Genomic DNA, 115,343 nt, shown 5'->3' with positions numbered 1-115,343 from the left:
GGAGTCGGCCAGTTCGGTTCTGCGCGCTGCTCGTGCCGCCTCCCCGTCGTGGTGCTGTGCGAGTTGCTCCTCGGCGAGAGCACGCCTGTGCTGCAGATCCAGAACGATCGTGGCCTGAGCCAGCGCCTCGGACGCACGCCGAGCTGCCGCGTCGACCAACACCGCGCGCCCCTGAGCAAGGGTCCGATTCTGGCGAGCGTCGGCCAGGACGTCGGCCGCCCAGTCGAGCGGGTCCTGTTGTTCGCGGTCGTCGGTGACGGGCTCGGGCACTCCCGATGCCTGCGACACCCGCCCGAGCATGATGTCGATGTTGTGGTGGGCATCGGCGAGATCGGCGGCCAACTCTCGGCGGCGCTGCGCGAACCACTCTTCGACGTCACCGAATCGGCCTGTGTCGAAGAGCCTTTCGAGCAGGCTCCCTCGCTCGTCACTGTCGGCTCGGAGGAAACGCGCGAACTCGCCCTGCGGCAACAGCACCACCTGGAAGAACTGGTCGGCGCTCATTCCCAGCAACGCGTTGACGGCATCGCCGATCTCGCTCAGCCGGGTGAGGTTCTGCCCGCGACCGTCGAGCCAGGTGAGACTGGCCTTGGCGTGTTGCTTGGTGGTTCCGGTGCTTCTGAGCTTGGGGCGCAGGAACTCCGGACTGCGCACGATTCGGATGCGCCGTCCGCCGAGGGTCGCCTCGAGGGTCACCTTCGGTACCGCTCCGACGGCCGCATGGTCGGACAGCAGTCGCTTACCCTCGCGGCGCGCCCCGGGCACGGTTCCGTACAGGGCAAACGCCACGGCGTCGAGAACCGTCGTCTTGCCGGCCCCCGTGTGCCCGTGCAACAAGAAGAGCCCATCGGCTCCGAGCGCATCGAAATCGACCGTCTCGGTACCCGCGAAGGGTCCGAACGCGGTGATCTCGAGCGAATGCAGCCTCACGCAGCACCGCGGTCTGCAGCAGCGTCGGTGACCTCGTCCTCGCGCTGTACCGACGCCAACGCGCGGGCCAGCAACGCCGACTCCGCTGCGGTGGGCTCGCTACGCATATCCGTCAGGAACGAGGTGGCGATGGCGAGATCACTGCGACCGCGCACCCGGTCGCGGTAGCGAAGCTCGCCCGACCCCTCGGGGCGACGCCACTCCAGGTGTATCGCGTGCCGAAACCGTTGCTGCAGCAATCGCATTGCGTCGACCGGACGGACGTTGTCGGTGAGCACGGCAGAGACGTAGTGATCCTCGACATCGAAATAGGTTGCGTCCGAGAGCAACTCCTCGACCGTTCCTTCGATACGGGCGAGCCCGCGCACCACCGGCAGGTCCACTCGCTCGACGCTGCCGAGTCCGTTCGCGTCGAGTTCGAGAATCCACACGGCCTTGCGGTGCGATCGCTCGCCGAACGAATACGGCAGAGGAGACCCGGAGTACCGCACTCGGTCGGTGAGAATCTGCGGAGAATGCAGGTGACCGAGCGCCACGTAGTCGACTCCGTCGAACGCCGACGCAGGTGCGGTCTCGATGCCGCCGGAAGAAATGGACCGCTCGGAACCGGTCGCCTCACCGCCGACGATGAACGCATGCGCGAGCACGACCGACCGAACATGTTGTCCTGCAGCGGCTCTCGTTTCGAGGTCGCCGCGAACGCGATCCATCGCGGCTCCGAGCACCTCGGCGTGGGTACGCGCTGCGGGAACGTCGAGTTCCGCGCGGGTGGTCTCCGGCTCGAGATACGGAATGCCGTAGAACGCGACGTCGCCGTGTTCGTCGTCGATGACGACCGGTGTGGCGACATCGCCCACCCGAGTCATCAGGTGCAGGCCTCCCGCCGAAGCGAACGCAGCACCGGCTCCCAGGCGAGCCGGGGAGTCGTGGTTGCCCGACGTCGCGACGATCACGGCACCCGCTGCTCGAATTGCCTCCAGCCCGCGATTGCAGACCAGCACGGCGTCGGCGCTGGGCACCGCGCGATCGTAAATGTCGCCCGGTACCACCACCACATCGATCGATTGTGCCGCAACCAGTTCCGCGATGGACTCGAGCACAGCGCCTTGATCGGCCAACAGGTCGACACCGTGAAAGGTGCGACCTATGTGCCAGTCCGAGGTGTGCAGGATTCTCATGAGTTCGACGCTATCGCCAAGCACCGACAAACTATTCGAGGCGCGTCGGCCTGTCGGGATCCGAGGTCGATCCACGAACTCCGCGCAGCGAAGTCTGTCGGTACCTTCCTGCATCATCTGTCTCCATGAACATTCTCACGGCGTTCGGCCTGCTCGTGGCCCTCGGCATCGGAGCGGTAGTGGGCTGGTTGCTGCACGCCTCGCGGATGGGAGACAGAGCTGTGCGGGCCGAGGCGCAACTTGCTGCGCTGCGCGAGCACGAAGGCATGCTTCGGCAGTCGTTGAGCGCGGTCAACGAGGATTCTGCTCGGCGACACTCCACCGTGATCGGGCAACAGGTCTCGCACCTGGTCGAGCCGTTGCATGACGCCGTCGATGCGCTGTCCGAGCACGTCCGGCAAGTCGAGCACAATCGAATCAGGGCCTACGCAGGGCTGTCCGAGCAGGTCACCGGCATGCACCGAGCGTCGATGCATCTGTCCACCCAAACCGGCCAGTTGGTGACGGCGCTGCGTGCCCCGCAGATCAGAGGACGGTGGGGAGAGATTCAGCTCGAGCGGGTCGTCGAGCTGGCGGGGATGCTCAAGCACTGCGATTTCGATACTCAGGTCAGCAAGGACGGCATCAGACCGGACATGATCGTCCGCCTCGCCGGCGGTCGTCAGATCGTCGTCGACGCGAAGGTGCCGTTCGCGGCCTACCTCGATGCCGCTCAGGACGAGGCCCCGGGCGCTCGCGAGAAGAACCTGCGACGCCACGCCAAGCAGCTGCGGACCCACATCGATCAGTTGGCCGACAAGGCGTACTGGGAGGCGTTCGAGCCGACGCCGGAATTCGTCGTGCTGTTCGTTCCCGGCGACCCGTTTCTGGATGCAGCACTGACGTCCGATACGGGCCTGCTCGAGTACGCCTTCGGACGGAACGTGATCCTGGCCACCCCCACCACCCTGGTCGCGCTGTTGCGCACGGTGGCCTACACCTGGAAGCAGGAATCATTGGCCGAGGATGCGGCGCGCATCCAGCAGTTGGGGCGCGAGTTGTACACCCGCATCGGCGTCGTGTCGACGCACTTGGACAAGCTCGGGGCCAATCTCGGCAAGGCCGTGGACTCCTTCAACTCCACCGTCGGGTCGGTGGATTCCCGGGTGAGCGTGACGGCGAGAAAACTGCACGAACTCGAGCTGTTCGACGCCGAGCCGGTGACGATCGGCCGGGTGGACGGGCGTCCGACACTGTCCGATTCGTCCCGCTACCGGCACGACTTCGGTCATGTCGACGATGCAGTCGGCTGAACAACGGCTAACCTCGAGGGGTGTCTACCTCCCAACGTGCCCGATCCGGGGTACCGCTGGATCACCGATCCATCCTCGCGACTCTGCCCGGTGTGCCCGCGTGGGGTGCCGTCGCGATCGCCGCAGGGCTGACTTTCCTCGGGTTCCTCATCGATGCCGCCCGCGGCACGGAGCTGACCGGCGCGTTCGCGTTCTTCTACATCCTCGGCTGCATCGCAGCCGTTGTGCTCGTTCGTTACCGCGGACTGTTCACCGCGATGGTGCAAGCCCCGCTGATCTTGTTCGTCGCCGTACCGCTGTCGTACCAGTACTTCACCGACAACGCGGGTACCAGCCTCAAGGACATCATTCTCAACGTCGCGATTCCGCTGGTCAATCGCTTCCCGTTGATGCTGCTCGGTACCCTCGTGGCCGTCGGACTCGGAGCACTGCGCATCGTGCTCAAGCGGCAGAACACCCATGCCCCTGCGGTTCGGCGAAGCTCGAAGTCCGAGAGTGCAGCACGCCGCACTCCGAAGCCCGGTGACGACAAGCCCACCCGTGCGCAGCGACGTGCACAGGAAGCGCGTCCCGAACGCAACCGCAGGCGGGCTACCCCATCGGCCGATCGCAGCGCCGTTTCCGCTACCGAGGCCACCGACATCGTGCCCGGGCCGTACGTCGGACGAAGAGGCACCGACTCTCGTTCCGATCCGGCCTCGCGCACGTCACGGGTCGCGGATCCGAGCGCGAGCGCACGCCGCTCGTCCGGGGCAGTACCACCGCCCCAGAACCGACACTCCGACACCGATTCACCTCGGCAGGATCACGCCAGGTCGGAGTACCAAAAACCCGACTACCAGCGCCCGCAATACCCGCAGTCTCAGCAGCCTCAGGCTCGGCAATCACCGCGGCCGCAATCGGGCGAGCCTCGTTACTCGACAGAGCATCGCCGCCAACGGTCGACTCCGGTGCAGCCTCCTCGTGAGGTCCCCGGTCCGTACGCCACCGGGTCCCGGCCCGTCGTAGCTCCCCAGAACACCTCATCGAGCCAGACCCCGTCGTCCACCGACACCGATCGGGCTCCCGGGAACCACTCGCTGCCTGGTGCCCATCGGGACGACATTCCGCCGCATCCGGTGCCGCAGGTTCGCTACCGCGACCGCCACACCGACTGAACGGGCCCCACGGGCGTCAGCGATCGGGTCGGAGCCCTTACAGAAGTGGGCGCCCGGGGGTCTTACCGAGCCGGACGAAGTTCGCGGGGAAGTGAGAACACCAGCGTCTCGTTGGCCGTGGTGACCGGCTGCACGTCTGCGTATCCGTACTCGGCGAACAGGTCGATGACGCCCTGCACCAGGATCTCCGGAACCGACGCGCCCGAGGTGATGCCGATGGTCTCGACCCCGTCGAGCCAGGCCAGGTCGATCTCCTTGGCGTAGTCGACGAGGTAGCTCGCCCGCGCACCGGCGTTCAGGGCAACCTCCACCAGACGCACCGAATTCGACGAGTTCTTCGAGCCGACGACGATCACCAGATCGCATTCCGGAGCCATCGCCTTCACCGCGACCTGACGGTTCTGGGTGGCGTAGCAGATGTCGTCGCTGGGTGGGTCCTGCAACGTCGGGAAACGCTCGCGCAGCTTGGCGACAGTCATCATCGTCTCGTCGACGCTCAGCGTGGTCTGCGACAACCAGATCACCTTGTTCTCGTCGCGGACGGTGACGTTGGCGACCGACTCGGGGCCGTCCACCAGCTGAATGTGCTCGGGAGCCTCGCCTGCCGTGCCCTCGACCTCCTCGTGACCCTCGTGACCGATCAGGAGAATGTCGTAGTCGTCGCGAGCGAACCGCTTCGCTTCCTGGTGCACCTTGGTCACCAGCGGGCAGGTGGCGTCGATGGTGCGCAGGTTCCGCTCCGCCGCGGAGGTGTGCACGGCAGGGGAAACGCCGTGTGCCGAAAACACGAGCAGCGAACCCTCCGGCACCTCGTCGGTTTCCTCGACGAACACCGCGCCGCGATCGGACAGCGTCTCGACCACGTGCTTGTTGTGGACGATCTCCTTGCGGACGTAGACCGGCGCACCGTGTTGTTCCAATGCTTTCTCGACGGTCTCGACCGCACGATCGACGCCTGCGCAGTAGCCACGCGGCTCCGCGAGCAGCACTCGCTTACCCCCGGCGTACGCGGACTTACCCGCGCCGGCTGACTGTGTGATACCAAGATTCAGAGGAACGGCCGAAGACATACCTCCAGGATACGTGTAGGTCGTAACCTCGCTGCGTCTCCAGCCTGTCGGCTACCCAAAGTTCACGACTTCGGGCAGTCTGGTGGGCATGACTCGAGTCCCCTTTGCAGCTCGCGTGGCCGCTGGCGTCGCAGTGACCGTGGTAGAAGAGGCTCGCAAGCTTCCCGGTTCCGCCCTTATGCTGCCGATGACGGTTGTCAGTGAAGCGCTGGCGCGCGGTATGCGTTTCCAGCAGCAGGTGACGGCGTTGGCCATCAAGGGCGATCTGATCATCGCGACCCTGCCGGTTGTCGGCACTCCGCGCGAGGAGCAGCCCGCGTGGGCCTCGTTCGACGAGGACGACGACGATGCTGTCGACACCCCTGTCATCACCGACGACGTCGATGTACCCGATGCGCCGGTGGCCGAGCCGGTCGCCGCCAACGGCCGCTTTGCGCTGTACTCGACGCCTCCGCTGGACGAGCCGGTCCAGGACACCTCGGCCAAGCGAGCTCCGTCCGTCGACAAGCCCGAGATCGTCGAGATGATCGACTTCGACACCCTCGCGCTGGCGCAGCTGCGCGCACGGTTGCGCACGCTCTCGGTCGAGGACCTCGAGGCTCTGCTCGACTACGAGAACGACACGCTCGCCCGCGCACCGTTCCAGACGATGCTGGCGAACCGAATCACCACCGCCAAGGCCAAGTGAGCACTCCCCCAACCCAGTCCGGTCCCACCCAGCCGGGTTCCACGCAGGCTGCCGCGAGTTCTGCCGAACAGCCATGGCCGGTGCGCACCGTCGCGATGAAGGTCGCCGGCTGGATCGACAAGCTCGGCAGCATCTGGGTCGAGGGGCAACTCACGCAGATCAACGCCAGACCCGGTACCCGCACTGCCTTTCTGACGCTGCGTGATCCGTCGGCCGACATGTCGCTGTCGGTGACGTGTTCGCCTCAACTGCTCGATCGTTCGCCTGTTCCGCTGACCGAGGGCGCACGCGTCATTCTGTACGGCAAGCTGTCGTTCTTCACCGGCCGCGGAACCATTTCGCTGCGCGCCACCGACATTCGCGCTGTGGGTGTGGGCGAGCTTCTCGCTCGCATCGAACGTCTCCGAGCACTGCTCGCCGCAGAGGGGTTGTTCGACCCACGGCTCAAGCGTCCGTTGCCGTTTCTGCCCGGCACCATCGGACTCATCACCGCCCGGGCCAGCGCAGCCGAGAAGGACGTCCTCACTGTCGCCCAGAGGCGTTGGCCCGCAGTTCGATTCGAGGTCCGCAACACCCCGGTTCAAGGGCCTCAGGCGGTGCCGGCGATTCTGGACGCGCTGAAGGACCTGAACGACGACCCCGGCGTCGACGTCATCATCCTGGCCCGCGGCGGCGGTAGCGTCGAGGATCTGCTGCCGTTCTCGGACGAGGCTCTGTGCCGCGCCATCTCTCGGGCCACCACACCGATCGTCAGCGCGATCGGTCACGAGCCCGACAGTCCGCTCAGCGACCACGTCGCAGACCTGCGCGCCGCAACCCCCACCGACGCCGCCAAACTCGTGGTTCCCGACGCCGTCGCCGAGCAAGCGCTGGTATCGGAGCTGAAGTCCAGAAGCGCTGCCGCTCTGCGCAACTGGGTCGAGCGCGAGGCACGTGGCCTCGATATGCTCCGGCACCGACCGGTACTGGCAGATCCGCTCGCCTCACTCGAGCAGCGACGCGAGGAAATTCGACGCTTGACCGATGCGGCACGACGCGACGTACAGCGCGAACTCACCACCCAGGACACGCTCGTCGAACATCTGCGGGCGCGGCTGGCGACGCTGGGACCGGCTGCCACACTTGCTCGGGGCTATGCCGTCGTGCAGAGGGTGGTGGCAGGCTCCGATCCCGAAGTGCTGCGTTCGGTAGAGGACGCGCCGCCGGGTACACAGATCAGAGTGCGGGTGGCCGACGGTGCCGTCACCGCCGCAGTGATGGGCCGAGTGAAATGACGCCGAGTGAAACGACAGAGGGAGATTCGATGAGCGAGAACGAAGACAAGCCGGTATCGGAACTGGGCTACGAGGAAGCCCGTGACGAACTGGTGGGCGTGGTGCGGATTCTCGAGCAGGGCGGGCTCGATCTCGATGCATCTCTGGCCCTGTGGGAACGCGGCGAGCAACTGGCCGCGCGCTGCGAGGAACAACTTGCAGGCGCCCGCAAGCGGATCGAGACCGCACTTGCGAGCACCGAGAAGGACGGCTAGGGAACGAGCGGTTCGGTGGCCTCGAGGGTCGCCGCGAGAGTGGTGAAATCCTCGGTGGTTGCGGTGCCGCCCAGCAGTATTCGGACGTCACCGAAATCGGAGACCCAGTAGTTTCGCGACCCTTCCTCGCCGTAGACCACCCAATCTCGACCGGATACGTTCTGCGCACCCGAGGCGTACGCCGTTTCACTGCCGGCCACGAACGGAACCAACTGTTCCTCGGTTGCGGAGGACTGAGTCAGTTGCAGGTAAGCGCCGGTACCGGTGATGTATCCGACAGTCGACACCGCTCCGCCGTTGTCGCCGGAGATGGTCGCGCGACTGCCCGAGTTGGGCGTCCAACCCTCGGGAACACTCGGATTACGCACCGGGAAGCCGATTTCCGATGCGTCGTATTGCAACGCGGTGTTCACGTCGAAGTTGGGGATTGGCCCCTGCTTGGGGCCACCGGGGCTGAGCGAGCATTGACTGGCCACGCCCGCGATCAGCAAACAGGCAATGACCAGCGGAATGAGCGACCACACCATGTCGCGGTTGTTGTTGAGAATCCGGGGTTTGCTGTTCGCCACTTCACCAGTATCCCCTCTGCGCGGCAGTGCTCGGTCGGCGCGTACCTCACAGTCGACCCGACCCCACCGCAGGCATCACAGAAGTGAGATAATCGCGCCTGGGTAACACCCCACCAACCAGGAGGCTACAAACCGATGACGGCCAGCACCGAGTCCACTCGCGCCATGGCGCCAGATCGCAACCTCGCACTCGAACTCGTACGCGTCACCGAGGCCGGTGCACTCGCATCGGGCCGCTGGGTAGGTCGCGGCGACAAGGAAGGTGGCGACGGAGCGGCAGTCGACGCCATGCGTCAGTTGGTCGCCTCGGTCTCGATGCGCGGCGTCGTCGTCATCGGTGAAGGCGAGAAGGACGAAGCGCCGATGCTCTACAACGGCGAAGAGGTCGGTAACGGCAACGGACCGGACGTCGACTTCGCCGTCGACCCCGTCGACGGAACGACGCTGATGGCCAAGGGCATGCCCAACGCCATCTCGGTCCTCGCCGTCGCCGAGCGTGGCGCGATGTTCGACCCGTCCGCCGTCTTCTACATGGAGAAGATCGCCGTCGGCCCCGACTACGCCGACGTCATCGACATCACCGTCCCCGTCGCCGAGAACATCGCTCGGATCGCCAAGATCAAGAAGGGATCTGCGTCGGACGTCACGGTGTGCATCCTCGATCGCCCGCGGCACGCCGAACTGATCCAGCAGGTGCGCGACGCCGGATCCCGCATCCGGTTGATCTCCGACGGTGACGTGGCCGGTGCGATCGCCGCCGCTCGTCCCGACTCGGGCACCGACATGCTCATCGGAATCGGCGGCACGCCCGAGGGCATCATCGCCGCCGCCGCGATGCGGTGCATGGACGGTGCCATCCTCGGGCGTCTGGCACCCACGGACGACGACGAGAAGCAGAAGGCCATCGATGCGGGCCACGACCTCGATCGCGTCCTCGACACCAAGGACCTCGTCTCGGGCGAGAACGTCTTCTTCACCGCCACCGGCGTCACCGACGGTGACCTGCTGCGCGGCGTTCGCTACGCAGGCGGCGGCGCGCACACCCAGTCCATCGTCATGCGCTCGAAGTCCGGCACCGTGCGCATGATCGACGCCTACCACCGCCTCGAGAAGCTGCGCGAATACTCCTCGGTCGACTTCGACGCCGACGAATCCGGCCAAGCACCGTCCTTCTGATCACCGAAACCACGACTGGCAAAGTAAGGCTCATGACGCAGACAGACGAACAGCAGTTCCGGATCGAACACGACACCATGGGAGAGGTTCGCGTTCCCATCGACGCGCTCTGGCGTGCCCAGACTCAGCGTGCGGTGGAGAACTTCCCCATCTCGGGACGTCCGCTCGAGCGCACCCAGATCCGCGCGATGGGCCTGCTCAAGGCAGCCTGCGCGCAGGTCAACAAGGACCTCGGTCTGCTCGACGGCGCATTGGCCGACGCGATCATCGCAGCGGCCACCGAGATCGCCGACGGCAAGCACGACGACCAGTTCCCGATCGACGTCTTCCAGACCGGCTCGGGCACCAGCTCCAACATGAACGCCAACGAGGTCATCGCGTCGATCGCCAAGGCGAACGGCGTCGAGGTGCACCCCAACGATCACGTGAACATGTCGCAGTCCTCCAACGACACGTTCCCGACGGCCACCCACGTCGCAGCGACCGAGGCAGCGGTCACCTCACTGGTGCCTGCGCTGAAGCACCTGCACGAGGCACTGGCCGCCAAGGCAGTCGAGTGGAAGACCGTCGTGAAGTCCGGCCGCACCCACCTCATGGATGCCGTTCCGGTTACCCTCGGCCAGGAATTCGGCGGCTACGCCCGTCAGATCGAGGCCGGCATCGAGCGCGTCGAGGCCACCCTGCCCCGACTGGGTGAGCTGCCCATCGGCGGTACCGCCGTCGGCACCGGCCTCAACGCACCCGACGGCTTCGGCCCGAAAGTTGTTGCGGAACTGGTCAAGTCGACCGGCATCGATGCGCTCACCGCGGCCAAGGATTCGTTCGAGGCACAGGCCGCGCGCGACGGACTCGTCGAAGCATCGGGCGCACTGCGCACCATCGCGGTGTCACTGACCAAGATCGCCAACGACATTCGCTGGATGGGATCGGGACCGCTCACCGGACTCGGCGAGCTGGCCCTCCCCGACCTGCAGCCCGGTAGCTCCATCATGCCCGGCAAGGTCAATCCCGTTCTGCCCGAGGCAGTTACGCAGGTCGCCGCACAGGTCATCGGTAACGATGCCGCAGTCGCTTTCGGTGGCGCATCGGGTGCATTCGAGCTCAACGTGTACATCCCGATGATGGCGCGCAACGTCCTCGAATCGTTCAAGCTGCTCGCCAACGTCTCGGTGCTCTTCGCCGACAAGTGCGTCGTCGGCTTGGTTGCGAACGTCGATCACCTCAAGACCCTCGCCGAGTCCTCGCCGTCCATCGTGACGCCACTGAACTCGGCAATCGGCTACGAGGAAGCGGCAGCGGTCGCCAAGCAGGCTCTGAAGGAGAAGAAGACGATCCGTCAGACGGTCATCGACCGCGGACTGATCGGCGACAAGCTCAGCGAGGCAGAACTCGACAAGCGCCTCGACGTCCTCGCCATGGCGAAGGTCAAGGACTAGCTTCCCCGCTCCCCCGCCGTACCCCTGAACGCGCCCGCCCCCGGTGGGATCAATGTGGGTTTCAGTCACTCAGACTGCAACAAAGTCGCATTGATCCCCACCGGGGGCGGGTTCGTTCGAAGCGGAGAACCTCAAGCCAGGTGTGTGAGTTCCTCGCGTGCCTTCAGCCCGTCCTCACCCAGATCGGTGCGATCGAAGATCTTCCAGCCGGCGAGCAGGGGCTTGAACACCTTCTCGCGTTCCTGATCGGCGTCGTAGATGCCGGCTTCGGCGAGTGCGACGGTGCTGTTACCGCGCTCGGGCAGGTCGACGACGGGGATCGAGAACCCGTTCACGCGGTCTGCGATTGCGCGTGCGGCCTGGTCCGGCACCACAGCGAATGCCTCGTCGAGGATGCTGGCGAAGAATGCCGACTGCAGTGCGTCGTCGTCGGCGATCTTGCCGAGAATGGTGGCAAGTACCGGATCCTTGCTGAGGGCAACCGTGTTGCGGTGACGCAGCGCGGCGGCAGCTTCCTCGATGGCGAAGTGAGCCAAGATATCGAGCAGATGATGGCTCGGCGCGTCGTAGCCGAGTGTCATGTGCTCCATCCGGACGCGCTCGAGTGCGACCGGATCGACGGCGCGGGTGAGTACCAGGAAGTTGCGGAGCACGATCGACTGCCGGTTCTCCTCCGACGTCCACCGGCCGGTCCACTTCCACCAGGCACCGAGGCCGGTGAGTGCATGGGCCAGTTCGCGGTGGTAGGCGGGCAGGTTGTCGGCCACCAGGACTGCGACCGTCGCGGCCAGGATTTCGACGTCGCTGAGGTGCGACTGGTCGGGTGTCCAGTCCTCGCCGCCGAGGAAGGCGAAATTCTTGCCCTCGTCGAACGGTGCCAGGTCATGGGGGTGCCACTCGCTCGCCACCTCGATGTGGCGTCGTAGATTCTCTTCGACCGCGGGCTCCAAACGGACCAGCAGATCACCGTCGGACAGGTTCGTAGACATGTGGTAACCGTAGCGCCTGCACTCCAGCGCCCGACGTCATGCCCCTGACCTCTGTGATTTCTCCTAACGCCAGGTCGTCGCAGGTCCAGTCTCGGAGCATCCAGCCATCGACGTGAGGGAACGGTGATACCTTCTCGTTCGAGCAGAGCGGGAGAACGCACCGGACGGAACCGTTCTTCAGGCGGCATACGAGGGGAACACGGTCACACTGGAGTTCTCCGACGGCGACGGATTGGGGCGATTCACCACGTGACCGACACACAGCAGGCAACCAAGATCGTGGAAGATCTGTTCGACGCATTGAGGCTTCGCGACACCGATCGCGCACTGTCCCTTCTCGACGACCGCGTCGTGTGGCACAACGTCGGGCTCCCCAAGGTGCGCGGCACCTCGAACGTCGGCAGGTTCATGGCGTTGCTGGCCAAGCCGACGTTCGGCTTCGACGTCACCATCCACAACATCGCGGCGCACGGAGATGTCGTGCTCACCGAGCGCACCGACGTCCTGATCTGGCGGCGGCTCCGAATCGAGTTCTGGGTGTGCGGAACCTTCGAGCTGCGCGACGACAAAGTGGCCGTGTGGCGAGACTACTTCGACACTGTCGATTTCCTGAAAGGTGTTGCACGAGGAACACTACGGGCTGCGTTGGGCCGGTGACCCAGGTGAGCGGAACTTCGTAGTGGGCTACGAGGCAAGAGTGGAGCCTGCGGAATGACCCGCAGGCTCCACGCTCACGTAGGGTCAGGCTCCTGAAGGCCCGAACTCTTCCAACATTTCCGTCACCAGTGCGGCGATCGGTGAACGCTCACTGCGGGTGAGCGTGATGTGCGCGAAAAGCGGGTGTCCCTTGAGCTTCTCGATCACGGCGGCGACGCCGTCGTGTCGCCCGACGCGCAGGTTGTCTCGCTGCGCGACGTCGTGGGTCAGTACGACGCGTGAGCCCGAACCGAGCCGGGACAGTACCGTCAGCAGAACGTTGCGTTCGAGGGACTGCGCCTCGTCGACGATCACGAAGGAATCGTGCAGCGATCGGCCGCGAATGTGCGTCAGTGGCAACACTTCCAGCATTCCGCGGGCGATGACCTCCTCCATGACCTCCGGGCTCGCCAGGCCTTCGAGCGTGTCGAAGACCGCCTGGCCCCACGGCCCCATCTTCTCGCTCTCGCTGCCGGGGAGATAGCCGAGCTCCTGGCCACCGACGGCGTAAAGAGGCCGGAACACAACGACTTTCCGATGCGAGCGACGTTCGAGGACGGCCTCCAGTCCGGCGGTCAGCGCCAGAGCGGACTTACCGGTGCCTGCCTTTCCACCGAGCGAGACGATGCCGATGCTCTCGTCGAGCAGAAGATCGAGTGCGACTCGCTGTTCTGCCGAACGGCCGTGCAGGCCGAATGCCTCACGCTCACCGCGCACGAGCTGAATCTGCTTGTCGGGAGTGACGCGGCCCAGCGCACTCTGCCGTCCGGCAAGCAGTCGAACTCCCGTGTGACACGGCAGGTCTCGCGCCTCCGCCAGGTCGATGACGCCGTCGTTGAACAGTGTGTCGACCGCGTCGGACGGCACGTCGAGCTCGGTCATGCCGGTCCAGCCGGACGGCACGACGTCGTGGGCGTGGTACTCGTCGGCGGGGAGTCCGACGGCTCCGGCCTTGACGCGCAGCGGGATGTCTTTGCTGACCAACACCACGTCCTTGCCCTCGGCTGCCAGATTCAGGGCGCACGCAAGGATTCTGGAGTCGTTGGAGTCGGTACGAAACCCGACGGGAAGTACCGAAGGATCGGTGTGATTGAGCTCGACTTGTAGTGTGCCACCGGATGTTCCGATGGGAACCGGCTGGTCGAGTCGGCCGAATTCGACTCGAAGGTCGTCGAGCATGCGCAAGGATTCCCGCGCGAACCATCCCAGTTCGTGATGGTGGCGTTTGCCCTCCAACTCGCTGATCACGATCAACGGAAGTACCACATTGTGCTCGGCGAACCGGATGACTGCCCAGGGATCCGACAGCAGGACCGAGGTATCGAGCACGAATGTCCGAAGAGGGGCGGAAACGGAGCGTGAAGTGGTCACGTGGGGCTCCTACGTCTGCGCGGTACCGCGCAAACTCTGTCGCTCGGCCGGTCGGGTCCGATGTGTCAGGTGACACGAGGACCGGGTACCGGCCCTCTCGCGCTCACTAGCTCAGTCACGTATCAGAACCTCCCGCACAGGTAGCTTCCCCGCTGCCTGTTAATGCCGACGGTACCGCCGAAACCCAGGTTCGGCTCGCTAAGTGTCTGGCGTGTCGGTGAACAACGCGTTACGTCGACGTCGCCCCAGGTCGGCCGCCGATCCGTACCGAAGCCGCCCTCCCAGGATGAATCAATGTGGCTTTGTTGCACTCAGATTGACTGAAAGCCACATTGATCCGACCGGGGTGGGTGTGAAAGGAGCGGTGCACACACGTCTGAGCGTTGCAATGGTCCATTAACGCGGACCGGAGTGGGCGGGCGGGGTGGGGTGGGCGGGCGAGAGCCAGGGTCAGCCCAGCAATCCCCAGTCTTCGAGGCCCTCGTACAGAGGCTTGCTCTTCGCGAGTTTCACGACGCGATCTTTCAGAGCGTCGGTGGCCTGACCGGTGGCGAGGGCGGTACCGATAATGTCGGCGACCTCGGTGAACTCGGCCTCGCCGAAGCCACGGGTGGCCAGAGCGCCGGTGCCGATGCGCAGGCCGGAGGTGACCATCGGCGGGCGCGGGTCGAAGGGCACGGCGTTGCGGTTGACGGTGATGCCGACCTCGTGCAGGAGGTCTTCGGCCTGCTGGCCGTCGAGCTCGGAATTGCGCAGGTCGACGAGTACCAGGTGGACGTCGGTGCCGCCGGTGAGGACCGAGACACCCTTGTCGGCGACGTCGGCTCCGCTGAGGCGCTCGGCGAGCAGCGAGGCACCGAGCAGAGTGCGCTCCTGACGCTCCTTGAACTCCGGCGTGGCCGCGATTTTGAAGGCGACGGCCTTGGCGGCGATCGCGTGCATCAGCGGGCCGCCCTGCTGTCCGGGGAACACTGCGGAGTTGAGCTTCTTGGCCCATTCCTTCTTGGCCAGGATAATGCCGGAGCGCGGTCCGCCGAGGGTCTTGTGCACCGTCGAGGAGACGACGTCGGCGTACGGCACGGGCGAGGGGTGTACCCCTGCTGCGACGAGTCCGGCGAAGTGCGCCATGTCGACCCAGAGCAGTGCGCCGACCTCGTCGGCGATGGACCGGAAGGCCGCAAAATCCTGATGGCGCGGGTAGGCGGACCAGCCTGCGATCAGCACCTGAGGCTTCGCGGCGATGGCCTGCTTGCGCACCTCGTCCATGTCGATGCGGTGATCTTCTTTGCTGACGCCGTAGGACTCGACCTCGTAGAGCTTGCCCGAGAAGTTGAGCTTCATGCCGTGCGTGAGGTGCCCGCCGTGAGCCAGGTCCAGGCCCATGATCTTGTCGCCCGGGTTGATCAGCGCCATCAGCACCGCGGCGTTGGCCTGCGCGCCGGCGTGCGGCTGCACGTTGGCGAACTCGGCACCGAAGAGTTCCTTGGCGCGATTGCGGGCGAGATCCTCGACGATGTCGACGTGCTCGCAACCGCCGTAGTAGCGGCGGCCCGGGTAGCCCTCGGCGTACTTGTTGGTCAGGACGCTGCCCTGGGCCTGAAGCACCGCACGAGGGACGAAGTTCTCCGACGCGATCATTTCCAGGGTGTCGCGCTGACGTCCCAGCTCACCGGCCATCGCTTCGGCGACCTCGGGATCGAGTTCGGCCAGTGACAGGTTGTTGACGTCAGTCATAACAGGAGTCTCCAAAGGACAGCAGAAAGGGGGCAGCACAGTACGGGACTGGGCCAGTTTACGAGACGCGTAGTGCGCCCGGTGTCAGTGGCTCGTCGAGGAGCCTGCCGAACAGTTGTGCACGCTCGCTGACGGTCGTGCCCTGGTCCAGCCAACCGGCCAACAGCTTGTAGCCCTCGACGTAGGTACTGATGTACGCCCGCCACAGCGGGGAGGAGAGAAAGCGCAGGCTGTGCCGGGCGCGCTGAGGCGATGCCAACGACCACCGCTCCAGGTAGGCGGCCACATCGTCCTCGCTCCTGTGCTGATCGTGCAGCAATAGCGCGGCGTCCTGGCGAACTCCCAACAGCTGACTCGACGCGGATGACAGGCGCTCGGCCTTCTCGCCGTCGAAGCGGAGTCCGAGGTCGGCGTAGATCTCCTGCGCCCACATGCCCCATCCTTCACCGACGATCGCGCCGAGAGCATGGTCGGCCAGCCCCTCGGCCATCAGACACTGCGGAGTGTTGACCACGAACAGCGTCTGCTCGAGCTGCCCTGCGCCGACGAGCCCGGTCTCCTTGCGGCAGTGCTCGGTGTGGTGGCCGGGGTACGACTCGTGCGCGATCAGGTGCGGCAGATTGGCCATCTGCTGCTCGATGTCTGAGTTGATCGCGACGGTGGACTGGAAGTTGCCGAGGTAGTAGTTGAAGCCGGACCAGGGCTTGTCTCCGACGACCTCGTAGGTGACTTTCTCGGTGTCGGGCAGCGTGTATTCGGCGCGCACACGGTCTCGCAGAGCGGACGAGAACGCCTCGACGCAGTCCTGCAGTCGGTCGGCCGGAATGATGTCGGCACGGCGATGCGCGATCAACCGTTCGCTCAGCGAGCCGGGACCGGCGAGAACCTCGTCCATCTTGCGGTGAGCCTGTAGGTACTGGTCCTGATCGCCGGGGGCGATGCGGACGTCGAAGTAGGCGTCCACCTCGTCGACGAACCCGATGTCCTCGCCGGCGAACTTTCGCGCCGAACACTCGAGGGCACGCAGGTGGACGTCGAGGAACGTCGTGCGCTCGGGTGTCAGATCGACGTTGCCGAGCTCTGCGCGCAGCGTCTGCGCTCGACGGACGAGCTCGCGAGGCTCCGGCGCGGGGGCGTTCTCGGTGATTCTGCGCAACTCCGGATCGCCCGTGTATGCGTCGACGAAGCCGTCTTCGAGGCGGTCGAAACTGAGGCCGAGCAGCAGGTATTCGCGTACCAGGGAAGCAGCATCCATACCCGAACCCTAGTACGGCGAACGACCCCGCCCGTGCGCGATCCACCGGCACCGAGCACAATCGGAAACCATGCGACTCGCGCTCCACGGGAGCTCAGCCGGACCCTCAGCATCTCCGATGTGGCAAGAGTGGAGCCTGCGGAACGACTGTGGTTGGAGCCGTGCGTGAGCGAGTCCAGCCCGTACGTCGAGTTCGACCGTGTGCAGTGGCGCACGCTGCGCCAATCCACGCCCTTGGTGCTCACCGAGGAAGAACTGATCGGGCTGCGCGGTCTCGGTGAACAGATCGACCTCGACGAGGTGGCCGAGGTCTACTTGCCCCTGGCGCGTTTGATCCACCTCCAGGTCGCAGCCCGGCAGCGGCTTTTCGCCGCGACTGCAACGTTCCTCGGCGAGAAGCATCCCGATCGTCAGGTCCCCTTCGTCATCGGTGTCGCGGGCAGCGTCGCCGTCGGCAAGTCGACGACAGCCCGTGTGCTGCAGGCACTCCTGGCCCGATGGGACCATCATCCGCGGGTCGACCTGGTCACCACCGACGGATTTCTGTATCCGACGGCCGAGCTCATGCGTCGAGGAATCCTGCACCGCAAGGGTTTTCCCGAGAGCTACGACCGGCGCAAGCTGCTCAGGTTCGTCACCGAAGTCAAGTCCGGGACCGAAGAGGTGGGCGCGCCGGTCTATTCACACGTCTCGTACGACATCGTCAAGGGCCAGTACCACATGGTCCGGCAGCCCGACATTCTGATCGTGGAGGGACTCAACGTATTACAGACCGGGCCGCGGTTGATGGTCTCGGATCTGTTCGACTTCTCCATCTACGTCGACGCTCGAATCGAGGACATCGAGAGCTGGTACGTCAAGCGTTTTCTCGCGTTGCGCAAGACGTCGTTCACCGATCCGTCCTCGCATTTCCACCATTACGCCGGTCTGTCCGACGACCACGCTCAGATCGCCGCCGAGGATCTGTGGCATTCGATCAACCTGCCGAATCTGGTGGAGAACATCCTGCCGACGCGACCGCGCGCGACCATGGTGTTGCGCAAAGACAACGACCACGCGATCAACCGGCTGCGCCTGCGGAAGTTGTAGACCATAATCCAGCAATGACGCTGGAAAAGCGCACGATCGGCGAGGTTCCGCTGATCGGTCGAGACGACGAGTCGGCGCGAATTCTGCATGCCGCCCGCACGTACGGCGGAATGGCGGTCAAAGCCGCGCCCGGAGTCGGCCGCACCCGACTACTGACCGAGGCGGTGCGGTCGCTGGTGCGTCTCGGCTGGCATCCGCACCGAGTGGTGACGGTGATGCCGACCGGCACCGGATTCGTCCCCGTCGAATCCGACCGGGCGCTGGCGGCCGCTCTTGCCGAGTCGCACAGCGGCCGACGCACGGTGGTGGTCATCGACGACGCCCAGTGGTTGGCCGATTCGACCATCGAACTCCTGGCCCGCCGCATCGGCTCGAAGGATCTGTTCATTCTGCTCAGTGTCAGTGCCGGCCGACGTCGCACCCCGGTGCTCGACGGCCTGTGGAAGGACGGCCTGGTCGACCGCATCGATCTGGAGCCGCTCACCCCCGAGCAGAGCCGATCCCTGATGGAGTCCATGCTTCGTCGGGATGACGAGATAGTGGACAGTGCGGCACTTTTCGCCGTCACCGCATTGTCCGCGGGAAATCTGGTCGTGCTGCGCGATCTGGTGACGACCGCGGTCGAGCGGCAGGCGCTGACCGTCTCGTCGCGTGTATGGCGACTCACCTCTCCCCTGCCCGTCTCCGCCGGTCTGGCCGATGTGGTGCGCGATCATCTGGCCGAGGTGGTCGCACTCGCCGACTATGCACCCGCAACAGAGATCGCCGATGCGCTCGACATCGTCGCCCTGGCCGGTTCCCTGGCGTTCGGAGCCGCTGCCGCGGTGATCGATCCGCGTCTGATCGAGGAACTCGAATCGGCCGGCGTGCTCACCGTCCGCACCGAGCAGAACGTCGACCGGGTGACGTTCGCGACGCCGATCACCGCGCAGGTACGTACCGAGGACATGGCCACGCTGCGCAGACGACGTCTGAGCCTGACGGTAGCCGACGCTCTCGACGCCTCCACCGACGGCCTCGGCCCCCGCGAGCGCGTCATCGCCGCACTACTGCGCATCCGTGCCGGCGTCGCGCTCGATGCGCAGACGGCCGTGGAGGCGGCCCGGTTGTCGTGGCGTTTCGTTCCTCCCGAGACGACGCTCGAGCTGGCCTCGGCTGCTGCCGCGGCCGGCGGCGGGTTCGATGCTCAGCTGATTCTTGCGACGGCGGAGAGCCAGCTCGGTCTGACCGCATCCGCTCAGCATCGACTCGACGAGCTACTACGCGGGTCCGACAACGACATCCGCCGCGCGACGGCGGTGCGCGCGTGTACCGACAACATGGTGCTGAGGCTGGCGGATCCGACGCGGGCGCTGGCCCTGAACTCGAGTACCGAGCTCGCCATCGTCGACCCCGGTATTCGAACGCAACTACGCGCGCAGCGTGGCCTGATGATGCATGCGATCGGCGACACTGCCGGCGCACTGGCGCTGCTCGAGCCGCTGATGGACGATCTGGAGGGTGCGACGCTGATCTCGGCCAGTTTCGCCGTTGCCGCCGGTGCCACCGTCGTCGGCCGGTTGTCGGCCGCGTTCTCCGCGCTCGCCCGCGTGCAGCCCGGGCCCGACAACCCAGCGGCAACGGTCCTGGATCTGACGCGATGCTTCACGATCGCCTGTGCCGGCAACTTCGAAGAGGCATCAGCACTCGCTCGGTACCGGTACGACGAAGCGGTCGAACAGTTCTCGCCGTTGCAGCAGGCGTGGTTCGGGTGGGCCCGCGGAGGTGTGTTGCTCTCGCAGGGCCACGCGACCGACGCGATCCGCTGGTGCTCGGAGGCCTTCACACTCGCGGGCACGCTCGGACAGCGGTCGATGGAGCCGATGGTGGCGTGCGATCTGGTCCGCGCGCTCGCACTCGCCGGACGCGCGGCGGAGGCATCTGCTGTCATCGAGGCCGCTGACCTCGACAACCCGGCCTCGCCTGCATTGTTCGGAGCTCGCGGGACACGGCTCGCGGCACTGGGCTGGGCTGCGGCGGCCCGCGGAGACGTCGACCGGGCGCGTGAGCTGCTCATCGCCTCGGCCGAGGCGCACGCCATCATTGACCATCATCTGCCCGCTCTGTTCTCCTACGTCGACGCCGCCCGCTGTGGTGCGGCGGCCGCGGTGCTGGCCCCCGTCCACTCCCTGGCGAATTTGATCGAGGGCGACCTGGTCCGCACCGAGGTACGCATGGTCGAGGTTCTCGCCACAGCGCTCGAGTCTGACAGTTCGGACGGTTCGGTATCGGAGCAGGTGGTGGCCGAACAGGCGGTGTCCGTGGCTGCGAGCGCCGAGAAACACGGCCTGGACCTGCACGCCGCAGAGATGTACTTCCACGCACGAAACCTTCTGTTGCGCAGCAACCCTCGCGCAGCCGCAACCGCAGGAAGGCAGGGCCACGTGCTCACCGAGCGGTGTGGACATCCCAGCACCCCGCTCCTGCGCGGAACACGAGACGCAGCTCTGACCACCCGCGAACGTCAGATCGCGACCCTTGCCGCATCCGGCCTGTCGAACCGCGATATCGCCGACGCCGTCGTGCTGTCGATCCGCACCGTCGAGACCCACCTCAATCGCATCTTCGGCAAGCTGGGCATCAGCACCCGCGCCGAGCTCACATCGCTACGAGGCTCACTGCTCGATTGACCGAACCGCCGGTGTAGAGAGAGGCCTCGATGTCGAGCAGGTAGCGCGACGGTGCCACCCCGAGTTCGGCCCGCAGAATCGCCTCGGCTCGCCGAAAGGCAACGACCGCCTCGGCCGTCCGGTGCGACCGATCGAGGGCGATCATCAGCTGGCCCCACAGGTGTTCGCGCAACGGCGAGACCCGTAGTGCGCGCTCGATATCGGCGATCACCGTCTCGTGTCGACCGAGGTGTAGGCGGGCCTCGAATGCCGATTCCAGCACCACGGCGCGCACCTCGTCCAGATGCACCCGCTCATCGACAGCGAAGCCCAGATCACCGAACTCGACGAAAGCGGGACCTCTCCACAACGCCAGCGCACGACCGAACTGCCCGTCTGCCTCGGCGAACCTGCCGCGGCCGAAAGCGTCACGACCGCGGGCGGCGAGCATCTCGAACTCGCGCAGATCGAGTCGGTCTACACCCAGGTCCAACCGGTAACCCCAGGACGTCGTGACGAGCCGGGCACCGTCGTCCGCACCGAGGACTCGCCGCAGATTCGCCACGTAGGCACGCAGCGACGTCAGCGCCTTGGCCGGCGGACGACGCTCCCAGACGAGATCGATCAACCGGTCGAATTCGACGACGGTCCCCGCTTCCACGAGCAGCACCGCCAGCACGGCCCGCTGCTTGAGTCCACCGAGCGCTTTCACGCCGATCCCGTCGCGCACCACCATGGGTCCGAGCACGTTGTAGTCCACGATCGGAAATTTTCCGAGCCTCGCGCCGATCGCGCCACAGATTACGTAGCAATACAGCGATAAGTACGTAGTGCGTCGACCCAGGTCGTGAGTGGAAGTTCGTAGCAGGCTACGAGGTCCTGTGCACGTCAGATACCGAAGCGTCGGTGTCTGGCGGCGAAGTCTCGCAGGGCGCGCAGGAAGTCGACGCGACGGAATTCGGGCCAGTAGGCCTCGGTGAACCAGATTTCCGAATACGCGCTCTGCCACAGCAGAAATCCGGAGAGACGCTGTTCGCCCGAGGTACGGATGACGAGATCGGGATCGGGCTGGCCGGAGGTGTAGAGGTGGCTGTCGATGCCGTCGACATTGATGGAGGAGATCAGCTCGTCTCCGGTGACACCCTCGGCGATTTTCTCGCTGACCAGGGATTGCACTGCATCGGCAATTTCCTGCCGACCGCCGTATCCGACCGCGACGTTGACGTGCGTTCCGGTCCGCCCCTCGGTGAGAGCGGCCGCCTCCTTGAGCCGACGGGAGGTCGATGCAGGCAGCAGATCGAGGGTGCCGACGAGTTTGACGCCCCAGTTCATCTCGGGTCCGCAGATCTCCTCGACGACGTCGGTGATGATATCGAGCAACGAATCGAGTTCGTCGGCTTCCCGTCGCAGGTTCTCGGTCGAGAGCAGATAGATGGTGGCCATCTCGATACCGGCGGCATCGCACCAGCCGAGCATCTCGGCGATCTTCAGTGCCCCCATGCGATGGCCGTGTGCGACATCGGTGAACCCGTTCTCGCGCGCCCAACGCCGATTGCCGTCGCACATCACCGCCACGTGTCGCGGATGCTGCACGCCCTCGAGCTGGCTCAGCAGCCGCCGCTCGTAGACGTTGTAGAGAACGCCGCGCACCTTCTGCGGAATGATCACCACTGCTTCGTCACCACTGCTCCCATCACCACGAAGGATCACCTTACGCCGACACCCGTGAACCGGCCGCCGGTACAGTAGCGTCTGAACCTACGGTGGCGTAGCTTTCGACAGCGGTACGGAAAGGTCATCGAGATGACGATGTTCGGGCTGGACGAGATACCCGTCAAACCTCGCATGCGCGGTTGGATTCACCTGTACGCGTTCTGCGTGGCGGTGGTCTGTGCGATCACACTCGTCACGCTGGCCTTCAGCATGGTCTCGGTCAGCGCGGGGCTGGCGACGGGCGTGTATGCCATCACCGTCTGTGGAGTTTTCGGGGTCAGTGCCACGTACCACCGCGTCCCGTGGAAAACCACGGCGTCGCAGATCTGGATGAAGCGCGCCGATCATTCGATGATCTTCCTGTTCATCGCCGGCAGCTACACCCCGTTCGCCGTGCTGGGCCTGCCCGCCTCGACCGGACGCACACTGCTGATCATCGTGTGGCTCGGGGCCTTCGCCGGAGTGGCTCTGAAGATGTTGTGGCCCACCGCTCCCCGCTGGGTCGGCGTACCGCTGTATCTGGTCCTCGGCTGGGCGATCGTACCGGTCGCCCCCACACTGATCGACCATGTCGGCTACGCGCCGTTCTTGTTGCTGCTGGTGGGCGGGGTGTTCTACAGCGTGGGAGCCGTGCTGTACGCCACCAAGTGGCCGAACCCATGGCCTACGACCTTCGGCCATCACGAATTCTTCCATGCCGCAACGGTATTGGCGGCAACCTGCCACCTGGTTGCCGTATGGCTCGTCTTGTTCTGAGCACCCGTCAGGCGGGTCCGGATGCCTTGTCTCGGTACATCAGTTCGTCGGCCCGCTGGATGAGCCGCTCGCTCGATTCGTCGGGTTCTCGCACCGCGACACCGACGCTCACCGACACCCCGAGCAATCGAGATCCGAACGGCACCGGCTCGCCGCAGATCGCCTCCCTGACCGACTCCGCGAGCCGCGCGCTGTCGAACGAACTTCCGCCGACCCCGTCCGTCACCGCGAACACGAACTCGTCTCCCGCGTATCGACCGACGACGCTGCCTTGCGGCGACCACTGCTGCAGTCGACGACCTGCGGCCTCGAGCACAGCGTCCCCGGCAGCATGACCGTGAGCGTCGTTGATCGACTTCAACCGATCGACATCGACGAACACCAAGGCAACCGGACTGTCGGCCACCGCCCATTCGTCGACGTGGGCCAACAGCGGCCCTCGCCGCAGCAGGCCGGTCAGATCGTCGCGTTCGGCGCGATCGCGCCAGTGCACGGTGTCGTCGACGACGGGATTGACCAGGTCGAGCAATGCGACGATGAACCGCCGACCGGCGATGGTCGAGATCCCCACATGCATCCAGCACGAGACGACCTCACCATCGCTGCGCCGTACTCGACGCAGGGCACCGATCGGCCCCTCGGCATCGGATGAGCCGGCCGCGGGGAAACGGTGCTCGAGCTGCACCGCCATCTGCTTGGCCGACGCGCGATCCCCGAGAGGTACGAAATCGGCCACGGGTCGACCGAGCATGCCCTCCACCGGGCAGTCGAGTACCTCTTCGCACAGCGTGTTGGCACCGACCACCTCGTACTGCATGGAGTGGACCATGGCCGCCATCGGGACAGACGCGACAAAATCTGCCACGGCCGCCCGCTGCTCGTCGGTGATCGCCTCGTCGAGGGTGCCGTCGCTCACGACACTGCTTCTGGTGACGCCTTCGCTCATGACACGCACCATCGATCCACTGATAGAAGTTTCCGCCCCAGGCCGAACAAGATCCCGCAACAATACTGTTCTCGGGCAAAAGCATCGACGAGCGTCGTCAGCTCTGCAATGCGAACGACAGATCTTCGGCGGAAGTCACAGGACGGTCGCAGACGAAGCCGCGACACACGTACGCCGTTTCGAGGCCGTCGACGGGCGGACGGTCCATCAGCAATACGGACGAATCCGTTTCGCCCGCAACGACAACCGAGCCTCCCGGTGCCAATCGTCGGGCGGCGGACGTCAGGTCGCCGCCCGGCGCGGTCGACACCGCAATCTGGATCGGGCCGGATGCGGACGCTTCTGCGACCGCCAGCCAGTGCCCACCGGACCTGGGCGCGCGCTCGAGGATCAACGCCGCTCGCGCCAACGACGCTGCCGCCAGTTCGCCGTACCGCGCCGAGGATGTGTGATCGACCAGAGCCGCAGCTGTGAGCAACGCCTCTGCCATCGTGGATGCTCCCGATGGGGTTGCCCCGTCGATGGGATCTCGGGGCCGGGTCACGAGCGTCTCCGCGTCGTCGGCGGTGTCGAACCAACTGCCGGCGTCGTCCGGGTCGGCGAAGTGCTCGATCGCCGCATCGAGGAGCGAGACCATGCGCTCGATCCATATCAAGTCTCCGGTGGCTTGGAACAGCCCTGCCGCGGCAACCGCGAGGCACGCGTAGTCCTCGAGCACTCCGGTGGCGTCCCCCACCGCGCTACCCAGAGATGCGCGACGCACCCGCCCCGATTCGACGTGCGCGGCGAAGAGTTGCTCGCCGCATTCGACCGCCGCGTCCACCCACTTCGGCGTGTTCGACCCGATTCCGGCCTCGACCAGCGCGGTGATCGCCAACCCGTTCCACGCGGTGACCACCTTGTCGTCGCGGCCGGGCTGCGGCCGGATGGCGCGAGCGTCGGACAGCGCCCGACGTACCCGGGCGAACCGGTCGTAGTCCTCGGGTTCGGCGGGCAGTTGCAATACCGACATGCCTGCTTCGAACGTGCCTGCCGAATTCACTGCGAACAGCCCCGCAGCCCACACCCCATCCTCGAAGCCGAGAGTCTCGATCAATTGCTCCGGCGTCCAGGCGTAGGTCAGGCCCTCGACGCCCTCGGTATCGGCATCGAGCGCCGACGCGAAACAGCCGTTGGCCGTGCGCAATTCACGGAGCATGAACTCCGCAGTGTCCGACGCCACCCGCCGAATCAGAGGATCGTCGTCGACCCGGGACGCGTGCGCGTAGAACCTGAGCAGCAATGCGTTGTCGTAGAGCATCTTCTCGAAATGCGGGACGATCCACTCGGCATCGACGGAGTAGCGCGCGAACCCGCCGCCGAGTTGGTCGTAGATGCCCCCGCGCGCCATCGCCGACGCGGTGCGTCGAACCACGTCGAGAACCTCACCGTTGCCGGTGCGCTCGTAGTGCCGGAGCAGACCCTCGAGCAGTGCGCCCGGCGGAAACTTCGGCGCCTGGCCGAAGCCCCCGAAGGTCGTGTCTTCGTCGGCGCAGATCGCTGCGACGGACGCGGCCAGAAAATCGGCGTCGATCGGCCGTCCGCCGGCCGGAATTCCGGCGCTCTGCTTACGCAGTTCGGTGACGATCGCCGCGGACGCGTCGAACACGTCTTGTCGGCGGGTCGACCAGGTGTCCGCAATTGCGGTGAGCAGCTGCTCGAACGACGGCATTCCCTGCCGCGGGGTCGGTGGGTAGTAGGTGCCGCAGTAGAACGGTTCGGTCTCGGGGGTGAGGAAGCAGGTCATCGGCCACCCGCCCTGACCGGTCATCGCGACGGTGGCGTTCATGTACACCGAATCGAGGTCCGGTCTTTCCTCGCGGTCGACCTTGATGCACACGAAATTCTCGTTCATCAGCGCCGCGGTGGTCTCGTCCTCGAACGACTCGTGGGCCATGACGTGGCACCAATGGCACGCGGAATAGCCGATCGACAGCAAGATCGGAACGTCGCGATCGCGTGCGGACTGCAGAGCCTGCGGTCCCCACTGCTGCCAGTGCACCGGGTTGTCCGCATGTTGCCGCAGATACGGACTGGTGGACTCGTCCAGCGCATTGGTGTTCAGGACCGTGGCGTCGAGCATCAGGTCTCGTCGGTTGCGGCAGGTTTTGCCGGACTCTGTTCCGGCGGGGTGGTGGTGGCGATTCCGCCGCGGTCGGTGCCCTCGTCGAGCGCCTGATCCAACGTCGGATCCTCTTTCTCGAACGTGGCGGGCAGACGCTTGATCTTCTTGTTCATGGACCAGATCAGCAGGGCTGTTCCGACCAGCAACGCCACCAGGATCACCAACCCGATCGGCGACGACTTACCGAACTCGGGGCCGGTGGGCTGCTGGGCGAGAATCGAGACGATCACCGGTCGGTCTCTTCGATTCCGGCGAACAGGTCCGTCTCGGGCAGCGAGGTCGCCACCCGGGTGCGAGCCAGCTCGAATTCCTCGGTGGGCCACAATTTGCGCTGGACGTCCAGCGGCACCGCGAAGAACGATCCATTGGGATCGATCTGTGTCGCGTGCGCGCGGAGGGCGTCGTCGCGTTGCTCGAAGTAATCACCGACGGTCACCTGGGTGGTGATGCGGCCGATGATCTCGTCGCGCTGGCCGTCCCATCGCTTCAGCCAGTCGACGAACGGGCTCTCTTCACCGCGGTCGATGAACCAATCGTGGAACAGCTGCATGCGCTTACGGATGAACCCGTGGGAGTAGTACAGCTTGAGCGGAGTCCAGGGCTCACCCGCGTCGGGGAAGCGTTCGGGATCGCCCGCGGCCTCCCACGCGGCCATCGAGACCTCGTGGCAGCGGATGTGATCGGGATGCGGGTAACCGCCACGCTCGTCGTAGGTGGTGATGACGTGCGGCTTGAACTCGCGAACCACCTTGACCAGCGCTTCGGTGGAGACCTCCAACGGCACCAGCGCGAAGCAGCCCTCCGGAAGAGGTGGTAGCGGGTCGCCCTCGGGCAGTCCTGAGTCCTCGAAGCCGAGCCAGGTCTGCTGGACACCGAGGATGCGAGCGGCCTCGGCCATCTCTTCGCGCCGAACCTCGTGGATACGCTCGTGCACTCCCGGAATGTCCATCGCTGGATTGAGAATGTCGCCCCGCTCGCCACCGGTGAGGGTGACGACCAGTACGTCGTGTCCTTCGGCCGCGTAGCGAGCCGTCGTCGCAGCACCTTTGCTGGACTCGTCGTCGGGATGGGCATGTACTGCCATGAGCCGCAGTCCGGACACGTTCTTCCTCACCTCGGATTCGCCTGGTTCTTGCCTGCCCTATAGTTCCACCTGACGCCGACAGGCCCCCAGCGGCACCCCCGAATCGACCCCGAGAGCGGCCATGACCAACGCACTTCCCGCAGGTAGGTACCCGTCGGGTTCCGGTCCCAGCGGAATTCGGCAGGCCCCGAAACGTGCGACGAAGATCGCACTGGTGGCCCTGGTTCTGCTGGTCGGACTGGGCGTGGCCTACTACGCGTACTCCAAGTTCTCGGTCAAACCCATCGAAGGCAGCCAGCTGTCGTTCGACATCGTCGACGACTCCACGATGTCCATCCGTTTCAGCGTCACCCGACAGGATCCCGAGCAACCGGCCGTGTGCATCGTCCGTGTCCGCTCCCGCGACGGTTCCGAGACCGGCAGGCGTGAGGTGTACATCCCACCGGAGTCTTCGTCCGGCACCGTCGAGCTGACCACCGAGGTGACGACGTCGTCCGACCCCGCGGTCGGTGACGTGTACGGCTGCAGCCTCGATGTTCCCGAATATTTACGAGCCCGATAGGCGAACTACCTGTTCGTGGTAAGCTCGGCACATACACGGCCGCCGTAACAGGTGCCGTGTATTGCTGCATTGCGGGCAGGGTTCACCTGCGAACGATGACGACGGCTCCAGGATGCGGGCCGACCAAGGGGATCCAACCATTGGAGTCCCCTGTTCGTTGCGTGCCCTACCTGCTCAGAAAACGGAATCGATATCGAGATTCCGACTACGAGGGAGTGATCGAGATGACCGAGACCCAGGTGACCTGGCTGACCCAGGAATCACACGACAGGCTCAAGAGCGAACTCGACCAGCTCATTTCCAATCGCCCCGTCATCGCCGCCGAGATCAACGAGCGTCGCGAAGAGGGCGATCTGAAGGAGAACGGCGGCTACCACGCTGCGCGCGAGGAGCAGGGCCAGCAGGAAGCACGCATTCGCCAGCTGCAGGAACTGCTCAACAACGCGAAGGTCGGCGAAGCGCCCACCCAGTCCGGCGTGGCACTGCCCGGATCCGTCGTCAAGGTCTACTACGACGGCGACGAGTCCGACACCGAGACGTTCCTCATCGCCACCCGCGAGGAAGGTGCCCGCGACAGCAAGCTCGAGGTGTACTCCCCCGCGTCGCCGCTGGGCGGATCGCTCATCGACGCCAAGGTCGGCGACACCCGTGAGTACACACTGCCCAACGGCAAGACCATGAAGGTCACGCTCGTGAGCGCGGAGCCGTACCACACCTGAGCCTGCTCACCGAAGATGTGCTGCACCCCCGGTCGCTCGGCGACCGGGGGTGCACTCGTCTGGGCGGTTCAACACTGTTCGTACACGTACGCCGCATTTGACGGGGACACCAGGCCTCGATCTCGCAGAATCGTGACGGACGGCCGATCCTGTCGGGCACACAGCCGATCGAACGGCTCCGGGAGGTTGTCGGTGTACTCGATGTCGTACACCCGTGCTCCGTATGCCGAAGTGTAGGAGCCACATTCGTCGTAGGCGAGACACTCCTCGGCGACGGCGAAATCGAATCCGACGTCGTCCCTCATCCGACCGGCTCCGTCCGGGGTGTTCTTCTGCGCGATCTCGATGCCCGACGCATGGGCACGGTCTGCGTACAGGCGCGCCAGTGCGAGTACCGAATCCTCGTCGATCGAATCCGGGAACCGAGTCCAGCTGTCGAGGTTGTCGATTTCGACGGCGTCGAATCCCCGTGCGGCGCAGCCTTCGATGATCGGCCCGATCACCGCGTCGATCGCCGCACGCTTCTCGGGTGTACCCGGGTCGAGGATGTGCTCGTCGGGCCAGTCCGGATCGACCACGAGCTCGCCGCCCGCATCGCGCAGCAGTAGGTCCGGATTCCACTCGGCTCCGGGCTGAGTCTGAAGACCGTTGACGTAGCAGATCGACAGTGCGCCGGGCAGCGGCTCGGCGGTCGAATCGCGCACGACGGTGTCGAGACCGCCGGGCACGTCGTACGCCGCGCCGAGTTGGTAATCGAATCGCTCGTTCTGTACCGGGTCGGTCTGTGTCGGGTCGGTCTGTGTCGGGTCGGAACTGCATCCCCCGAGCGCTACCGCGGCGGCCAGCAGGCATGCTCCCGCCGCCGCAGTACGCATCAGGCGGTCATCGTTTTCTGGTACTTGCGTACCGACAGCGGCACGAACACCACGAGCATCACCACAACCCAGATCAGGGTGTAGAGCACTGGATTCTGCAGTGGCCACACCTCTGGCGGCGGTGCCATCGGATTGGTGTTGCCGAATTGCTCACGTACCGCCAACGTCACCGAGGAAATCGGATTCCATTCCGCGATCGTCTTGAGCACGCTCGGGAAATTGTCGATCGGGACGAAGGTGTTGGCGATGAACGTCAACGGGAAGATCACGATGAACGACGCGTTGTTGAAGATCTCCGGGGAGCGCACGATCAACCCCACCAGAGCCATCACCCACGAGATCGAGTACGCGAACAACAGCAGCAGCACGTAACCCAGCAGGGCGTCGAAGAACGACGACGTGATGCGCCAGCCCACGATGAGTCCGGTGATCGACATGATCGTGATGGTGACGATGTTGTTGCCGACGTCGGCGGCCGTGCGTCCGATGACCACGGCCGACCGCGCCATGGGCAACGACCGGAAGCGGTCCATCACACCCTTCTGCAGATCCTCGGCCAGGGAGGATCCGGTGATCGACGCACCGAAGATCATGGTCTGGACGAAGATGCCGCCCATCAGGAAGCTCTTGTAGTCGATGCCGGGCACGTCGATCGCACTGCCGAAGACGTACGCGAACAACAGCACGAACATGATCGGTGACAGCGTCGCGAAGAACAGCAGATCGGGAACTCGCTTGAGCTTGATCAGGTTTCGTTTGGTGATGATTGCCGAATCCAGGAGAACGTTGCTCATTTCTCTTCCTCCGCAGCCTCGGGCTCGCCGGTCGTCTGACCGGTCAGAGACAGGAACACATCGTCGAGGTTCGGCCGTCGCAGACCGACGTCGACGACCCCGATCCCCGCTGCTTCGAGATGGCTCAACGCCGAGGAAAGATCCTTGGATCCGCCGTTGACCGGCATGACGATGCGACCCACCTGCTCGTCCAGGGTGGGCGGCTCCACGCCGAGCGGTGTCAGGATCTCCTTGGCACGATCGGCCTGAGATCGGTCGGTGAGCACGAATTCGACTCGCTCGCCGCCTGTTTGGGCTTTGAGCTCGTCAGCTGTGCCGCGGGCGATGATCTTGCCCTTGTTCAGCACGATGATCGAATCGGCCAGCCGATCGGCCTCTTCGAGGTACTGCGTGGTCAACAAGATGGTCGTTCCGTCGCGCACGAGGTCTGCGATGAACTCCCACATGGTGATTCGGCTGCGCGGATCGAGGCCGGTGGTGGGTTCGTCGAGGAACACCACCCGTGGTCGTCCGATCAAACTGGCCGCGATGTCGAGTCGACGACGCATACCGCCGGAGTACTGCTTGGCAGTGCGATCGCGCGCGTACTCCAGGTCGAACCGCTCGAGTAGTTCACCTGCCCGCTTTTTCGCCTCCGCCTTGCGTAGGCCGAACAGCCGGCCGACCATCTCGAGATTCTCGTAGCCGGTCAGATACTCGTCCACGGCCGCGAACTGGCCGGTCAATCCGATCGTGCCCCGAACCTCGTTTGCCTGCTTCAGCACGTCGAGACCGAAGATCTTCGCCGAACCGGACGTCGCCTTCAGCAGCGTGGCGAGAATGCGGACAGCCGTCGTCTTGCCGGCACCGTTGGGGCCGAGTACACCCAGCACCGTGCCCTCGGGAACGGTGAAGTCGATCCCACCCAGCGCGACGTTCTTCCCGTACCGAAGTACCAGGTTCTCTACTTCTATAGCGTTCGCCATGGCCCTGTCCCCGTTTCTTCCGCTGTCGGTATAAGGACTTCCGAACGCGTAGAGATTAACCGGTTTCTATCGGACCGGGCGTCCACAGGCCCGAACGCTGGACCTCGGTGGCGGTGATCTGCGCCGGCTCCGCCGTCTCGTCGTAGGGCGTGTACTGCTCGATCGACCCCCAGTCTCGATCCCAGTCGCCGGACAGATAGGACGGAATCGTGCGGGCCGAGGCCAGGATGTCGATCCACCCGAGCGGCCCGCCACCGTAATGGTCCTGCCACGCATTGGTGATGACGGCACCGCTGCGGTCGGGGAGCACCCGGTAGCCCGGCACCTCGGCGACGCCGACGCGGTGGTCGAACGGATGCTGGCACGGGAAGTTGAAGCCGACCTCCCAGTCCAGCAGCACGGGAGTCTCCCGGCCGACGACCTCGTTCAGCGTCTGGGTGCGCGGTACTCGCGGCGGGGTGATCGCGAGCCACTGGTCGGGATCGCGATCGGTGTCGGAGAGCACCAGGCGAATCGTATTGGCACCGGCTGGAATCTGGTCCATGGGAACTCGCAGGTTGCGCCACGACGGCGTCGGGCCGATATCGATCGGCGTCACCCGACCCTGTGCGCGACCGTCGACTCCGTACTCCAGCTCGAGGCTCTGGCCGTACGTGACGATGCCGTCGGAGTTCACCGAGCGGATGCGTCCGGCCGCGGCGATGGAGATCAGGTCACCCGGATCTGTGGGCAGCGCGTACCAGCCGGTGGTCAACGTGGCAGGGGTATCGGATCCGAACGATCCGAGCACCGGAACGGTTGCCGGGTCCAAGCCGAACGGAAGTGCGCTGCCGCCGGTTCCGGCTCCGGTGGTCGACGTCGACTGCTGTTGGTCCTCGGTATCGACGGTGTTCGAGGTCCCCGACGCCGAGGCCTCCTTGTCCGCGGTGAGGTCGCGCGCCACGCCGTCGGGGGTGAACCCGTCGTTCTCGGCACCCAGCGCGACGAATGCATCGCCGCTGACCGGTTGCAGCACATCAGCGTTGGGGTCGGTTTCGAGCAGTACGTCGTTGGCCAAACCGCACGTGTTTCCGGCCAGCGCCGAGACGTTCGATTTCGCAATCGAGTACGACGGCCACTGCGCCACAGCGCCCTTGGCCATCGATGCCACGGCCAGTAGCACCATCAATGCGGCCGCAACGGCGATCGGCGGGACCGACCACCACCGCGCCAAGGGCTTGTCGGTGCGTACGTACGGCGCGCGGAGGTGGAACCACACGGCCGCGAGCAACAACACCAGCGTCAGTCCGAGGAACATCGTCGAGATGCCCAGGCCCGCGACCAGAATCGGCTTGTCCCAGAACGGAACTCCCCAGGCCGAGACGTACCAGTAGCCATTGGTTCCGGTGAACGCGACGGCCAGCAGGAAGGACACCGCTGCGGCGAACAACAGTCGATTGCGCCGCGAGCGCAGCACTGCCGCGCCGGTCGCCACGGCCGCCAGGACCGCAACCGAGGCGGCGAGACCGGCGAACACTCCGAAATGGTGAGTCCACTTGGTCGGGGTGATCATCATCAGCGCCATGGACCCGACGGTGATACCGACGATCCGACGCGCGGGACCGGTTGCGGTGCCGGGGATCTTGCCGCCCTTGCGCAGCATCGCGACAACTACCGTGATCAGCGAGACGATCATGACGAACACCCCGAACCGGCGCGCGAGCGAGCCGTCGATGTCCATGTTCATCAACCACTGGTAGCGCAGATATTCGTCGAACCAGGCCTGACTCGGCCCGGCCACAGTGTGCACGCGTTGCATCTCGAGCATGCCCGCCACGGTCTGGTTGCCGAAGGCGAACACCAGTACCACCGTGCCCGACGCCACCAACGGGGCCAGCAGTGTCAGGGCGACGCCCAGTGCAGCACTGCCGAACTCGCGAGCGCGGGCCACGACGATCTGCAGAACCGGTCGGGCTCCGGCGATCAGCGGCGCGAAGCAGATGAATCCGGACGGGGCGCACGTGACTGTCAGTGCCGCGATCAGAATTGCCGCCGCTGCGGGCAGCAACCTGCGGGTCGCTATGGATCGCTCCACCGAGCACCACGTCAGCAGCACGCCGATGGCCACGAACGGTTCCGGTCGCAGGCCGTTGTTGTACGGCAACCAGAACGCGAGCAGTACCAGACCACCGGTCCACAGGGCAGTCTTCGACGCACGAGCGGCGGCACCGAACCGTGGGATCACCTCACGACTGATGACGAGCCACGCCACGACGGCACAGATCAGCGTGGGCAACCGCATCCAGACACTGGCGGTCGAGACGTGTGAGAGGAGGGTGAACATGTCGTACAACGGCGTGCCGAACGGTGTCTCGGGCACACCGAAGTACCGGAAGTAGTTGGCCATGTATCCGGCATGATCGGCCGTGCGGGCCATGCCGAGTTGATAACCGTCGTCGGAAGTGTTCGCGCCGATGACGTGCCACACCAACAGCGTTCCGATCACCACCGCGTCGACCAGCCCGAAAGTCCACCAGCGACGCGGTAGGAACCGTCGGGCACGCCGGCCGTCGGACAGGTCCAGGCGGTGCAGCGCCACCAACGAGACGAGGGTGGCGAGCACTCCGACGATCATCGCGAACCACTTCAGGATGCTCGGCGTCGAGGAGAAGCGGCTGTCCAGCTCGGCCTGCAGCTGCAGACCGGGAATGCTCCCCTGAAGATCGCTGAACACGCCGACCATCTGTGGCCGGACGTCGCCGTCGCGCGTCACGGTGTCTTCGCCGGTCAGGCCGACCGTTGTCGCAGTGCCGTTCGAGGTGATCGTCAGCGAGCAGTCGCCCGCAGTCGATGGGCTCAGTTCCGAGACCGGCTTCTCGAGGAGAACCGAATCTCGCAGCGTCACTTTCAGTTGCGACGCCTCACCGCCGGTCACTTCCGCGACGAGACCGTATCGATAGGCGTCGGGCGATCCCTTGGGCGAAGTGGACAGCAGCATCCCGCCGCTGGGAAGCCTGGCCGCGGCGTCACACGGGACGGTCGCATCGACGCTGATCGGCGTGTAGCCGACGAGCGGAGCTTCGACATTGCCGACAGTGTCGCTCTGCGGCCAGGTCAACGACGACTGCTGCTGCTCGATCGGCAACAGCGGTATCGAGATCGTCAGCAGAATTCCCAGGACAGCGGAAACGATCGCGACGAGCCGAGCCATGCAAATATCTCCCACTGATGTCCTGGTCCAGGTCGCTGATCAAGGTACCAGTGCCACCTGTGTGGACCGGTCCGTCAGTGCCACAAGGTCACACCGTCGGGGCCGGAGATCGACAGCACCCCGGCGGTCTCGGCCACCGACACCACACGTGGATCGGTTCCGTCCGGCCATGGCACCGACCACAGCACCACACCGTCCGACGCACGGATTCCGTGCATACCGGTGTAGTCGCCGAACACGTAGTGCTCTCCGTCCGTCGCACCTGCCTTCGCCCAATATGCGTCCTGCCATGGGGTCACCCATCGCGTCACGCCGGTCTCCAGATCTATTCCGGACAACGTCCGATCAGTCGACGAGCCGACGATGACGGTGTTTCCGACCACCGCAAGAACAGCCGTGATGGCGCCACTCACCTCGTATTCGAGCATGTGCGGGTTTCGCCACAGCTCGCGGGCAGTCTCGGAATCGTACGCACCGTCTCCGAGGAACAGCGGAATCTCGTTGTCGCGCTTACTGACCGGGTAATCAAAGCTGTGGCCGTACGTGGGGACTTCGATGGTGGTGCGAACGGAACCTACGCCGTCCAGCAGTCTCTCGGTGCGTGATCCGTCGGCATTGCGGATCGACTGTAGGAACAGGTCGTGTCGCAAAGCCATGAGACTCTCTCCGCTGAACGTGAATCGATCTGCGCCCGAATCGATGTCGAGTATCGAATACGTCCCTTGCGCGTACAGCGTCGCAACGCCGATGTCGGGTAACACCGCAGGTGACACGGGCACACCCAACACGGGGGTAGCCGCGTCGCGCCTCCAGTAGCGGCCCGGATCGGTGAACGTACCGCTCCACAATCTCGCCGAGAACATGTCCGCACTGCGGGTGGACACATACGCGACTCCTGCAGCAACGCGCACGTGATACACCGGAAAATCCGGGTCCGGATCGAGGTCGCCCAGAATGGAACCGTTCGTCACGTCGAGGTATACGACCCGGTCGTCTCCATAACAAGCAAGAACGACGTCGTCGATCGTCTCTGCGCACTGCCGGACGACGCCGAGGTCTGCTCTCCACAGCTGGGTTGCCGAGCTGGGGTCGAGCGCAGCGACAACGACACCGACGTCGCCCACCCCGTAACCGCCAGTGGCAGCGCCGACCAGAATCGGGGCATCGTCACCTGGCACCGACGGCAGATAGAACGCCGATCGATGCTCTGAGTCGCCGACGTTCGCGGTGTCGACTGTCCACACCGAACTCGGCCGACTCGCCAATCCGCCTGATGCGATGCGCAAGTCACGAGCAGGTGGCTCTTCTACGTCGGCCGAGCATGCAGACACGACGAGAACCAGCGATGCCGTGAAGAGAGCGCAGATGAACGAGCCTGATCTGCCCTCAGTTCTCGACACTGACCGCATATCCCGCTGCGCCCAGGGCGTCGAGCACCGAGCCTCGGTGATCCGGTCCGCGTGTCTCGACGGTCAACATCACGTCGACTTCCTCGAGGCCGAGCCGGCCACCCGTGCGGGAGTGGACGACGTCGACCACACTTGCGCCGGCGTCGCGCACCACCCCGAGCACTCCGGTGAGCCCGCCCGGTCGGTCCGAAATGGTCACGCGCACAGCGAGATAACGTCCACCCGCCCGGAGACCGTGGGTGATGACGTGGGTGAGCAGCAGCGGATCGATGTTTCCGCCGGAGAGGATGGCACACACCGAGCCGGTCAAACCGAGCTCGTCGGCCGAGTGCGTCATCAGCGCCGCCACTGCGGCTGCGCCCGCTGGTTCGACGATGAGTTTGGCGCGCTCGATGCACAGCACCAGCGCCCGCGACAGAGCGTCCTCGCTGACGGTGACGACGTCGTCGACCAAGCCCTGCACATGATCGAACGGCACCGATCCGGGCAGGCCGATCGCGATGCCGTCGGCCATCGTCGACATCGATTTCAGCGCGATCGGGTGTCCCGCCTTCAGCGACGCGGGCCAGGCAGCAGCGCCTTCTGCCTGCACCCCGACGATCCTGATGTCGGGCTTGGTCAGCTTGACCGCCGCGGCGACACCGGCCAGCAGTCCCCCGCCGCCGGTGGGGATCACGATGGTGCCGACGTCCGGCATCTGCTGCAGCAGTTCGGTACCGAGCGTTGCCTGCCCGGCGACGATGTCGAGATGATCGAACGGATGAATGAGGGTCGCGCCGGTACGTTCGGCGAATTCCCGCGCCGACTTCAGCGCCTCGTCCACGGTGTTGCCCACCAGATGCACCGTCGCCCCGTATGCCTTGGTGGCCACCAGCTTCGGCAGCGACACGCCTACCGGCATGAACACCGTGGACTCGATTCCCACCTGCGACGCGGCCCACGCGACACCCTGAGCGTGGTTGCCGGCGCTGGCCGCGACCACCCCGTGGGCGCGCTGTTCAGCGTCGAGCTTGGCTATGCGGTTGTACGCCCCGCGTGGCTTGAACGATCCGGTTCGCTGCAAGTTCTCGCACTTGAGGCGCACCTCGTGGCCGGTCAGATCCGACAGAATCCGCGAGGCCACCACCGGAGTCCGGCGCATGACCGGTTCCAGCAGCTCCTCGGCCGAGGCAATATCCGACGCGGTCACCCGCACAATTTCCGACACAGTCGCAGTATGCCAGGAACAATTACTCCCATGACGGCATCCGACGTCGGTCGTCACTACAGTTGTGGAGCGCGAGCCGCACCAGAGCGAGCCGCGACCGGCGCAAAGGATTTTCGGTGACGACGCAGGCTGCATCCGACGAGGTCAGCGACCCCGGTTCGCGCGGCAGTGTGGAAATAAAGGACCGGGCCATCTCCCGCACCGCCATCGCGGCGGCATTGAAAGACCCTCGGGTCACCCGCACCACCGGTGGCCTCTCGCGACTGACCGGGCGAGAGCTCCCCCGCGCCGACGTCACCCTCGGGGCGGACACGATTGCCGTCAACCTCTACATCGGTGTCCGGTGGCCGTCGCAGATCACCGAGGTCACCCAGGCAGTGCACACAGCCGTCGAAGAAGCACTGGCGACGATGACGGGTCTGCACGTGCATCGGGTGAACGTGCTGGTATCCGACACCACCCTCGACAGCCGTCCCGCACCTGTGGCGAATCCCGATCCTTCGCAGACTGTTTCGCCCCGTCCACCCACCGCTGGTCCGGCTGCGATGCCGGTGGCTCTGCTGTTCGGATTCATCCTCCTGGGCGTGGCCTTCGTTGCCGGCCGCGAGTTCTTCATCGCGCACGGAAGCATCGGCGGCAGTCCGTGGGTCGCCGACGCGATCGGCCGGGCCGCCCGATTGCACTGGCAGAGTTGGATGATCGCCGGCGCGATCGGTACAGCCGTCGTCGGACTGTTGCTCGTGTTCGTCGGACTCAAACCACGCACGAGAACTCATTCCGGCCTGGGCGGCGGGGCTCCGACCGTATGGGCAAAACCCACCGATATCGCTCGATTGTGCAGTGCTGCAGCGCAGTCCACTCGCGGAGTCACGGACGCCCATACCGTCGTCACGCGGAAGAGGATCGAAGTGCGGGTGAGGCGCGATCCTGGTTTCGACGTCGACAGTGTCGACGCTGCCGTGCGAGAAGCGCTGGCTCCGGTGCTGTCCGTTGCCGCGGATGGGCGCCGATCGACGGTGAAGCACTCGGTGTCGCAGCCGTCGAGGGTCTCGTGATGAAGACGTTCGTCGCCGGGGTGGATCGGCTTCTCGCCGTCGTCGCCGGGCTCGTGCTCGTGGCCGGTGGCGGCTTCGCCCTCGCCTGGCACTACGACGTTCCGTGGGCGCGAGAGACGTTGTCTCGCTTCGACCGTGCGCGTATTGCGGAGTTGCCGCAGCAGGGCTGGTGGGTGCCGACGCTGGCAATCGTCGTCGCAGTGGCCGTCGTGGTGGCGCTGGTGTTGCTGATCGGCAACTTCTCTCCGCGTCGGACCGGAACGGCGAGTGTCATCGAGGAGCCACACTTCTCGGCGCACGTGGACCTGAGTGCCATCGCATCGGGAGCGGCCGCGGAGTTGGCAGAATTTCACGGTGTTCGACGAGCCAGAGGAACAGCCATCGATGATCGCGGTGTACCCACCATCGCTGTATCGGTCTACGCTGCAGCAGACTTCGATGTAGTTGCCTTCACCTCGCTGGCCGAATCACGAGCCGCATTCGTCGCCGAATCTCTCGCTGGTGCGTACGTCGCCACCCGCATTCAGTTGCACGTCGACAAGCGGGGATAGTGCCTTCGGCACTACGGTGGCCTCATGACGGCATCGACGCGCAGTAGGTTCGAGCGATGGTCCGGTGGAATGCCTCTCGCCGTTCCTGTCGCATTCGGTGCGGTGCTGGTGGTTGCCGCCTTCGCCTCGAAACTCGGTGACAGTTCTGTCTACTTCTACGTCCCGATGGTATTCGCGGCGACCGGAACGATGATCTGGCTCGAGGGGCGTCACGCCCCTGACCGACGCGGCCTGTTGCACTCCGCTGTCGGGTCTGCACTGTTGATCGGATGCGGCGTCGTGGTTGCGGTCTGCGGTCTCGCAGGCGGTCTGATGCTGGACTCACAGACCTTCTGGGCGTCGATCGGGGTAGCTGCTGCAATCGCGGCACCGATCAGTGCCGGAATCAGTCCATTCTCGTCGCCGAAAGAGTAACTCTCGCTACGCTCCCCCGGTCCGGATCAATGCGCCTTTGTTGCACTCTGACCGACTGAAATCCACATTGATCCCAGCTGGGGGCGCAACACTCGAGGTCTAACGGACTGCCGCGCCCTCGATGATCAGAACTCGAGCCGGTCCCGTTCGAAACTGTGTGTTCGCGGCACCCGCGTCGAGCATGTGCGGCGCATCGTCGTGGGCCGCCAAGGCCTCCGCCGACTCCCAGTGTTCGAGTATCACGAACTTTTCCTCGGAGCCGACGACTCGATGAAGGTCGTACTGGAGGCAACCCCGCTCCGCTCGAACCTGAGGTGCCAGCTCGGCGAACGCCTGAACCTGGCGTTCGCCGAGACCGGGCTTCGTTTCCACGGATACAACGAGTCTGATGGTCATTGCCGAACAGTAATGCCTGCGCTCACAACCGCGGGTCCACCGGCTCCGATTCCAGTGCCAGTACCGCGAACACCGCCTGGTGGATGGAAAAGAGCGGTTCGTTGCGCACCGATCGGTCCAACGCCTCCATGCCGAGTGCGTATTCGCGCAGAGCCATCGACTGCTTGTGTCCCACGTTCCGGTTTCGCAGTGCAGTCAGGCGATCCGGGTCGGTGTAGTCGGCACCGTAGATCAGCCGCAGATACTCTCGGCCGCGAACCTTCATGCCGGGCTGCATCTTTCCGCGCGGACTGTTCTCGGCCGGCTTGACGACCATGCCCTCTCCGCCCTGCGCCGTCAACTCCTCCCACCACTTCTCTGCTGCCGCAACGGAATCGACCGATGCCAGATCCACCTCGATTCGACGGGTCGCGGCGAACACCTCGGGAGCAGCCGTCACCACTCGGTCGGCGAGATCGAGGTGCCACCGGTGCGGACGATCGACATAGGTTCCGACATTGGACGCCAACATCTGGAACGGCGCAATCCGAACGCCGGTCAACCCGTCGGTCGGCCAGATGTAGCGCCGATATGCAGCGGTGAACTCGACCAGATTGTCCCGACGAACTATGTTGCGGTCCCGCAGTTCCTGTATGTCCAGGCCACGCGACGCCGCCTGGGCAAGCACACCCGCTTCGGCCTCGAGAGTAGCCCGAGACTCCGCAGCAACTGCGGCGTACTCGGTCTTGATCAGCCCCTCCGCCTTGGCAGACCAGGGCATCAGTTCACAGTCGAGAATCAGCCAGCGCGAATCCAATTCGTCCCACACACTCGCTCTTTCGAGTGCGTCGACCACCCCCGAAATCAGGTTCCCAGTGAGGGTCTCGTCGAACACCGGTCGACCGGTGCGGGTGTACGCGGTACCGAGCACTCCCGCCGGTGCGTCGAACTTCTCCCGCGCGGTGTCGGCATCACGGCACACCACCACAACGACCCGCGAGCCCATGTGCTTCTCCTCGCAGATCACCGCCGACGCACCGAGCGCCCGATACGCGTCGAACGCCTCCGTCGGATACTCGAGATACCCGTCGCGCTCCGAGGTTCGACTCGGTGCCATCGTCGGGGGCAGATAGTGCAGCCACTGCGGAGCGAGCGCAAACCGACTCATCACCTCCAATGCCCCGGCCGCATTCTCGGGCCGAATCGACACGCGACCACGCAGCGACGTCTCGACACCCGTCGGGCCGATCACGTCCGACAGATCGAGCGACGCCGCATCTCGCACGAAGGCACCGACCGGACGGGACGGCTCGTACCAGACCTGCTCGGCCGGCACCGAGACGACCTCGCGCTCCGGGTAGCGCAGCGCCGTCAACTTGCCACCGAATACGCAACCGGTATCGAGACACGCAGTGTTGTTCTCCCACTCCACTTCCGGCACCGGAGTGTGCCCGTAGAGCACCGTCGCCGAACCGCGATAGTCCTTGGCCCACGGATACCGAACCGGCAGACCGAACTCATCTGTTTCCCCGGTGGTGTCGCCGTACAGAGCGAAGCTTCGGACTCTGCCCGACGCCCGGTTCTGGTACTTCTCGATCAGACCCGCGTGGGCGACGACGAGCCTTCCGCCGTCGAGCACGAGGTGCGCGACGAGGCCGTCGCAGAACTCGAGCACCTCCCGGCGAAACTCTGCCGGCTCGGCGTCGAGCTGCTCCAGTGTCTCGGCGAGACCGTGCGACGCAGTCACCTTGCGACCTCGCAGCGCCTTGACGAGCTTGTTCTCGTGGTTGCCCGGGACTGCCAGCGCCGCACCGGCACCGACCATCCCCATCACCAGCCGCAGGACTCCGACCGAGTCGGGCCCACGATCGATGTAGTCACCGAGGAACACCGCCGTTCGTCCGGCCGGCGGCGTTGCGCCGACCGCTCGACCGAGCTCGTCACGCTCCACCGTGTAACCCACTGCTGCGAGCAGGCTTTCGAGCTCGGCGCGACACCCGTGAATATCGCCGATCACGTCGAACGGCCCGGTCAACTCACGTCGATCACTACGCAGAGGCGTACGAACGAACGTCGCCGACGCCACCGCATCGACGCCGTCGAGCACATGAACCGAACGAAACCCTTCCTTGGCCAGACCTCGCATGGACCGTTGCAACTGTGACTGCTGGCGGCGCAACACATCTCGGCCGAACATCCGGTCGGTCCGTTCGGCGTTGCGCTGTGCGCACACTGTCTCCGGCACATCGAGCACGACGGCAACCGGCAGCACGTCGTGTTCCCGGGCCAGCGCGATCAACGCCTTGCGGGCGGCCGGTTGCACGTTGGTGGCATCGACGACAGTGAGCAGTCCGGCCCGTAATCTGGTCGCGACCAGAAATTCCAGGAGGGCGAACGCGTCCTTGGTCGCACTCTGCAGATTGGGGTCGTTGCTGACCATGCCCCGGCAGGCATCGCTGGACACCGTCTCGTACGGACCGAAGTGTTGCGCGGCGAAGGACGATTTGCCGGAGCCGCTGATGCCGACGAGTACGACGAGGGACAGATCTGGAATGTCGAAGGTAGTCATCGGGACTGCTCCTCTCTGGTGAACACTGCGATCTGGGTCGGGCTACCGAGTCGGTCGTCGACAGGTCCGATGCGGTCGAAACGCACCGAGTAGGCGTGGCCGTCGGCCACCGATGATGCCCACTGCTCGAATTCGTTGCGGGTGAACTCGAATCGGTGGTCGACATGACGGAAAGCACCCGGTCCGAGCCCTGGATACAGTGCGTTGTATTCGGAGTTGGGTGTGGTCACGAGCACGGTCCTTGGACGCGCCTCGCGCAAGACCGAGCGCACCAGCGCCGGGAGCCGATCGAGGTCGACGTGCTCGATCACCTCCATGAGCACCATCGCATCGAATCCTTGCAATCGAACGTCACGGTAGGTGGCCGACGACTGGACCAGTTCGATACGCGTTCGCTGCCGATCCGCCATGTCGTCCAGACGCAACCGGCGGTGCGCCCTGGCGAGTGCGCGATCACTCACGTCGGCACCGACAATGCGCTCGAAAGCACTGTCTACGAGCAGTTCTCGCAGCAGACGACCCTCACCGCAACCCAAGTCGACCACCGACTTCGCACCGACGTCGGTCAGCGCCGCCAGTACGGCGCGTACCCGCTGCTCGGCCAACGTCGGATCACGCGGAGTCATGTCGTCCTCCCGCGTGTCGGGCACCAGGCGGTCCAGCGCAGAGGCCACGAGTTCGCGGCGGTGCGCCAGGTAGCGGGATGCGATCAACGACGACTCGGGGTGATCTCCGAGCCAATCCCCCGCCGCTCGAACGAGTTTGTCTGCCTCGTCCTCCCCTACCCAATAGTGCTTGGCGTCGTCGAGCACAGGAAGGAGTACGTACAGGTGCCGCAGCGCTGCCGACAGAGTGAACGTGCCGCTGAGAACGAGACCGATGTACTCGGAGTTGCCCCACTGCGGCTGCGTCGGATCGAACGGAATGGGCGTCGCCTCGACGGTCCATCCCAGGGGACCGAACAACCGTGATGCGAGGTCGGTCGCACCACGAGACGGCGCAGCAGGCATCGACACAGTCAGATCGATTGCGGCAGAGACCAGTTCAGGTCTGGTGGCGCATACGCCGGTGAGAGTCTGTTTGAAAAGTCGAGACAGTGCCACCGCGAGCCCGGACGCGGCCGGCTTCTTCTCGCCGGCCCCGTCGAGCAGTACTGCGAGGGTTGTCCGCTCTGCCGAGACCTCGGGATACAACACCGTCGCGGCACCCATGGGCAGGTTTCGGCTAAATACGCGATCGGGGTGCTTGTGCAACAGATACCCGATGTCGGAGGTGTCCGGGAAATCGGTTGTGGCATTTGCAGTCACGGTCATTAGCACCGAAGCGACGTTACGGTACAGCCGCGTCCGATGCGTCCCATTTTCCGGTCGTGCACTCCCCTCTACCCGCCGGATCAATGCGACTTTGTTGCAGTCTGAGCGACTGAAACCCACATTGATCCCAACGGGAGGGCCGTCCGACGGGGAGGGCCGCACAAGGGAGGCCGCACATTGAGGAGGTCGCGTGCACACGCAAAAGCGGCACCCACCAGAAGGTGGGTGCCGCTTCGGTAGAGCAGGGTGAAACTAGATCACTTGACGATCTTCGTGACGCGACCGGCTCCGACGGTACGACCGCCCTCACGGATGGCGAAACGGAGGCCGACATCCATGGCGACCGGCTGGATCAGCGTGACGGACATCTCGGTGTTGTCACCGGGCATGACCATCTCGGTGCCCTCGGGGAGGGTCACAACGCCCGTAACGTCCGTGGTACGGAAGTAGAACTGCGGGCGGTAGTTGTTGAAGAACGGCGTGTGGCGGCCACCCTCATCCTTGGACAGGATGTAGGCGTTGCCCTCGAACTCCGTGTGGGGAGTCGTGGTGCCGGGCTTGATGATGACCTGTCCACGCTCGACGTCTTCGCGCTTGATGCCACGAACGAGGAGGCCGACGTTGTCGCCTGCCTGACCCGAGTCGAGCAGCTTGCGGAACATTTCGATTCCGGTGACGGTGGTCTTGGTCGAGCCGGGGCGGATGCCGACGATCTCGACCTCTTCGTTGACGTTGACCGAGCCGCGCTCGATACGTCCGGTGACCACGGTGCCACGACCGGTGATGGTGAAGACGTCCTCGACGGGCATGAGGAACGGCTTGTCGGTCTCACGGACGGGGTCCGGGACGGAATCGTCGACGGCCTGCATGAGCTCCAGAACCGACTCGCCCCACTTCTCGTCACCCTCGAGTGCCTTGAGTGCGGAGACCTTGATGACCGGTGCGTCCTCGTCGAACTCCTGCGAAGCGAGGAGCTCGCGGACCTCCATCTCGACGAGCTCGATGATCTCGTCGTCGTCGACCATGTCGGCCTTGTTCAGTGCGACCAGGATGTAAGGAACACCGACCTGGCGGGCGAGCAGCACGTGCTCGCGGGTCTGCGGCATCGGGCCATCGGTAGCTGCCACGACCAGGATTGCGCCGTCCATCTGAGCCGCGCCGGTGATCATGTTCTTGATGTAGTCGGCGTGACCCGGTGCATCGACGTGCGCGTAGTGGCGCTTCTCGGTCTGGTACTCGACGTGGGAGATGTTGATCGTGATACCACGAGCCTTCTCCTCCGGAGCCTTGTCGATCTGATCGAAAGCCGATGCCTCGTTCAGGTCCGGGAACTTGTCGTGCAGAACCTTGGTGATTGCAGCCGTCAGCGTCGTCTTACCGTGGTCAACGTGACCGATGGTGCCGATGTTGACGTGCGGCTTCGTCCGATCGAACTTCGCCTTCGCCACTGTGTGTCCTCCTGGACTGATCTGTGCGTACCCCTGCGGGGCAAGCACGCGTATGTGTTGTTACTTATTACAGGTCGAGCGTGGTCCAGCAAACGAAGAGAATTACTCTCCGTTGACCTTCGCGATGATTTCCTTCGCTACGTTCGCGGGAACTTCTGCGTACGAATCGAAGACCATGGAGTAGTTAGCGCGGCCCTGCGTCTTCGACCGAAGGTCTCCGATGTAGCCGAACATCTCCGACAGCGGAACCAGTGCCTTGACGATACGGGCACCGCTGCGTTCCTCCATGGCCTGAATCTGACCACGGCGGGAGTTCAGGTCGCCGATGACCTCACCCATGTAATCCTCGGGCGTGATGACCTCGACGGCCATGACGGGTTCGAGAATGACGGGGCTGGCCTTACGGGCGGCTTCCTTGAACGCTTGTGAGCCGGCGACCTTGAAGGCCATTTCCGACGAGTCGACGTCGTGGTACGCACCGTCGAGCAGTGTGACCTTGACGTTGACCAGCGGGTATCCGGCGAGAACACCGTACTGCATGGCGTCCTGAGCACCTGCGTCGACCGAGGGGATGTACTCCCTGGGCACACGACCACCGCTGACCTTGTTCTCGAACTCGTAGGTCGCGCCGTCTTCGCCCTCGAAAGGCTCGAGCTTGATGATGACCTTCGCGAACTGGCCGGAGCCACCGGTCTGCTTCTTGTGCGTGTAGTCGTGCTTCTCGACCGTCTTGCGGATGGTCTCGCGGTACGCGACCTGCGGCTTGCCGACGTTGGCCTCGACCTTGAACTCGCGACGCATACGGTCGACGAGAATGTCGAGGTGCAGCTCGCCCATGCCGCCGATGACGGTCTGACCGGTGTCCTCGTCCAGCTTCACCGAGAAGGTGGGATCCTCTTCGGCGAGCTTCTGGATGGCTGTTCCCAGCTTCTCCTGGTCGGACTTGGTCTTCGGCTCGATCGACACCTGGATGACCGGGTCCGGGAAGCTCATGGACTCGAGGATGATCTGGTTCTGCGGATCGCAGAGCGTGTCACCCGTCGTGGTGTCCTTGAGGCCGATGACGGCGTAGATGTGACCGGCAGACGCGGTCGCGATCGCGTTCTCCTTGTTGGAGTGCATCTGGAACAGCTTGCCCAGACGCTCCTTCTTGCCCTTGGTCGAGTTGATGACCTGAGCGCCGGAGTCGACCTTGCCCGAGTACACCCGGACGTAGGTCAGCTTGCCGAAGAAGGGGTGCGTCGCGATCTTGAACGCGAGAGCTGCGAACGGCTCGTCTGCGGACGGCTTGCGAGTGATCTCCTTCTCCTCGTCGCCGACGGCGTGACCGATGGTCTCGGCAACGTCGAGGGGAGACGGGAGGTAGTCGATGACCGCGTCGAGCATGGGCTGAACGCCCTTGTTCTTGAACGCGGATCCACACAGGATCGGGTACAGCTCGCTGTTGACCGTCATCTTGCGGATGGCGCCCTTGATCTCGTCGATCGTGAGCTCTTCGCCACCGAAGTGCTTCTCCAGAAGCGCTTCGTCGGACTCGGCCACGGTCTCGAGCAGCATGGTGCGGTACTCGTCTGCGCGCTCCTTGAGGTTTTCCGGGATCTCCTGGATCTCGTACTTCTCGCCGAGCTTGGTCTCGCCACTCCACACGAGAGCCTTCATCTGCACGAGGTCGATGACGCCCTCGAAATCGTTCTCTGCGCCGATGGGCAGCTGGATGACCAGCGGCTTGGCACCGAGACGATCGATGATGGTCTGCACGGTGTAGTAGAAGTCCGCGCCGAGCTTGTCCATCTTGTTGACGAAGCAGATGCGCGGCACGTCGTACTTGTCGGCCTGACGCCAGACCTGCTCGGACTGCGGCTCGACACCTTCTTTGCCGTCGAACACTGCGACAGCGCCGTCGAGGACGCGGAGCGAACGCTCCACCTCGACGGTGAAGTCGACGTGACCGGGGGTGTCGATGATGTTGATCTGGTTGTCGTTCCAGAAGCACGTCGTGGCAGCAGAGGTGATCGTGATGCCACGCTCCTGCTCCTGCTCCATCCAGTCCATGGTGGCTGCGCCATCGTGAACTTCACCGATCTTGTAGGAGATACCGGTGTAGAAGAGGATGCGTTCGGTAGTGGTGGTCTTGCCGGCATCGATGTGGGCCATGATGCCGATGTTGCGGACCTTGTTGAGGTCGGTCAGCACGTCCTGTGCCACGAGTTAACCCGCCTTGGTGTTGGAAGAGGTATTGCCTGAGCTGATCAACGCTCCGGCGGTATCGGATAGTTCCGAATACCGCCCGAGCGAGGAGATCACCAGCGGTAGTGGGCGAACGCCTTGTTGGCTTCGGCCATCTTGTGAGTGTCCTCGCGACGCTTCACAGCGGCACCGAGGCCGTTGCTGGCGTCGAGCAACTCGTTCGCCAGACGCTCGACCATGGTCTTCTCACGACGAGCGCGTGAGAACGTGACCAGCCAGCGCAGTGCCAGCGTGGTGGAGCGGCCGGGACGAACCTCGACGGGCACCTGGTAGGTGGCACCACCGACGCGACGGCTGCGAACCTCGAGGGCCGGCTTGACGTTGTCGAGTGCGCGCTTGAGCGTGACGACGGGGTCGGTGCCGGTCTTCTCGCGAGCCTGCTCGAGCGCCTGGTAGACGATGCGCTCTGCGGTCGACTTCTTGCCGTCGAGGAGAATCTTGTTGACGAGCTGCGTGACCAACGGCGATCCGTAAACCGGATCGTTGATCAGCGGCCGCTTGGGTGCTGGGCCCTTGCGTGGCATATCAGCTCTTCTCCTTCTTGGCTCCGTAGCGGCTGCGAGCCTGCTTGCGGTTCTTGACACCCTGGGTGTCGAGCGAGCCGCGGATGATCTTGTAACGCACACCCGGGAGGTCCTTCACACGACCGCCGCGAACGAGCACCATCGAGTGCTCCTGCAGGTTGTGACCCTCACCGGGGATGTACGCGGTGACCTCGACCGAGGAGGTCAGGCGAACACGCGCGACCTTACGGAGAGCGGAGTTCGGCTTCTTGGGGGTGGTGGTGTACACGCGAGTGCACACACCACGGCGCTGGGGACTGCCCTTGAGGGCAGCGGTCTTCAGTTTCGCGACCTTGTCGGTGCGACCCTTACGGACCAGCTGGTTGATCGTTGGCATAAACCGGCTTTCTTCGTGTCGATAAACAGGGATCTAGCAGTTGGAGCAAGAGAACACTGCTCCTCACCCGGTACTGCTGCTGCTCCAGTACTGCTATCGCGGGTCTCTTGCACCCCGCGGTCGGGTGTGTCGCATACCCCCACACGTCCAGCCGGTTGCGCGCTCTTCGATCGAACGTGCGCACGGCTGTACCTCGCATAGGCACACAAACGGTCCGGCCAGGCCGGACACGACCCATAACGATACCCGGCGGCGCGGCCTCGGGTCAAAACACCCTTCGCCCTGATACGCAACCTATCTGCTCAGGTTGAGTGTGAGGTCGGCCAGCTTCGCCGCGGCCTGGCAGGGATCGGGGTGCGCGGCATCCGGCTGATACTGCACCCACCACCCGAAGATGCCGTCCCGATCCGCGCCGGCCGAGACTCCGCACGACGCGGAATCGTTCGGACGCTGGGCCTGTATTGCCTTGCGGCCCTGCACTGTTGTGTCGCTGACGGTGTACGACATCTTCTCGTCGGCCGCCCGCTCGGCGGCCAGGGTGCCGGATTCGAACCAGTTGAACGTCACCTTCACCATGCCCGCGGAGCCGATCAGATCCCATCGGCAGATCGCCCCGAAGAAGCCGCGAGCGATGTCTTCGGCCCCGACTGTCTCCGTGATCCGGTCGTCGGAGACGGCATCGCACTCGGTCAACAACTCGGTGAATTCTTGGCTACCCGAGCCGGCGAAGCTCGCCGGCCGCGGCGTGCCCTCGACCGTCTGGGCGCATCCGGCGACGAGCAACAGGGTCGACGCCGCCGCGATCACTTGTCTGCGCGTCATTGCTTGCGCTCCACTGTCAGCGTCGCGAGCTCGTTTCCGACGTCGCAGGGCGGGCGCGCGGCGGGTTGATCGGAGTAGGTGATGGACCAGTGGAAGAAATCGTCGCCGAACTGCACGCCGATCTCGCACAGCGGGCCCTGTTCGGCCTCGAAGCCGGGGTTGCCGTCGATGGCGATGTCCTTGGCCGGACGGCCGATCAGCTCGGAGCCTGCACGTTCACGTCCGATCGGGCTTCCTCGGTACCAGGAGAAGCTGACGCTCGGACCGCTGAAGCCCACGGTCTCCCACTGGCAGCCGACAGAGTTGCGGGTGATCTGGGAGAACGGGCCGGCTCCGAACGCCGATTGGACCTCGGCGTCGGTGATCGATCCGCATTCACCGAAGAACGGACCGGGCTCGTACGCCCCGGTGGTCGTCGCTGCCTCGGTCGAGGCATCGGCGGCGTCGGTATCGGAACCACCGCAGCCCGCGACCAGCGCAGCGACTGCAGTGATCACCAGGGCCACTCGCTTCATGCCGTCCTTCGCGTGTTGTCCGATGCTGCAGTTCGACGTCGCACTGAACCTATCAATCGGAGGGCGTTCCAGTCATGTGCCGTGCACAGCGCGTCCCTGCACGTACACGCCGACGATGGCAGGCTCGCGCATCGCCAGCAGCAGGGCGAACAGAGTCTGGTCTCGGGCCAGTTCGGCATCGTCGGCGCGAACACCGTGGTCGATCGCCGAAGCCAACTGCGGCCACGCGGACGGATCGACGACGAGGAAATCTCCTTCCTTGCCGGTGTCGAAATTGCCGATCCGGTTCTCCATGTCCAGGGCGCGCGCCCCGGCGAGAGTTCCGGTGAACAGCAGTTCCGCCGGGTGCAGCGACAACCCGTCGTCCCCGGCCTCGGAGATGTGCACCTTGAAGGCGTCGGCCAGCACCTGCGGTAGCAACCATTCGTCACCGCCGCCGAAGTCCGAGCCGATGGCGATGTTCACTCCCGCGGCGACGGTTCGCTTCCACGGCATCGTGCCCGAACCCAGAAACTGTTGCGAAGTAGGACAGTGCGCGATGGAGGTGCCGGTCTCGGCCATCCGCTCCAGTTCGGCGTCCTGGCAGTGCACCGCGTGCGCCAGAATGGTCCGCCTGCCCAGGAAGCTCTTGCCCCCGACCTGCGAGCCCGGCAGAAACTTGCCGTCGTAGGTGTCGAGGTAGGTATCGACCCCGTAGGCATTCTTGGTGGCATCGATCTCGCCGGTGCCCGGCCGGTTGTTCTCGTTGAGGTGCGTGTGGAAGTAGACGCCACGGTCGCGCACCGAGTCGTAGAGCTCGCCGAGGTTCTTCAGCGTCTCGGTAGTCACCGACAGCGAGAACCTCGGTACGACGGCCACGTGCAGCATCGCCGTGTCGACGTCGCCGGTATCGGCGGCGTGCCATTTCTCGATCTCCTCGGACACCAGGCGGATGGCCTCGTCCTCACCGGTGATCAACGCCTGCGCCGACGCCGGGCCGGTGGTCTGCACACCGCGGCCACTGACGATGCGCAGTCCGTGCTCGCGCGTCTCGGAGAACAGCGAATCCTGCGCGTGCGGGAATGCCGACCCGAACACCATCGCCTGCGTGGTCCCGGCCCGGATGCGTGCGGCGCAGAAGTCTCTGGCCGCCGCCGCGGCGAACTCGGGATCGGCGAAGCGCGACTCGGACGGGAAGATGCACGTGTTCAGCCATTCGAGGAGCTGACCGCCGCCGTAGGAATCGCCGGCGTAGGTCTGCGGAAAATGAATGTGAGTGTCGACGAATCCAGGCAGCAGAAACCCCGGTCGATGATCGGCAACCGCCAGGTCTGCGAATCGGCTTGGGAGAAAATCGAACTCACCGCAGAACTCGATGATGCCGTCGTCTCCGACGACAAGGGCACCGTCGGGAATCGACACCAGCGCGGCTGCGGCGTCCGTCACGGTGGGCGAGCCTGCAACGTGAAAGATGTGGCCGCGGTGCACGCGTGCGATATCGGAAGTCACCCGCCAGACTCAAGCACAGGTTCGTCGGTGCTGCAGAGCCTGCGAGTTCTACCCAGCTACCGAACCGGCGACGACGGAGTGCCTCGCGCCGAGCGATGCGTCGAGAACGTCGGCCCACGTGCGGACGATTTCGACGCGTCGACGCGCATCGTCGGTGAGCACATCGGCGAGTCCCAAACCACGGGCGAGGTCGAGGGTCGCCTGCACGAGTCGGTGCGTGACGGGGTCGTTGTCGTCGACTCCGAGGTTCTCCACAGCCATCTGGTGGGCGCGGCGACCGAACCGTTCTTCCAGGGGCACGATTCGATCGCGCAACTCGGGATCTGCCGAGGCGGCCGTCCACACCTGCAGTGCCGCTTTGAACATCGGGCCGGTGTAGTACTCGACGAGTCGCTCCACGACGAGCTTCGTCCGGCCCGGTCCTGGCGGAATGTCCTGTGCTTCGCGCCGCGCGTCGTCCATCCGAGTGTCGAACATGTACTCCAGTGCCCCGGTGATGAGGTCCTCACGCGTCGGGAAATGGTGTTGGGTCGCACCGCGCGAGACGCCGGCGCGTTCGGCGACGACACCGACCGTCGTTGCGACCCAGCCCTGCTCGGCCAGCGAGTCGATCGTCGCCTCGAGCAGTCGCCGGCGCGTCACCCTGCTGCGGTCCTGCTTGGGTTCGCGCGCCATCACCATCTCCGTGCTCCCTCTACTTACTGCATCTCTACCTAGCGCTCCGCCGCCCAGGACGGAGGTCTCTTCTCCAGAAAGGACATCATCCCCTCTCGGGCCTCGTCCGATGCAAACAACCTGGCCGATTGCTCGGCAACTGCCGTCCCTCGCTCGTCGATCTCACGTCGGATCGCCGCGGTGGTGAGCTGTTTCGACTCGGCCAGACCCTGCGGCGAACACTTCGAGAACATGATCATGAAGTCGGCCACCGCAGCCGCCGGAACGGCGTCGGCCACGGTGATCAACCCGATGGCCTCGGCCGTGGCACTGTCGAACGTCTCTCCGGTGAGGAAATAACGACTCGCGGCCCGAGACGTCAATCGCGGCAGCACGGCAACCGAGATGACCGACGCAGCCAGACCCAACCGCGCCTCGGTGAGGGCGAAGGAACTCTCGGGGCCGGCAACCGCGACGTCACACGCTGCGACCAGACCCATGCCGCCGGCCCGCACATGCCCGTCGATGTGCGCGATGACGGGCTTCGGGGTGTCGATGATCAACCGCATCAGGTCGAGCATCTGCCGGGTCCGAAGCTCCGGCGACGCACCGACCTCTCGAAGATCGGCACCGGCGCAGAACGTTCTGCCGGTGTGGCCGAGCACGATCGTTCTGACCGCATCGTCGTTTGCCGCCGCGCCGAGGCCTGCGGTGAGCTCGTCGACCAGCACCGAGGACAGCGCATTTCGATTGTCGGGCGAATCCAGCGTCAAATACGCTTTCCCGTTGACGAATTCGACGGTGACGGCCATCAGTAGCTCCTGGGCAGCCCGAGCGAGTGCTGGCTCACGAAGTTGAGGATCATCTCCCTACTCACCGGTGCCACGCGGGCAATGCGGGCCGCCCCGAGCATCGCGGCCAAGCCGTACTCACTGCTCAAGCCTGCACCACCGTGGGTCTGGATCGCCTGATCGAGCGCCTTGATGCTGGCCTCGGCGGCCGCGTACTTGGCCATGTTCGCAGCCTCGGCCGCACCGAAATCGTCGCCGGAGTCGTAGAGCACCGCAGCCTTCTGCATCATCAGCTTGGCGAGCTCGAGCTCGATCTTGCACTGCGCCAACGGATGAGACAGTCCCTGGTGCGCACCGATCGGTGTCTTCCAGACCGTGCGCTCCTTGGCGTACTTCACCGCTGCGTCGATGGCGTACCGGCCCATTCCGATGGCCATCGCGGCCCCGAGAATACGTTCGGGGTTAAGGCCCGCAAACAGCTGCATCAGGGCGGCGTCGGCCTCACCGACGAGCGCCTCGGCGGGCAGCCGGACGTCGTCGAGGAACAGCACGAACTGGTGATCGGGCTCGACGATGTCCATCTCCATCTGCGTCTTCTGCAGTCCCGGAGCGTCGGTGGGCACGATGAACAGCGCCGGCTTGAGCTTGCCGGTCTTGGAATCCTCGGTCCGGGCGACGATCAAGACCGCATCGGCCTGATCGACCCCCGAGATGTAGATCTTGTTGCCCTTCAAGATCCATTCGTCACCGTCACGACGCGCAGTGGTGGTGATCTGGTGCGAATTGGATCCGGCGTCGGGCTCGGTGATCCCGAATACCATGATCTTGGACCCGTCGGCGAGAGCGGTGAGCCACTCCTGCTTCTGATCTCCCGTGCCGTACTTGCCGATGATGGTGCCGCAGATCGCCGGGCTGACGACGACGAGCAACAGACCGGCACCATGCGCGGCAAGCTCTTCCTGGACGAGCGCGAGCTCGTAGATGCCGGCCCCACCACCGCCGTACTCCTCGGGGAGATTGACGCCGAGGAAGCCGAGCTTGCCCGCCTCGTTCCACAGTTCGGTCAGTGGCTCACCCTTGCGTGCCTTGGGCAGAACGTAGTCGATGTAGTTGTACCGCTTGCCCAGCGACGAGACTGCGTTGCGCAGTCCCTTCTGCTCTTCGGTCTCTATGAAACTCATGCTTGCTCCACTCCCTTTTCTGTGACCACGGCAAGAACTGCGCCGACTTCGACTTGCTGACCTTCTGTGACGTTCAGTTCGGTGAGCACACCGTCTGCAGGTGCGGTCACCGTGTGTTCCATCTTCATCGCCTCGAGCCACAGGATCGGTTGGCCTGCGGTGACGGTATCGCCCTGCGCAGCAGCGATTCTGATGACGCTGCCCGGCATCGGAGCCAGCAGCGACCCCGCCGCCACCTCGTCGGTGGGGTCGGTGAACCGCGGGGCCCGGACCAGGCGGACCGGTCCGAGCGCAGAATCGACGAACACGTCCGAACCGTAGCTGTGCACCTCGAAGATGCGCCTGATGCCACCGTCGTCGAGTGTCACCGATGTCGGTGTGTGCTCGACGAGTTCGACGCCGTCCAGTGAGACACCGTCTACCGAAGCGGTGAGTCCGCCGCGTCGGATCGAGTATTCGACCGTCCTGTCGTCGTACGTTTTTCGCTGCGGCTGCGACCGGAGGTTGCGCCAGCCGCCGGGTAGTCCACGGTTCACACGTGCCTGCGCCGTGTTGTTCGCGGCGTCTGCGAGCGCTGCGGCGAGCGACGACAGGTCCACGCCGCGACCCTGCGCGATCGGTTGCGACAGCACATCGAGGCCGTGGGTATCGAAGAATGCGGTGTCGGTGTCGCCGGCCAGGAACGACGGGTGCCGCAGGATGTTGACCAGCAGGTCTCGGTTGGTCTTCAGTCCGTGGATAGTGGCTCGCTGCAGCGCTTTCGCCAGCAGATTCGCCGCCTGGTCTCGCGTCGGTGCGAACGAGATGACCTTTGCCAGCATCGGGTCGTAGTGCGTGCTCACCACACTGCCGGACTCGACGCCGGAATCGACTCTGATTCCAGCCTTCGCCAGCACCTCGAACTGAGCGCCGGGGATCTCGAATCGGTGCACGGCACCGCTCTGCGGCTGCCAGTCCTGGGCCGGATCCTCCGCGTACAGGCGAACTTCGATGGAGTGTCCGCGCGCCGCCGGCTGCTCCGCGGGCAACCGCTCCCCCGCGGCGACCTTGATCTGCAACGCCACCAGATCGAGTCCCGTCGTGCATTCGGTGACCGGGTGTTCCACCTGCAGACGGGTGTTCATCTCGAGGAAGAAGAAGTTGCCCTTCTCGTCGGCGAGAAATTCGACGGTGCCCGCACCCTCGTAGCCGATGGCCTCGGTGGCGAGTGTTGCTGCGTCGAAGAGCTTCTCGCGCATACCGTCGATGCGTTCGACGAGCGGTGACGGCGCTTCTTCGACGACCTTCTGGTGACGACGTTGGATGGAGCATTCACGCTCTCCCACCGTCCACACGGTACCGAACCGGTCGGCCATCACCTGGACTTCGATGTGTCGGCCGGTCTCGATGTAGCGCTCGACGAACACCGTTCCGTCACCGAACGCCGAGAGCGCCTCGCGCCCGGCCGCTTCGATTTCGGACTGGAGCGTGTCGAGGCTGCGCACGATGCGCATACCGCGACCGCCGCCACCCGCGGAGGCCTTGATCAGCACCGGCAGTTCGTTCTCGGTGACCGACTCGGGATCGAGCTGCGTCAGTACCGGAACTCCGGCGTCGGCCATCATCTTCTTGGACTCGACCTTCGAGCCCATCGACTCGATGGCCTTGACAGGCGGTCCGATCCACGTCAAACCGGCGTCGAGGACCTGTCGGGCGAATTCCGCGTTCTCGGAGAGGAATCCGTATCCCGGATGTACTGCGTCGGCACCGGCGTGTACCGCCGCTGCGATGACCGCGTCGCCGCGAAGGTAGGTCTCCGACGAGCTGTTGCCGGGTAGGCGCACCGCGGAGTCGGCCTCGCGCACGTGCGGGGAATTGGCGTCTGCGTCGGAGAACACCGCGACGGTGTCGATGCCTTCGGCGCGACAGGTAGTGAAGACACGGCGGGCAATTTCGCCGCGGTTGGCTACGAGTACGGACGATACGGTCATGGCTTCACATCCGGAAGACACCGAAGTTGGCGGTGCCTTCGATCGGGGCAGAGGCGATGGCCGACAGGCACATTCCCACTACCGTGCGGGTATCACGAGGGTCGATGACGCCGTCGTCGTAGAGGCGTCCGGAGAGGAACATGGGCAGCGACTCGGCTTCGATCTGTGCCTCGATCATCGCGCGCATTCCGGCATCGGCCTCTGCGTCGAAAGCCTGGCCGCGGGCCTCGGCGGCGGCCCGGCCGACGATGGAGATGACACCGGCGAGTTGCGCGCCGCCCATGACGGCGGATTTGCTCGACGGCCAGGCGAACAGGAATCGCGGGTCGAAGGCGCGGCCGCACATGCCGTAGTGACCGGCTCCGTAGGACGCACCGAGCAGGATCGAGATGTGCGGAACCGTCGAGTTGGAGACGGCGTTGATCATCATCGAGCCGTGCTTGATCATCCCGCCTTCCTCGTATTCCTTGCCGACCATGTAGCCGGTGGTGTTGTGCAGGAACAACAGTGGCGTGTTCGACCGGTTGGCGAGCTGAATGAACTGCGTCGCCTTCTGCGACTCCTCGCTGAACAGCACACCGCGTGCATTGGCCAGGATGCCGATGGGATAGCCGTGCAGCTCGGCCCATCCGGTGACGAGCGAGCCTCCGTACATGGGCTTGAACTCGTCGAAATCGGAGCCGTCGACGATGCGGGCGATCACCTCGCGGGGGTCGAACGGGATCTTCAGGTCGGTGGGGACGATGCCGAGCAGATCTTCGGGGTCGGCCAGCGGCTCGATGATCTCGGCGCGCGGCTCCGGGCCCTTCTTCTTCCAGTTCAACCGCGAGACGATGCTGCGTCCGATACGGATCGCGTCCTGCTCGTCGACGGCGAAGTAGTCTGCGAGACCGGACTTTCGGGCGTGCATCTCGGCCCCACCCAAGGACTCGTCGTCGGAATCCTCACCGGTGGCCATCTTGACCAGCGGCGGGCCGGCGAGGAACACTTTGGATTGTTCCTTGATCATGACCACGTGGTCGGACATCCCGGGGATGTACGCGCCGCCGGCAGTGGAGTTACCGAACACCAACGCGATCGTGGGAATGCCCGCCGCCGACAGCTGCGTCAGATCGCGGAACATCCGCCCTCCGGGAATGAACACCTCTTTCTGCGTGGGCAGGTCGGCACCGCCGGATTCCACCAGGGAGATCACCGGCAGTCGGTTCTGAGTCGCTATGTCGTTGCCGCGGAACCCTTTCTTGAGAGTCCACGGGTTGCTGGCTCCACCGCGGACCGTCGGATCGTTGGCGACGATGAGGCATTCGACTCCGCACACGACGCCGATGCCCATGACGGTGCTGGCCCCCACGGGAAAGTCACTGCCCCAGGCTGCAAGTGGGCAGAGTTCGAGAAACGCGGAGTCCTCGTCGATCAACAGCTCGATACGCTCGCGGGCAAGTAGCTTGCCGCGCTTCTTGTGCCGCGCCACGTACTTTTCGCCGCCACCGAGCAGAGCCTTCGAGTGCTCGGCGTCGATCTCGGCCAATTTGGTGTTCATGGCCTCGGTGGCACCGGTGAACTGTTCCGACGCGGTGTCGAGGGTGGACTTCAGCACGCTCATGCCTGGTACCCCAATCGTTTCGCTGCCAGTCCGGTGAGGATTTCGGTGGTTCCGCCGCCGATACCGAGGATGCGCATGTCGCGGTACTGCCGCTCGACTTCGCTCTCGCGCATGTAGCCGAGTCCCCCGAAGAGTTGCACCGCTTGATTGGCGACCCACTCTCCGGATTCGACGGCGGTGTTCTTCGCGAAGCAGACCTCGGCGATGAAGTCCTGGTTCTCCTGCATGGACCGCTCGACGAGGGAGCGGGTGTAGACGCGCGCGATATCGATCTTCCGCGCCATCTCGGTGACAGTGTTCTGCACGGATTGCCGTGCGATGAGCGGCTTTCCGAATGTCTCTCGATCGCGGACCCACTGCAGAGTGAGATCGAGGCACCGTTGCGCACTGGCGTAGGCCTGGGCGGCGAGGGCGATACGCTCGGTGAGAAACGCCTGCGCGATCTGCGCGAAGCCACTGTTCTCGGCACCGACCAGGTTGCCGACCGGGACGCGAGCATCGACGAACGAGAGCTCCGCGGTATCGGATGCGCGCCAGCCCATCTTGTCGAGCTTGCTGGTGACCTCGAACCCGGGTGTGCCCTTTTCGATGACGAGCAACGAGACACCGGCTGCACCCTCGCCGCCGGTGCGGACCGCAGTGACGACGAAATCGGCTCGGCACCCGGAGGTGATGTACGTCTTCGATCCGTTGACGACGTAGTGCTCGCCATCCCTGACGGCCTTCGTCCTGAGGTGGCCGACGTCGGAACCACCGCCAGGCTCGGTGATCGCGAGCGATCCGATCTTCTCCCCGGCCAGCGTGGGCCGCACCCACTTCTCGATCTGGTCGGCGTCGCCCGCTGCAACCAAGTGGGGCAGGGCGATTCCGCTGGTGAACAGCGATGCGAAGAGCCCGCCGGACGCACCGGCCTGATGCATCTCCTCGCAGATCACGACCGCGTCGGCCAGATCTCCACCGTCCCCGCCGACCTCCTCGGGAAAGCCGGCACCGATCAATCCGAGGGCGGCCGCCTTCTTGTGCAGATCGCGCGGGATCTCGCCGTCGGTCTCCCACTGATTCATGTGCGGCGCAATGTCCTGCTCGACGAAGCTACGGACGGTCTTGCGAAGTTGCTGACGCTCGGGCGTAGTCCAGATGCTCATCCGAGTTCTCCTTTGTAAGCGATCGTTTCGGGGATGTCGATGTGCCGCGACCGCAGCCATTCACCGAGCCCCTTGGCCTGTGGATCGAACCTGGCCTGCGATGCCACACCTTGGCCGAGGATGCCCTCGATGACGAAGTTGACGGCTCGCAGGTTCGGCAGCACATGCCGAGTGACGGTGAGGCGCTCTGCCTCGGGCAACATCTTCTTCAGGGTCTCGACCGTCAATGCGTGGACCAGCCAGGCGAATTCGCCTTCGGTACGGACCCAGACCCCTACGTTGGCATTGCCGCCCTTGTCGCCGCTTCGGGCCGCGGCCACGGTACCGAGTGGAAGCCGGATGGTCGCTTCGGCTGCTCTCGGTGCCGGGAGCGTCGGTTCATCGAGGGGTTCCAGTGCCCGCGTGTCCTTGGACGGTGCGATGGCACTTTCGGTGCCGTCGGCGAGGTGCGCAACGTGCGGCACCTGGGCCGCGTCGACGAAACCAGCCGTGAACACTCCGTACGGCGCTCCGTTCCCCGGCGGTGCAGTCACCGAGAATCCGGGGTAGCTGGCCAGTGCGAGTTCGACTGCCACCGCTGAGAACTGACGTCCGACGGCGTCGGGGTTGCTGTCGCGAGCCACGCAGCGCAGCAGGGCGCTGGCCGTCTCCTCCGTCTCCGCGTCCGGCTTGTCTGTGCGCACCAAGGTCCAGTCCAGTTCGGCCGGCCGTTCGGGGAGCCAGGAATCGAATTGCCGTTGTGCCAGTGCCGCTTTGGCCTCGATATCGAGGCCCGTGAGCACCATTGTGAATTCGTTGCGAAACCCGCCCAGTGCGTTGAGCGAGACCTTGTAGGTGGGCGGCGGAGCTTCCCCGGTGATGCCGGTGATGGACACCCGATCGCTGGATTCCTGCGTCAGGATCGCTGAATCGATCCGTGCGGTGACGTCAGGGTTCGCGTAGCGGCCGCCGGTGATTTCGTACAGCAACTGGGCAGTCACGGTACCGACACTGACGGCGCCCCCGGTGCCCTCGTGCTTGGTGATGACGCTCGACCCGTCGCTGTCGATCTCTGCGATCGGGAATCCGGGACGAGACATGTCTGCAATCTCGGTGAAGAACGAGTAGTTACCGCCCGTCGCCTGAGTTCCACATTCGATGACATGTCCGGCGATCACGGCTCCGGCCAGGGCGTCGTAGTCCGTCGGCGTCCAACCGAAGTGTGCCGCAGCGGGACCCACGATCACGCTGGCATCGGTGACGCGCCCGGTGACGACGACGTCGGCACCGGAGTTCAGGCATTCCACGATGCCCCACGCGCCGAGGTAGGCATTTGCAGTCAGCGGGCTACCGAGGCCGAGTTCGGCCGCTCTGCCGAGAAGGTCGTCGCCGTCGACGTACGCGATCTTCGCACCGGAGTCGAGCTTCTCCAGCGCCTCGGCCAAGCCACGTGGATTCAGACCACCGGCGTTGGCGACGATCTTGACCCCTTTGTCCAGTGCCAGACCCAGGCAGTCCTCGGCCTGGCGCAGAAAGGTTTTGGCGTAGCCACGGGTTGCGTCCTTCATCCGGTCGCGGCCGAGGATGAGCATCGTGAGCTCGGCGAGGTAATCACCGGTGAGGTAGTCGAGTTCGCCGCCCTCGAGCATCTCGCGCATGGCCGAGAGGCGGTCTCCGTAGAAGCCCGAACAGTTACCGATTCTGACAGTCATGCTTGCTCTCGTCCTGACTGTGTCCGTCCGACCCCCGGAGGGCCTGCGAAGGCTTGGGCGATGGTGAGCCAGTGCGCGGCGTCGGGTCCCTCGGCACGGATGTCGAGGTTGTCGCGATGAGCCCGCTGGGTGACGAGGAGGCAGAAGTCGAGCGCCGATCCGCTCACGCGTTGGGCGGCGTCCTCGGGTCCCCACGTCCACACTTCACCCGAGGGCGCAGTGAGTTCGATGCGAAACTGATCGACGGGCGGGGTCTGCTGGTTGACCGCGTAGGCGAAGTCTCGTGTGCGCACACCGATATGCGCGACACCGCGGATCCGGTCGGTCGGCACGCGGGTGACGCCCAGGGCGTCGGCGACATCCTGACCGTGCGCCCAGGTTTCCATCAACCGCGCGGTAGCCATGGACGCGGCACTCATCGGGGGTCCGAACCAATCGATCTTCGTTCCGGGCGGCACCTGCACGAGAGCGTTGGTCATGGCGTGTCGGCGGTTTCGCCATGCGCTCAGGAGATCGGGGTCACGAGATCCTTCCTCGGCCGCCTCGTCGACGAAGCCGGTGGGGTTCTCCCATGCTTTCTTCAGAGTGAGAGCGAACTCCTCCTTGGCCGCGGTATCACCCGATGCCGCGGACGTGGTGCGCTCGGCTACGTGGTCGGTCCAGGACAGATGTGCGATCTGGTGTGCGATCGTCCAGCCCTCGGCCGGTGTCGGTGCCGCCCACTGCTCCGATGTCAGTTCGGCGACGAGCGCATCGAGGTCATCGCCCTCGGCACGGAGGTCGCCGACGAGTGTGTCGAGGTCTGCCATGGGTCCAGCTTCACAAAGGCATGCGAAAAAAGCAAGCACGCTTGCTTGTTAATTCGTAACCTTACGTTCGCTTGCCGTGCCTACGGTGACGAATGTGAAAATGTCGAGACTCGCAGCCGCCACCGTTACCCTCGCTTTCATGGCCGCCGGCTGCTCCTCTGCAGACCCGGCCCCCGAGGAACCGTCGAGCATTCGGGTTGCGACGTTCAACGCCAGCCTAAATCGATCAGCAGCCGGGCAGTTGGTGACCGACCTGCAGGGCGAGAACGCTCAGGCTCGCGCGGCGGCCGATGTGATCTCCGCAAACTCGCCGGATGTGTTGTTGGTCAACGAGTTCGATTATTCGGGTGATGATGCGGTGAGGCTGTTCAACGACAACTATCTGGACAAGCAGTACCCGTATTCGTTCACTGCACCCGTGAACACCGGGGTCGACTCGGGACTCGACCTGGACATGGACAGCGCGCTCGGCGGCCCGGGTGATGCCTGGGGGTTCGGGCAATTTCCAGGTCAGTACGGCATGGTCGTGTACTCGAAGTATCCGATCGACACCGAATCGGTACGCACGTTCCAGAACTTCCTGTGGAAGGACATGCCGGATTCCCTGCTGCCGCGCGACTACTACGGAGAGGTGTCCGACGCTCTGCGGCTGTCCAGCAAATCGCATTGGGACGTGCCGATCGACGTGAACGGCAAGACGCTGCACGTGTTGGCCTCGCACCCCACTCCCCCATCTTTCGATGGTCCCGAGGACCGCAACGGCAAGCGCAATCACGACGAGATCCGGCTCAGTGCCGACTACATCTCGGGCGCGGACTACCTGTACGACGACAAGGGCGTGCGCGGCGGACTGGAACAGGGTGCCTCGTTCGTCATGCTGGGCGATCAGAACAGCGATCCGGTCGACGGCGACTCGGTGGCCGGTGCCATCGCTCAGGTCCTGGATCTGCCACGAGTACAGGACCCGGCACCGACCTCGAGTGAACATGAGACGGACACAGCCGATTTCGCCGACCCGACTCCGGGTGACCTTCGGGTGGACTACGTGTTGCCGTCGGACGATCTCACAGTGGTCGACTCCCAGGTGTATTGGCCGAATCAGGCCGAGCACCCCTCGGATCACCGCCTGGTGTGGGCCGATCTCGAATTATGATGCGTGAGTGACGGATCTGCCGATAGTCGAGTTCGCCTACCCGGGCCCACTACGGGACACGCTGGTTGCGGCCGTGCTGTCCGGCGCGAAGACAAGCACGGCAAGCCTGTTGGTTCAGTACACCGACGAGGAGCTTCCGAGAGTCGGCGAGCGCGGCGCGGTGGTGGATTCGGCGGGTGTCGTGGTCGGGGTTATCGAGACCACGGCCGTCGATGTCGTTGCGCTACGGAATGTTCCGCTGCAACACGCGGTCGATGAGGGTGAGGGATACGCCGATGTGGCGCAGTGGCGGGCCGGACACAAAAGATTCTGGCAGTCGGCCGAGATTCGCGAGGAATTGGGCGATCCGAACTTCACGGTAAACGGCGACACTCAGGTGGTCTTGGAGCGATTCACCCTCGTGTGAAGTCGTGGCCCGCTGTGGTCCGTCGGTTCGATGCCTGCTACTCGGAGGGTTGCCGCTTCTGCGCTGTCCGGATCGTACGGCCGCGCCGCTGTCATGATGACCCGCGCATTCTCCGGGGTGTGGATCTCGAGCTCGACGGAATTCCATGGTCGAGTGTGCGGCCCGGTAACCGAGCCGGGCTGGATGTGCGTGCAGGCCTCGACTATGGCGTCGAGCTGGTCGAGAACACAGGCGACGCTCACAGTCATCTCGGGCAGAGTGGCCGACCGGTCCGCAGGTACGAGCAGAACATCTTGGAACGCCCAGCGGCGCAGGTGAACCAATCGACCTGGGATCGCAAAGAGCTCGAAGAATCCCAGAGCATCGATCCAGAATTTAGTCGACTCCGCGAGATTCGCGGTGGGGATGGTGACGAACATGGGCATGCCGTACAGGCCACGAAACAGTTGGGGTGCGGTGGCGTCGGGGCCCGGAATCGGTACGGGGCTCACTTCGAAGGCGGGGTAGTTCTCGGTCATGTCCACCATCCTGAAGCCTGACGCGGCGTGAGGGTCAAACAGCTTGTCGGTGGGTGGGTGTAGAGACGCTGCTTCGCCAATCCTTCTTCATCGCAACACAATTAGGGTTGACGGACGGTTCGCATGTCGGTATCATCGAACACACGTTCTACTTATTGTTGGAGCACTTGCCGGGGGCGAATACACAGTGACCACATCTTCGCGCAGTCGATTCGCGGCCTATCTGGGGCCGCAATCGAAGCCGTACATCGAGCCAGCTTCGTTGGCCGAGATTCGGGATGTCACGATTCTGGAGAATCAAGCGTGCGCTCGGAAAGTAGCTGTGGCCGCTGCCATCTGGGATTCATGCATTCATCAGAATGTGCTCGTCGGTGATGTCGTTCAGGACGCGGGTAACTATGCGGCTTCCGAAATTGCGCACGTTCTGGGCTGCTCGAAGACCGTCGCGAACACGTACGCCGAGGTCGGGATGGACCTTCGGCTCAGGCTTCCTGCCGTCGCCGCCGCGTTCGAGGCCGGCGAACTCGATTTGCCTCGTGTCCGTGCGATCTACCGCTGTACTCACAATCTGACGCAGGACGCGGCGACGGCGGTCCAAGGCGAGGTTCTGCACGCTGCCCGACGCCTGTCGCCCGGTCCGCTCGCGACGGAAATCTGGTCGATCATGTACCGCATCGCACCCGAGCAGGCTGCCGCTTTGCGCAAGGGCTTGGAACGGCACACGAACGTCACGTATACCGACAAAGATGTGCTGTCGACGCTGAAAGCCGATCTCACCGCCGCCGACGCCGCCGCTGCCTGGCAACTCATCAACGAGATGGCCGCTACCGTCTGCCGACGTGATCCGCGAAACCGAGGGCAGAAGCGTGCCGCGGCGTATGTCGCTCTACTGCAGCAGGAGTCGTCGATGGCATGCCTGTGCGAACCCGATGACGACAACCCATGCACGGCCGATACCGTGCGTCCTGACCGACGCGCTCCACTGACGGTGATCACGGTCGACCTCGCCACTCTCGCCGGTCTGCTGTCCAATCCTGCTCACCTGGCCGGCCACGGCACCATCGATGCCGAGTACGCCCGCGAGCTCGCCGACAACGCGCACTGGCAGATCCTCCTTACCGAAGCCCGCAATCTGGCGGAGAAGCTCGGTTACGGCGATGATCTGGAGTCGCTCGTAGACCTCGACACCGGCGATGGCGCAGGCACTGGGGAGAAGGGTGCCGAGAGCACGGCCGACTGCGGCGACAGCAGCAGGTCGCATGTGGTGTTTCATCCGCTGGGGCGTGGGCGTCGTCGCGTCGGCGGTTCGGTTCCTCGGCCCTCGCGGGCGCCCAAGTCCGCACAACCACCCCGGAACGACTGTCTCGCCACGCCGTATCGCGGCACATACACCTTTGTCGCCGAACTCGAAGCCGGGATTGCAGCCGATCCCGCTCTCGGGCTCGCGCTCCATCCGGACGGGCACGGCGGTCTTGTACTACCACCACCCGGAGCCCTGGCCTATCGGCCGACTATTGCACTCGCAGAACGTATTCGGTACCGCGATCGCACCTGCCGACATCCGGGCTGCGACGTCCCGGCTCGGCAATGCGAAATAGACCACGTCGTCCCGTACCTCCATCGCGATCCTGCGAACGGCGGGTGGACCATCGACTCCAATCTGCATTGTCTGTGTCGCTATCACCACAGTCTCAAGACCATGGGGCTGTGGACACCGGCGATGCTCGTCGACGGCGTCGAGTTCTGGGTCTCGAACGCCGGCACCACAGCCATCACTGTTCCCGGAACGACCCAACTCGCAGACCTCAGCCACCTTCCGGCCGTCCATCGCAGGCCCAAGGGCCAAGCGCTCGAGCCTGATACAGCGACCCTCGAGCGCGCCGAACCGCAACCGGCTGCCGTACAGGTGCCGGCACCCGACGATGAACCACCACCCTTTTGATCGAAGCGAATGGATTGCAGTGTCAGCCTGTGTAGGTAATGAGGTCGTACACCGTCGCACTGCCGACGATGCTGGCGGTGAAGTTCGCCTCGACCCATTCCTGAATCTGCGAGGACGTGCTCTCCGAGTCGCCGCCCGTGCCACCGCGCGCCATTCCGCCACCCATTCCACCCGAAACGTAGTACGCCACGTCGTGGTTGGAGACGTACTCGATGAACTCGTCGAGAGAGGGCGCAGGATCACCGCTCCAACCGCCGATCGCCATCACAGCCGTGTCGGATGCAAGCTCGTAACCCGCTGCAGACTGCGAACCATTCACTGCAGCAGACCATCTCGTTGTCGTCGACTCGAGCAGAGTGGTCAGCTCTTCGTTGGTCTCACCGCCCATGCCACCACCCATGCTCGGCATACCGCCAGGCATGTCTGCAGCGTCGCCCGGCGCCGCAACGCCCGACATCGCTCCTGCAGCCAATCCACCGGTCGGCATTCCACCGCCAGTCATTGCATCGGTCGGCATCCCACCGTCAGGCATTGCTCCGGTCGGCATGCCACCGAAACCTCCGTCGCTGACTGCACCGGTTGGGCCTGCGGTGGGGATGGATCCGCTGTGCGCAGTGGTCGTCGTAGCAACGGCATACGACGCACCCCCGCCCAGACCTGCCACGGCTCCGAGGATCAGCGCGGCCGCAGTGAGCTGCTTGTATCGCCCGGCCGCAAGGATCATCACCGCCGCAACAACGGTTCCCACCAGCAAGGTCCATTTCAAGGCCGGCAGCCAGTCCGCGTTGCGGTACAGCAGCACCCAGCTCCAGACACCGGCCGCAATCATCATCGTTGCCATACCTGCTCTGCCCCAGATGGATTCGCGTCGAAGCCACAGTGCGTAGCCGCCGGTTCCGATCATGCCCGCAATGGCCGGGGCAAGAGCCACGGTGTAGTACGGGTGAATCGTGCCGGACATGTAACTGAAGATCAGTGCCGTCACCAAGAACCAACCGCCCCACAGAATCATTGACGCACGCAGCAGGTCGGTCCGCGGCGCTCGGCCGCGAGCGATCAGACCGAAGACCAATGCCACCAGTGCCGCAGGAATCAGCCAGGAGATCTGGATTCCCATCTCACTACCGAACAGTCGATCCAAGCCGGTCGACCCGCCGAAGCTCGATCCGGCTGCACCGGAATTCATTCCACCAGGTGATCCGCCGCCGCCGGCGTTACCGACGATTCGGCCGAGGCCGTTGTAGCCGAGCACCAGATCCATCACGGTGTTGTCGGTGGACCCGCCGATGTACGGGCGAGCACTTTCGGGCCACAGCTGAACCGTCACCACCCACCAGCCGGCGGCGACGACCAATGCCGCGAACGCACCGACCAGATGCAGCAGTCTGGCGCGCAATTGCGCCTGCCCTGCAATCAGATACGTCAGACCGAATGCGGGTAGCACCAACAAGCCCTGCAGCATCTTGGTGAGGAACGCAAACCCGAGCGCCATTCCTGCGAAGGCGAGCCACATCGCAGCCCGTCGACCGGCCGAGGTCTGCAGAGAGCGTATGACGAAGTAGCCGCCGAGCGTCATGAGGAGCACGAGCAACGCGTCGGGATTGTCGAAGTCGAACATCAACGCCGCCGCCGGAACCGACGCCAGAGTGAAGCCGGCGAACAAACCGGCCGTGGGGTTCGCGACCCGCTTGACCGCGGCATACACCGTCGCCACGGCGGCGACACCCATCAGGGCCTGGGGAAGAAGCAAGCTGAAGCTCGAGAAACCGAACACGCGAGCCGACAGTCCCATCACCCACAGTGCGGCCGGTGGCTTGTCCACGGTGATGAAGTTCTCGGAATCGAGTGATCCGAAGAACCACGCCGTCCAGTCCTTGGTACCGGCCTGCACCGCCGCGGCATAGAACGAGTTCGCGTAGCCACTTGCGGTCAGGTTCCACAGATACAGGGTTGCCGTGGCCGCAAGCAGAACCAGCAGCCCGAGCAGGTGCCGGCGGCGATACCACCACGTGTCCTGCCAGGACGGCTGGCGGGCGTACGACGGAGGCATCGCGGCCGGTCGGTCGAGTTGGGCAGTCATCGCACATCCTGTTCGTCGAAGTTGTCGACTACGAGAGTGTGCGACGGACCGCCGGTCTGGCTGGGAGCAGCCTGCGAGGTTGCTGTGAACGAATGAGCTCCCTCAGACGCGATCGGCGTACACGACGATGTTGTCGTCGTAGCTCGAGATGTCCGAGTCGAACTGCCCGCCACAGGTGATCAGACGCAGACCGGGATGATCGATGTCGCCGTACACCTTGTCGGTGGGAAACGCGTCTTTCGGATACTGCTCCACCGCGCTGACGACGAAGCGGACGGTACCGCCATCCTGGTCCGTGACGGTGACGTCGTCACCCTGCGCGAGATCCCGAAGTCGGTAGAAGACTCCCGGGCTGCCGCCCCAATCCACGTGTCCGGCAAGGATCGACGGCCCCAACTGGCCCGGGATCGGCGAGCCCATGTACCAGCCCGCCGGAAAACCACCCGGCGGAACTTCCATCGAACCGTCCGAACGTAGACCGAGACCCATCACGTCGGAATCGACGTCGATCGCTGGAATGTCGATGCGCGCGGGAGCTGACCCGGACGCCGGTGAAATTGCCTGAGCTGCAACATCACCGGTAGACGTATCGGGTGCCTGAGTCGTCGCGGCCGACGACGGTGAAGTGCGTTCCGGAGACGCCGCGTCCGAAGGCGTTGCACAACCGGTAAGAAAGAACAGGAGTATGAAGCAAGCAGCGGCCACTGCCCGCACCACGACCCGGGAAAGGGTCGTGGTGCGGGCAGATTCAGCCGGAGGTGCGCACACCGTGGCTACGGATCTCACAGATCAGCGCCGACGACGAGTCATCATCGTGATCGACACTGCGCCGACGGTGAGCAGGGCGAGCAGAGACCACATCGTTACTGCCGACGAATTGGTCGACTGTGTGACCGTGCTGCCGTCACCGGTATCGACGCCACCGTTGGGAATCTGGGTGATCTGCCCACCCGGGTTGTACGTACCCGGCTGACCCGGGCCACCGGGTGTAGTCGGCTGGTTGGGCTGATTCGGGGTGTACGGGGTGTTCGGCGTGTTGGGGGTGTTCGGTGTGTTGGGGGTGTTCGGTGTGTTGGGGGTGTTCGGTGTATTCGGGGTGTTGGGCTGCTCAGGAACGCCCGGGTTGTTCGGTTGCTCAGGAACGCCCGGCGTGTTCGGCTGCTCGGGCACGTTGGGGATACCGGGGATCGGCGGGATTGTGATGGGGGGAATCGGAGGCAGGCCCGGAATCGGCGGCACTTCGATGACGATCGGCGGCGTACCACCACCATCACCCGGCGTACCCGGGGTACCGCCACCATCACCCGGCGTACCGGGGGTTCCGCCACCATCACCCGGCGTACCCGGCGTACCGCCATCACCCGGTGTGCCGCCACCATCGCCCGGCGTCTCACCACCATCACCCGGCGTCTCGATGGGTGCGCAACCCGCGGTGTTGATCGTGTTCGAGTCGAGGGTGACGGCACCATCAAGAGCCAAAAGTCGTCCCTGCACATCGGCACCCGTCGTCGCAGTGATCGACGCCCGCGCCATAATCGTGCCCACAAAATCCGTATCGGTACCGAGAGTGGCCGAGCTTCCGATCTGCCAGAACACGTTGCATGGGCTGGCACCGTTGATCAGCGAAACCCTACTGCTGGAAGCCGTGACCAGCGTCGATGCCGCTTGAAAGATGAACACGCCATCGGACTTGCCCCCGCCATCGAGTGTCAGGGTTCCGGTGAGGTCGAGCGTGCCCGAACCGTACAGCCCGGCGAGCAGAGTCTGGCCGCCGAGTTGGACCCCGGTCGAAGTTGCCCCCGGCCGTCCGGCCGCATTGTCGTAGCCGGTACTCAAGTCCGCTTTTGCCTGTGCTGCAACAGAATTACGGTCATTGATTACCCCACTGGTCAGCTCGCCCGGCGGGAATCCGGTGATGAACGGTGCGACGCCGACGCCTGGGCTCACTCCCACGTTGCCGCTGATCTTCGACGGTCCGGTGTTGGTGATCTTGGAGCCTGCCAGCACTGCATAGCTCGCGGCGGTACCGAGTGGGACGGTGGTGGGTTGAGCGCCGGCTGCCGATGCGTTGACCAGCATGAGTGCGCTGGTTGCCAGCGCGACGGTGCCGACGAGCGGAATCAACGCCGTGCCCTTGCGTCGAGAGGTGGGCGACGCAGGGCGGTGTTGCGGAGCGTACATGTTGCGTACCGATCTACTGGAGGGGATGTGCGTGAGACTTGTTGTCACGCAACGAGTTCAAATATCGACTCCCCCGACGAGATTCGATGTGGTCTGCAGAAGTACCGCGACGGTCGACGATGGTCACTGGAACGATCCAGGGGCGCCGAGGTCTCGCGGTATCCGTATTTCGATGGCGTCGCCGGCTGGCTGTTCAACCGCGCGACATGAGTAGAGGGTGCGCGGAGGCTCGTGGCCCACTCCGCAACAAAGAGTTTCCCCGTATCTCTACGGTGTAGAGCTACAGCTGATCACCTGTAAGGTCAGAGGTCAAGCGAAATACGTTGACAAACAACAAGTTTGTTTGTGGACCTGAAGCCGACTGGCGTGCCGCTTACCTTGATTTACCGAAAATGGTGAAGCAGTCATGACACCCTCGGACCGATCCGATCAGCCGCCCCGCGACAAAATCGATCGCGAATACGTCGTCTCGGCCGCACTGTCCATCATCGACGGCACCGGACTCGACAGCCTGACCATTCGCAGCTTGGCCGTGTCGATCGATCGCGACCCCATGACCGTGTACCGATACGTTGCTACCAAGGAAGCGTTGCTCGACGCCGTAGCCGATTCGATCCTCGGTGGCCTCGTGGCGGTCGATGGGTCCGACACCGACTGGAGACGTCAGCTGACGATCTTCGCCCGGCATTACCGCGAGCTGGCCCTCGAGCACCCGCGGGCGGCAGTTCTGCTGGCGACGCGGCCACGGGCTACGCCCCTCGGACTGGGGACCAAGAGGTCCTTGGTGTCACTCGAAGGCATCCTCGGTTTACTGACCACTGCCGGTTTCACCGTGCCCGAAGCACTCTCGGCATACCGGCTGCTGATGTCACTCCTACGCGGGCACGTGCTCAGCGAGACCCAGGAGACAACAGCTCATCCGGACGAGACGGTGGACAGATTGAGCCTTGCGCTGCGCAGACTGCCGACCGACGACTTCCCCATCATGTCCGTCATCCCCCCGCTCATCACGGAATACGACGGTGCCCACGAACTGAACCGCGGTTTGGATGTCCTGTTCGACGGCCTCGGGAACATTCCCAAGAGCTGAACACCACTCACCGACCGGCGTGTACCCCCGCAGCTGAAGTCACCGCATTCACAGCACGGGCCCGGTCTCGTTCGCCTTCTCTTCGTCTCTCTGCTGCTGAGCGGCAGCCAGCCCCGACATCGTGCGCAGCGGCACCTCTTTCAGGAAGAGCACCAGCACGAACCCGAGGACCATCAGGATCGATACGGCCAGGAACACATAGTCCATGGCATCGGAGAAACCGATCCGGAACGGTTCGGCGAGTGCGGGTTCGAGCTTCTGAATGAACGAGCTGTCCTGCAACGCACTCCCGGCGACCGAGGCGTCACCCGACGCGATGGCCCGGGCAAAACCGGATTCCAGTGGATCGGAACTGCTTGCCGCAGTCTGCACCGCCTGCTGGAAGGCCGGCGTCGAGCCGGCGGCGATCAGTGCATCGCCTGTCTTCGGAGTCAGCTGAGTGAAGAGCATCGACAGGAACACCGCCACACCCACCGTCGCACCGATCTGGCGGAAGAACGTTGCGGCAGAGGTCGATACGCCCATGTCCTTGGGCGGCATCGCGTTCTGGATCGCGAGAGTCAGCGGCTGCATCATCGAACCGAGACCGAGACCGAACACGCCCATCACGACCATGGTCTGCCACAGCGGAGTATCGGCGTGGACGTAGTGGAACGTGAACATCGCGATGGCCATCAACGCGGTGCCGACAATCGGAAAGATCTTGTAGCGTCCCGTCTTCGAGATCATTCGGCCCGACACGATCGACGCGACCATCAGTGCGCCAACGAGCGGCAGGGTTTGATAGCCGGCCAGAGTGGGCGAGGATCCCTTGACGACCTGCAGATACTGCGGCAGCAGAGAGATACCACCGAACATCGCGGCACCGGCAATGACGCTGACGGCAATACACAACGAGAACAACGGGTTTCGGAAGAACCGCATGGGGATCAGGGCGTCGTCGCCCATCTTGATCTCGGCAAGCACGAACGCGATGACGCCGACGATGCCGATTCCGAAGCACAGCAACGCTCGTGGCGAGCTCCAGCCCCACACACGACCCTGCTCGGCGATGATGAGCAGCGGCACGAGCCCGACGCTGAGCAGAACTGCGCCCCACCAGTCGACGCGTGCTTCGCGTCGGTACACCGGCAGGTTCAGCACCCGCCACACGACGACGAGGGCGATGATGCCCAGCGGCACGTTGATGTAGAAGACCCAACGCCAACCGGTGATTCCGAGGATCGACGACTGCCCGGCGAGCAGCCCACCGATGACCGGCCCGAGCACACTCGAGGTCCCGAACACAGCCAGGAAGTAACCCTGGTACTTGGCACGCTCACGCGGCGGCACGATATCGCCGATGATGGCCAGCGCCATCGACATCAGACCACCCGCGCCCAGGCCTTGGATCGCGCGGAAGGCGGCGAGCTCGTACATCGACGTCGCGATGCCGCACAGCATGGACCCGACGACGAAGATCGAGATGGCCGTCATGAAGAACGGCTTGCGTCCGTACAGATCGGAGAGCTTGCCGTAGAGCGGCGTCGAAACCGTCGAGGTGATGAGGTAGGCCGTTGTCACCCAGGCCAGAACCGAGAACCCGTTGAGATCGTCGGCGATGGTGCGCACAGACGTCGACACGATGGTCTGGTCGAGGGCAGCGAGGAACATGCCCATCATCAGGCCGGACAGAATGGTCATGATCTCGCGGTGCGAATACTCGCCGCTCGCGGTAGTCACTTCTCGCTCGGTTACCATCTCTTTAGTGCACCTTTACGTAGCGTTTGCTTGTGTCCTACAACGATATTCGGACCACCAGCATGCTCGCAGAAGGCTGTCGAAGCAAAGGTTTATTTGCCACGAATCCGGTCGCGCACCTCACGCATCGTGTGCGGATGAATTCCCTCCGCGGCGAGCACTCTTCTGGTCTTGCGGCGCGTCAGCAGAACTCCGGTGACAGCGACGATCCAGACCGGGAACTGAACGAGCAGGGCAACCCGAAAGCCGTCGAAGGTGTAGCCGCCCATCGCGTCGAGAATCCACCCGATCGCCGCGATCACCAACAGCGACGCCAGAAACCCGCCGATGTTCACCATCCCCTGCGCCGTTCCCAGATTTGCGCTCGGATTGAATGTGCGGGCGAGGTCGAAACCGATCACCGAACCGGGACCACCCACCGAGATCACCACCACGAGGAGCACCAGCAACCACAGTGGCGCAGGTCCGGGTAACGCCAACACGATCGCCCAGATCGTCGCGTTGCTGATCATGATTGCCAGCACCAGCCACGACCGTCGCATCGGGTATCGCCCGGTGAGGAGACCGACCACGATGCCCGAGACCACCGCGGCGGCCACCGACACCGTGAGCAACGCTCCGGCCGTCGACGCCGACAGGCCCTGCGCCGACGTCAGATACGGCACACCCCACAACAACGCGAACACAGTGATCGAGAACTGGGTGCCCATGTGGGAGAAGAAGCCGAGCCGGGTGCCGGGGCGTCGCCACACCTCCGCGATGGACGCGAGGGTCTGTCGCAGTGACGTGGGCTCGATATGGGGAGTGATGCCGTCACCGGGGCGATCTCGAACCAGGGCGATGACGAGCACAACAGCAAGCAGCCCCAATGCCGCCGCGCTGCCGAACGCGAACGTCCAGCCCGGCCCGTTCAACAGAATCAGGAACGGGACAGCGGAGAGCACCTGACCGAGTTGGCCGAGCAGACCCGTCAGCTGCGAGACGATCGGCACCCGCCGCGGGGAGAACCAGCGCGGCACCAACCGCAACACCGAGATGAAGGTGAGAGCATCGCCGACGCCGACGAACGCACGCGCCGCCACAGCGACCGGGAGCGACTCGGTGAGTGCCAGGGTGATCTGCGCCGACGCCATGATCAGCGCGCCCGCGGCGATCATCCTGCGCGAACCGATCCGATCCAACAGCACACCGGCCGGGATCTGCATCGCCGCATACACGATCACCTGCAACACCACGAACGACGACAGCAGAGACGGCGACACCGAAAACCGATCCGCAGCACTGAGGCCGGCGACTCCGAACGACGTGCGATGCAGCACCCCGACGATGTAGGCGAAGACACCGATGCCCCACACCACCCACACGGTTCTCCCTGTAGTCACGAGACGATTGTGTCAACCACGCTGTGGAATAGTCGGACCCGGTAGTTCGTAGAGCAAGAAAGTGAGTGACGTCATGGCCAAGCAGCTGTTGGTGCTCAACGGTCCGAATCTCAACATGCTCGGCATCCGGCAGCCGGAGGTATACGGCCACGCAACCCTCGCCGACGTCGTCGCCCTGTGCGAGAAGACCGCCGCCGACCACGGACTCACCGTGAAAGCGGAACAGTCCAACCACGAGGGACAGATCATCGACTGGATTCACCAGGCCCGCGGGGTGGCGTCGGGCATCGTCATCAACCCTGGTGGACTGACGCATACCTCGGTGGCGCTGCGCGACGCACTCGTCATCCCGGAGGTCCCGATCATCGAGGTGCACATTTCCAACGTGCACGCCCGCGAGGAATTCAGGCACCACTCCTTCGTGTCGCCTATCGCCAGTGGCGTCATCGCCGGACTCGGCATCGACGGATACCGCTTCGCCATCGAACGACTCGCTGCTCTTATCTGACACAGCTCTCATCTGACACTCAGGTTGCCCTGCATAAACTGGTCGCCGTGAACACGAGCAACAAAGCATCGAAAGACATCAGGGCAATGCAGAACGGCGACAAGAATCGCCGAACGCTGATCCAGATCGTCGTCGCAGTGGTTCTCATCGCGCTCGTTGCGGCAATTGCATTGTTCATCGTCAACAGGAATTCCACGTCGGGTGAGGCATCGCCGACCATGGGGGCAGGCATGTCGAGCGGGAACCAGCTCACCCCGACGTCGTTGACCGACACCGGTGCCATCCGCTTCGGCAATCCCGACGCCACCACCGTCATCAGTGTCGTCGAGGACTTTCAGTGCCCGGCGTGCAAGAACTTCGAGTCCGTCAGCGGGTCGACATTGCAGCAGGTGGCCGACGCGGGCAACGTCGCGGTGGACTACCGACCCATCTCCATTCTCGACCGCTTCTCGAACGGCACGATGTATTCGACCCGTGCCGCGAGCGCCTCGATCTGCGTCGCCGAGAACGACCGGGGCAGCTGGATGGACTGGCACAACGCCATGTTCGCGGAGCAGCCCGCCGAGAACGGCACCGGGCTGACAGACGACAAGCTCGTCGAGATCGCCGCCTCGGCCGGTGCCGACTCCCCCGCCACCGCGTCGTGCATCACCGACGGCAGCTACACCGATTGGGTCACCAGCCAGACGCAGTCCGTCATCGGCGAGGGCATCAACGGCACGCCGAGCGTGCGCGTCAACGGCACCGACATCAGCAATCCGACCCCCGAGAACATCCTCGCCGCGGCAGCCGGAAACTGAGCGGCAGCCGGTAGCAGAGCATGAGAACCCGCGCAGGCGCAGCTGTCTTCACGATCTTCAGCGCGATCGGGTTGCTCGCTGCACTGACGCTGACGATCGAGCGCTTCAAGTTGCTCGAGGACGCGTCGTACGTTCCGTCGTGCAGTTTGAATCCGGTGCTCTCGTGCGGTTCGGTGATGGTGACGAAACAGGCTGCGCTCTTCGGCTTCCCGAACCCCATCCTGGGCATCGCCGCGTTCTCGATTGCGCTCGTAGCCGGGGTGCTGTGGCTCGGCCGCGTCGAACTGCCGCATTGGTTCTGGCTCGGCATGAGCGGCGGCCTGCTGCTCGGCGAGGTGTTCGTGCATTGGCTGATAGTCCAGAGCCTGTACGAGATCGGCGCACTGTGCCCCTACTGCATGGTGGTGTGGGCCGTGACGATGCCGCTGTTCGTGCTGGCTCTGAGCCGGACGATCGGTACCGCCTCCAGCACAACAGACGGAGCCCCGGGCACGATCGGCCGTCTTTTCCTCGAATGGCGGTGGACGCTCCTTGCCGTGTGGTACGCAATCGTCATCGCGCTCATCGGAATCCGCTTCTCGGACTACTGGGCCTCGTTGCTCTGACAGTTCCACTGCTCTGAGTTTCGCTGCTCTGACAGTTTCGCAAAACTCATGAGTCGATCGACTGCACCGTGCATGATGGGTGCAGCACCCGAGTGAGACTGATCACAGCTCCTGGCTCGGGGAAGATCGTTCGAGTAGCAGGAGTCGATACATGGCAGGCGATCCATTCGCAGTCATCGTTGCCGTCATCGTGTCCGCCGCCGGTGTTGTCGCCGGAACCGACGCCCCGGCTCCGATTCCCGATCAGGCGGTGACGGATCAGGCCGCAGAAATTGCCGCCAACGCCGAGGATCAGGCGAAGACGATGAGCGATCAGTGGACCGAACTCCTGGGCACCATGCCCGAGCCGGCCGCCGACGTCGCCGACCGCACGTTGTCCGACGCCGCCGACGGCCTGCACACCGCCGTCGAACCGATGCTCCCGAACCTGCCGACGGTGGAAGACATCGAAAAAGCCGACACAGAAGCAGCCGGCGCAACGGTGCCGACCGCGGCGGAAGATGCACTGGCTGCCCTCCCCACCGCAGCCGGGGCTGTACCTGCTGCCGTCTCCCCGTCTGCCCCACTTCCGTTCAGCGTGTTCTCGCCGAGCGCTCTTTCGTCAACCGCTCTTTCGTCAACCGCAGCCGCACTCGGTGCCGGTGCGGTCCAGTTCGCGGGCCGCACGTACTCCGCCGCCGATATCGCCACCCAGACGGCGTTCATGGCGTCGGCCGAGGCCATTCGGCGCGCACTCTTTCCCGGGCTGCCCGTGACGTTCACCGGCATCAATGTGGGCCCGATCGGCTTGGGTGCGGTGGGAGCCATCACCGCCTTCGTGCCGTGGTTGCAGAAAGCAGGCAACATCTGCGGAGGCGTCAAAGGCACGACGATCGCCGCACTCTATGCCGCCGAGAACGGCTTTCGGTACGGGCCGACTGCTCCTGTTTCGAGCACCGGCGCACAGGGACCGGGACAATTCATGCCAGGGACGTGGGCGACCTACGGCAAGGACTACGACGGCAACGGCGTCGTCGACGTCAACAGCGTCGGAGACGCGGTCATGGCGTCGGGCACGATGCTGTGCGATATCTACGGGCAGGTCGACGGCTGGAAGCGAGAAGGCAAGGTCTCCGGTGACACGCTGGACCTGACCCTCGCCGGATACAACGCAGGCGCGGGGGCGGTACTTCGATCAGGTGGTATGCCCTCGGGCACAGTCGATTACGAGACACAGACCAAGCCGTACGTGGCCCGCATCAGAGCTACCGAGGCGCAGTTCGCCGCAATACTGACCCCGTTCGCTGGGCTCGACCTCACCGGAATGGGCGGCCGGGCAGTGCAATTGGCGATGGACTACCTGGGGCTGCCCTACGTCTGGGGTGGCGGAAACATCAACGGCCCATCCGGCGGTGGATTCGATTGCTCCGGTCTGACGTCGTACGCCCTGTTCAAGGCCTCGGGCGGGAAGGTGACGCTGCCCCGCACCTCCGAAACACAATGGAACATCGGCACCGAGGTTCCGATGGAACTGGCACAGCCGGGCGATCTGCTGTTCGGAAACTGGGGACCCTCCGGCCCGGGACACGTCGCGATCTACATGGGTAACGGCCAGATGGTGCACGCTCCCACCACCGGTGACGTCGTGCGCGTGGCACCGGTGTTCGACGGTATGCGCGCCCGGCACATCGTCTAGGTGCGCGCGTACAGTGCGAACGTGACCAATGCACGCGTGGAACCGGCCGGCTTCGACGACGAGCTGGCACCGGAGCCTCCACCCGGTGAGGGCTTCGAGACCAACTGGCCGGTGCGGACAGGCGACATCGATCCGACCAACCGACTGCGGTTCGACGGAGTTGCTCGCTATCTACAGGACATCGGCACCGACAACCTCGACGCCACTCCCCTGGGCAAGACCGATCCGGTGTGGATCGTCCGGCGCACCGTCATCGACGTCTTCGAGCCCATTCACTTTCCCGATCGTGTGCACATGCGTCGGTGGTGTTCGTCGATGTCGACGCGCTGGTCCAATATGCGAGTGGCGCTGACGACCCCCAAGGGTGGACGCATCGAAACCGAGGGCTTCTGGATCAACATCAGCAAGGCTACCGGAATGCCGACCCGCATCAGCGACGGGGCACTGGAGATGCTGGCCAGAACCACCGATCAGCACCGGTTGCGATGGAAGGCCTGGCTGACCGAGCCGGCACCGGCGGCATCGCACACCGACGTGCAGTTCCCTTTGCGCGCAACCGATATCGATCCGTTCAATCACCTCAACAATGCGGCGTACTGGCACGCGATCGAGGAGCTGCTGGTCGAGCTGCCCCAGTTGGCGGCGTCTGCGCATCGCGCCGTGATCGAGTACTTGACCCCGGTCCTCGCAAGTGAACACGTCACCCTGCGCCACCGCTACGAAGGCGGCGCATTGACCGTCTGGTTCGTGGTCACCGGCGCATCGGGCGAGCCGACGGTCCGCACCGTGGCCAAGGTCGCACCCAAGGCCTGACGGTCGAGCTTGCCGCGCGGGGTGCGCGGCAAGGCGTCCACGACGGCGATCACCACGGGCAGGCTCGGGCCAGGCAACATCGAGCGCACGTGCCGACGTATCTGCGCCACAGTGGGTGAATTCTTCTGGACTACAACCACTCCCGCGGCAGGTACCTCACCGGTGCGATCGTCGGGAACGCCGACGACTCCGACATCGAGAACACCGGGGATCGACAACAGTGCCGCTTCGATCGGGGCCAGCTCGACCGTGAGCCCGGCTCGAACGATCGTCTCGCTGCCGCGGCCGAGCAACGTCAGTCGCCCCTCGTCGATGCTGCCGCGATCGCCGACCGTCATCCACCCGTCGATGGGCCCGTTCGTCAGGGTGGTGTGGTCGCCGACTCGGCTCAGGTAACCGTCGAACAGCATGTCGCTGCGCACATGCAGCAGTTCGTTCCTGGTCTCCACCTCCACCCCGCCGAACAACGCGCCCTCCACACTCGCTCCCTCGACACCCATGCCGGCAGCGGTTCGACGGTCGTACGAGACGAAGCTCAGTTCCGATGCACCGTAGAAGTGCGTCATGGTTGCGTTCGGTAACACCGTCGCCAATGCCGTGCGGGCAGACTGCGGCCATCGCGCCGCAGACGAGAGCACCTCGCGGACGCCGGGATAGCGGGCGTTGGATCGAGCGATGTCCCAGGCGATGGTCGGTACCGAATAGAGATGTGTCGGAGCATCTTCGAGAGCGACCGCCGCCTTCCGTAGATCCACCGTCGCACCCCGGGTGAGCCCGTGCAACGCACCGTAGAGAAAGTGCGTGTGATCGAGGGTGCCGGATGCAGACACTCGATCGCCCGGCCCGAGCTCGAACAGTGCATCGGAACGGTCCAGCGTGGCAGCCCACGACGCTTGATCCCGAACGAACAATTTGGGTGGTCCGGTGGTCCCCGAGGTGATGCCGACCAGGAGTTCGGCGCTGCGTGCGGGTGGATCGAGCGGCGCGGCACGGCCGGTGGTGAGCTCCTCGGGTGCCAGCACTGTGTCGGCACCCCAACGATGCACTCGTGCGTGCTGGCGCGGATGCGCGGCAATCAGCGAGGGCTCACACACCGCCGTGACATCCGCGAATTCCTGAGCCAACAGATGTCGATGCAGCAGAACGACACTCACACCGGCATGCATTGCCGCGACGACGACCACCAACGAGCCGATGTCCGACGTCGGCAGTACCGCGGTGCGACGCTTCCCTGCCAACGCGGTCGCCGCGCATGTCACCCGATCCCAGAATTCACAGTACGTGATCCGGTCGGTCGCATCGACGATTGCGATGTCTTCGCGGTCGGAATGCCGCGCTATTCGGGCGGCAAGAAGCTCACTGGTCATCGCGTGGTTCGTCTTCACCATCGTCTTCACCGTCGTCGTCCACACCACGCGCGACGAGGGCATCACCCATCGCGTCGGCGGTGCGGAGGGCGCGCACCAGAACCGGGGTTGCCAGAGCCGTCATCGACCACTGCAGCCCGCGAGCTTTGCGCGCCTGGGACACCTCTTGGACGATGGACGCCAGCAGCGGAATGCACCGAATGGCAAGGGCCAGCAGCAGTCCGATGCGATCCGGGTCGACGCCGAAGCGCCGGATCGGCCCGAGTGCGCTCGTGACGGTATCGAGCATGTCGGTCACCCGGGTGGTCAGCGTGACCAGCGCCGCCAGGGCAACAGAGATCACCAGCACCCCGCACACCACCACCGCGCGCTGCCACGTGGTGATCAGTATCTGGAACACGCCGATGATCAGCAGCATCCACAGCACCGGACGAAGTTGCGCCAATGCGACTTTCGCCGGAATGCCGGCTACAGCGAACAGGGCGGCGACCACCAGAGCCACCACGCCCACCTCGAGCGGGGTGCGTGCGAAGATCACGGTCGCCAAAATCGCGACTATGAGCGACAGCAGTTTCCAACCCGGGCTCATTCGGTGCAGCAGCGATGTACCGGGGCGGTAGAGACCGATCACCCGATCAGCTCCCGATACGCCGGAACCGCAGCGTCGGGGGCACCGTCGAACGCGACACGGCCGTCGTCGATGACGATGACACGCTCGAAGCTGTCCAGCAGAGCAAGCTGATGAGTGACGACGACGACTTGCTGATCCATCGAATCCAGCGCCTGCGCGACGACGCGTCCGTTGCGCAGATCGAGCAACGTGGTCGGCTCGTCCGCAACAACCACCTCCGGCCGCCTGATCAACACTGCACCGATCGCGAGCAATTGCTTCTGCCCACCGGAGAGCAGGTGCGCCGGGTGATCGCGATGCTGATCCAGTCGAAAACGGACGAGGATTTCGTCGACGCGGTCGGCTACCTCTTTCTTGCTCAGCCCGGACCTACGCAGAGAGAACGCGAGATCCTCTGCGACAGTAGGCATGACGATCTGCGAATCGGGGTCGGTGAAGACGAACCCGACCTTTTTGCGAACCTGCGCACCCTTCTTCGCGGCGTCGACGCCATCGACCGTGACGCGGCCGGAGTCGGGTTTGATCAGACCGTTGATCATCCGGGCCAGCGTCGATTTTCCCGACCCGTTCGACCCGATGATGCCGATGCGGCGCTCGTCGAATTCGAGGTCGATGCCATGCAGCACCTGCCGCTCCCCGAAGGAGTGGGAGATGTTCTCGAACTTGATGCTGCTCATGTAACCCTGCTCATGTCACTCGCTCCACCAACATCGCTATTCCTTGCCCGCCGCCGATGGCGCAGGCCGCCAATCCCAGTGCCGGACCACTCGGTTGCAGCATTCGAGACGCCAATCGCACCAGCAGAATTGCGCCCGATGCGCCCCACGGGTGACCCATCGCGATCGCCCCTCCGTCCGGGCAGATGCGCGCTTCGTCGATGCCCAGCGCATCCGAGACCGCGAGCACCACCGATGCGAATGCCTCGGTGATCTCGATGACGCCGATGTCGTCGAGTGACACCCCGGTGCGCCCGAGTAGCTTCTCGATCGCAGGTACCGGGCCCAGACCGGGAAGTGCCGGATCGGACCCGGCCACCGCGCTGCCGAGAATGCGCAGTGCCGGCATACCGGCGGCACGTTCGGCCGTGGTGATCGCCAGAACTGCGGCACCGTCGGAGATTCCGCAGGAGTTGCCAGCGGTGACGGTGCCGTCGGAGGTGAACGTGGGACGCAGTCTGCCCAGGCGCTGGGCAGTCATGTTGGGACGAATGCGCTCGTCGGCGCTCATCTGTCCGATCGGGACGATTTCGGCGGAGAAGTCGTGTGCCGAGGCTCGTGCAAAGGACCGCGCCGCATACTCGTCCTGCCGCTGCCGGTCGATTCCACACATACGCGCGAGATCGTCTGCCGCAACGCCCATGTCAGGATCGTCGAAACCATGGGGAGCGAACGGCGCTCGGGTGTAGCGAACCGGCTCGGCACCGTCGACCGGGGGCCAGAATCGCCATGGGCTGGTACTCGCCGATTCGACGCCACCTGCCAGAATCAACGCCTCCTCGCCGCTGCGGATGCGCGACGCGGCCTGCATGACGGCGTCGAGTCCGGATCCACACTGGCGGTCGACGGTGACGCCGGGGACGTCGACACCCAGTCCCGCGAGCAGGGCCGACACTCGCGCAACGTCGCCGCCGGGGCCGAGGCAGTTGCCGAGGATCACGTCGTCGATCGGGAGGTCGAGCGACTTCAATTTTGCTGCAACGGTATTCAGCACCGGCGCAGCGAGGTTCGGTGCGGTTGTTCCAGCGAAGCCATGACCGGCAATGCCGATCGCAGTTCTTTTGGCCGCAACGATCACTGGAGTCATCACAGCAGGGACATTCACAGCAGGGACATTCACAGCAAGGCTTTCCGGGCGATTTTGCCGCTCGGGGTGCGGGGCAGCTGCTGTACCACCGTCCACTTTCGCGGCAGTGCCTCCTTGGTCATGACTGCGCGTGCGTCGGCGCGAACGACGTCGAGGTCGCGGGTTCCGTCGAGTTCGATGACAGCAGAAACCGTTTCACCCAACACCGAATGGGGAGACCCGATGGCGGCCGCGGCTCGAACGCCGTCGAGTGCGGTCAGGATGCGCTCGACGTCCTCTGCGACGACGGTGGTGCCGCCGACATTGATCGCCGCGTCACCCCGACCGTGGACGAGCAGTTCACGGTCATTGAGCTCGGCCAGATCACCGACGCCGAACCAGCCGGTGGCACCGAGCGCAGCGTACGGCGAACGAACGAACAGGTACCCGTCCTCGGTGCGCGCCTCGACATCGCGGAGCAATCGCAGTGCCGCGTGCTCGCCCGTCACCCGCGCCGCCACCAACGACAGTTCTGCTGAGCCGTAGTACTCGACCGACCTGATGTGCTGCGCCGAGATCGTGTGCGCGGCAGCGTCATCGAGGCCGGCCCCGGCCGCTACGGCAACTCGCGCATGAGGCATCCGGCGGAGGACGTCACGGAGTAACGCAGGAACCGCGTGTACCGCCGTGGCCCGGGCCGGGTCGTCGGTGACGCAGGCCCCCAGCCACAGTGCGTGTACTGCGGCGAACAGGTGCATCGTGGCGTGCAGTGGTCCGGTTATCAGCACCGAATCGGTAGGGCGGATATCGGTGATCTCGGTGAACTCCGGGAAGCTGTCGACCCACGACGCGGCAGTGCGCTCGAGCGGCTTGGGGCTCCCGGTGGAGCCGGATGTCGCGACCAGTAGGAAAGCGTGGGGATCGGTATGGGTAGGGCGCTCGGGGCGGGCCGACGAATCCTCGACCCGCACCGCGCTTCCCTGCCGCGCCGCTGCGAAAACGCAGATCAGCGCCTCGGGCAGTTCGAGTGCCGATGCGTCGTGCACCGGGAGGTGAGGCCATTGCTCGACGGCTTCGTCGAGGGCTGCGTATGTGAACGTGCGACCCGACCAGACGATGGCCGGGTCGTCGGCCCGGTCATTCGCCCTGCCGGTGGCGCTGCCTCGACCTCCCAGCTCGAGAGTCACGCCTTGATCAGGCCCGGATATGCGCGGTGCACGCTCTTGGCGACGACGGTAGCGACGACGACCTTGGCGATGTCACCGGGCAGGAACGGGCCGTTGGACGTGATCGCCGCCCAGACTCCGACGTCGGTACGCAGGATCAGACCGATGATCCCGAAGACGTACACCACCACGATGCCGCCGACGGCATTGATCGCCAGACCGAGCGCGATCGAGTACTTCGGCAGAATGCGGGCGGTGAGCCAGCCGATCAACAACGCGGCCGGTATCCAGCCGATCAGGTAACCGACGGTGGGCCCGGCCATCGCCGACAGACCGGTACGTCCGCCCGCCAGCAGCGGGAGGCCGATCATCGTCAGCGCGAGAAACACCAGGACCGCAGCTGTGCCTTTCCGGGCACCGAGGATCGCGCCGGAAAGAATGATGCCGAGGGTCTGCAGGGTGATGGGGACACCGGAGAAGCCGACCGTGATCGATCCCGGCAGGCCGAGAGCAGCGATGAGCGCTGCGAACACTGCGATCTGCGCCATGTCGCGGGCGGAGACGTTCATTCGGCTGACCTTACGGCTCGGAGGGCGGGTACTGCTGTCGACATCTGACACGGGCGGCTCCTAGAGGAGTGGGGCGGTCACCTGCCCCAGAGACTTGAACGGCGTTCAAGGTAGCAGGTGTGCGGTTCTGACCACACCCTGGACGGCCTTCAGTTCAAAAGGGCGCAGGATCGTATCTGCTCCGGTCGAGTCGGATGCGCACGTGTACGACACGGCAGTGCTCGAGGTAGGCACGTCTCTTTTCTGCAAGTTTCTTCCTTGCAGTTTCCGATGACGTCGAGCGGAAATCCGCGAGTGTCGGCGGTGCGGAGCCGCGGTACTCGAGCTCCCACCGGGTGGGTTCGAACGGGGACGGGGCATTGTCGACCGACTTCTTTCGGCGACGGCGGCGGCGAGGAGGCGAAGCGATCGAGGAGTCCGGCAGGGTGACCGCACGCAGACCCAGCGAGTTCGACCACAAAATTGCCCCTCCAGCGAGCATCACCGCCGACCACGCTTTCGAGGTCTTCGCCTGATGGTGAAAGACGCACACCGTTTGGAGATTGCCCACGATCGTCCAGCCGCCACGCCCCGGATCGCCCTTGTCGAACGGGACCAGATGATCGATCTGACACCTGACCGAGGGCACGTCGCAGTTGGGGAACGTGCACGTGCGGTAGGCCGTTCGCACCAAGGCGGCAACGCGCGCGCTCGGCCGGTATGTCACCGCAGCTCGCGACGGAACGCATTCGCCGCCATGACCGTCGGGGAAAATCCCGCGCGCACGCTCGGGCTGTTCGGCAATCCATCCGAGCCAGCGTGCGACAAGCCCGTCGCGGACAGACTCCTCCCCCAGAATCCGATTCGCAGGCGGACAACCTGCGGCACACATGCCGCGCATCGGCGGAAGCTCGGCGGCACTGCGCACCCGGCCGATGCCCACCACTGTGCGCAACAGACGGAAGCCGGGTGGAGACTGTCCGACCGCTTCGTCAGGGTCTTCGAGATCGTCACGATTCTGTGGGTCAACCGGGTAGCCCGAATCCTGGATCGAGGGACTGCGGCCGCTGTCAGGGTCGCTGCCTCCGGTGGATCCGCCGCCTTCATCGTCGGGATCGTCATCACCATCCGGACCGTCGTCATCCGGGCCGCCGTCAGGACCGCCGTCGTCGTCCGGGGTGTCGTCGTCCGGGGTGTCGTCATCCGGACCGTCGTCATCCGGACCGTCGTCATCCGGACCGTCGTCATCCGGACCGTCGTCAGGGCCGCCGTCGTCGTCCGGAGTGTCGCCGCGTTCCGGAGTGTCGTCGTCTGGGGTGTCGTCGTTCCGAGTGTCGTCGCTCGAGCCCTCGCCCTTCGGGCCTCGCTCGTCAGGCCTGTCCTCCCCGGGCTTCATCATGTCGACCAACTCGGTCAGCATTGCCTGCCACTTCGCGTCCGCGGCGACGATGCGCGCCACCTCGGGATCGATAGGAGTCCCGTCCGCCAAGGTTGCGGGCTCCGCGGACAGTCCCAGCAGCGTCTCCACCGCCACCACGATCTGCAGGAGGTGTCCGCGCCTCGGTGGAAGATCGTCGGCGGCACCGGCAACCGGGCACTCGTCGCCGAGATCGCACTGACAGACCAGCGAATGCTCGCCGTGCAGCAACGCCATCAATCCGGCGGCCCGCAGCATCCCCGTCGACCGCGGATCGTCCTTGCAGACCGTGCCGACGATCTCGACGATGAGTGCATCTGCTTCGGCCGATTCCAGATCCGTGATCTTCGCGATGAGCGTCGAAATACCGCCAGGACCGGTTCGCACGATCCGCACTCCGACTTCCTCCGACTTCGCCGTCTCGCGAGCCTGCGCGGCGCCGTCCGGATCGGCCTTCATCCACAACCGCCAGATTCGGTTCCGCAAGGCCTGCGGGCGCATTCTGCCCCCTGCGGCGCAGACCTCGTATTCGATTTTCGAGATGGTCTCGTCAGTGGCGCGATGCAACACCGAGGTGATGGTGACCACCGTCGACCAGTCGAAGCTTCCGGTCACGAAACGCAAGGCAGTCAACGGCATTCGATGCAGACGCTCCGCGACGTCGTGCACCACCGACGCATCGCGACGCGTGCCCGTCATCGTCACGGCCAAATCGCACAACGCGCCGCGGACCGTCTCGCCCGGATCGCCACCGGCGGCTTCAGCAGCCTCCAGTCGCATCTCGAGTACGTCGCAGTACGCGAGTACGGTCCCTGCCCGGGCAAGGTTCTCGTGGACGCGGTTGAGCGCGATGACGTCGAGAAACCCCGCAATGCAGTCATCGACCGGTGGCGTTTCCGCCACGCCCCACCCCCCGGTATCGAACATGTATTCGATCTTACGAGAGGGGTCCGACAAGAAAATGTTCCGCGCATTCGGCGTCGGGATTGTTATAAAGGAACCGTGGGCAATTACTCGATTCGCGACGTCCGGCCGGGTGATGAGGACCAACTCGGCACCGCTCACGTGGCCATCTGGAAGGCGACATACCCGGGGATGATCAACGACGCCAAACTCGATGCACTGATGCCCGAACACCGCATCGAACGGTGGGAGCAGATCATCGCCGGCCTCGACGAGGCGTCGTCGCATGGAGTCCGGACCAGATGCGCAGTGGACATCGCCAGTTCCCGGATCGCCGGTTTCGCCACGGGCGGCCCGCCACGCGATCAAGACCCACCCGCAGACACCGAATTGTGGTCATTGAACGTTCTGCCCACGCATCACGGCACCGGCGTCGCCACCGAATTGTTGGTCGACGCAATCGGCCACCGGAACAGATCGGCATATCTGTGGGTCGCAGCGGCCAACGACCGCGCGATAGCGTTCTACCGCAAGCATCGGTTCGAAGTGGACGGCACCACCCGGTTCGACCCGGACTGGGATTGTCTCGAAGCCCGAATGGTCAGGGCTTGACGGGCGGGTTTCTTCTGGGTGTATCCGGATCGAGCTTCTCGGGATTGAGCACGACCTCGGCCACCATCGGCGTTGTCTCGACGGTCGCATCGCCGTAACGAACGGCCACCGTGTTCGGCAGAAACGCCTCGAGCGCCCTCGGGGTCAGCCACCACAGCAGCGCGGTGAACAGGATCAGGATGTTCACCCACTGCATGATCGTTGCGGCATTGTCGGACGGAATCACCCGATCGAACACCTGAACGTTCATCACCAGACCGTGCACTGCGATCAATACCCACAGCCGCCGGTAGCGATAGAACACCCACACCGCCGCCGCACCCCAGCACAGGGCCCAGAGAAAACCGCCGCCGCCGAAGTACAGATAGAGGAAACCCCGCATCGTCGCCGACAGCGCCATGATGGCCCATATCGGCAGCCTGCCCACGAGTAGCAACACCGGCAGCGCCACCAGAATCGGCTCCTCGCGCAGACCCACGGCCAGCGCGGAAACCACTGCAAGCCAATCGGATTCGACCGATGCCGGAACCGAGAAGCTGAAGCGGAGCACGTCCATTCGGGACAGCACGAGCAACACTGCGGACGCAGCACCGATGGCGGCGCACCAGGTGATCGCCGCCTCGAGCGCAGTACCGCGACGCATCGGCCATACCGCGGGCAAGGTGCGACGACGAACGAAATAGACCGCAGCGATCGCCGCGGCCCCTATCGCCACCTGAACCAGACCGACCGCAAGGTCCATCCATTGATCCGACAGTGCGAGTACGGGCGCAGGCGCATTCGGCTCCCGGAAACGCCACAGCGCACCCACCAGCGAGATGAAGTAGACGACGCCCCAACCGGCCACCAGACCCAGAATCGACACGGCAGTGCCGACTGCGGTCAGGCCACGCCGAGGCAAGTGAGCCGCGGCTTTCGCATCCAGACTGCTCGCCACCAGGTCACCACCATTCACTCAGCACCGCATCGCCTGTTATCGAACAGCTGTCGACCCCCGGACTTGTTTATCACGCGGGGACCGAAAATTCAGTACCGTCGCAGCGACGTCGGTCACCGTCCACCATCGCGGTCCGGTGCGTCGGACGAATCCTCGCGTCCGAAAATGTCGTCGCGTAACTCCCCGACAATTCCGCGCCTGTCGGCGCCGCGTCTGTCGGTGCCGCGACGCGAGTCCCATATGTCCACCACAGCGAGGACCATCAGGACACAGCCGAGTGGGCCACCCTGAAACCAGTACACCCGCAGGTCCCAGAAGAACAGCGCCAACACTGCGCCGGCGACGATCATGACGATACTGCGCGCATCGGTTGCCCGAAATCTTCCTGCCCTCATGACGCATCCTTTCCTCGGGTCGACCGCAGCCGACGTCACACCAGCTTCATCTCGATGGCCGTATCTGCGACCAGCAGCGCACCCACGACGAGCAGTACCGTTCCCACCACGTCCTGGCTCCAGCGTTCGACGCGGCGCATCAACCGCGACAGAAGTGACGAAACAAGTTGCGATGCAGCGACTCTGGCGGCGAGCAGAACCAGAGCCGGTAGCAGGGTGATGAGCACGTAGACCGCGAGAATCGAGACCGAGGATGCCCACCCCAGACCGGAATCGGCCACCGCGTCGATCGCGGCGAGATAAGGCAGCATCGTCACCACCTCGACCGCGCCCACAGCGACAGCGAGAAGGGCCACCCCACGAGCGCTTGCCGGTGCCCGCATCCACCACTTACCACTCGGGCGACGACGCCGTCGATCGCAGACGAGCCCCGCAGCCAGAACGACACCACCCACCGTCATCCGCACCCAAGCATTTCCGGGCACGGCATGGGTCATGAAGGCAGCGGTCACGTCTTCGATCAGCGTCAGCAGCGTGATGCCGACCCCGAGATACAGCAGCCCCAGCACGCCCAGGTGCAACAGGACCCCTCGAATCCGGAACGACGGCCGCACCATCATCCACAGTGGGACGACGAGCGTGCCGACACCGATGCTGTCCACCAGTGCCAGCCCGACCAAATTAAAAAACACAGCTGTACCATAACATTTATTCCACACATCTGTACCGGAAAAATCCGAGCGTGCTAGAACAGACCGATGCCGAAGATCGTCGACCACGAAGCACGCCGGGCGGAGATCGTCGCCGCCGTGTGGCGCGTCATCGAACGAGCGGGCATGAACGGCGCGACGGTGCGCAGCGTGGCCGCCGAGGCGGGCGTCTCCCCCGGATCATTGCGGTACTACTTCTCCGACCAGGGTGAACTGGTGCTGTTCGCAGCCGAGGCGATGACGCAGCGCATCGTGCATCGGTTGGAAGCACACCCCGCCGAGGGTGACGGCCTGACGCGAGCTATCCGCGTCCTCGAAGAAATGCTCCCACTCGACAAGAATCGCCGCGTGGAAGCGTCGGTATGGCTCGAGGCGATCGTCCGAGCAAGATTCGACGAACGGTTGGCCGCCCTCAAGACTGCGGGCTGGTTCGGGAGTCGGTACCTGTGCCGACTGGCCTGGGCACACCTTCGCGATCTGGACCTGCCGAACTCACCGGGATTTTCGTTCGGGAGCGGCGCAGACGAGAACGCCGTCGCCGAACTGCACACCTACATCGACGGGCTGACGCTGCAGGCAGTGACGTACCCCGAACAACTCACCTCCGAGGAGGTCCACCGACTGCTGCAGGACTACCTGACGGCGCGGCTCTAGGCCGTCTTCGCAGCAGCGACGAATCCGGCCCGATCCGTTACTCGAGGTAACGTCGATGGGATGCATGTGTCCGACCGCCTTACCGACCACGTTCCCCAGCGCTGGCTCGAGCCCCTCGTCAAGCACGCCGAGGCCCTCAAGTTCCTCATCGTCGGAGCGATCACCTTCGTCGTCACCGTCGTCCTGTTCTTCGGCCTGAAGTGGACGATCCTGCAGGACAAGCCGGTGACAGCGAACGTTCTGGCCGTGCTGATCGCGACGATCGTGTCGTACATCCTCAACCGGGAATGGTCGTTCACCGCCCGCGGCGGACGTCGCCGGCACCACGAGGCCGCGCTGTTCTTCGCCGTCGCCGGAACCGGCCTGGCAATCAACCAGCTACCGCTGTGGGTGTCCAGTTACATGCTGGATCTGCGCGCTCCGAACGTGTCCTTCCTCACCGAGAACATCGCCGACTTCGTCAGCGGCTCGATCATCGGCACACTGCTGGCGACCGCGTTCCGATGGTGGGCAATGCGCAAGTTCGTCTTCCCGGAACCGGTGAACATCGTCCCCGATTCTCCGCCTCTGACCGTTTACGGTGGACGGCATGGCGACCACTAGGACCCTCGTGCTGATGCGGCACGGCAAATCCGGCTACCCCGACGGCGTTCCCGACCACGAGCGGCCCTTGGCGACGCGCGGCGAACGCGAGGCGGGACTTGCCGGAGCCTGGATCGCCGAGCACGTCGGGCGCGTCGACGCAGTTCTGTGCTCGACGGCCCTGCGCACTCGCGAAACCCTCGCCGCCACCGGTCTCGGTGACACGCCGACTCGATTCGAGCGCGACATCTACGGCGGATCCGCCGACGAGATCATCGACGAAATCCGACTCACCGATACGTACTTCGCAGGTACCAACACCGCAGACGTGACGGTATCGACCTTGATGGTCGTCGGACACGAGCCTGGAATCCCCTGGACCGCGCTCGAGTTGGCGGCAGACGACGACACCGACATCGCCCGCGAGGTTCGGCACCGCTTCCCCACTTCTGCGATAGCAGTGCTCACCACCGAAAAAACATGGGCTGAACTCGCAGCAGGCTCGGCCACGATCACCGAGTTCTGCATCCCGCGCGCCGATCAGTAGTCAGTGCTTATCGGTAGTCAGCGCCTATCGGTAATCAGCGGTTCCTGAGGTACAAATATCCGGCACCGCCAGCTGCAATCAACAGGATCAGCGCCGCGGGGAACCCGAGCAGCCACCACACCACTGCCAGCACCACCAACGCAGGTGCGGCCGCGATCAATGCGATACCGGGGTTCTCACGAACCGTCTCCAACGCGGACTGTGCGTGCACTCTGTCGATCTTCTTTCCTGCCATGGCGGACTCCCTGTTTCGTGTGTCCTGTATGCGTACTTCCACTGTAGGTGCACCCGTTGCAGGCGCATCGGCAGTGGGCCACTACCGGTCCATGACGGCAAGCGTTGCCGTGGACGAATACACCAGTCCATCGCCGGATTCCGTCACCTGCGATGCCAGGTACGGCTCGGATGTATACGGGTCCGGTGTCGGCTCGATCTCCGTCCGACGGCGCGTCGAACCGTCACTCAGCGCAATCGATTCCACGGTACCGCCGACGGCGGAGTACGCGAGACCGTCGGCGTATGCAGTGATCGGGTAGTAGTCCTCGGGATCGTTCTCCCACCGGATCGAGCCGGTTTTCAGGTCCAGGGCCGTTACATGCGCGGTTCCGGGGGCACGCGCGATCACCACGTCGCCGACGACGGCCACACCGTTGGTCGACGCCAACAGCGGACTCGACCAGAGAAAGCCGCCGTTCGTCCGATCGAACGCACTGTCACCGACGACCATCGGCATCGACAGGTCGGTCGGTTCGTCGATCTCGAGGAAGGGATACACCGGCAGCGGAGCCCTGGCAACCGTTCGGCCATCCGAGGCGAGCGCGACGGTACCGGTGAACGTCTCGGACTGCGTACACACCGAATCGGTCATGATCACCAGCGCCGGTTGCACCCGAAAAGGTTGCGACACACAACTGTCGGGGAATCCCCGGTACCACGTGATCGATCCGGTGGCCGAGTCGAATCCTATTGCCGTGGAACCGAACCGGCCCAAGCCGTACGTTCCGTCGACGGTGATGGCAGGCCCCGGCGAACCCGCGTAGATGGTCTCTCCGCGAAACTCGGTGACCCAATCGCGGCCGATATCGTCCACGGAACCCTTCGCGAGTTGCGGACGTCCCTCGTAACCTGTCTGCGTCACAGTGGAGCTGACCGAGTAGAGCGATGACCCGTCGGTTCCGACGGCGAGGACCCGCTGCGGCACACGAACGGACCTCCCCTCACCGGTAGCGGCGTTCACCGTGACTATCGTCGATTCCGGGTTCTCCGCCACACTGCTCGACACGCAGACGATGTTCCCGGACAGTGGCCGATCGGCACAGGAGTCCACACGAAGGTCGTCTCGCCGCCACACCGTGGATCCATCCGTCGCGTCGAGGCCCACCATCGCAGGCGCGTCGAAATTCCCGGTGGCGGGATCCGGCAGACCGACAGTCGTGACGTACACCCCGCCCGCATCGATGAATCTCGCGGCACTGGGGTTGAGTCGTCCGCCTGCACCAGGATCACGAAACTGCGCGAACTCACGACCGTAGACATCCTCGGCCGCTCTCGACCACCGGACCTCCGGCGGAAGCGGCACCACCGACGTGGTCGTGCTCGACGGCGGGGGTGCAGTTGCGACCACTGCCCTGTCTTCCTGCGTGGCCCTGTCTTCCTGCGTGGCCCTGTCTTCCTGCACTGCCTTGTCTTCCTGCGCGACAACTATCACTGCAGCGACGACGGTCACGAGGGCAACTGCCCCCGCAACCCACACCGGCCACCGGTTGCTCACAGGTCGAGACCCGGTGCCGTCGCGATGGACTCGAGATTGCCGACGGTGACAAGTTCGCCCGCTGATGTCGACGAGATACGGATGCGAGTACCGGACGGCCGGGTGACGGTCACGGTACGGGGGCCGAACTTCGAACGCTCGGAGATCGATCCATCGGGCAGGCGAACCGTGTCGACCGAGCGATCAGCGGCCGGGTCGTACTTGTCAGGAATCTCGGGGAGTGGCTGACCACCTGTGATCGATACCCTCACAACACCTTCCGAACCCGGCGTCACAATATTTCCTGCTGTACACAACGAGTCGTCGGCGAATGCGACGCGTTGCATCGGTGCCAGTGGCGGATCGAAAGCAATCACGGCCCGAAGTGCGCGGACGCGAGCCCGTTCCAGAGCGCCACCGATACGGTCTGCGTCGGCGCGGGTCACCGCCGGTCCATCCTGCGACCCACCTCGCGCGTCACACGGCAGCGGAGGGGGGCGGGTTGCGTCCGGTACCGGTGCGTCGAGTCGCAGATCGCTGGACGACACGAGAGATATCAAGTCGACCATGGACATCGCTTCGTCCGAAGACACGAACTGACTTGCGTTGGCCTGCAACGTTGTTCCGTCGGGTGCGTAGGCAGTCGCCGTCCTGACCACGGCTGTTCTACCACCGTTTTCGCTGGTGGACTCCTTCGTGTCCACGACCGCACCGTCGGCCACCACCTGCCTGCGATCGAGACTGCCACCGACACAGGGCGGTACACCACGAGTCGACTTCGAGATCGTCACCGTCACGTCGGCACCTTTGCCGTTGCGAATCAGCAATCCGGCCGCAGTGGAGCTGGCGAACATCGACAGATCATCCATCGAACTGTCGTCCCCAGAGCCGTCGGACACAGAGCTGCCGGACGTGGGACCTTGGACGGGACCGAATCGAAACGCGGATTCGGCACCGAACACGGACGTACCGGGTGTTGCGAACACGATGGAAGTCTCGGACGGCAACGCAGAAGCAAGCGCGTCGGACAGCGCAGTCGCCTTGCGCCCGGAGAACCATGGATAACGGGGATCGTCGAAGCTGCCACCGTCGAGCCGGAGGATCACCCCGACGGACTCCCCGGCTCCGGGAACGACGACGGCATCACACCCCGGAATCGTGGTCGACGTGTCACCCGGGTCGTAGCTCGACGAGCTGAACCCGCTCGACGCAGGTGTCTCCGGCAACGCGACGACCGCAGGGCCGGACGCATGTGACTCGACGACGATCACTCCCGCGGCAACGACCGCAACAACGACGAACACCCAGAAGATCTTCGGTTGACGCCCGAGCACTCCGAGGTTCAACGCGCCGAGGTCGATCACGGCGACGAGCCTAGTCTGCTGATCGACCAGGCTGGAGCGGTACGACTTTCGGTGGAGACATCTGTCGTACGTTCTGCCGAACCACCAGGCACGACGCCTACTCGGGGGTATCGCCCGCACCTCGGCTGCGGTGAAGTATGGCCCATGAACAATCCGATTCTGCTCACGATCGCACTCTGCGAGGTCGGCTTCTGGATGCTGGTTATCGGCGGGTTGTGCCTGCGGTACGTGGCACGCTTGCGTCGCGCCAGCACGATCACACTCTCCCTCCTCCCGGTCCTCGATCTCGTCCTCGTCGCGGCGGTGGCACTGGATCTACACCGCGGCGGCGAGGTCCAATTCGCCCACCGCCTCGCCGGTATCTACCTCGGCTGGACCGTCGTGTTCGCGCACTCCACCGTGACGTGGCTCGATGTGCGCTTCGCGCACCGATTCGCCGGCGGACCCGCACCGGTGAAGCCTCCCAAAGCCGGCCCGCAGGCCTACCGCAACGAGATCCGTGGATTCGTGAAGTGGCTGTGCGCAGCGGCGATCGCTCTGGTGATCACCTACGGGCTCGCCTACACCGTGGCAGACTCGGAGCAGGCAGCAGCGCTGAAGACCGTGATCCAACCACTCGGCGTCATCACGTTCTTCTGGTTCGTCACCGGACCACTGTGGGTGCTGGGTTCCAGAACTGCAGGCTCGAAAGATACGAGTTCGAAAGATTCGGCAGGAGAACGGAGTCGACTCTGATGCTGGGAGGTTCGCGGGTGGCGGCTGGTTCCGTGATGCTGCGCAGGTTCGGACCCGCGTGGCGGCCGCGCAATCCCGCTGTACTGCCGATCGAAATGCTGGTGGCCACCGTCGTTTATGCCGGGTTCCAGCTCTCGACGAGCATGGTCGGTGACACCAGGGACGAACTCGTCGGCAGCCCAGCCCTGATCGTGGTGAGTGCCGTTGCCCTGATTGCGATGACTGCTGTGACGTGTGCACGCCGGTCGTTTCCCGTCACGTCGTATCTGACGGTGGTTGCGATCAGTGTCGCGCTGATTCTGGTTCTGCCCGACCGCACTCTCGGGTTCACCCCGCTGTACTGGTTTGCCATCGCCGCGTTGGCGATTCGGGTGACCGGGCCGCGCCTGTTTGCCCCCCTCGCTCTCGGGCTGATCCTCGAAATCGTTGTCAGCGTCGACACCCGCCTGTCCTTCCCTGATGCCGCAGCGGGCCCCGGTGGCACGATCGGCGTCGTAGCCGAGCAGGTGGCGAATCTGATCATCAACTACACGGTGCTCATCGCCCTCGGAAAGTACATCGCGCGCAACCGGACCCAGGAACTCGAGAACGAGGCGGCACTGGACCGAGCCGAACTCGAGCACCGGCAACAACTGGATGCGGCACTCGACAACGAACGGAAGACCATGGCTCGCGAACTCCACGACGTCGCTGCCCACCACCTGACCGGAATGCTCATCCAAGCCAAGGCATCGAAGACGCTCATCACGAGCAATCCCGAACAGGCACGCGAACTACTCACCGGCGCAATCGGACACGGCCAGCGCACCCTCGACAGCCTGCGCCAGATCGTCGGCATCCTGCGCCCGAGCACCACGAACGACAGACTGGGGAATCAAAGCGCACCGCAGCCGATGATCGCCGACATCCCCGATTTGATCGAGCAGTCACGAATGTCGTTCGCGTCCATCACGGTAGACGTCGGGGTGAACGCCGCCGGAGACACGGACGACACCGACACCGACAGCGCCGTGCAATTGACGTGCTATCGCATCGTTCAGGAAGCGTTGTCCAACGCCCGACGCCATGCGCCGAACTGCGATGTGAGTGTGCAGGTGTCAGATAGTTCGTCGGTCATCGACGTGACCGTGAGCAACACGATCAGCTCGGACGCGCCCGACCGGCGCGAATCGGCTGGACAGGGTTTCGGCATCCCGGGAATGCGGGAGCGAGCCGCACTGCTCGGAGGAACCCTCGACGCCGGATTGTCTGCCGACGGAACCACGTGGTCCGTACGCGCTCGGCTGCCTGTCGGCGGAACGATCTCCCGGCCACTCGAGGTACCGGCATGATCACCGTCCTGATCGCTGACGATCAGCCCGTGGTTCGACAGGGGTTCGAGCTGTTTCTGGCCGGCCATCCCGATATCCACGTCGTCGGACATGCCACCTCGGGAAAGCATGCCGTACAACAGGTTACTGCCCTTCACCCCGACGTCGTACTGATGGACATCAGGATGCCGAACGGAGACGGTCTGACCGCAACACGGGAGATTCTGGCGCGGTTCGACACTGTCCGCATCATCGTCGTCACCACGTTCGACCTCGACGAGTACGTGTTCGCGGCGCTGGACAGTGGTGCATCCGGCTTTCTGCTCAAGGACACCGATCCCGACGAGCTCGCCGACGCGGTGGTCACCGTGGCCGGCGGCGGTGCGGCGCTCTCACCCCGCCTGACCCCACGTCTGATGACGGAGTTCGCCCGCCGGGGTAGACCGAGTCGAACCACTTCCGTTGCACCGCAACATGACCTGAGTCTGCGCGAAATGGAAGTGGTGCAACTGTTGTCGCAGGGCCTGGGCAACAACGACATTGCCCGGGCCCTGCAACTCGAACAGAGCACCGTGAAGACTCATGTCGGGAACATCTGTCGCAAACTCGACGTCAACACCCGAGTCCACGTGGTGATCTGGGCCTACCGCAACGGCCTGGTGGGCAGCTAGGCTGCCTTTCGCTCTTCGTCATCCGCAGTCTCACTGGCTCGCTCCACCAGCGAAGCAGAGTGATCGGTGTACTGAAAGTGCGGTCGCTTGTCGCCGATGTACGAGGTCATCCACGACACCACGGCAACGTAGCGGTTTCGGAACCCGACCAGGTACATCAGGTGCACCGCGAGCCACATGAGCCAGGCGATCGGACCGGACATGTCGACCTTGCCGAACAGCCGTGCCACAGCACTGAATCGGCCGACGATCGACATGCTGCCCTTGTCGGTGTACTCGAACGGCGTTCCGGCGTCCACCTTCCCGATGATCATCTTCGCGACGTGCCTGCCCTGCTGCATGGCCACGGGTGACTGTCCGGGGAGCTTGTTCAACGACGTCACGTCGCCGATCGCGTAGATGTCCTTCGCCGAGCCGACCGTCAGATCCTCGTGCACGAGAAGACGTCCGGCACGGTCGGTTTCGCATCCGGTGCGCTCGGCGATCGTGGCTGCCAGCTCGCTCGCCTGAACGCCTGCCGACCAGATGACGGTCTTGGCCGGGTAGGTACGCGAAGTCTTGGTGTCGACATCCTGCACCGTGACGACGTCGTCGGCGATGTCGGTGACCATGGCACCGGTGACGACATCGACACCGGACTTCTCGAGCTTCGTGCGGGCGTAGGTGCTGAGCTTGCCGCCGAATGCGGGCAGAACTTCCTTCACACCGTCGACGAGGGTGACCGTGACGTCGCCCGGGTCGATGTCGGGGAACGAGCCGGCGAAGTACCGGTGCGCGAGATCCCTGATCTGTCCGGCCAATTCGACGCCCGTCGCACCTGCACCGACGACGACGAAGCTCAGCAACTCCTTGCGGGCGGCCGGATCGGTCGTCATGTGCGCAGTCTCGTAGCAGCTCAGGATCTGCTCACGGAGCGCGATCGCGTCGTCCACCGTCTTGAGCGCGAAGGTGCGGTCCTTGAACTCGTCGCGGCCGAAGTACGCCTGCGTGGCACCGGTTGCGACGATGAGCCGACCGAAGCCGATGGTGTGGCTCTGCCCGGCACCGATATAGGTCACCTGGTGAGCCTCAGGATCTACGTCGACGACGCGTCCCAGACGGACGTCGGCGGAGTCGTACTGCGAGAGGATGCGTCGGATCGGCGGGGCGATCTCACCCGTCGAGAGCATTCCGGTTGCGGCCTGGTAGAGCAACGGCTGAAACAGGTGCTCGGTGGTGCTGGAAATGAGCGAGAACGTCACACCGGCCTTGCCCAGAGACTTGGCGGCAGCCAACGCTCCGAATCCCGATCCCACGATGACGACGTCGTACGTTTTCACAGCACATCCCTTTCTGAACGCAAGTCCTTTCCCAAACGAAGAACTATCTCCATGAAACTCCGACCTCGGTGGTCTATCAACGTGAAAGTTGGAATAGCATCCATGAGTAGAACTCATGATTGGAGACGTGCGTGGAACTGCGACAGCTGAAGTACTTCCTCGCGGTCGGGGAGGAACTGAACTTCTCGCGTGCCGCCGAGCGCTGCTACGTCTCGCAGTCCGCGATCAGTTTGCAGATCGGCAAGCTGGAACGAGAGATCGGCGAGCCGCTGTTCGAGCGAACCTCACGTGTCGTTCGATTGACCGTTGTGGGAGCACAATTGGTCTCCATCGCGCGGCACATGGTGGAGCTCGAGCAGGCCGCCCTGGCGTTGACGGCGCGCCGCCGGAACCAACTGCGCCTCACCGGAAACATGACCTTCGCCGCGAACGCCATCGCGGCCATCGTCTCGGTGCGCGAACACCATCCCGACGCCGAGATCGACTTCGTGCTGAAACGATTCGCAGAACAGATCGAAGCGGTGACGTCCGGGGACTGCCAGGTAGCGCTCATTCGCGGCAGCGTCGAACGTTCGGGGCTGCACGTGACCGAACTGTGGACCGAGGACCTCGTCGTCGCGCTCGCCGAGGGCCATCCGCTGGCCGGCGAGGACAATCCGAGCCTGAGCCAGCTCGCCGGTTACCCGCTGCTGCTGCCCAAACGCAGCGAACAAATCCTGCTGCACCGGGTGATCGAGCGCGAGATGAAACGCAGCGGGCTCCCACTCACGTTCGGGCCGCCTGTCGCATCGGATCACACCGCAAGCGCCGAGCTACTCAACCACCCGCAATGCTGGACGATTCTGTACGCCAGCACCGCCGACAGCACCCCCAAGACCGGGCTCGTCTTCCGCACCGAGGCCGACCGAAGACTGCGACTACCGGTATCGGCTGTGGTCGACGCCACCGTGCCCGTCACCGACATTCAACGCGACCTCGTGGCAGCGCTGGCGGCGACGGCACCGGTTCAGCCTGTTCAACCCACGACAACTGTTGAACCCACAACACCGGCGAGCTGAGCGAAAGCGGCGTCGGCGTCGAACAACTCGGCGCGATCGTACGTCGAAGTCGAGGCCATGATCTCGTTCGCGCCGGTGCGATCGATCAACTCCTCCAGCCGCGGACGCACCTGCCCTGCGGTCCCGAGAATCGTCGATGCGAGCGAGTCCTCGATGCGGTCCCGCGTGCGCGGCGTCCACCGGGAGTCGTCGATGGCCGACACCGGCTCCAGCCCCGGGAACTCACCCTCACGCCGCGACCGTGCAATCGCCCACGCCTCCGGCAACGCGAGCCTGCGCGCGTCGGCGGCATCGGCTGCGATCGTCACATCGAGCGAGATGATCACGTACGGTTCAGGATTGGCGGACGAAGGCCGAAAACTCCTGCGATACATCGCCAGTGGATCAGCCTGCTGCAACACCGGTCCGCCGACGACGACCGGAAGCCCGGCGCGAGCGGCTACCTCGAGACCGGCACCGGTCGCGAGAACGAACACCGGCGGAGGCGGAGCGGCAGGGCGCGCCGTCACCGGTGCCGAACCGTCCAGATACGCACTCAATTCGGCGATATCTTCCTCGAAGGTATCGGCGTGCTCACTGCGCAAAGCTGCGCGTACCGGTTCGGTGAAACCGAGGGATCGGCCGACACCGAGGTCGATCCGGCCAGGAAAGAGGGACTCCAACATCAGGAATTGCTCGGCCACGATCAGCGGCTGATGGTTGGGCAACATCACTCCCCCGGATCCGACACGGATGTGGGAGGTGCGCGATGCCACCGCCGCCGCCAGTACCGCCGGAGCGCCCGACGCGATGCCGGGTACACCGTGATGCTCGGCGACCCAGAACCGATGCAGCCCGATCTTCTCCGCGTGCTCCGCCCGTTCGACGGTATGACGCAGCGCCGAGGCGTCGTCCATTCCGGATCGAGTGCGGGATCTGTCGAGAAGAGAAAACAACACAGCCAGGACAACCGCCGGGGCGTCGGGCATATTTCTCGTCATGAGTTGGTGGGTGCTGACGCACGTCGATGTCGAGGGTCCGGCGCTGATCGGAACGATCATGGCCGAGCGCGGAATCGAGTACAGGGTGGCCGCCGTGGGAAGTGGGGACTCGTTGCCCACCGCCGATGCGGTCGCGGGGTTGATCGTGATGGGCGGCCCCATGGACGCGTGGGGCGATGTCACCCACCCCCATGTGCGGGCCGAACGGGAATTGATTGCCGAATGCGTGCGACGGGAAATCCCTGTACTCGGAGTATGTCTGGGCGCGCAGCTCCTCGCCGCCTCGCAGGGATGTGCGGTGTACCGCGGAGCGGTCGCGGAGCTGGGATCCGGAGAGGTCACCGCAACCGATGCCGGGGTATCGCTCTTCGGAGCAGGTTCGGTCTCGGTGGTGCACTGGCACACCGACACCTTCGACCTGCCCGCCGGGGCGGTACTCCTGGCGAGCTCGAACCTCTACCGGAATCAGGCGTTCCGGCTCGGCAGCGCCCTCGGCCTGCAGTTCCACGTCGAGCTCACGCCTGCGCAGCAACCGATGCTCGATGCACACATGCCGGCGGGAACGGCACCGAACGCGCTGGTCCTCGGTCGCGTCGCCGAGAACGGACGAAGAATTCTCGAAACATTCTTCGACGAGGTGTCATAGCGGACCGAATGTGTCCGCAATGGCACTCATCATTGCTTCATGAACCTCACAATGAAGCTCGAACTCGTCACCCTGGCCGTCACCGACGTCGACCGCGCCAAGGACTTCTACGTCTCGATCGGCTTCAACGCCGACCACGATGCTCGCCCCTGGGACGGGATCCGGTACGTCCAGCTCACTCCCCCGGGCTCGGCCTGCTCCATCGCGATCGGCGAGAACATCACCGACGCCGAACCGGGCAAGGGTGCCGGGATCCTGATGGTCGTCGACAACGTCCAGGACGCCTACGAGCACCTCACCGCAGCAGGTCTGACCATCGATCCACCCAAGGACGAGGGCTGGGGCACGTTCGTGTACTTCGCCGACCCCGACGGCAACAAGTGGTCGGTGCAGCAGTTGCCCGCGCAGCCCTGACTGGGACCGCGTCGATTCAGTGCAGCTCTAACTGGGATCGAAAGCCAGGCGAGCCAGGATGCCGCGGTGGTCGGAGCCTGGAATCGTCACGGCCCCGACCGAACGGACCGCCATGTCGGCCACCAGAACGTGATCGATGGCAATGACCGGAGGGTGCCAGGTGTGCGCCGGGTACGTCCTGAGCATGCCGGCTCCGGTCGCCACCGCCGCGTCGACGAATCGGCCGTCCTGCAGGTCTCGATAGCGCCGATGGTCCTGCGGCGCGTTGAAATCGCCCGCCACCACCACAGGACCGTCGTCTGCGGGGATCTTGGCCAGTAGTTGCCGCAGCAGCCCCAGCTCGCGGACCCATTCGGACGGTTCCCGCGGCCACGGCGGCACGGGATGCACCGCGAACACGAGCGGCCGGCCCGGCATCTCCACCCGCGCAGAGAGCATCTCGGTCACGAAGCCGTCGTGGCGCTGCTCGTCGACCAAGGGGAAGCGGCTGTAGATGCCGGTTCCGTTACCGCCTGCGGCTGCACTGACGTAGGTGTGCGGCAGCCGCTCGGACAGTCTGCGGCGAAGACCGGCGTCGGCTTCGGGTGTCAACTCCACGAGGGTGAGCACATCCGGGCGATGCTCGTCGACCAGCGCGACCACCGCGTCGAGATCGGCCTGCCCCAGCCAGATGTTGGCGTGCAGCACTGTCAGAGTCGAGGCGTCGCGGTTCGTTGTCGATCTCCGCCGCAGTAGGGGCATCTGCGTTGCGGCGGCGCTCGCCAGTATCGCCGCGCCCGCCGCCACGCCCCACCACCCGAACGCTACGGCCGCGAGTGCAGTGCCGGGGACAGCAGCGAGCATGAGGACATGTGCCAACGCAGCGGCCACGAGCATCCCCTGCCCCCGCGAGTCGAGGAGGTGCGCTGCGATGCCGACCACCGCCGCGACAAGCAACAACAGAGCCGCAGAACCCGAAACCATGTGCGGAAGTCTGGCAGGCAAACCTGAGGCCGAGCTGGGAAGCATCCTCGAGTCCGACCGATCTGTTCGCTTTTGCGCGGCAAACACGACACAATCGACAACGCTGTCCGTGAGTCAAGTAGGGGGACTTTCCGTGAACCGAAGGCAATTGCTGCGGCTGGCCGCTGCCGGAATGCTCGGCGCTGCCGCCGCTCCGGTCCTGAGCGCCGCCGGCATGCCGGGTTCCGCTCCCGCCGGCGCACTCCCGCTCGGTGCCGACCGAATTCGGTCACTCGTTCCCGAACTGTTCGCCGACCCCCCGCGCCCACCGGACCACTCGTCCGTCATCGTCGTCGGCTCCGGATTCGGTGCCAGTGCCGCTGCCCTGCGCATGGCCCAGGCCGGCACCCAGGTGACCGTGCTCGAGCGCGGACTGCGCTGGCCGCGAGACCCCTGGCGCGACATCTTCACCGCCGACATGACCGCCGACGGACGCGGCCTGTGGCAGCAAACGTCGTTCACCAACATCACCGGCCTCCCGGTGGGACCGGTCGATCTCTTCGGCGGAGTCCTCGACACCACCCGTTACGAGAACCTCTCGGTGTGGCGCGGAGCAGCCGTCGGCGGCGGCTCGATCGTGTACACCGGCGTCACCATCGCACCCGACAAGAAATTCTTCGACCTCTCCTTCGGCGGACGCCTCGACTACGACGAGATGGCCGCCAGCTGGTACCCCAAGGCACGTTCGATGCTTCGGCCGTCGACGATGCCCGAGGACGTGTACAACAGCCCGAACTTCGCGCACTCGCGCACCTGGGACGACCACGCTCGACGGGCAGGATTCACCCCGGAAGCGGTCGACGGCAACTGGAACTGGAACGTCGTGCGCGACGAGATCGCCGGCCGGTCTCGGCCGTCCGCGACCGTCGGCGCGAGCACGTTCGGCAACTCCAACGGCGCCAAGCACGATCTGACGCAGAACTACATCCCCCAGGCAGAGGCCACCGGCCGCGCGGCCGTCTGTCACAGCCACCGCGTCGCGGCGATCGGTGCCGAATCCGGCGGCCGCTACCGCGTCGAGATCGAACGCCTCGACCCGTTCGGCAACGTCGTCGAGACTCGCACCGTCACTTGCGACACCCTCGTTCTCGGTGCCGGATCGATCGGCACCACCGAACTGCTGATGCGCGCCCGCACCACCGGAGCGCTGTCGAACCTCAACGAATTCGTCGGCACCGGCTGGGGCACCAACGGCGACGCGTCGATGACGCGGTCGCTGGGCCCGATGTCTGCGGGCCCCCAAGCAGCACCCTGCGCATCCCGGATCGTCGACGACTCCGGCCTGCCCCTGACCGTCGAGAATTGGTACACACCGGGCGTTCCCGTCAACATGGGCTTCCTGGGGTCACTCGGCATGACCATCGACCCACTGCGCGGAAACTTCGGATTCGATTCCGCCGCAGACAGGTTGACCCTGAACTGGCCCAAGGGTGGCAGCCGCGACACCGTCGAAGCCCTACGCGCAGTGCAGAATCGGATGGCGCAGGCCGGCGGCACCATCGTCGCTGCCGAACCGTTCACCCGCGATGTGGACGACACGTTCACCGCCCACCCACTCGGCGGCGCGGTACTGGGTGACGCCACCGACGACTACGGCCGCGTGAAGGGTCACCCCGGCCTCTACGTCGTCGACGGTGCGCTGATCCCGGGAAGCACCGGAGCGGCCAACCCGTCACTGACCATCACCGCCCTGGCCGAACGCAACGTCGCGCAGATCATCGCCGACGGGCGCTGAGAAACGGGCGTCAGCCGAGCTGGATCTCGGGGCGGCCTTCGGGGACGGTGACCGTTGCTGCGGTTCGCACCGATGAGCCCGGTGCGGAAACGCGGTCGAGAACCCTTACCTCCGAACGCCATTCGGTGTTCGTCAGCGTACTGCGAAGATAGCCGCGACGGGCATTTCCGTACTTGACGTGCGGCGAACCGTCGGCGATGGCAGCTCCGGCGGAGTCGATATCGGCACCGTCCTTGCCCGACGCGATGGACGTGGTCGCGATCTCGACACCCTGGATCGGCGACACTTGATCCTGGTAATCGCGGCGCAACTCCGACACGATCGTGCGGTGAATGTCGCCGACGATCGACGCCACGTTCTTGGTGCCGCGATCCCTGGCCCCGTCGAGGATGCGATGACGCGAGGCCTCGTACCCGCTCCACGGATCCATGCCGACCTTGCGATCGTCGCCCTGTCCCCGCGCCAGATCGGCGATGACCGTCTGGTGCGCCAGAAAGTTCCACTTCGACGGTGACGCGAACCCGTCGAGGATCCATTGTTCCTGTGCCGCACCGGTAATGGTGCGAGAGACATCGGCCGTCTCGGCATCCTGAGCATGCTCGCCGTCCCCGTGCGCCTGATCGCTTCGATATTGCCGGGTATCCAGCACCGAGAAGTCGACCAGATCACCGAACGAGAACCGTCGATAGACCTTCATGTCCGGGCCTACGGGCTTCAGGTTCGCGCGCACCGGAGTGTTCTCCCACCACGCCTTGAAGGCATCGGCTCTGCGCAGTAGGAACTGCTTCGGATCGTCATTGTCCTGACTGATCTGCGAGGCCCAGTTGTTGTCCACCTCGTGGTCGTCGAACGTCGAGACGAACGGTGCCGACGCATGTGCGGCAGCCAGGTTCTCATCTGCCTTGTACATCGCGTATCGGTCGCGATAGTCGCTGAGCGCCATGGTTTCTCGAACCGCCGACTCCGTGCGCGGCTCACCCTTTCGCGCACCCTCGTCCTTGATCGCGTACTCGTAGATGTAGTCGCCCAGAAAGAACACCACGTCGAGATTCGAGGCCGCCAGGTCCCCGTAGGCACCGAAGAACCCGTCCTCCCATTTCTGGCACGACGCCCAGGCGAAATCGAGCTTACTCAGCGGCTGACCCACTGCCGGTGCAGTTCTGGTACGTCCGACCGGGCTCGCGTGTGGGCCGACGAGGAAGCGATAGAAGTATTCGCGGGCCGGCTCCAGCCCGCGGACGTCGACGTGAATCGACCAACCATCGAACTCGGTGGCGAGCTCGATGCCCTCACGGGTCATGTGTGCAAAGTGCTCGTCGGCTGCAATCTGCCACCGCACCGGCACCACGCCGGGCGTCATCCCGCCCAGCGGCGCAAAGGGATCGGTGGCGAGCCTGGTCCACAGCACCACCGAATCGGGCAACGGATCACCGGAGGCCACGCCGAGACGGAAGGGGTAGTCGGGGGTCACGACGGACTGTGCGTGCGCCGTGGTTCCCGCGAGTTCAGGCGTGAAGGCGATCGCGCCGACCAACGCACTCCACGTCAGAAACTGCCGGCGCGTGGCCCCCGCCTGCAAAGAAATGTCCCGCCCGATCCGAATCTCATTACCCCGTCTCACCATTCGTCGAGACTGTCGTGCCCGGGCAAACTGCGCTCGTCATCGATTCGACACCGAGGTGAACACGACGCGGCCTTCAGATGCGTCGGGCTCCTGGGCCCGCCTTGCCCAGCTCGTCGCCGGGGTTGAGCAAGGTGCACTTGCTGAGCGAAAGACATCCACAACCGATGCAACCGGTCAGTTCCTCCTGCATCCGCGCAATCGACTGCTTGCGATCCTCCAGCCTCTGGTTCCACGCAGCCGAGATCTTGGCCCAGTCACGTTTGTTCGGGGTGCGGCCCGACGGCAGGGACTCAAAGACCTCGGCCACCTCGGAAAGCGGTATACCGAACCGCACCGCCACCTGAATCAGCGAGATCCGCCGAATCGCGTGACGGGGGAACTTTCGTACGTTACCGGCCGTCCGCTCGGCGGGAACGAGACCGAGGGTCTCGTAGTACCGGACCGCGGACACCGCGACACCGGTTCTGGCCGCGACCTCGCCGATCGAGAGCAACTCGTCGCTGATCCGGATCATGTTGCCTCCCAGCGTGTCCATCGATTTGACCTGAAGTGCACTTTAGATTCTAACCTTCGTCAACATGCACCCCTCCACCGAACCCACGACCGGAACCTGGCGCCAGTTGCTCAGCGCCCGCTACGTCGGCACTGCAACTGTCCTCGCCGGCGGCGTCGCGCTGTACGCCACGAACGTCTATCTCACTACGAGCCTGCTGCCCACGGCCATCGACGAGATCGGCGGCCAACGCTACTACGCATGGACTGCAACGGTTTTCCTGATTGCGTCCGTCATTTCCTCGATGCTGGTCAGCAATGTTCTGGCTGCCTGCGGACCTCGCGGTGCATACCTCATCGGCCTGACGATCTTCGCTCTCGGGACCGTGGTGTGCGCCGTCAGCCCCACGATGGAACTCCTGCTGGTGGGCCGAACGATCCAGGGCTCGGGAGGTGGTCTACTGGCCGGACTCGGTTATGCCGTCATCAATGCAGCTCTGCCGCAACACCTCTGGACCCGGGGTGCTGCGCTGATCTCCGCCATGTGGGGCGTGGGAACGTTCGCAGGCCCGGCCATCGGTGGCGTATTCGCTCAGTTCGGAGCCTGGCGGTCGGCTTTCGGCGTGCTCGTCGTCGCAGCACTCGCGGTGGCCACCCTCGTCCCCAAAGCGCTCCCCGCCCACACCAGCGAGCCCACCGAGTCCAGCCCGGTACCGACATGGTCGCTGACCCTGCTGACCACGGCTGCACTGCTGGTGAGCGTAGCCGGCGTGATGCCGAATCTCGCGATCACTGCAGCCATGGTTGCGGCAGGAGTGCTGCTACTGATCGCCTTCGTCGCAGCGGACCGTCGCGCACCGCACGGCGTTCTCCCGCCGTCGACCTTCAGCGCGTCGTCCCTGAAATGGGTGTACCTGACCATCGTCGTCCTCGCCGTTGCATCGACGGTGGAAACGTTCATCCCACTGTTCGGCCAACGACTTGCCGGATTGGCACCGTTGGCGGCCGGATTCCTGGGAGCTGCACTGGCATTGGGGTGGACCCTCGGCGAGATACCGAGCGCATCGGCCACGGCTCCGCACATCGTACGACGCATCGTCATCGGCGGTCCGATCCTCGTTGCTGTCGGATTGTGCACCATGGCAACGTTTCTCACCGACCGAGCAGGTGCCGGCCTGATCACTGTGTGGGTAGTGGGTCTGATCGTCGCGGGAGTGGGAATCGGAATCGCGTGGCCGCACCTGGCGGTCGGTGCCATGACATCGGTCACCGAACCGGGCGAAGGCGCACGAGCCTCGGCCGCCATCAACACCGTCCAACTGATAGCGAACGCCTTCGGCGCAGCCCTCGCGGGAGTGCTGGTGAACCTCGGGGAATCATCGACGCTGCGATCGGCTCAGTTGCTGCTGTTCACCTTCGCCGCGTTGGCATTGGTCGGGGTGACAGCGGCGGCGCGATCGCAGCGGGCATAGGTTCGGGTTGGATACATCCGATTCAGGACCGAACTCGTCCGCGATCTCGACAAGACTTGAACGCATGACGAACCTCGACCGCACCGGATCCCAGATCGACCACCTCAACATCGGCGTCTCCGATCTCGCCGCCAGCGCCGAGTTCTACGGCGCTGCGCTCGCACCGCTCGGGATCACCGAGATCATGCGGGTGCCGCACACCCCCGAGGCAAACCAGCTCGCCATGATCGCCTTCGGTTGGGCGCAGGTGAAGCCCTTCTTCTGGATCGTCGACGCCCCCGGGTCGGCCGTCGGACCGCACACCCATCTCGCGTTCAGTGCCCCGGACCGCGCCACGGTCGATGCCTTCCACATCGCAGCGCTGTCGGCGGGAGCGAGCGAGCTCCGGCGTCCAGGACTACAGCCGGAATACCACGCGACGTACTACGGATCTTTCGTGCGGGACCTCAACGGCATAGACCTCGAGGCTGTCTGTCACCACGGATGAACGACCTCGTCGGTTCCGAGGTGGAGGCCGTCAGTGCGGTTGGGGCAGTCATTGCGGTTGGGGCAGTCACTGCGATTGGGGCAGTGTTCCGTTGGTTCGCATGTGGTCACGCAGACGAGTGAGAATCGTTTCGAGAGTGGAGACTTCCTCGGGTGCGAGCCCGTCGAAGAACAACCGACGGACCACGTCGACGTGACCCGCTGCCGACGCGTCCAGAGCTGCCCGGCCCGCTTCGGTGAGAACTGCATCCGTGGCGCGCGCGTCGGTAGTCGAGACCGTGCGATCGGTGAGCCCCCGTGCGGACATCCGGGCGAGGTGGTGCGAGGCCCTGCTGCGCTCCCAGCCGATCTCGGCCGCCAGCTCGGTCACCCGGCGACGCCCGTCCGGGCTGTCCGCTAGCGCCACGAGCACCGAGTAGTCGGCCAGGGAAAGACCGTGATCCTCGGTCAGCTGCCGATTCATCTCGAACGTCATCTGCAGCGACAGCCCCATGTAGGCGCGCCATGCCGACTCCTGGGAGGGCGTCAGCCAGGGAGAGTCGGCCGTCGACTCATTACGTGACATGTCATGTTCTTTCTGAGATGCTTGATCCGGGGCGCAGGCCGAGTAGACCCCGACCACCAACCTTAGGGGCTCACCATGGATCGCACGTCTCACGCCGAGTTGGTACGTCGCAACGTCGTCGAGGTGTTCAACGCAACCGACGCCGAACGACGACGCGAGCTGATCGAAACCATGTACCACCCGGACGCGGTGTTCTACGACGCCGAGAACACCGCGACCGGACGCGACGCCGTCATCGACGCGATCACCGCGCTCCTCGCGGACTCCGCCGGCTTGCCGTTCTCCGTCACCGTCGAGCCCGCCGTGCTGGGCGACGTTGCCCGCATCTCCTGGGCACTCTCACCGCCCGACGCCCCGGCCGTCGTCACCGGCCAGGACTTCGCCGTCGTCAAGGATGGCACGATCGCCGAGCTGTACACGTTCGTCGATCAGAAACAGCCCGACTGACCGGTCAGGCTTGCACGACCCACACCGAATTGCCGTCGGGATCTCGTAGCGCGAACATGGGCGGCACGCCGTCCACCTCTTCCATGAAGTCGTCGAGATCGACGCCGCCGAGAGCGCTGAGCCTCTTGTGCTCGGCCGCGACGTCAGCTGTCTCGACACCGATGGACCCGCCACCGGGCGTACCTCCCATCGGCGGGTTGAGGGCGAGCCGCGCGGTCGAACCAGGCGGTGCCACTTCCAACCACCGATACTCGCCTTCGGGGCCGAAGCGCAGATCACCGCGAATCTCGAACCCCAGAACGCGGGAGTAGAAATCGAGGGCTGCGTCCTGATCGGCGACGGTGAACATGGCCACGCCGATGTTCACGATGGTGCTGGGTGTTTGGTCGGTCATACCGGTAACGACTCGAGGCGCATCGAAAACTCATCGCTCCCGGAGTCACAACAACAAAGCCCCGCACCGACCGAAGTCGATGCGGGGCTTTGTCTGTCACGCCCTGTCGTCGTGAGCGGAAATTCGTAGTGGGCTACGAGGTTCTGCTCACATGCGACGGAGTCGCTCTAGCGGTATTCGTTGGAGAAACCGTAGTCGTCGAGCGGCACTGCAGCACCGGTTCCCTGGCCGAAGCCGTCCGGGCTGTAGTACTGATCGTCGTACGACGGCACCGCGTATGCCGCGGCACGCGCCTCTTCGGTCGGCTGCACCGTGATGTTCCGGTACCTGTTGATGCCGGTACCAGCCGGGATGAGCTTACCGATGATGACGTTCTCCTTGAGACCTATGAGCTTGTCCGAACGGCAGTTGATCGCCGCATCGGTGAGCACACGAGTGGTCTCCTGGAAGGACGCTGCCGACAGCCACGAGTCGGTGGCCAGCGACGCCTTGGTGATACCCATCAGGACCGGACGTCCGGCTGCGGGCTCGCCACCCTCGGAGACGACGCGACGGTTGCTCGACTCGAATTCGCTGCGCTCGGTGAGTGAACCGGGCAGGAACTCGGTGGAGCCGCTGTCGATGATCGTCACGCGACGGAGCATCTGGCGCACGATCGTCTCGATGTGCTTGTCGTGAATCGACACACCCTGCGACCGGTACACCTCCTGGACCTCGTTGACCAAGTGGATCTGAACCTGGCGAGGACCCATCACACGCAGAACCTCGTGCGGATCGGCAGCACCTTCCATGAGCTGCTGGCCGACCTCGACGTGGTCACCGTCCGCCAGCAGGCGCTCGGTGCCGTCGTCGTGCTTGAAGACGCGCAGACGCTGACGCTTGGAGAGCTTGTCGTAGACAACCTCTTCGCCGCCGTCGTCCGGGACGATGGTGATCTTGTAGAAACGATCGCCGTCCTCGAGCTGGATGCGTCCCGACACGTCCGCGATCGGAGCCTTGCCCTTCGGCACACGTGCCTCGAACAGCTCCTGCACGCGAGGCAGACCACCGGTGATGTCATCTCCGGCGACACCACCCTGGTGGAAGGTACGCATGGTCAGCTGGGTTCCGGGCTCACCGATGGACTGTGCGGCAACGATACCGACGGCCTCACCGATGTCGACCAGCTTGCCGGTGGCCATCGAACGGCCGTAGCAGGTGGCGCAGACGCCGGTTCCCGTGGTGCAGGTGAGCACCGAGCGAACCTTGACCGACGTGATGCCCGCAGCGAGCAGCGCGTCGATGGCCGGGTCACCGAGATCGTGTCCGCGAGCGACGATGACCGTGCCGTTCTCGTCGACAGCGTCGTTCGCCAAGGTGCGGGCGTACGTGCTGGTCTCGACGTGAGCGTCGCGGATCATCTTGCCGTCGGCCATCTTCTCGGCGATCGTCGTGACGATGCCGCGCTCGGTGCCACAGTCGGTTTCCCGAACGATGACATCCTGCGAGACGTCGACCAGACGACGCGTCAGGTAGCCCGAGTCGGCGGTACGAAGCGCCGTGTCGGCCAGACCCTTACGAGCGCCGTGCGTGTTGATGAAGTACTCGAGGACCGTCAGGCCTTCCTTGAAGGAAGACTTGATCGGACGCGGGATGAACTCACCCTTCGGGTTCGTCACCAAGCCCTTCATGCCGGCGAGCGAGCGAACCTGAGTCATGTTTCCGGCTGCGCCGGACTTCACGATCATCGGGATCGGGTTGTCGTCGGGGAAGTGGGCCTCCATGGCCTTACCGACCTGCTCGGTCGCGTCCTGCCAGATCTTGACCAGTGCGGAGTTGCGCTCGACCTTGTCGAGTGCGCCACGCTGGTACTTCTTCTCGATCTGATCGGCCTGAGCCTCGAAGGTCTCCATGATCTGCGGCTTCTCCGGCGGCACGAGGACGTCGGAGATCGAGATGGTGACACCCGAACGCGTGGCCCAGTAGAAGCCTGCGTCCTTGAGCTTGTCGACGGTCTGCGCGACGACGATCATCGGGTAACGCTCGGCGAGATCGTTGATGATGGTCGACTGACGCTTCTTCGGCATCTGCTCGTTGACGAACGGGTAGTCCGCCGGGAGCAGCTCGTTGAAGAGCACGCGTCCCAGAGTGGTTTCCGCGGTCCATGCCTCGCCGCGGTTCCAGCCCTCGGGGAACAGCTCGTTCTCGATCTCACGCGGCGGGCGCTGCGTGGTGAGACGAACCCGAATCTGCGACTGCACCGTGAGCGATCCACGGTCGACGGCCATCTGAGCCTCGGCCGGGGAGGAGTACGCCCCGAACTCGGCGTGGTCGGTCTTCGCGTCGGCGCGCTCGCCGACAGCACCGGCATCGAGACGAGTCAGGTGGTACAGACCCGTCACCATGTCCAGACGCGGCATGGCGAGCGGACGGCCCGATGCCGGCGAGAGGATGTTGTTCGAGGACAGCATCAGCACGCGCGCCTCGGCCTGAGCCTCGGCGGACAGCGGGAGGTGGACAGCCATCTGGTCACCGTCGAAGTCGGCGTTGAACGCCTCACACACGAGCGGGTGCAGCTGGATGGCCTTGCCCTCGACGAGCTGCGGCTCGAACGCCTGGATGCCCAACCGGTGCAGGGTGGGTGCACGGTTCAGCAGCACGGGGTGCTCGGCGATGACCTCTTCGAGAACGTCCCACACCTGCGGACGCTGACGCTCGACCATGCGCTTGGCCGACTTGATGTTCTGCGCGTGGTTCAGATCCACCAGGCGCTTCATCACGAACGGCTTGAACAGCTCGAGAGCCATCAGCTTCGGCAGACCGCACTGGTGCAGCTTGAGCTGCGGGCCGACGACGATGACCGAACGGCCCGAGTAGTCGACGCGCTTGCCGAGGAGGTTCTGGCGGAATCGACCCTGCTTGCCCTTGAGCAAGTCGGAGAGCGACTTGAGCGGACGGTTACCCGGTCCGGTGACCGGACGTCCACGACGGCCGTTGTCGAACAGGGCGTCGACCGACTCCTGCAGCATCCGCTTCTCGTTGTTGACGATGATCTCGGGAGCACCGAGATCGATCAGACGCTTGAGGCGGTTGTTGCGGTTGATGACGCGGCGGTACAGGTCGTTGAGGTCGGACGTCGCGAAACGTCCACCGTCGAGCTGCACCATCGGACGAAGCTCCGGTGGGATGACCGGGACAGCGTCCAGGACCATGCCCATCGGCGAGTTACGGCCGGCCTGGAATGCGGCGACGACCTTCAGACGCTTGAGCGCGCGCAGCTTCTTCTGACCCTTGCCACTGCGGATGGTCTCGCGAAGAGATTCCGCCTCGGCATCGATGTCGAAGGTCTGCATGAGCTTCTGGATCGACTCGGCACCCATGGCACCGGTGAAGTACTCGCCGTATCGGTCGATGAGCTCGCGGTAGATGAGCTCGTCGACGATGAGCTGCTTGGGAGCAAGCTTGGTGAACGTGGTCCAGATCTCTTCGAGACGATCGAGCTCACGCTGCGCGCGGTCACGGAGCTGACGCATCTCGCGCTCGCCGCCGTCCTTGACCTTGCGACGCACGTCGGACTTGGCACCCTCGGCTTCGAGCTCGGCGATGTCGGCTTCGAGCTTCTGCGCACGAGCCTCTAGATCGGCGTCGCGCTGATCTGCGACGGCCTTCTTCTCGACCTCCATCTCGGCCTCGAGCGTCGACTGCTCGTTGTGACGGAGCTCGTCGTCGACCGTGGTGATGACGTAGGCAGCGAAGTAGATGATCTTCTCGAGATCCTTCGGAGCCAGGTCGAGCAGGTAGCCCAGACGCGACGGCACACCCTTGAAGTACCAGATGTGCGTGACCGGAGCGGCCAGTTCGATGTGGCCCATGCGCTCACGACGAACCTTGGCGCGAGTGACCTCGACGCCACAGCGCTCACAGATGATGCCCTTGAAGCGGACGCGCTTGTACTTGCCGCAGTAGCACTCCCAGTCCCGGGTGGGGCCGAAGATCTTCTCGCAGAAGAGGCCGTCCTTCTCGGGCTTGAGCGTGCGGTAGTTGATGGTCTCCGGCTTCTTGACCTCGCCGTAGGACCACTGACGGATGTCGTCCGCAGTGGCAAGGCCAATGCGAAGTTCATCGAAGAAGTTGACGTCGAGCACGTAACTTCCTTTCCCCGTTATGGGTGTTGTGCTGGAAGAGCAAATGAGAAGAACGCCTCCGGGCCTGCAGTGACGCAGGCCCGGAGACCACTGAACTACTGAGCGAGGTCGTCGACCGTGGCAGCTTCGTTGCGGGAGAGGTTGATTCCCAGGTTCGCTGCGGCACGCTCGAGGTCTTCGTCGTCACCGTCGGCCATCGTGATGGCAGCGCCGTCCGAGGACAGCACCTCCACGTTGAGGCACAGCGACTGGAGCTCCTTGAGGAGCACCTTGAAGGACTCGGGGATACCGGGCTCGGGAATGTTCTCGCCCTTGACGATCGCCTCGTACACCTTCACGCGGCCGACAACGTCGTCCGACTTGATGGTGAGAAGCTCCTGCAGCGTGTACGCGGCACCGTAGGCCTGCATGGCCCAGCACTCCATCTCACCGAAGCGCTGTCCACCGAACTGAGCCTTACCACCGAGGGGCTGCTGCGTGATCATCGAGTACGGCCCGGTCGAACGAGCGTGGATCTTGTCGTCGACCAAGTGGTGCAGCTTGATGATGTACATGTAGCCCACCGACACCGGGTACGGGAACGGCTCGCCGGAGCGGCCGTCGAACAACGTGGCCTTTCCGTCGGAACCGACCATCTGCTCGCCGTCGCGGTTGGGAATCGTGCTCTCCAGCAGGCCGGCGAGCTGATTCTCCTTGGCACCGTCGAACACCGGGGTGGCGATGTTGCTGTCGGCCGGAGCCGACAGCATCTCCTCGGGCAGGCGTTCGGCCCAATCGGGCTTGCTGCCGTCCGCGGCGATCTGCACGTTCCAACCGGTCTTGCCGATCCAACCCAGGTGGGTCTCGAGGACCTGACCGATGTTCATACGACGCGGAACACCGTGGGTGTTGAGGATGATGTCGATCGGGGTGCCGTCGGGCAGGAACGGCATGTCCTCCTGCGGGAGGATCTTGCCGATGACGCCCTTGTTGCCGTGACGACCGGCGAGCTTGTCGCCGTCCTGGATCTTGCGCTTCTGAGCCACGTAGACGCGGACCAGCTCGTTGACGCCGGGAGGCAGATCGTCGTCGTCGTCGCGCGAGAAGACGCGAATGCCGATGACCTTTCCGTTCTCGCCGTGCGGAACCTTGAGCGAGGTGTCGCGAACTTCGCGAGCCTTCTCACCGAAGATGGCGCGCAGCAGGCGCTCTTCGGGGGTCAGCTCGGTCTCGCCCTTCGGCGTGACCTTTCCGACCAACACGTCGCCGTCACGAACCTCGGCACCGATACGGATGATGCCGCGCTCGTCGAGGTCTGCGAGGACCTCGTCGGAGACGTTCGGGATGTCGCGAGTGATCTCTTCGGCACCGAGCTTGGTGTCGCGAGCATCGATCTCGTGCTCCTCGATGTGGATCGAGGTGAGGACGTCCTCTTCCACGAGGCGCTGCGACAGGATGATCGCGTCCTCGTAGTTGTGGCCCTCCCACGGCATGATCGCCAGCAGCAGGTTCTTGCCGAGTGCCATCTCACCGTTCTCGGTGCAGGGGCCGTCGGCGAGGACCTGGCCGGACTCCACGCGCTGTCCCTCGTCCACGATCGGACGCTGGTTGGCGCACGTGCCCTGGTTGGAACGCGCGAACTTGCGCATCCGGTAGGTCTTGCGCGATCCGTCGTCGGCCATGACCGTGACGTAATCGGCGGAGACCTCTTCGACAACACCGGTCTTCTCGGTGATGACGACGTCACCGGCGTCGACAGCAGCACGCAGCTCCATGCCGGTACCGACGAGCGGAGCCTCGCTGCGAACCAGCGGGACAGCCTGACGCTGCATGTTCGCGCCCATCAGGGCACGGTTGGCGTCGTCGTGCTCGAGGAACGGAATCATCGCGGTGGCAACGGACACCATCTGACGAGGCGAGACGTCCATGTAGTCGATGTCGTCGGACGAGACGAACTCGACCTCTCCACCCTTACGACGGACGAGAATCTTGTCCTCGATGAAGTGACCCGAATCGTCGACCGGAGAGTTCGCCTGCGCGAGCGTGTGGCGATCTTCCTCGTCGGCGGTCAGGTAATCGACATCGTCGGTCACCTTGCCGTCGACGACCTTGCGGTACGGGGTCTCGATGAAGCCGAACGGGTTGACGCGTGCGTACACCGAGAGCGATCCGATCAGGCCGATGTTCGGGCCTTCCGGGGTCTCGATGGGGCACATACGGCCGTAGTGCGAGGGGTGCACGTCGCGGACCTCGAGGCCGGCTCGCTCACGAGAGAGACCGCCGGGTCCCAGTGCCGACAGGCGACGCTTGTGCGTCAGACCCGACAGCGGGTTGTTCTGGTCCATGAACTGCGAGAGCTGGGAGGTTCCGAAGAACTCCTTGATCGCAGCGACGACGGGACGGATGTTGATCAGGGTCTGCGGCGTGATCGCCTCGACGTCCTGAGTCGTCATACGTTCGCGCACGACGCGCTCCATGCGGGACAGGCCCACGCGGATCTGGTTCTGGATGAGCTCGCCGACGGTACGAAGACGACGGTTGCCGAAGTGGTCGATGTCGTCGACCTCGACCGGAACCTCGACACCCTCGGGTGCGGTCATCGAGGTCTCACCTGCGTGCAGACGCACCAGGTACTCGATGGTCGCAACGATGTCTTCCTCGGTGAGGGTCGACGCCACGATGGGCTGACCCGAGTTGAGGCCGAGCTTCTTGTTGATCTTGTAGCGACCCACACGAGCGAGGTCGTAACGCTTGTCCTTGAAGAACAGGTTCTCCAGCAGGGTCTGCGCCGACTCCTTGGTCGGCGGCTCGCCCGGACGCAGCTTGCGGTAGATGTCGAGGAGAGCCTCGTCGGTACCGGCAGTGTTGTCCTTCTCCAGCGTGGCCATGAGGATCTCGGAG

The 115,343-nt window shown here is 64.6% G+C and carries 105 protein-coding genes (2 of these 105 running past the window's edge); 39 read left to right on the top strand and 66 right to left on the bottom strand.

Features of this window, described 5'->3' with window-relative positions:
- Positions 1–930, bottom strand: the 5' end (the start) of a protein-coding gene (locus O4220_RS19500; RefSeq protein ID WP_269607128.1) for an AAA family ATPase. It extends 2,079 nt beyond the left edge of the window; the window shows 930 of its 3,009 coding nt (coding positions 1–930); it begins with the start codon at positions 928–930; the stop codon falls past the left edge of the window.
- Complete coding sequence (locus tag O4220_RS19495; protein ID WP_269607127.1) at positions 927–2,108, bottom strand: exonuclease SbcCD subunit D; 1,182 nt, start codon at positions 2,106–2,108, stop codon at positions 927–929. Before O4220_RS19495 ends, O4220_RS19500 begins: the two co-directional genes overlap by 4 nt.
- Positions 2,109–2,233: 125 nt before the next feature.
- Here O4220_RS19495 and O4220_RS19490 point away from each other — a divergent pair, with 125 nt between their 5' ends.
- Both O4220_RS19490 and O4220_RS19485 read left to right on the top strand, forming a co-directional pair.
- A complete protein-coding gene (locus O4220_RS19490) occupies positions 2,234–3,400 on the top strand; it encodes a DNA recombination protein RmuC (RefSeq protein ID WP_269607126.1) in 1,167 nt (388 codons plus the stop codon).
- A 20-nt stretch (positions 3,401–3,420) separates the two neighbouring features.
- The gene (locus tag O4220_RS19485) at positions 3,421–4,557 is read left to right on the top strand and encodes a DUF6542 domain-containing protein (protein ID WP_269607125.1); all 1,137 of its coding nucleotides are present in this window, start codon (positions 3,421–3,423) and stop codon (positions 4,555–4,557) included.
- A 62-nt stretch (positions 4,558–4,619) separates the two neighbouring features.
- Here the strand turns inward: O4220_RS19485 and O4220_RS19480 are convergent, their stop codons facing one another.
- Positions 4,620–5,627 (bottom strand): 4-hydroxy-3-methylbut-2-enyl diphosphate reductase, encoded by a 1,008-nt coding sequence (locus O4220_RS19480; protein ID WP_269607124.1) that lies wholly within the window; start codon positions 5,625–5,627, stop codon positions 4,620–4,622.
- An 88-nt stretch (positions 5,628–5,715) separates the two neighbouring features.
- Here O4220_RS19480 and O4220_RS19475 point away from each other — a divergent pair, with 88 nt between their 5' ends.
- From O4220_RS19475 to O4220_RS19465, 3 genes are all read left to right on the top strand, one after another.
- A complete protein-coding gene (locus O4220_RS19475) occupies positions 5,716–6,315 on the top strand; it encodes a lipid droplet-associated protein (RefSeq protein WP_269607123.1) in 600 nt (199 codons plus the stop codon).
- A gap of 95 nt (positions 6,316–6,410) precedes the next feature.
- Complete coding sequence (gene xseA, locus O4220_RS19470) at positions 6,411–7,589, top strand: exodeoxyribonuclease VII large subunit (protein ID WP_420030438.1); 1,179 nt, start codon at positions 6,411–6,413, stop codon at positions 7,587–7,589.
- A 29-nt stretch (positions 7,590–7,618) separates the two neighbouring features.
- The gene (locus tag O4220_RS19465; protein WP_269607121.1) at positions 7,619–7,843 is read left to right on the top strand and encodes an exodeoxyribonuclease VII small subunit; all 225 of its coding nucleotides are present in this window, start codon (positions 7,619–7,621) and stop codon (positions 7,841–7,843) included.
- Here O4220_RS19465 and O4220_RS19460 read toward each other — a convergent pair.
- A complete protein-coding gene (locus O4220_RS19460; RefSeq protein WP_269607120.1) occupies positions 7,840–8,412 on the bottom strand; it encodes a DUF4245 domain-containing protein in 573 nt (190 codons plus the stop codon). The genes O4220_RS19465 and O4220_RS19460 overlap by 4 nt on opposite strands.
- Before the next feature lie 135 nt (positions 8,413–8,547).
- Here O4220_RS19460 and glpX point away from each other — a divergent pair, with 135 nt between their 5' ends.
- Entirely contained in the window at positions 8,548–9,588 is a 1,041-nt protein-coding gene (gene glpX, locus O4220_RS19455; RefSeq protein ID WP_032402963.1) for a class II fructose-bisphosphatase, read from the top strand.
- 32 nt (positions 9,589–9,620) lie between these two features.
- A complete protein-coding gene (locus tag O4220_RS19450; protein WP_032402962.1) occupies positions 9,621–11,024 on the top strand; it encodes a class II fumarate hydratase in 1,404 nt (467 codons plus the stop codon).
- Between the two features lie 131 nt (positions 11,025–11,155).
- Here O4220_RS19450 and O4220_RS19445 read toward each other — a convergent pair whose 3' ends face one another.
- Positions 11,156–12,013, bottom strand: a complete 858-nt coding sequence (locus tag O4220_RS19445) for an acyl-ACP desaturase (protein ID WP_269607119.1) — start codon at positions 12,011–12,013, stop codon at positions 11,156–11,158.
- Between the two features lie 249 nt (positions 12,014–12,262).
- Here O4220_RS19445 and O4220_RS19440 point away from each other — a divergent pair, with 249 nt between their 5' ends.
- Positions 12,263–12,670, top strand: a complete 408-nt coding sequence (locus O4220_RS19440; protein ID WP_269607118.1) for a limonene-1,2-epoxide hydrolase family protein — start codon at positions 12,263–12,265, stop codon at positions 12,668–12,670.
- 84 nt (positions 12,671–12,754) lie between these two features.
- Here O4220_RS19440 and O4220_RS19435 read toward each other — a convergent pair whose 3' ends face one another.
- The 3 genes from O4220_RS19435 to O4220_RS19425 form a co-directional block, all read right to left on the bottom strand.
- Positions 12,755–14,080 carry a PhoH family protein gene (locus O4220_RS19435; protein ID WP_170945933.1) on the bottom strand — a complete coding sequence of 442 codons (1,326 nt, stop codon included), beginning with the start codon at positions 14,078–14,080 and terminating at the stop codon, positions 12,755–12,757.
- Between the two features lie 450 nt (positions 14,081–14,530).
- Positions 14,531–15,814: a serine hydroxymethyltransferase gene (gene glyA, locus O4220_RS19430; RefSeq protein ID WP_269607117.1), complete on the bottom strand. Its 1,284-nt coding sequence runs from the start codon at positions 15,812–15,814 to the stop codon at positions 14,531–14,533.
- Positions 15,815–15,872: 58 nt separating this feature from the next.
- On the bottom strand, positions 15,873–17,069 hold the full coding sequence (locus tag O4220_RS19425) for a DUF885 domain-containing protein (protein WP_269607116.1): 1,197 nt from the start codon (positions 17,067–17,069) through the stop codon (positions 15,873–15,875).
- 153 nt (positions 17,070–17,222) lie between these two features.
- Between O4220_RS19425 and coaA the strand changes: the two genes are divergently transcribed.
- Both coaA and O4220_RS19415 read left to right on the top strand, forming a co-directional pair.
- Positions 17,223–18,158 (top strand): type I pantothenate kinase, encoded by a 936-nt coding sequence (coaA, locus tag O4220_RS19420; protein ID WP_176457345.1) that lies wholly within the window; start codon positions 17,223–17,225, stop codon positions 18,156–18,158.
- A 14-nt stretch (positions 18,159–18,172) separates the two neighbouring features.
- On the top strand, positions 18,173–20,827 hold the full coding sequence (locus O4220_RS19415) for a helix-turn-helix transcriptional regulator (protein WP_269607115.1): 2,655 nt from the start codon (positions 18,173–18,175) through the stop codon (positions 20,825–20,827).
- Here the strand turns inward: O4220_RS19415 and O4220_RS19410 are convergent.
- Both O4220_RS19410 and O4220_RS19405 read right to left on the bottom strand, forming a co-directional pair.
- A complete protein-coding gene (locus O4220_RS19410) occupies positions 20,796–21,566 on the bottom strand; it encodes an AfsR/SARP family transcriptional regulator (protein ID WP_269607114.1) in 771 nt (256 codons plus the stop codon). The genes O4220_RS19415 and O4220_RS19410 overlap by 32 nt on opposite strands.
- A gap of 128 nt (positions 21,567–21,694) precedes the next feature.
- Positions 21,695–22,477 carry an isoprenyl transferase gene (locus O4220_RS19405; protein ID WP_057475303.1) on the bottom strand — a complete coding sequence of 261 codons (783 nt, stop codon included), beginning with the start codon at positions 22,475–22,477 and terminating at the stop codon, positions 21,695–21,697.
- A gap of 132 nt (positions 22,478–22,609) precedes the next feature.
- Here O4220_RS19405 and trhA point away from each other — a divergent pair, with 132 nt between their 5' ends.
- Entirely contained in the window at positions 22,610–23,275 is a 666-nt protein-coding gene (gene trhA / locus O4220_RS19400) for a PAQR family membrane homeostasis protein TrhA (protein WP_269607112.1), read from the top strand.
- Positions 23,276–23,282: 7 nt separating this feature from the next.
- Here the strand turns inward: trhA and O4220_RS19395 are convergent, their stop codons facing one another.
- The 4 genes from O4220_RS19395 to mca form a co-directional block, all read right to left on the bottom strand.
- Positions 23,283–24,221 carry a GGDEF domain-containing protein gene (locus tag O4220_RS19395; protein WP_269607111.1) on the bottom strand — a complete coding sequence of 313 codons (939 nt, stop codon included), beginning with the start codon at positions 24,219–24,221 and terminating at the stop codon, positions 23,283–23,285.
- 97 nt (positions 24,222–24,318) lie between these two features.
- Positions 24,319–26,343 (bottom strand): thioredoxin domain-containing protein, encoded by a 2,025-nt coding sequence (locus tag O4220_RS19390; protein WP_269607110.1) that lies wholly within the window; start codon positions 26,341–26,343, stop codon positions 24,319–24,321.
- Positions 26,343–26,615, bottom strand: coding sequence for a hypothetical protein (locus tag O4220_RS19385; protein ID WP_032401989.1), 273 nt, complete (start codon positions 26,613–26,615; stop codon positions 26,343–26,345). Before O4220_RS19385 ends, O4220_RS19390 begins: the two co-directional genes overlap by 1 nt.
- Positions 26,612–27,487 (bottom strand): mycothiol conjugate amidase Mca, encoded by an 876-nt coding sequence (gene mca, locus O4220_RS19380; RefSeq protein WP_170944756.1) that lies wholly within the window; start codon positions 27,485–27,487, stop codon positions 26,612–26,614. Before mca ends, O4220_RS19385 begins: the two co-directional genes overlap by 4 nt.
- Positions 27,488–27,590: 103 nt before the next feature.
- Between mca and O4220_RS19375 the strand changes: the two genes are divergently transcribed.
- Together O4220_RS19375 and greA are read left to right on the top strand one after the other, a co-directional pair.
- Entirely contained in the window at positions 27,591–28,031 is a 441-nt protein-coding gene (locus O4220_RS19375) for a DUF4307 domain-containing protein (protein ID WP_032380516.1), read from the top strand.
- Positions 28,032–28,255: 224 nt separating this feature from the next.
- A complete protein-coding gene (gene greA, locus O4220_RS19370; protein ID WP_027498150.1) occupies positions 28,256–28,750 on the top strand; it encodes a transcription elongation factor GreA in 495 nt (164 codons plus the stop codon).
- Between the two features lie 68 nt (positions 28,751–28,818).
- On the opposite strand, the gene O4220_RS19365 is transcribed toward greA, so the two are convergent.
- From O4220_RS19365 to ilvA, 6 genes are all read right to left on the bottom strand, one after another.
- Positions 28,819–29,625, bottom strand: coding sequence for an endo alpha-1,4 polygalactosaminidase (locus O4220_RS19365; RefSeq protein ID WP_269607106.1), 807 nt, complete (start codon positions 29,623–29,625; stop codon positions 28,819–28,821).
- Positions 29,625–30,419, bottom strand: coding sequence for an ABC transporter permease (locus O4220_RS19360; RefSeq protein WP_032380514.1), 795 nt, complete (start codon positions 30,417–30,419; stop codon positions 29,625–29,627). The genes O4220_RS19365 and O4220_RS19360 overlap by 1 nt, the downstream gene beginning before the upstream one ends.
- On the bottom strand, positions 30,416–31,384 hold the full coding sequence (locus O4220_RS19355) for an ATP-binding cassette domain-containing protein (RefSeq protein ID WP_269607104.1): 969 nt from the start codon (positions 31,382–31,384) through the stop codon (positions 30,416–30,418). The genes O4220_RS19360 and O4220_RS19355 overlap by 4 nt, the downstream gene beginning before the upstream one ends.
- 55 nt (positions 31,385–31,439) lie before the next feature.
- The gene (locus O4220_RS19350; RefSeq protein ID WP_269607103.1) at positions 31,440–34,574 is read right to left on the bottom strand and encodes an arabinosyltransferase domain-containing protein; all 3,135 of its coding nucleotides are present in this window, start codon (positions 34,572–34,574) and stop codon (positions 31,440–31,442) included.
- A 74-nt stretch (positions 34,575–34,648) separates the two neighbouring features.
- A complete protein-coding gene (locus O4220_RS19345; RefSeq protein ID WP_269607101.1) occupies positions 34,649–35,905 on the bottom strand; it encodes a PQQ-binding-like beta-propeller repeat protein in 1,257 nt (418 codons plus the stop codon).
- A 55-nt stretch (positions 35,906–35,960) separates the two neighbouring features.
- The gene (gene ilvA, locus O4220_RS19340; protein WP_269607270.1) at positions 35,961–37,124 is read right to left on the bottom strand and encodes a threonine ammonia-lyase; all 1,164 of its coding nucleotides are present in this window, start codon (positions 37,122–37,124) and stop codon (positions 35,961–35,963) included.
- Between the two features lie 182 nt (positions 37,125–37,306).
- Between ilvA and O4220_RS19335 the strand changes: the two genes are divergently transcribed.
- From O4220_RS19335 to O4220_RS19325, 3 genes are read left to right on the top strand one after another with little or no spacing between them, the layout of a single operon-like run.
- Entirely contained in the window at positions 37,307–38,245 is a 939-nt protein-coding gene (locus O4220_RS19335) for a DUF6286 domain-containing Asp23/Gls24 family envelope stress response protein (RefSeq protein WP_269607100.1), read from the top strand.
- Positions 38,245–38,796, top strand: coding sequence for a hypothetical protein (locus O4220_RS19330; protein WP_269607098.1), 552 nt, complete (start codon positions 38,245–38,247; stop codon positions 38,794–38,796). Before O4220_RS19335 ends, O4220_RS19330 begins: the two co-directional genes overlap by 1 nt.
- 24 nt (positions 38,797–38,820) lie before the next feature.
- Complete coding sequence (locus O4220_RS19325; RefSeq protein WP_269607097.1) at positions 38,821–39,210, top strand: hypothetical protein; 390 nt, start codon at positions 38,821–38,823, stop codon at positions 39,208–39,210.
- Positions 39,211–39,309: 99 nt separating this feature from the next.
- Here the strand turns inward: O4220_RS19325 and O4220_RS19320 are convergent, their stop codons facing one another.
- The 18 genes from O4220_RS19320 to O4220_RS19235 all read right to left on the bottom strand — a co-directional run bounded on the left by O4220_RS19320 (position 39,310) and on the right by O4220_RS19235 (position 60,731).
- Positions 39,310–39,606 carry a putative quinol monooxygenase gene (locus tag O4220_RS19320; protein ID WP_269607095.1) on the bottom strand — a complete coding sequence of 99 codons (297 nt, stop codon included), beginning with the start codon at positions 39,604–39,606 and terminating at the stop codon, positions 39,310–39,312.
- 22 nt (positions 39,607–39,628) lie between these two features.
- Complete coding sequence (locus tag O4220_RS19315; protein ID WP_269607094.1) at positions 39,629–42,154, bottom strand: polynucleotide kinase-phosphatase; 2,526 nt, start codon at positions 42,152–42,154, stop codon at positions 39,629–39,631.
- Positions 42,151–43,467 (bottom strand): 3' terminal RNA ribose 2'-O-methyltransferase Hen1, encoded by a 1,317-nt coding sequence (locus O4220_RS19310; RefSeq protein ID WP_269607093.1) that lies wholly within the window; start codon positions 43,465–43,467, stop codon positions 42,151–42,153. The genes O4220_RS19315 and O4220_RS19310 overlap by 4 nt, the downstream gene beginning before the upstream one ends.
- Before the next feature lie 257 nt (positions 43,468–43,724).
- The gene (gene tuf / locus O4220_RS19305; protein WP_032380840.1) at positions 43,725–44,915 is read right to left on the bottom strand and encodes an elongation factor Tu; all 1,191 of its coding nucleotides are present in this window, start codon (positions 44,913–44,915) and stop codon (positions 43,725–43,727) included.
- A 102-nt stretch (positions 44,916–45,017) separates the two neighbouring features.
- Entirely contained in the window at positions 45,018–47,120 is a 2,103-nt protein-coding gene (fusA, locus tag O4220_RS19300) for an elongation factor G (protein ID WP_032380505.1), read from the bottom strand.
- Positions 47,121–47,215: 95 nt separating this feature from the next.
- Positions 47,216–47,686: a 30S ribosomal protein S7 gene (gene rpsG, locus O4220_RS19295; protein WP_003941856.1), complete on the bottom strand. Its 471-nt coding sequence runs from the start codon at positions 47,684–47,686 to the stop codon at positions 47,216–47,218.
- A gap of 1 nt (position 47,687) precedes the next feature.
- Positions 47,688–48,062, bottom strand: a complete 375-nt coding sequence (gene rpsL / locus O4220_RS19290; protein WP_008714048.1) for a 30S ribosomal protein S12 — start codon at positions 48,060–48,062, stop codon at positions 47,688–47,690.
- A 294-nt stretch (positions 48,063–48,356) separates the two neighbouring features.
- Positions 48,357–48,884: a DUF3558 domain-containing protein gene (locus tag O4220_RS19285; protein WP_269607092.1), complete on the bottom strand. Its 528-nt coding sequence runs from the start codon at positions 48,882–48,884 to the stop codon at positions 48,357–48,359.
- Complete coding sequence (locus tag O4220_RS19280) at positions 48,881–49,399, bottom strand: DUF3558 domain-containing protein (RefSeq protein ID WP_269607091.1); 519 nt, start codon at positions 49,397–49,399, stop codon at positions 48,881–48,883. Before O4220_RS19280 ends, O4220_RS19285 begins: the two co-directional genes overlap by 4 nt.
- 72 nt (positions 49,400–49,471) lie before the next feature.
- Complete coding sequence (locus O4220_RS19275; protein WP_332112850.1) at positions 49,472–50,875, bottom strand: amidohydrolase family protein; 1,404 nt, start codon at positions 50,873–50,875, stop codon at positions 49,472–49,474.
- A 60-nt stretch (positions 50,876–50,935) separates the two neighbouring features.
- A complete protein-coding gene (locus tag O4220_RS19270) occupies positions 50,936–51,562 on the bottom strand; it encodes a TetR/AcrR family transcriptional regulator (protein ID WP_269607089.1) in 627 nt (208 codons plus the stop codon).
- A 38-nt stretch (positions 51,563–51,600) separates the two neighbouring features.
- Positions 51,601–52,353: an enoyl-CoA hydratase family protein gene (locus O4220_RS19265; RefSeq protein ID WP_269607088.1), complete on the bottom strand. Its 753-nt coding sequence runs from the start codon at positions 52,351–52,353 to the stop codon at positions 51,601–51,603.
- Positions 52,353–53,513, bottom strand: a complete 1,161-nt coding sequence (locus tag O4220_RS19260) for an acyl-CoA dehydrogenase family protein (protein WP_269607087.1) — start codon at positions 53,511–53,513, stop codon at positions 52,353–52,355. The genes O4220_RS19265 and O4220_RS19260 overlap by 1 nt, the downstream gene beginning before the upstream one ends.
- Positions 53,510–55,483, bottom strand: a complete 1,974-nt coding sequence (locus O4220_RS19255) for an acetyl/propionyl/methylcrotonyl-CoA carboxylase subunit alpha (protein ID WP_269607086.1) — start codon at positions 55,481–55,483, stop codon at positions 53,510–53,512. The genes O4220_RS19260 and O4220_RS19255 overlap by 4 nt, the downstream gene beginning before the upstream one ends.
- Before the next feature lie 4 nt (positions 55,484–55,487).
- Positions 55,488–57,086: an acyl-CoA carboxylase subunit beta gene (locus O4220_RS19250; protein WP_269607085.1), complete on the bottom strand. Its 1,599-nt coding sequence runs from the start codon at positions 57,084–57,086 to the stop codon at positions 55,488–55,490.
- The gene (locus tag O4220_RS19245) at positions 57,083–58,231 is read right to left on the bottom strand and encodes an acyl-CoA dehydrogenase family protein (RefSeq protein WP_269607084.1); all 1,149 of its coding nucleotides are present in this window, start codon (positions 58,229–58,231) and stop codon (positions 57,083–57,085) included. Before O4220_RS19245 ends, O4220_RS19250 begins: the two co-directional genes overlap by 4 nt.
- On the bottom strand, positions 58,228–59,922 hold the full coding sequence (locus tag O4220_RS19240) for an acyclic terpene utilization AtuA family protein (RefSeq protein ID WP_269607083.1): 1,695 nt from the start codon (positions 59,920–59,922) through the stop codon (positions 58,228–58,230). Before O4220_RS19240 ends, O4220_RS19245 begins: the two co-directional genes overlap by 4 nt.
- Positions 59,919–60,731 carry a TIGR03084 family metal-binding protein gene (locus O4220_RS19235; protein WP_269607082.1) on the bottom strand — a complete coding sequence of 271 codons (813 nt, stop codon included), beginning with the start codon at positions 60,729–60,731 and terminating at the stop codon, positions 59,919–59,921. Before O4220_RS19235 ends, O4220_RS19240 begins: the two co-directional genes overlap by 4 nt.
- Before the next feature lie 100 nt (positions 60,732–60,831).
- Between O4220_RS19235 and O4220_RS19230 the strand changes: the two genes are divergently transcribed.
- Together O4220_RS19230 and O4220_RS19225 are read left to right on the top strand one after the other, a co-directional pair.
- Positions 60,832–61,884 carry an endonuclease/exonuclease/phosphatase family protein gene (locus O4220_RS19230; protein ID WP_269607269.1) on the top strand — a complete coding sequence of 351 codons (1,053 nt, stop codon included), beginning with the start codon at positions 60,832–60,834 and terminating at the stop codon, positions 61,882–61,884.
- 7 nt (positions 61,885–61,891) lie between these two features.
- Positions 61,892–62,290 (top strand): ASCH domain-containing protein, encoded by a 399-nt coding sequence (locus O4220_RS19225; RefSeq protein ID WP_269607081.1) that lies wholly within the window; start codon positions 61,892–61,894, stop codon positions 62,288–62,290.
- Here the strand turns inward: O4220_RS19225 and O4220_RS19220 are convergent.
- Entirely contained in the window at positions 62,257–62,808 is a 552-nt protein-coding gene (locus O4220_RS19220) for a VOC family protein (protein WP_269607080.1), read from the bottom strand. The genes O4220_RS19225 and O4220_RS19220 overlap by 34 nt on opposite strands.
- Positions 62,809–62,995: 187 nt before the next feature.
- Between O4220_RS19220 and O4220_RS19215 the strand changes: the two genes are divergently transcribed.
- Positions 62,996–64,750: an HNH endonuclease signature motif containing protein gene (locus O4220_RS19215; RefSeq protein ID WP_269607079.1), complete on the top strand. Its 1,755-nt coding sequence runs from the start codon at positions 62,996–62,998 to the stop codon at positions 64,748–64,750.
- 22 nt (positions 64,751–64,772) lie between these two features.
- On the opposite strand, the gene O4220_RS19210 is transcribed toward O4220_RS19215, so the two are convergent.
- The 3 genes from O4220_RS19210 to O4220_RS19200 form a co-directional block, all read right to left on the bottom strand.
- Positions 64,773–66,830: a glycosyltransferase family 39 protein gene (locus tag O4220_RS19210; protein WP_269607078.1), complete on the bottom strand. Its 2,058-nt coding sequence runs from the start codon at positions 66,828–66,830 to the stop codon at positions 64,773–64,775.
- A 102-nt stretch (positions 66,831–66,932) separates the two neighbouring features.
- Positions 66,933–67,535, bottom strand: a complete 603-nt coding sequence (locus O4220_RS19205; protein ID WP_269607077.1) for a class F sortase — start codon at positions 67,533–67,535, stop codon at positions 66,933–66,935.
- An 84-nt stretch (positions 67,536–67,619) separates the two neighbouring features.
- Complete coding sequence (locus O4220_RS19200) at positions 67,620–69,059, bottom strand: ice-binding family protein (RefSeq protein WP_269607076.1); 1,440 nt, start codon at positions 69,057–69,059, stop codon at positions 67,620–67,622.
- Between the two features lie 358 nt (positions 69,060–69,417).
- On the opposite strand from O4220_RS19200, the gene O4220_RS19195 reads away from it, so the two are divergent.
- A complete protein-coding gene (locus O4220_RS19195; RefSeq protein WP_269607075.1) occupies positions 69,418–70,101 on the top strand; it encodes a TetR/AcrR family transcriptional regulator C-terminal domain-containing protein in 684 nt (227 codons plus the stop codon).
- A gap of 48 nt (positions 70,102–70,149) precedes the next feature.
- Here the strand turns inward: O4220_RS19195 and O4220_RS19190 are convergent, their stop codons facing one another.
- Together O4220_RS19190 and O4220_RS19185 are read right to left on the bottom strand one after the other, a co-directional pair.
- The gene (locus O4220_RS19190; protein WP_420030433.1) at positions 70,150–71,841 is read right to left on the bottom strand and encodes an MDR family MFS transporter; all 1,692 of its coding nucleotides are present in this window, start codon (positions 71,839–71,841) and stop codon (positions 70,150–70,152) included.
- A gap of 92 nt (positions 71,842–71,933) precedes the next feature.
- Positions 71,934–73,205, bottom strand: coding sequence for an MFS transporter (locus tag O4220_RS19185; protein ID WP_420030437.1), 1,272 nt, complete (start codon positions 73,203–73,205; stop codon positions 71,934–71,936).
- A gap of 91 nt (positions 73,206–73,296) precedes the next feature.
- Here O4220_RS19185 and aroQ point away from each other — a divergent pair, with 91 nt between their 5' ends.
- The 5 genes from aroQ (at position 73,297) to O4220_RS19160 (ending at position 77,624) form a co-directional block, all read left to right on the top strand.
- A complete protein-coding gene (gene aroQ / locus O4220_RS19180) occupies positions 73,297–73,731 on the top strand; it encodes a type II 3-dehydroquinate dehydratase (protein ID WP_269607072.1) in 435 nt (144 codons plus the stop codon).
- 47 nt (positions 73,732–73,778) lie between these two features.
- The gene (locus O4220_RS19175; RefSeq protein WP_269607071.1) at positions 73,779–74,531 is read left to right on the top strand and encodes a DsbA family protein; all 753 of its coding nucleotides are present in this window, start codon (positions 73,779–73,781) and stop codon (positions 74,529–74,531) included.
- A gap of 20 nt (positions 74,532–74,551) precedes the next feature.
- Positions 74,552–75,136, top strand: coding sequence for a vitamin K epoxide reductase family protein (locus O4220_RS19170; RefSeq protein WP_269607070.1), 585 nt, complete (start codon positions 74,552–74,554; stop codon positions 75,134–75,136).
- Between the two features lie 151 nt (positions 75,137–75,287).
- Positions 75,288–76,811 (top strand): NlpC/P60 family protein, encoded by a 1,524-nt coding sequence (locus tag O4220_RS19165; protein WP_269607069.1) that lies wholly within the window; start codon positions 75,288–75,290, stop codon positions 76,809–76,811.
- A 21-nt stretch (positions 76,812–76,832) separates the two neighbouring features.
- Positions 76,833–77,624, top strand: coding sequence for an acyl-[acyl-carrier-protein] thioesterase (locus tag O4220_RS19160; protein ID WP_420030432.1), 792 nt, complete (start codon positions 76,833–76,835; stop codon positions 77,622–77,624).
- Here the strand turns inward: O4220_RS19160 and O4220_RS19155 are convergent.
- The 7 genes from O4220_RS19155 to O4220_RS19125 all read right to left on the bottom strand — a co-directional run bounded on the left by O4220_RS19155 (position 77,528) and on the right by O4220_RS19125 (position 85,462).
- Entirely contained in the window at positions 77,528–79,012 is a 1,485-nt protein-coding gene (locus O4220_RS19155) for an AMP-binding protein (protein WP_269607068.1), read from the bottom strand. The genes O4220_RS19160 and O4220_RS19155 overlap by 97 nt on opposite strands.
- On the bottom strand, positions 78,981–79,622 hold the full coding sequence (locus tag O4220_RS19150) for an energy-coupling factor transporter transmembrane component T family protein (protein ID WP_269607067.1): 642 nt from the start codon (positions 79,620–79,622) through the stop codon (positions 78,981–78,983). Before O4220_RS19150 ends, O4220_RS19155 begins: the two co-directional genes overlap by 32 nt.
- Positions 79,619–80,299 (bottom strand): energy-coupling factor ABC transporter ATP-binding protein, encoded by a 681-nt coding sequence (locus O4220_RS19145; protein ID WP_269607066.1) that lies wholly within the window; start codon positions 80,297–80,299, stop codon positions 79,619–79,621. The genes O4220_RS19150 and O4220_RS19145 overlap by 4 nt, the downstream gene beginning before the upstream one ends.
- Before the next feature lie 10 nt (positions 80,300–80,309).
- On the bottom strand, positions 80,310–81,425 hold the full coding sequence (locus O4220_RS19140; RefSeq protein WP_269607065.1) for a thiolase family protein: 1,116 nt from the start codon (positions 81,423–81,425) through the stop codon (positions 80,310–80,312).
- Positions 81,426–81,454: 29 nt separating this feature from the next.
- Positions 81,455–82,591 carry an AMP-binding protein gene (locus tag O4220_RS19135; protein ID WP_269607064.1) on the bottom strand — a complete coding sequence of 379 codons (1,137 nt, stop codon included), beginning with the start codon at positions 82,589–82,591 and terminating at the stop codon, positions 81,455–81,457.
- Positions 82,588–83,139, bottom strand: a complete 552-nt coding sequence (locus O4220_RS19130; protein ID WP_170944753.1) for a biotin transporter BioY — start codon at positions 83,137–83,139, stop codon at positions 82,588–82,590. The genes O4220_RS19135 and O4220_RS19130 overlap by 4 nt, the downstream gene beginning before the upstream one ends.
- 154 nt (positions 83,140–83,293) lie before the next feature.
- A complete protein-coding gene (locus tag O4220_RS19125) occupies positions 83,294–85,462 on the bottom strand; it encodes an HNH endonuclease signature motif containing protein (protein WP_269607063.1) in 2,169 nt (722 codons plus the stop codon).
- Positions 85,463–85,537: 75 nt separating this feature from the next.
- On the opposite strand from O4220_RS19125, the gene O4220_RS19120 reads away from it, so the two are divergent.
- Positions 85,538–86,050: a GNAT family N-acetyltransferase gene (locus tag O4220_RS19120; RefSeq protein WP_269607062.1), complete on the top strand. Its 513-nt coding sequence runs from the start codon at positions 85,538–85,540 to the stop codon at positions 86,048–86,050.
- Here the strand turns inward: O4220_RS19120 and O4220_RS19115 are convergent.
- The 3 genes from O4220_RS19115 to O4220_RS19105 all read right to left on the bottom strand — a co-directional run bounded on the left by O4220_RS19115 (position 86,040) and on the right by O4220_RS19105 (position 88,074).
- On the bottom strand, positions 86,040–86,987 hold the full coding sequence (locus O4220_RS19115) for a CPBP family intramembrane glutamic endopeptidase (protein WP_269607061.1): 948 nt from the start codon (positions 86,985–86,987) through the stop codon (positions 86,040–86,042). The genes O4220_RS19120 and O4220_RS19115 overlap by 11 nt on opposite strands.
- A gap of 113 nt (positions 86,988–87,100) precedes the next feature.
- A complete protein-coding gene (locus O4220_RS19110) occupies positions 87,101–87,382 on the bottom strand; it encodes a hypothetical protein (RefSeq protein WP_269607060.1) in 282 nt (93 codons plus the stop codon).
- 35 nt (positions 87,383–87,417) lie between these two features.
- Complete coding sequence (locus tag O4220_RS19105; RefSeq protein WP_269607059.1) at positions 87,418–88,074, bottom strand: GAP family protein; 657 nt, start codon at positions 88,072–88,074, stop codon at positions 87,418–87,420.
- Positions 88,075–88,140: 66 nt separating this feature from the next.
- Here O4220_RS19105 and O4220_RS19100 point away from each other — a divergent pair, with 66 nt between their 5' ends.
- Genes O4220_RS19100 through O4220_RS19090 form a run of 3 tightly spaced genes read left to right on the top strand, consistent with a single transcriptional unit; the run spans position 88,141 to position 89,875 of the window.
- A complete protein-coding gene (locus O4220_RS19100; protein WP_269607058.1) occupies positions 88,141–88,746 on the top strand; it encodes a TetR/AcrR family transcriptional regulator in 606 nt (201 codons plus the stop codon).
- Positions 88,747–88,806: 60 nt separating this feature from the next.
- Positions 88,807–89,349, top strand: coding sequence for a GtrA family protein (locus tag O4220_RS19095; protein ID WP_269607057.1), 543 nt, complete (start codon positions 88,807–88,809; stop codon positions 89,347–89,349).
- The gene (locus tag O4220_RS19090; protein ID WP_269607056.1) at positions 89,336–89,875 is read left to right on the top strand and encodes a SixA phosphatase family protein; all 540 of its coding nucleotides are present in this window, start codon (positions 89,336–89,338) and stop codon (positions 89,873–89,875) included. Before O4220_RS19095 ends, O4220_RS19090 begins: the two co-directional genes overlap by 14 nt.
- Before the next feature lie 34 nt (positions 89,876–89,909).
- Here O4220_RS19090 and O4220_RS19085 read toward each other — a convergent pair whose 3' ends face one another.
- From O4220_RS19085 to O4220_RS19075, 3 genes are all read right to left on the bottom strand, one after another.
- The gene (locus tag O4220_RS19085) at positions 89,910–90,110 is read right to left on the bottom strand and encodes a membrane protein (RefSeq protein WP_027498199.1); all 201 of its coding nucleotides are present in this window, start codon (positions 90,108–90,110) and stop codon (positions 89,910–89,912) included.
- Between the two features lie 81 nt (positions 90,111–90,191).
- Positions 90,192–91,646, bottom strand: coding sequence for a PQQ-binding-like beta-propeller repeat protein (locus tag O4220_RS19080; protein ID WP_269607055.1), 1,455 nt, complete (start codon positions 91,644–91,646; stop codon positions 90,192–90,194).
- The gene (locus tag O4220_RS19075; RefSeq protein WP_269607054.1) at positions 91,643–92,989 is read right to left on the bottom strand and encodes a hypothetical protein; all 1,347 of its coding nucleotides are present in this window, start codon (positions 92,987–92,989) and stop codon (positions 91,643–91,645) included. The genes O4220_RS19080 and O4220_RS19075 overlap by 4 nt, the downstream gene beginning before the upstream one ends.
- Positions 92,990–93,133: 144 nt before the next feature.
- Between O4220_RS19075 and O4220_RS19070 the strand changes: the two genes are divergently transcribed.
- From O4220_RS19070 to O4220_RS19060, 3 genes are read left to right on the top strand one after another with little or no spacing between them, the layout of a single operon-like run.
- Positions 93,134–93,724: a hypothetical protein gene (locus O4220_RS19070; RefSeq protein WP_269607053.1), complete on the top strand. Its 591-nt coding sequence runs from the start codon at positions 93,134–93,136 to the stop codon at positions 93,722–93,724.
- Between the two features lie 17 nt (positions 93,725–93,741).
- Positions 93,742–95,055 carry a sensor histidine kinase gene (locus O4220_RS19065; protein ID WP_269607052.1) on the top strand — a complete coding sequence of 438 codons (1,314 nt, stop codon included), beginning with the start codon at positions 93,742–93,744 and terminating at the stop codon, positions 95,053–95,055.
- A complete protein-coding gene (locus O4220_RS19060; RefSeq protein WP_269607051.1) occupies positions 95,052–95,705 on the top strand; it encodes a response regulator in 654 nt (217 codons plus the stop codon). The genes O4220_RS19065 and O4220_RS19060 overlap by 4 nt, the downstream gene beginning before the upstream one ends.
- Here O4220_RS19060 and O4220_RS19055 read toward each other — a convergent pair.
- Complete coding sequence (locus tag O4220_RS19055; protein ID WP_269607050.1) at positions 95,702–97,024, bottom strand: NAD(P)/FAD-dependent oxidoreductase; 1,323 nt, start codon at positions 97,022–97,024, stop codon at positions 95,702–95,704. The two genes, O4220_RS19060 and O4220_RS19055, sit on opposite strands and share 4 nt — an antisense overlap.
- A 131-nt stretch (positions 97,025–97,155) precedes the next feature.
- Between O4220_RS19055 and O4220_RS19050 the strand changes: the two genes are divergently transcribed.
- Positions 97,156–98,082 carry a LysR family transcriptional regulator gene (locus O4220_RS19050; protein ID WP_269607049.1) on the top strand — a complete coding sequence of 309 codons (927 nt, stop codon included), beginning with the start codon at positions 97,156–97,158 and terminating at the stop codon, positions 98,080–98,082.
- Here the strand turns inward: O4220_RS19050 and O4220_RS19045 are convergent.
- Positions 98,040–99,062 (bottom strand): MsnO8 family LLM class oxidoreductase, encoded by a 1,023-nt coding sequence (locus O4220_RS19045; RefSeq protein ID WP_420030431.1) that lies wholly within the window; start codon positions 99,060–99,062, stop codon positions 98,040–98,042. The two genes, O4220_RS19050 and O4220_RS19045, sit on opposite strands and share 43 nt — an antisense overlap.
- On the opposite strand from O4220_RS19045, the gene O4220_RS19040 reads away from it, so the two are divergent.
- On the top strand, positions 99,061–99,708 hold the full coding sequence (locus O4220_RS19040; protein ID WP_269607048.1) for a type 1 glutamine amidotransferase: 648 nt from the start codon (positions 99,061–99,063) through the stop codon (positions 99,706–99,708). The genes O4220_RS19045 and O4220_RS19040 overlap by 2 nt on opposite strands.
- A gap of 39 nt (positions 99,709–99,747) precedes the next feature.
- Positions 99,748–100,122: a VOC family protein gene (locus tag O4220_RS19035; RefSeq protein ID WP_269607047.1), complete on the top strand. Its 375-nt coding sequence runs from the start codon at positions 99,748–99,750 to the stop codon at positions 100,120–100,122.
- Positions 100,123–100,149: 27 nt separating this feature from the next.
- Here the strand turns inward: O4220_RS19035 and O4220_RS19030 are convergent, their stop codons facing one another.
- Positions 100,150–101,085 (bottom strand): endonuclease/exonuclease/phosphatase family protein, encoded by a 936-nt coding sequence (locus O4220_RS19030; protein ID WP_269607046.1) that lies wholly within the window; start codon positions 101,083–101,085, stop codon positions 100,150–100,152.
- A gap of 133 nt (positions 101,086–101,218) precedes the next feature.
- Between O4220_RS19030 and O4220_RS19025 the strand changes: the two genes are divergently transcribed.
- The gene (locus tag O4220_RS19025; RefSeq protein WP_420030430.1) at positions 101,219–102,859 is read left to right on the top strand and encodes a GMC oxidoreductase; all 1,641 of its coding nucleotides are present in this window, start codon (positions 101,219–101,221) and stop codon (positions 102,857–102,859) included.
- Between the two features lie 10 nt (positions 102,860–102,869).
- On the opposite strand, the gene O4220_RS19020 is transcribed toward O4220_RS19025, so the two are convergent.
- Both O4220_RS19020 and soxR read right to left on the bottom strand, forming a co-directional pair.
- Positions 102,870–104,483 carry an alkaline phosphatase D family protein gene (locus tag O4220_RS19020; RefSeq protein WP_269607045.1) on the bottom strand — a complete coding sequence of 538 codons (1,614 nt, stop codon included), beginning with the start codon at positions 104,481–104,483 and terminating at the stop codon, positions 102,870–102,872.
- 73 nt (positions 104,484–104,556) lie between these two features.
- Positions 104,557–104,994, bottom strand: a complete 438-nt coding sequence (soxR, locus tag O4220_RS19015) for a redox-sensitive transcriptional activator SoxR (protein ID WP_269607265.1) — start codon at positions 104,992–104,994, stop codon at positions 104,557–104,559.
- A 67-nt stretch (positions 104,995–105,061) separates the two neighbouring features.
- On the opposite strand from soxR, the gene O4220_RS19010 reads away from it, so the two are divergent.
- Together O4220_RS19010 and O4220_RS19005 are read left to right on the top strand one after the other, a co-directional pair.
- The gene (locus O4220_RS19010) at positions 105,062–106,447 is read left to right on the top strand and encodes an MFS transporter (RefSeq protein WP_269607044.1); all 1,386 of its coding nucleotides are present in this window, start codon (positions 105,062–105,064) and stop codon (positions 106,445–106,447) included.
- A gap of 64 nt (positions 106,448–106,511) precedes the next feature.
- A complete protein-coding gene (locus O4220_RS19005) occupies positions 106,512–106,934 on the top strand; it encodes a VOC family protein (RefSeq protein ID WP_269607043.1) in 423 nt (140 codons plus the stop codon).
- Between the two features lie 66 nt (positions 106,935–107,000).
- Here O4220_RS19005 and O4220_RS19000 read toward each other — a convergent pair whose 3' ends face one another.
- Complete coding sequence (locus O4220_RS19000; RefSeq protein ID WP_269607042.1) at positions 107,001–107,498, bottom strand: MarR family winged helix-turn-helix transcriptional regulator; 498 nt, start codon at positions 107,496–107,498, stop codon at positions 107,001–107,003.
- Between the two features lie 75 nt (positions 107,499–107,573).
- On the opposite strand from O4220_RS19000, the gene O4220_RS18995 reads away from it, so the two are divergent.
- Complete coding sequence (locus O4220_RS18995) at positions 107,574–107,945, top strand: nuclear transport factor 2 family protein (protein WP_269607041.1); 372 nt, start codon at positions 107,574–107,576, stop codon at positions 107,943–107,945.
- Positions 107,946–107,949: 4 nt separating this feature from the next.
- On the opposite strand, the gene O4220_RS18990 is transcribed toward O4220_RS18995, so the two are convergent.
- From O4220_RS18990 to rpoB, 3 genes are all read right to left on the bottom strand, one after another.
- On the bottom strand, positions 107,950–108,339 hold the full coding sequence (locus tag O4220_RS18990) for a VOC family protein (protein WP_269607040.1): 390 nt from the start codon (positions 108,337–108,339) through the stop codon (positions 107,950–107,952).
- A 167-nt stretch (positions 108,340–108,506) separates the two neighbouring features.
- Positions 108,507–112,463 carry a DNA-directed RNA polymerase subunit beta' gene (locus O4220_RS18985; protein WP_269607039.1) on the bottom strand — a complete coding sequence of 1,319 codons (3,957 nt, stop codon included), beginning with the start codon at positions 112,461–112,463 and terminating at the stop codon, positions 108,507–108,509.
- Between the two features lie 95 nt (positions 112,464–112,558).
- On the bottom strand, positions 112,559–115,343 hold the 3' portion of the coding sequence (gene rpoB / locus O4220_RS18980; protein ID WP_269607038.1) for a DNA-directed RNA polymerase subunit beta. 722 nt of this gene lie beyond the right edge of the window; the window shows 2,785 of its 3,507 coding nt (coding positions 723–3,507); the start codon falls outside the window, past its right edge — the gene reads right to left on this strand; the stop codon is at positions 112,559–112,561.

Origin of the sequence: Rhodococcus ruber (genome assembly GCF_027270735.1) — a bacterium.
Lineage (GTDB): Bacteria > Actinomycetota > Actinomycetes > Mycobacteriales > Mycobacteriaceae > Rhodococcoides > Rhodococcoides rubrum_A.
This window is presented reverse-complemented; position numbering and strand designations above follow the sequence as displayed.

What these genes read in the sequence shown, in the direction of transcription:
- O4220_RS19140 (WP_269607065.1), bottom strand. Translation starts at nt 81,425, where the DNA reads ATGACTCCAGTGATCGTTGCGGCCAAAAGAACTGCGATCGGCATTGCC.
- O4220_RS19040 (WP_269607048.1), top strand. Translation starts at nt 99,061, where the DNA reads ATGAGTTGGTGGGTGCTGACGCACGTCGATGTCGAGGGTCCGGCGCTG.
- rpsG (WP_003941856.1), bottom strand. Translation starts at nt 47,686, where the DNA reads ATGCCACGCAAGGGCCCAGCACCCAAGCGGCCGCTGATCAACGATCCG.
- O4220_RS19035 (WP_269607047.1), top strand. Translation starts at nt 99,748, where the DNA reads ATGAACCTCACAATGAAGCTCGAACTCGTCACCCTGGCCGTCACCGAC.
- trhA (WP_269607112.1), top strand. Translation starts at nt 22,610, where the DNA reads ATGACGATGTTCGGGCTGGACGAGATACCCGTCAAACCTCGCATGCGC.
- O4220_RS19230 (WP_269607269.1), top strand. Translation starts at nt 60,832, where the DNA reads ATGTCGAGACTCGCAGCCGCCACCGTTACCCTCGCTTTCATGGCCGCC.
- O4220_RS19350 (WP_269607103.1), bottom strand. Translation starts at nt 34,574, where the DNA reads ATGGCTCGGCTCGTCGCGATCGTTTCCGCTGTCCTGGGAATTCTGCTG.
- O4220_RS19260 (WP_269607087.1), bottom strand. Translation starts at nt 53,513, where the DNA reads ATGAGTTTCATAGAGACCGAAGAGCAGAAGGGACTGCGCAACGCAGTC.
- O4220_RS19480 (WP_269607124.1), bottom strand. Translation starts at nt 5,627, where the DNA reads ATGTCTTCGGCCGTTCCTCTGAATCTTGGTATCACACAGTCAGCCGGC.
- O4220_RS19315 (WP_269607094.1), bottom strand. Translation starts at nt 42,154, where the DNA reads ATGACTACCTTCGACATTCCAGATCTGTCCCTCGTCGTACTCGTCGGC.
- O4220_RS19095 (WP_269607057.1), top strand. Translation starts at nt 88,807, where the DNA reads ATGCATGTGTCCGACCGCCTTACCGACCACGTTCCCCAGCGCTGGCTC.
- rpsL (WP_008714048.1), bottom strand. Translation starts at nt 48,062, where the DNA reads ATGCCAACGATCAACCAGCTGGTCCGTAAGGGTCGCACCGACAAGGTC.
- O4220_RS19110 (WP_269607060.1), bottom strand. Translation starts at nt 87,382, where the DNA reads ATGAGGGCAGGAAGATTTCGGGCAACCGATGCGCGCAGTATCGTCATG.
- O4220_RS19320 (WP_269607095.1), bottom strand. Translation starts at nt 39,606, where the DNA reads ATGACCATCAGACTCGTTGTATCCGTGGAAACGAAGCCCGGTCTCGGC.
- ilvA (WP_269607270.1), bottom strand. Translation starts at nt 37,124, where the DNA reads ATGCGCCGGACTCCGGTGGTGGCCTCGCGGATTCTGTCGGATCTGACC.
- O4220_RS19020 (WP_269607045.1), bottom strand. Translation starts at nt 104,483, where the DNA reads ATGGTGAGACGGGGTAATGAGATTCGGATCGGGCGGGACATTTCTTTG.
- O4220_RS19085 (WP_027498199.1), bottom strand. Translation starts at nt 90,110, where the DNA reads ATGGCAGGAAAGAAGATCGACAGAGTGCACGCACAGTCCGCGTTGGAG.
- O4220_RS18995 (WP_269607041.1), top strand. Translation starts at nt 107,574, where the DNA reads ATGGATCGCACGTCTCACGCCGAGTTGGTACGTCGCAACGTCGTCGAG.
- O4220_RS19270 (WP_269607089.1), bottom strand. Translation starts at nt 51,562, where the DNA reads ATGGCGCGCGAACCCAAGCAGGACCGCAGCAGGGTGACGCGCCGGCGA.
- glpX (WP_032402963.1), top strand. Translation starts at nt 8,548, where the DNA reads ATGACGGCCAGCACCGAGTCCACTCGCGCCATGGCGCCAGATCGCAAC.
- glyA (WP_269607117.1), bottom strand. Translation starts at nt 15,814, where the DNA reads ATGACTGACGTCAACAACCTGTCACTGGCCGAACTCGATCCCGAGGTC.
- O4220_RS19000 (WP_269607042.1), bottom strand. Translation starts at nt 107,498, where the DNA reads ATGTCACGTAATGAGTCGACGGCCGACTCTCCCTGGCTGACGCCCTCC.
- O4220_RS19240 (WP_269607083.1), bottom strand. Translation starts at nt 59,922, where the DNA reads ATGACTGTCAGAATCGGTAACTGTTCGGGCTTCTACGGAGACCGCCTC.
- greA (WP_027498150.1), top strand. Translation starts at nt 28,256, where the DNA reads ATGACCGAGACCCAGGTGACCTGGCTGACCCAGGAATCACACGACAGG.
- O4220_RS19190 (WP_420030433.1), bottom strand. Translation starts at nt 71,841, where the DNA reads ATGGTAACCGAGCGAGAAGTGACTACCGCGAGCGGCGAGTATTCGCAC.
- O4220_RS19125 (WP_269607063.1), bottom strand. Translation starts at nt 85,462, where the DNA reads ATGTTCGATACCGGGGGGTGGGGCGTGGCGGAAACGCCACCGGTCGAT.
- O4220_RS19280 (WP_269607091.1), bottom strand. Translation starts at nt 49,399, where the DNA reads ATGAAGCGAGTGGCCCTGGTGATCACTGCAGTCGCTGCGCTGGTCGCG.
- O4220_RS19365 (WP_269607106.1), bottom strand. Translation starts at nt 29,625, where the DNA reads ATGCGTACTGCGGCGGCGGGAGCATGCCTGCTGGCCGCCGCGGTAGCG.
- O4220_RS19450 (WP_032402962.1), top strand. Translation starts at nt 9,621, where the DNA reads ATGACGCAGACAGACGAACAGCAGTTCCGGATCGAACACGACACCATG.
- O4220_RS19165 (WP_269607069.1), top strand. Translation starts at nt 75,288, where the DNA reads ATGGCAGGCGATCCATTCGCAGTCATCGTTGCCGTCATCGTGTCCGCC.
- O4220_RS19010 (WP_269607044.1), top strand. Translation starts at nt 105,062, where the DNA reads ATGCACCCCTCCACCGAACCCACGACCGGAACCTGGCGCCAGTTGCTC.
- O4220_RS19265 (WP_269607088.1), bottom strand. Translation starts at nt 52,353, where the DNA reads ATGGCCGTCACCGTCGAATTCGTCAACGGGAAAGCGTATTTGACGCTG.
- O4220_RS19235 (WP_269607082.1), bottom strand. Translation starts at nt 60,731, where the DNA reads ATGGCAGACCTCGACACACTCGTCGGCGACCTCCGTGCCGAGGGCGAT.
- O4220_RS19375 (WP_032380516.1), top strand. Translation starts at nt 27,591, where the DNA reads ATGACCAACGCACTTCCCGCAGGTAGGTACCCGTCGGGTTCCGGTCCC.
- O4220_RS19030 (WP_269607046.1), bottom strand. Translation starts at nt 101,085, where the DNA reads ATGGTTTCGGGTTCTGCGGCTCTGTTGTTGCTTGTCGCGGCGGTGGTC.
- O4220_RS19060 (WP_269607051.1), top strand. Translation starts at nt 95,052, where the DNA reads ATGATCACCGTCCTGATCGCTGACGATCAGCCCGTGGTTCGACAGGGG.
- O4220_RS18990 (WP_269607040.1), bottom strand. Translation starts at nt 108,339, where the DNA reads ATGACCGACCAAACACCCAGCACCATCGTGAACATCGGCGTGGCCATG.
- O4220_RS19005 (WP_269607043.1), top strand. Translation starts at nt 106,512, where the DNA reads ATGACGAACCTCGACCGCACCGGATCCCAGATCGACCACCTCAACATC.
- O4220_RS19425 (WP_269607116.1), bottom strand. Translation starts at nt 17,069, where the DNA reads ATGGATGCTGCTTCCCTGGTACGCGAATACCTGCTGCTCGGCCTCAGT.
- O4220_RS19250 (WP_269607085.1), bottom strand. Translation starts at nt 57,086, where the DNA reads ATGAGCGTGCTGAAGTCCACCCTCGACACCGCGTCGGAACAGTTCACC.
- O4220_RS19310 (WP_269607093.1), bottom strand. Translation starts at nt 43,467, where the DNA reads ATGACCGTGACTGCAAATGCCACAACCGATTTCCCGGACACCTCCGAC.
- O4220_RS19130 (WP_170944753.1), bottom strand. Translation starts at nt 83,139, where the DNA reads ATGAACGTCTCCGCCCGCGACATGGCGCAGATCGCAGTGTTCGCAGCG.
- O4220_RS19325 (WP_269607097.1), top strand. Translation starts at nt 38,821, where the DNA reads ATGACGGCATCGACGCGCAGTAGGTTCGAGCGATGGTCCGGTGGAATG.
- O4220_RS19495 (WP_269607127.1), bottom strand. Translation starts at nt 2,108, where the DNA reads ATGAGAATCCTGCACACCTCGGACTGGCACATAGGTCGCACCTTTCAC.
- O4220_RS19210 (WP_269607078.1), bottom strand. Translation starts at nt 66,830, where the DNA reads ATGACTGCCCAACTCGACCGACCGGCCGCGATGCCTCCGTCGTACGCC.
- O4220_RS19465 (WP_269607121.1), top strand. Translation starts at nt 7,619, where the DNA reads ATGAGCGAGAACGAAGACAAGCCGGTATCGGAACTGGGCTACGAGGAA.
- O4220_RS19155 (WP_269607068.1), bottom strand. Translation starts at nt 79,012, where the DNA reads ATGGTGAAGACGAACCACGCGATGACCAGTGAGCTTCTTGCCGCCCGA.
- aroQ (WP_269607072.1), top strand. Translation starts at nt 73,297, where the DNA reads ATGGCCAAGCAGCTGTTGGTGCTCAACGGTCCGAATCTCAACATGCTC.
- O4220_RS19220 (WP_269607080.1), bottom strand. Translation starts at nt 62,808, where the DNA reads ATGACCGAGAACTACCCCGCCTTCGAAGTGAGCCCCGTACCGATTCCG.
- O4220_RS19475 (WP_269607123.1), top strand. Translation starts at nt 5,716, where the DNA reads ATGACTCGAGTCCCCTTTGCAGCTCGCGTGGCCGCTGGCGTCGCAGTG.
- O4220_RS19170 (WP_269607070.1), top strand. Translation starts at nt 74,552, where the DNA reads ATGAGAACCCGCGCAGGCGCAGCTGTCTTCACGATCTTCAGCGCGATC.
- O4220_RS19100 (WP_269607058.1), top strand. Translation starts at nt 88,141, where the DNA reads ATGCCGAAGATCGTCGACCACGAAGCACGCCGGGCGGAGATCGTCGCC.
- O4220_RS19490 (WP_269607126.1), top strand. Translation starts at nt 2,234, where the DNA reads ATGAACATTCTCACGGCGTTCGGCCTGCTCGTGGCCCTCGGCATCGGA.
- O4220_RS19360 (WP_032380514.1), bottom strand. Translation starts at nt 30,419, where the DNA reads ATGAGCAACGTTCTCCTGGATTCGGCAATCATCACCAAACGAAACCTG.
- O4220_RS19415 (WP_269607115.1), top strand. Translation starts at nt 18,173, where the DNA reads ATGACGCTGGAAAAGCGCACGATCGGCGAGGTTCCGCTGATCGGTCGA.
- O4220_RS19255 (WP_269607086.1), bottom strand. Translation starts at nt 55,483, where the DNA reads ATGACCGTATCGTCCGTACTCGTAGCCAACCGCGGCGAAATTGCCCGC.
- O4220_RS19330 (WP_269607098.1), top strand. Translation starts at nt 38,245, where the DNA reads ATGAAGACGTTCGTCGCCGGGGTGGATCGGCTTCTCGCCGTCGTCGCC.
- O4220_RS19355 (WP_269607104.1), bottom strand. Translation starts at nt 31,384, where the DNA reads ATGGCGAACGCTATAGAAGTAGAGAACCTGGTACTTCGGTACGGGAAG.
- O4220_RS19145 (WP_269607066.1), bottom strand. Translation starts at nt 80,299, where the DNA reads ATGAGCAGCATCAAGTTCGAGAACATCTCCCACTCCTTCGGGGAGCGG.
- O4220_RS19090 (WP_269607056.1), top strand. Translation starts at nt 89,336, where the DNA reads ATGGCGACCACTAGGACCCTCGTGCTGATGCGGCACGGCAAATCCGGC.
- O4220_RS19045 (WP_420030431.1), bottom strand. Translation starts at nt 99,062, where the DNA reads ATGACGAGAAATATGCCCGACGCCCCGGCGGTTGTCCTGGCTGTGTTG.
- O4220_RS19390 (WP_269607110.1), bottom strand. Translation starts at nt 26,343, where the DNA reads ATGCTCGACGCCACGGTCCTGAACACCAATGCGCTGGACGAGTCCACC.
- xseA (WP_420030438.1), top strand. Translation starts at nt 6,411, where the DNA reads ATGAAGGTCGCCGGCTGGATCGACAAGCTCGGCAGCATCTGGGTCGAG.
- O4220_RS19395 (WP_269607111.1), bottom strand. Translation starts at nt 24,221, where the DNA reads ATGAGCGAAGGCGTCACCAGAAGCAGTGTCGTGAGCGACGGCACCCTC.
- O4220_RS19445 (WP_269607119.1), bottom strand. Translation starts at nt 12,013, where the DNA reads ATGTCTACGAACCTGTCCGACGGTGATCTGCTGGTCCGTTTGGAGCCC.
- O4220_RS19245 (WP_269607084.1), bottom strand. Translation starts at nt 58,231, where the DNA reads ATGAGCATCTGGACTACGCCCGAGCGTCAGCAACTTCGCAAGACCGTC.
- O4220_RS19195 (WP_269607075.1), top strand. Translation starts at nt 69,418, where the DNA reads ATGACACCCTCGGACCGATCCGATCAGCCGCCCCGCGACAAAATCGAT.
- O4220_RS19285 (WP_269607092.1), bottom strand. Translation starts at nt 48,884, where the DNA reads ATGACGCGCAGACAAGTGATCGCGGCGGCGTCGACCCTGTTGCTCGTC.
- O4220_RS19070 (WP_269607053.1), top strand. Translation starts at nt 93,134, where the DNA reads ATGAACAATCCGATTCTGCTCACGATCGCACTCTGCGAGGTCGGCTTC.